Origin of the sequence: Actinomyces sp. zg296 (assembly GCF_009829695.1) — a bacterium.
GTDB classification, from domain to species: Bacteria; Actinomycetota; Actinomycetes; order Actinomycetales; family Actinomycetaceae; genus Actinomyces; species Actinomyces marmotae.
Genome location: NZ_VWPG01000007.1, coordinates 1 through 105,751, shown reverse-complemented (window position 1 = coordinate 105,751; position 105,751 = coordinate 1). Strand labels below are relative to the sequence as shown.

Annotated in this window: 96 protein-coding genes, 2 pseudogenes and 1 riboswitch; of the genes and pseudogenes, 41 read left to right on the top strand and 57 right to left on the bottom strand. The window is 71.6% G+C overall.

Going from position 1 to position 105,751, the window contains the following annotated elements; genetic code table 11:
- Positions 1-160 precede the first annotated feature (160 nt).
- Positions 161-790, bottom strand: coding sequence for a MarC family protein (locus tag GVV76_RS07490; protein WP_159626118.1), 630 nt, complete (start codon positions 788-790; stop codon positions 161-163).
- Positions 791-839: 49 nt separating this feature from the next.
- Entirely contained in the window at positions 840-1,682 is an 843-nt protein-coding gene (locus GVV76_RS07485; protein WP_159626116.1) for a PHP domain-containing protein, read from the bottom strand.
- 250 nt (positions 1,683-1,932) lie between these two features.
- On the opposite strand from GVV76_RS07485, the gene GVV76_RS07480 reads away from it, so the two are divergent.
- Positions 1,933-3,066, top strand: coding sequence for a Gfo/Idh/MocA family protein (locus GVV76_RS07480; RefSeq protein WP_159626114.1), 1,134 nt, complete (start codon positions 1,933-1,935; stop codon positions 3,064-3,066).
- A 986-nt stretch (positions 3,067-4,052) separates the two neighbouring features.
- Complete coding sequence (locus GVV76_RS07475) at positions 4,053-5,720, top strand: aminopeptidase P family protein (RefSeq protein WP_159626112.1); 1,668 nt, start codon at positions 4,053-4,055, stop codon at positions 5,718-5,720.
- Positions 5,721-5,868: 148 nt separating this feature from the next.
- Here GVV76_RS07475 and GVV76_RS07470 read toward each other — a convergent pair whose 3' ends face one another.
- Positions 5,869-6,489, bottom strand: coding sequence for a VOC family protein (locus tag GVV76_RS07470; protein ID WP_159626109.1), 621 nt, complete (start codon positions 6,487-6,489; stop codon positions 5,869-5,871).
- 76 nt (positions 6,490-6,565) lie between these two features.
- On the opposite strand from GVV76_RS07470, the gene GVV76_RS07465 reads away from it, so the two are divergent.
- Positions 6,566-7,549, top strand: coding sequence for a cation diffusion facilitator family transporter (locus tag GVV76_RS07465; protein ID WP_159626107.1), 984 nt, complete (start codon positions 6,566-6,568; stop codon positions 7,547-7,549).
- Positions 7,550-7,586: 37 nt separating this feature from the next.
- On the opposite strand, the gene GVV76_RS07460 is transcribed toward GVV76_RS07465, so the two are convergent.
- Entirely contained in the window at positions 7,587-8,417 is an 831-nt protein-coding gene (locus tag GVV76_RS07460) for a general stress protein (RefSeq protein ID WP_159626105.1), read from the bottom strand.
- A gap of 444 nt (positions 8,418-8,861) precedes the next feature.
- On the opposite strand from GVV76_RS07460, the gene GVV76_RS07455 reads away from it, so the two are divergent.
- The 5 genes and pseudogenes from GVV76_RS07455 to GVV76_RS07440 all read left to right on the top strand — a co-directional run bounded on the left by GVV76_RS07455 (position 8,862) and on the right by GVV76_RS07440 (position 13,449).
- Positions 8,862-9,449 carry a hypothetical protein gene (locus GVV76_RS07455; protein ID WP_159626103.1) on the top strand — a complete coding sequence of 196 codons (588 nt, stop codon included), beginning with the start codon at positions 8,862-8,864 and terminating at the stop codon, positions 9,447-9,449.
- Positions 9,450-9,998: 549 nt separating this feature from the next.
- Positions 9,999-10,112, top strand: a pseudogene (locus GVV76_RS10450) (IS481 family transposase); the annotation flags it as partial.
- 141 nt (positions 10,113-10,253) lie between these two features.
- Complete coding sequence (locus tag GVV76_RS07450) at positions 10,254-11,546, top strand: magnesium transporter MgtE N-terminal domain-containing protein (protein WP_159524615.1); 1,293 nt, start codon at positions 10,254-10,256, stop codon at positions 11,544-11,546.
- Positions 11,539-12,129 (top strand): DUF1003 domain-containing protein, encoded by a 591-nt coding sequence (locus GVV76_RS07445; protein WP_159524614.1) that lies wholly within the window; start codon positions 11,539-11,541, stop codon positions 12,127-12,129. The genes GVV76_RS07450 and GVV76_RS07445 overlap by 8 nt, the downstream gene beginning before the upstream one ends.
- A gap of 177 nt (positions 12,130-12,306) precedes the next feature.
- A complete protein-coding gene (locus tag GVV76_RS07440; protein WP_159524613.1) occupies positions 12,307-13,449 on the top strand; it encodes an Mrp/NBP35 family ATP-binding protein in 1,143 nt (380 codons plus the stop codon).
- A gap of 286 nt (positions 13,450-13,735) precedes the next feature.
- Here the strand turns inward: GVV76_RS07440 and GVV76_RS07435 are convergent, their stop codons facing one another.
- A complete protein-coding gene (locus GVV76_RS07435) occupies positions 13,736-14,695 on the bottom strand; it encodes a twin-arginine translocase TatA/TatE family subunit (RefSeq protein ID WP_159626101.1) in 960 nt (319 codons plus the stop codon).
- 297 nt (positions 14,696-14,992) lie between these two features.
- Here GVV76_RS07435 and GVV76_RS07430 point away from each other — a divergent pair, with 297 nt between their 5' ends.
- A complete protein-coding gene (locus GVV76_RS07430; protein WP_159524658.1) occupies positions 14,993-15,628 on the top strand; it encodes an O-methyltransferase in 636 nt (211 codons plus the stop codon).
- Positions 15,629-16,670: 1,042 nt separating this feature from the next.
- Here the strand turns inward: GVV76_RS07430 and GVV76_RS07425 are convergent.
- Positions 16,671-16,838 carry a DUF3117 domain-containing protein gene (locus GVV76_RS07425; protein ID WP_159524657.1) on the bottom strand — a complete coding sequence of 56 codons (168 nt, stop codon included), beginning with the start codon at positions 16,836-16,838 and terminating at the stop codon, positions 16,671-16,673.
- A gap of 125 nt (positions 16,839-16,963) precedes the next feature.
- Complete coding sequence (locus GVV76_RS07420; protein ID WP_159626099.1) at positions 16,964-17,716, bottom strand: TIGR00730 family Rossman fold protein; 753 nt, start codon at positions 17,714-17,716, stop codon at positions 16,964-16,966.
- A 151-nt stretch (positions 17,717-17,867) separates the two neighbouring features.
- On the opposite strand from GVV76_RS07420, the gene GVV76_RS07415 reads away from it, so the two are divergent.
- Positions 17,868-19,613 carry a phospho-sugar mutase gene (locus tag GVV76_RS07415; protein WP_159626097.1) on the top strand — a complete coding sequence of 582 codons (1,746 nt, stop codon included), beginning with the start codon at positions 17,868-17,870 and terminating at the stop codon, positions 19,611-19,613.
- Here the strand turns inward: GVV76_RS07415 and GVV76_RS07410 are convergent.
- From GVV76_RS07410 to GVV76_RS07375, 8 genes are all read right to left on the bottom strand, one after another.
- The gene (locus GVV76_RS07410; RefSeq protein ID WP_268891791.1) at positions 19,573-20,583 is read right to left on the bottom strand and encodes a metal ABC transporter permease; all 1,011 of its coding nucleotides are present in this window, start codon (positions 20,581-20,583) and stop codon (positions 19,573-19,575) included. The two genes, GVV76_RS07415 and GVV76_RS07410, sit on opposite strands and share 41 nt — an antisense overlap.
- A complete protein-coding gene (locus tag GVV76_RS07405; RefSeq protein ID WP_159524596.1) occupies positions 20,580-21,536 on the bottom strand; it encodes a metal ABC transporter permease in 957 nt (318 codons plus the stop codon). Before GVV76_RS07405 ends, GVV76_RS07410 begins: the two co-directional genes overlap by 4 nt.
- The gene (locus tag GVV76_RS07400; RefSeq protein WP_159626095.1) at positions 21,536-22,333 is read right to left on the bottom strand and encodes a metal ABC transporter ATP-binding protein; all 798 of its coding nucleotides are present in this window, start codon (positions 22,331-22,333) and stop codon (positions 21,536-21,538) included. The genes GVV76_RS07405 and GVV76_RS07400 overlap by 1 nt, the downstream gene beginning before the upstream one ends.
- The gene (locus GVV76_RS07395) at positions 22,330-23,535 is read right to left on the bottom strand and encodes a metal ABC transporter solute-binding protein, Zn/Mn family (RefSeq protein ID WP_159626093.1); all 1,206 of its coding nucleotides are present in this window, start codon (positions 23,533-23,535) and stop codon (positions 22,330-22,332) included. The genes GVV76_RS07400 and GVV76_RS07395 overlap by 4 nt, the downstream gene beginning before the upstream one ends.
- Positions 23,536-23,654: 119 nt before the next feature.
- Positions 23,655-24,362, bottom strand: a complete 708-nt coding sequence (locus tag GVV76_RS07390; protein ID WP_159626091.1) for a hypothetical protein — start codon at positions 24,360-24,362, stop codon at positions 23,655-23,657.
- Positions 24,363-24,434: 72 nt separating this feature from the next.
- The gene (locus tag GVV76_RS07385) at positions 24,435-25,619 is read right to left on the bottom strand and encodes a mannose-1-phosphate guanylyltransferase (protein WP_159626089.1); all 1,185 of its coding nucleotides are present in this window, start codon (positions 25,617-25,619) and stop codon (positions 24,435-24,437) included.
- A 19-nt stretch (positions 25,620-25,638) separates the two neighbouring features.
- Positions 25,639-26,721 carry a YihY/virulence factor BrkB family protein gene (locus tag GVV76_RS07380; RefSeq protein WP_159626087.1) on the bottom strand — a complete coding sequence of 361 codons (1,083 nt, stop codon included), beginning with the start codon at positions 26,719-26,721 and terminating at the stop codon, positions 25,639-25,641.
- Positions 26,722-26,741: 20 nt separating this feature from the next.
- Positions 26,742-27,296, bottom strand: a complete 555-nt coding sequence (locus GVV76_RS07375) for a 2'-5' RNA ligase family protein (RefSeq protein WP_159626085.1) — start codon at positions 27,294-27,296, stop codon at positions 26,742-26,744.
- 136 nt (positions 27,297-27,432) lie between these two features.
- Here GVV76_RS07375 and galK point away from each other — a divergent pair, with 136 nt between their 5' ends.
- Positions 27,433-28,746 (top strand): galactokinase, encoded by a 1,314-nt coding sequence (galK, locus tag GVV76_RS07370; protein WP_159626082.1) that lies wholly within the window; start codon positions 27,433-27,435, stop codon positions 28,744-28,746.
- Between the two features lie 591 nt (positions 28,747-29,337).
- Positions 29,338-32,010: an MSCRAMM family protein gene (locus tag GVV76_RS07365; protein WP_159626080.1), complete on the top strand. Its 2,673-nt coding sequence runs from the start codon at positions 29,338-29,340 to the stop codon at positions 32,008-32,010.
- Between the two features lie 95 nt (positions 32,011-32,105).
- Here GVV76_RS07365 and GVV76_RS07360 read toward each other — a convergent pair whose 3' ends face one another.
- Positions 32,106-32,951 (bottom strand): exodeoxyribonuclease III, encoded by an 846-nt coding sequence (locus GVV76_RS07360; protein ID WP_159524587.1) that lies wholly within the window; start codon positions 32,949-32,951, stop codon positions 32,106-32,108.
- 96 nt (positions 32,952-33,047) lie between these two features.
- Between GVV76_RS07360 and GVV76_RS07355 the strand changes: the two genes are divergently transcribed.
- Positions 33,048-33,374, top strand: a complete 327-nt coding sequence (locus GVV76_RS07355) for an acylphosphatase (protein WP_159626078.1) — start codon at positions 33,048-33,050, stop codon at positions 33,372-33,374.
- 72 nt (positions 33,375-33,446) lie between these two features.
- On the opposite strand, the gene GVV76_RS07350 is transcribed toward GVV76_RS07355, so the two are convergent.
- From GVV76_RS07350 to GVV76_RS07340, 3 genes are all read right to left on the bottom strand, one after another.
- Entirely contained in the window at positions 33,447-34,379 is a 933-nt protein-coding gene (locus GVV76_RS07350) for a bifunctional methylenetetrahydrofolate dehydrogenase/methenyltetrahydrofolate cyclohydrolase (RefSeq protein ID WP_159626076.1), read from the bottom strand.
- Entirely contained in the window at positions 34,376-35,686 is a 1,311-nt protein-coding gene (gene glyA, locus GVV76_RS07345) for a serine hydroxymethyltransferase (protein WP_159626074.1), read from the bottom strand. The genes GVV76_RS07350 and glyA overlap by 4 nt, the downstream gene beginning before the upstream one ends.
- 46 nt (positions 35,687-35,732) lie before the next feature.
- A riboswitch (ZMP/ZTP riboswitch) is annotated at positions 35,733-35,819 on the bottom strand.
- A 718-nt stretch (positions 35,820-36,537) separates the two neighbouring features.
- Positions 36,538-37,791, bottom strand: a complete 1,254-nt coding sequence (locus tag GVV76_RS07340) for a GTP-binding protein (protein ID WP_159626072.1) — start codon at positions 37,789-37,791, stop codon at positions 36,538-36,540.
- A gap of 48 nt (positions 37,792-37,839) precedes the next feature.
- On the opposite strand from GVV76_RS07340, the gene rpmB reads away from it, so the two are divergent.
- The 9 genes from rpmB (at position 37,840) to purU (ending at position 43,223) form a co-directional block, all read left to right on the top strand.
- Positions 37,840-38,079 (top strand): 50S ribosomal protein L28, encoded by a 240-nt coding sequence (rpmB, locus tag GVV76_RS07335; protein WP_073451341.1) that lies wholly within the window; start codon positions 37,840-37,842, stop codon positions 38,077-38,079.
- Entirely contained in the window at positions 38,076-38,246 is a 171-nt protein-coding gene (rpmG, locus tag GVV76_RS07330) for a 50S ribosomal protein L33 (protein WP_159523998.1), read from the top strand. The genes rpmB and rpmG overlap by 4 nt, the downstream gene beginning before the upstream one ends.
- Positions 38,246-38,551 carry a 30S ribosomal protein S14 gene (gene rpsN, locus GVV76_RS07325; RefSeq protein WP_159626070.1) on the top strand — a complete coding sequence of 102 codons (306 nt, stop codon included), beginning with the start codon at positions 38,246-38,248 and terminating at the stop codon, positions 38,549-38,551. The genes rpmG and rpsN overlap by 1 nt, the downstream gene beginning before the upstream one ends.
- A gap of 13 nt (positions 38,552-38,564) precedes the next feature.
- Positions 38,565-38,834 (top strand): type B 50S ribosomal protein L31, encoded by a 270-nt coding sequence (locus GVV76_RS07320; protein WP_159523996.1) that lies wholly within the window; start codon positions 38,565-38,567, stop codon positions 38,832-38,834.
- Between the two features lie 2 nt (positions 38,835-38,836).
- On the top strand, positions 38,837-38,959 hold the full coding sequence (gene ykgO, locus GVV76_RS07315; RefSeq protein ID WP_003782012.1) for a type B 50S ribosomal protein L36: 123 nt from the start codon (positions 38,837-38,839) through the stop codon (positions 38,957-38,959).
- Positions 38,960-39,191: 232 nt separating this feature from the next.
- Entirely contained in the window at positions 39,192-39,749 is a 558-nt protein-coding gene (locus GVV76_RS07310) for a hypothetical protein (RefSeq protein WP_236263301.1), read from the top strand.
- Entirely contained in the window at positions 39,750-41,000 is a 1,251-nt protein-coding gene (locus GVV76_RS07305) for a glutathionylspermidine synthase family protein (RefSeq protein WP_159626068.1), read from the top strand.
- Positions 41,001-41,153: 153 nt separating this feature from the next.
- Positions 41,154-42,311, top strand: coding sequence for an APC family permease (locus tag GVV76_RS07300; RefSeq protein ID WP_159626066.1), 1,158 nt, complete (start codon positions 41,154-41,156; stop codon positions 42,309-42,311).
- A gap of 9 nt (positions 42,312-42,320) precedes the next feature.
- Positions 42,321-43,223, top strand: a complete 903-nt coding sequence (gene purU, locus GVV76_RS07295; RefSeq protein WP_159523993.1) for a formyltetrahydrofolate deformylase — start codon at positions 42,321-42,323, stop codon at positions 43,221-43,223.
- 227 nt (positions 43,224-43,450) lie between these two features.
- On the opposite strand, the gene GVV76_RS07290 is transcribed toward purU, so the two are convergent.
- Both GVV76_RS07290 and GVV76_RS10215 read right to left on the bottom strand, forming a co-directional pair.
- The gene (locus GVV76_RS07290) at positions 43,451-44,683 is read right to left on the bottom strand and encodes an N-acetylglucosamine-6-phosphate deacetylase (protein WP_159626063.1); all 1,233 of its coding nucleotides are present in this window, start codon (positions 44,681-44,683) and stop codon (positions 43,451-43,453) included.
- Between the two features lie 22 nt (positions 44,684-44,705).
- Positions 44,706-44,888 carry a hypothetical protein gene (locus GVV76_RS10215; protein ID WP_201292215.1) on the bottom strand — a complete coding sequence of 61 codons (183 nt, stop codon included), beginning with the start codon at positions 44,886-44,888 and terminating at the stop codon, positions 44,706-44,708.
- A gap of 33 nt (positions 44,889-44,921) precedes the next feature.
- On the opposite strand from GVV76_RS10215, the gene GVV76_RS07280 reads away from it, so the two are divergent.
- Complete coding sequence (locus GVV76_RS07280; RefSeq protein ID WP_159626061.1) at positions 44,922-45,080, top strand: hypothetical protein; 159 nt, start codon at positions 44,922-44,924, stop codon at positions 45,078-45,080.
- 62 nt (positions 45,081-45,142) lie between these two features.
- Here GVV76_RS07280 and nucS read toward each other — a convergent pair whose 3' ends face one another.
- Positions 45,143-45,838, bottom strand: coding sequence for an endonuclease NucS (nucS, locus tag GVV76_RS07275; RefSeq protein WP_159523989.1), 696 nt, complete (start codon positions 45,836-45,838; stop codon positions 45,143-45,145).
- 77 nt (positions 45,839-45,915) lie between these two features.
- Between nucS and GVV76_RS07270 the strand changes: the two genes are divergently transcribed.
- On the top strand, positions 45,916-46,770 hold the full coding sequence (locus tag GVV76_RS07270; RefSeq protein ID WP_159626059.1) for a class I SAM-dependent methyltransferase: 855 nt from the start codon (positions 45,916-45,918) through the stop codon (positions 46,768-46,770).
- Positions 46,771-46,872: 102 nt separating this feature from the next.
- Positions 46,873-48,216, top strand: a complete 1,344-nt coding sequence (locus GVV76_RS07265) for a heparan-alpha-glucosaminide N-acetyltransferase domain-containing protein (RefSeq protein ID WP_159626057.1) — start codon at positions 46,873-46,875, stop codon at positions 48,214-48,216.
- Between the two features lie 1,012 nt (positions 48,217-49,228).
- On the opposite strand, the gene GVV76_RS07260 is transcribed toward GVV76_RS07265, so the two are convergent.
- From GVV76_RS07260 to GVV76_RS07190, 15 genes are all read right to left on the bottom strand, one after another.
- Positions 49,229-49,633, bottom strand: coding sequence for a DUF2550 family protein (locus tag GVV76_RS07260; RefSeq protein ID WP_159524013.1), 405 nt, complete (start codon positions 49,631-49,633; stop codon positions 49,229-49,231).
- A 5-nt stretch (positions 49,634-49,638) separates the two neighbouring features.
- Positions 49,639-49,998: a F0F1 ATP synthase subunit epsilon gene (locus GVV76_RS07255; protein WP_159626055.1), complete on the bottom strand. Its 360-nt coding sequence runs from the start codon at positions 49,996-49,998 to the stop codon at positions 49,639-49,641.
- A 5-nt stretch (positions 49,999-50,003) separates the two neighbouring features.
- Positions 50,004-51,473, bottom strand: coding sequence for a F0F1 ATP synthase subunit beta (gene atpD, locus GVV76_RS07250; protein WP_159523985.1), 1,470 nt, complete (start codon positions 51,471-51,473; stop codon positions 50,004-50,006).
- Between the two features lie 91 nt (positions 51,474-51,564).
- A complete protein-coding gene (locus tag GVV76_RS07245; protein WP_159523984.1) occupies positions 51,565-52,509 on the bottom strand; it encodes a F0F1 ATP synthase subunit gamma in 945 nt (314 codons plus the stop codon).
- Between the two features lie 3 nt (positions 52,510-52,512).
- Positions 52,513-54,144, bottom strand: a complete 1,632-nt coding sequence (gene atpA, locus GVV76_RS07240) for a F0F1 ATP synthase subunit alpha (protein WP_159523983.1) — start codon at positions 54,142-54,144, stop codon at positions 52,513-52,515.
- 67 nt (positions 54,145-54,211) lie between these two features.
- On the bottom strand, positions 54,212-55,027 hold the full coding sequence (locus GVV76_RS07235) for a F0F1 ATP synthase subunit delta (protein WP_159626053.1): 816 nt from the start codon (positions 55,025-55,027) through the stop codon (positions 54,212-54,214).
- A complete protein-coding gene (locus GVV76_RS07230) occupies positions 55,024-55,626 on the bottom strand; it encodes a F0F1 ATP synthase subunit B (protein WP_159626051.1) in 603 nt (200 codons plus the stop codon). The genes GVV76_RS07235 and GVV76_RS07230 overlap by 4 nt, the downstream gene beginning before the upstream one ends.
- Positions 55,627-55,644: 18 nt before the next feature.
- Positions 55,645-55,848, bottom strand: a complete 204-nt coding sequence (gene atpE / locus GVV76_RS07225) for an ATP synthase F0 subunit C (protein ID WP_073451362.1) — start codon at positions 55,846-55,848, stop codon at positions 55,645-55,647.
- A 109-nt stretch (positions 55,849-55,957) separates the two neighbouring features.
- Complete coding sequence (gene atpB / locus GVV76_RS07220; protein ID WP_159626049.1) at positions 55,958-56,767, bottom strand: F0F1 ATP synthase subunit A; 810 nt, start codon at positions 56,765-56,767, stop codon at positions 55,958-55,960.
- 129 nt (positions 56,768-56,896) lie between these two features.
- Positions 56,897-57,376, bottom strand: a complete 480-nt coding sequence (locus tag GVV76_RS07215; protein ID WP_159626047.1) for a hypothetical protein — start codon at positions 57,374-57,376, stop codon at positions 56,897-56,899.
- Positions 57,373-58,599 (bottom strand): MraY family glycosyltransferase, encoded by a 1,227-nt coding sequence (locus GVV76_RS07210; protein WP_159626045.1) that lies wholly within the window; start codon positions 58,597-58,599, stop codon positions 57,373-57,375. The genes GVV76_RS07215 and GVV76_RS07210 overlap by 4 nt, the downstream gene beginning before the upstream one ends.
- Complete coding sequence (locus GVV76_RS07205; RefSeq protein ID WP_236263299.1) at positions 58,596-59,378, bottom strand: L-threonylcarbamoyladenylate synthase; 783 nt, start codon at positions 59,376-59,378, stop codon at positions 58,596-58,598. The genes GVV76_RS07210 and GVV76_RS07205 overlap by 4 nt, the downstream gene beginning before the upstream one ends.
- A 64-nt stretch (positions 59,379-59,442) precedes the next feature.
- Complete coding sequence (locus GVV76_RS07200; RefSeq protein WP_159626043.1) at positions 59,443-60,669, bottom strand: sialidase family protein; 1,227 nt, start codon at positions 60,667-60,669, stop codon at positions 59,443-59,445.
- Between the two features lie 16 nt (positions 60,670-60,685).
- Complete coding sequence (locus GVV76_RS07195; protein ID WP_236263297.1) at positions 60,686-61,414, bottom strand: LuxR C-terminal-related transcriptional regulator; 729 nt, start codon at positions 61,412-61,414, stop codon at positions 60,686-60,688.
- Positions 61,411-62,880, bottom strand: a complete 1,470-nt coding sequence (locus GVV76_RS07190) for an ATP-binding protein (protein WP_201292218.1) — start codon at positions 62,878-62,880, stop codon at positions 61,411-61,413. Before GVV76_RS07190 ends, GVV76_RS07195 begins: the two co-directional genes overlap by 4 nt.
- Before the next feature lie 133 nt (positions 62,881-63,013).
- Here GVV76_RS07190 and GVV76_RS07185 point away from each other — a divergent pair, with 133 nt between their 5' ends.
- Both GVV76_RS07185 and GVV76_RS07180 read left to right on the top strand, forming a co-directional pair.
- Positions 63,014-64,687: a PspC domain-containing protein gene (locus tag GVV76_RS07185; protein WP_159626041.1), complete on the top strand. Its 1,674-nt coding sequence runs from the start codon at positions 63,014-63,016 to the stop codon at positions 64,685-64,687.
- Positions 64,684-65,283 (top strand): hypothetical protein, encoded by a 600-nt coding sequence (locus GVV76_RS07180; protein WP_159626039.1) that lies wholly within the window; start codon positions 64,684-64,686, stop codon positions 65,281-65,283. Before GVV76_RS07185 ends, GVV76_RS07180 begins: the two co-directional genes overlap by 4 nt.
- A 90-nt stretch (positions 65,284-65,373) precedes the next feature.
- Here the strand turns inward: GVV76_RS07180 and GVV76_RS07175 are convergent, their stop codons facing one another.
- The 6 genes and pseudogenes from GVV76_RS07175 to guaA form a co-directional block, all read right to left on the bottom strand.
- Positions 65,374-65,952: a DJ-1 family glyoxalase III gene (locus tag GVV76_RS07175; RefSeq protein WP_159626037.1), complete on the bottom strand. Its 579-nt coding sequence runs from the start codon at positions 65,950-65,952 to the stop codon at positions 65,374-65,376.
- 90 nt (positions 65,953-66,042) lie between these two features.
- The gene (locus GVV76_RS07170; RefSeq protein WP_235925248.1) at positions 66,043-66,846 is read right to left on the bottom strand and encodes an alpha/beta hydrolase family protein; all 804 of its coding nucleotides are present in this window, start codon (positions 66,844-66,846) and stop codon (positions 66,043-66,045) included.
- 22 nt (positions 66,847-66,868) lie between these two features.
- Positions 66,869-67,843 (bottom strand): aldo/keto reductase, encoded by a 975-nt coding sequence (locus tag GVV76_RS07165; RefSeq protein WP_159626035.1) that lies wholly within the window; start codon positions 67,841-67,843, stop codon positions 66,869-66,871.
- Between the two features lie 48 nt (positions 67,844-67,891).
- Positions 67,892-68,089: pseudogene (locus GVV76_RS07160) on the bottom strand (response regulator transcription factor); the annotation flags it as partial.
- A gap of 113 nt (positions 68,090-68,202) precedes the next feature.
- The gene (locus GVV76_RS07155) at positions 68,203-68,979 is read right to left on the bottom strand and encodes a hypothetical protein (protein ID WP_159626033.1); all 777 of its coding nucleotides are present in this window, start codon (positions 68,977-68,979) and stop codon (positions 68,203-68,205) included.
- 1,258 nt (positions 68,980-70,237) lie between these two features.
- On the bottom strand, positions 70,238-71,824 hold the full coding sequence (guaA, locus tag GVV76_RS07150) for a glutamine-hydrolyzing GMP synthase (RefSeq protein ID WP_159626132.1): 1,587 nt from the start codon (positions 71,822-71,824) through the stop codon (positions 70,238-70,240).
- A gap of 266 nt (positions 71,825-72,090) precedes the next feature.
- Here guaA and GVV76_RS07145 point away from each other — a divergent pair, with 266 nt between their 5' ends.
- Positions 72,091-72,354, top strand: a complete 264-nt coding sequence (locus tag GVV76_RS07145; RefSeq protein WP_159626031.1) for a hypothetical protein — start codon at positions 72,091-72,093, stop codon at positions 72,352-72,354.
- A gap of 103 nt (positions 72,355-72,457) precedes the next feature.
- On the opposite strand, the gene GVV76_RS07140 is transcribed toward GVV76_RS07145, so the two are convergent.
- The 13 genes from GVV76_RS07140 to iolC all read right to left on the bottom strand — a co-directional run bounded on the left by GVV76_RS07140 (position 72,458) and on the right by iolC (position 87,132).
- On the bottom strand, positions 72,458-73,612 hold the full coding sequence (locus tag GVV76_RS07140; protein ID WP_159626029.1) for a zinc-binding dehydrogenase: 1,155 nt from the start codon (positions 73,610-73,612) through the stop codon (positions 72,458-72,460).
- Positions 73,613-73,749: 137 nt separating this feature from the next.
- Complete coding sequence (locus GVV76_RS07135; RefSeq protein WP_268891792.1) at positions 73,750-75,009, bottom strand: MFS transporter; 1,260 nt, start codon at positions 75,007-75,009, stop codon at positions 73,750-73,752.
- Positions 75,010-75,065: 56 nt separating this feature from the next.
- The gene (locus GVV76_RS07130) at positions 75,066-76,655 is read right to left on the bottom strand and encodes an MFS transporter (RefSeq protein WP_159523969.1); all 1,590 of its coding nucleotides are present in this window, start codon (positions 76,653-76,655) and stop codon (positions 75,066-75,068) included.
- A 127-nt stretch (positions 76,656-76,782) separates the two neighbouring features.
- Positions 76,783-77,652, bottom strand: a complete 870-nt coding sequence (locus GVV76_RS07125) for a sugar phosphate isomerase/epimerase family protein (protein ID WP_159523968.1) — start codon at positions 77,650-77,652, stop codon at positions 76,783-76,785.
- Positions 77,653-77,692: 40 nt separating this feature from the next.
- Positions 77,693-78,703 (bottom strand): Gfo/Idh/MocA family protein, encoded by a 1,011-nt coding sequence (locus GVV76_RS07120; RefSeq protein ID WP_159626027.1) that lies wholly within the window; start codon positions 78,701-78,703, stop codon positions 77,693-77,695.
- Between the two features lie 69 nt (positions 78,704-78,772).
- Positions 78,773-79,717, bottom strand: a complete 945-nt coding sequence (locus tag GVV76_RS07115; protein WP_159523966.1) for a sugar phosphate isomerase/epimerase family protein — start codon at positions 79,715-79,717, stop codon at positions 78,773-78,775.
- A gap of 192 nt (positions 79,718-79,909) precedes the next feature.
- The gene (locus GVV76_RS07110) at positions 79,910-81,403 is read right to left on the bottom strand and encodes a CoA-acylating methylmalonate-semialdehyde dehydrogenase (protein WP_159626128.1); all 1,494 of its coding nucleotides are present in this window, start codon (positions 81,401-81,403) and stop codon (positions 79,910-79,912) included.
- 227 nt (positions 81,404-81,630) lie between these two features.
- Complete coding sequence (locus tag GVV76_RS10445; RefSeq protein ID WP_236263294.1) at positions 81,631-81,882, bottom strand: hypothetical protein; 252 nt, start codon at positions 81,880-81,882, stop codon at positions 81,631-81,633.
- Entirely contained in the window at positions 81,866-82,150 is a 285-nt protein-coding gene (locus GVV76_RS10440; protein ID WP_236263292.1) for an ATP-binding protein, read from the bottom strand. Before GVV76_RS10440 ends, GVV76_RS10445 begins: the two co-directional genes overlap by 17 nt.
- 204 nt (positions 82,151-82,354) lie before the next feature.
- Positions 82,355-84,262, bottom strand: a complete 1,908-nt coding sequence (gene iolD, locus GVV76_RS07100) for a 3D-(3,5/4)-trihydroxycyclohexane-1,2-dione acylhydrolase (decyclizing) (RefSeq protein ID WP_159524004.1) — start codon at positions 84,260-84,262, stop codon at positions 82,355-82,357.
- A gap of 107 nt (positions 84,263-84,369) precedes the next feature.
- On the bottom strand, positions 84,370-85,272 hold the full coding sequence (iolB, locus tag GVV76_RS07095; protein ID WP_159626025.1) for a 5-deoxy-glucuronate isomerase: 903 nt from the start codon (positions 85,270-85,272) through the stop codon (positions 84,370-84,372).
- The gene (locus tag GVV76_RS07090) at positions 85,269-86,141 is read right to left on the bottom strand and encodes a Cgl0159 family (beta/alpha)8-fold protein (protein ID WP_159523963.1); all 873 of its coding nucleotides are present in this window, start codon (positions 86,139-86,141) and stop codon (positions 85,269-85,271) included. The genes iolB and GVV76_RS07090 overlap by 4 nt, the downstream gene beginning before the upstream one ends.
- A 1-nt stretch (position 86,142) precedes the next feature.
- Entirely contained in the window at positions 86,143-87,132 is a 990-nt protein-coding gene (iolC, locus tag GVV76_RS07085) for a 5-dehydro-2-deoxygluconokinase (protein WP_159523962.1), read from the bottom strand.
- A gap of 242 nt (positions 87,133-87,374) precedes the next feature.
- Between iolC and GVV76_RS07080 the strand changes: the two genes are divergently transcribed.
- The 3 genes from GVV76_RS07080 to iolG all read left to right on the top strand — a co-directional run bounded on the left by GVV76_RS07080 (position 87,375) and on the right by iolG (position 90,542).
- On the top strand, positions 87,375-88,163 hold the full coding sequence (locus GVV76_RS07080) for a GntR family transcriptional regulator (protein WP_159626126.1): 789 nt from the start codon (positions 87,375-87,377) through the stop codon (positions 88,161-88,163).
- 226 nt (positions 88,164-88,389) lie between these two features.
- Complete coding sequence (locus GVV76_RS07075; RefSeq protein WP_159626023.1) at positions 88,390-89,466, top strand: transaldolase family protein; 1,077 nt, start codon at positions 88,390-88,392, stop codon at positions 89,464-89,466.
- A gap of 86 nt (positions 89,467-89,552) precedes the next feature.
- Positions 89,553-90,542 carry an inositol 2-dehydrogenase gene (gene iolG, locus GVV76_RS07070; RefSeq protein WP_159523960.1) on the top strand — a complete coding sequence of 330 codons (990 nt, stop codon included), beginning with the start codon at positions 89,553-89,555 and terminating at the stop codon, positions 90,540-90,542.
- 116 nt (positions 90,543-90,658) lie between these two features.
- Here iolG and GVV76_RS07065 read toward each other — a convergent pair whose 3' ends face one another.
- Positions 90,659-91,783, bottom strand: coding sequence for a LacI family DNA-binding transcriptional regulator (locus tag GVV76_RS07065; RefSeq protein ID WP_159626021.1), 1,125 nt, complete (start codon positions 91,781-91,783; stop codon positions 90,659-90,661).
- A gap of 75 nt (positions 91,784-91,858) precedes the next feature.
- Here GVV76_RS07065 and GVV76_RS07060 point away from each other — a divergent pair, with 75 nt between their 5' ends.
- The 10 genes from GVV76_RS07060 (at position 91,859) to GVV76_RS07015 (ending at position 105,452) form a co-directional block, all read left to right on the top strand.
- Positions 91,859-92,959 (top strand): LacI family DNA-binding transcriptional regulator, encoded by a 1,101-nt coding sequence (locus tag GVV76_RS07060; protein WP_236263289.1) that lies wholly within the window; start codon positions 91,859-91,861, stop codon positions 92,957-92,959.
- Between the two features lie 375 nt (positions 92,960-93,334).
- Positions 93,335-94,531 carry a Gfo/Idh/MocA family protein gene (locus GVV76_RS07055; protein WP_159626019.1) on the top strand — a complete coding sequence of 399 codons (1,197 nt, stop codon included), beginning with the start codon at positions 93,335-93,337 and terminating at the stop codon, positions 94,529-94,531.
- Between the two features lie 141 nt (positions 94,532-94,672).
- Positions 94,673-96,337 (top strand): MFS transporter, encoded by a 1,665-nt coding sequence (locus GVV76_RS07050; protein ID WP_159523957.1) that lies wholly within the window; start codon positions 94,673-94,675, stop codon positions 96,335-96,337.
- Positions 96,338-96,481: 144 nt separating this feature from the next.
- Complete coding sequence (gene iolE, locus GVV76_RS07045; protein WP_159626122.1) at positions 96,482-97,408, top strand: myo-inosose-2 dehydratase; 927 nt, start codon at positions 96,482-96,484, stop codon at positions 97,406-97,408.
- Between the two features lie 181 nt (positions 97,409-97,589).
- The gene (locus GVV76_RS07040; RefSeq protein ID WP_159523956.1) at positions 97,590-98,600 is read left to right on the top strand and encodes a LacI family DNA-binding transcriptional regulator; all 1,011 of its coding nucleotides are present in this window, start codon (positions 97,590-97,592) and stop codon (positions 98,598-98,600) included.
- Between the two features lie 194 nt (positions 98,601-98,794).
- A complete protein-coding gene (locus GVV76_RS07035) occupies positions 98,795-100,000 on the top strand; it encodes a Gfo/Idh/MocA family protein (RefSeq protein ID WP_159626017.1) in 1,206 nt (401 codons plus the stop codon).
- Positions 100,001-100,048: 48 nt separating this feature from the next.
- Positions 100,049-101,047, top strand: a complete 999-nt coding sequence (locus GVV76_RS07030) for a sugar phosphate isomerase/epimerase family protein (RefSeq protein ID WP_159626015.1) — start codon at positions 100,049-100,051, stop codon at positions 101,045-101,047.
- 106 nt (positions 101,048-101,153) lie between these two features.
- On the top strand, positions 101,154-101,990 hold the full coding sequence (locus GVV76_RS07025) for a sulfite exporter TauE/SafE family protein (protein WP_159626120.1): 837 nt from the start codon (positions 101,154-101,156) through the stop codon (positions 101,988-101,990).
- A gap of 167 nt (positions 101,991-102,157) precedes the next feature.
- Positions 102,158-104,212, top strand: a complete 2,055-nt coding sequence (gene pta, locus GVV76_RS07020; protein WP_159626013.1) for a phosphate acetyltransferase — start codon at positions 102,158-102,160, stop codon at positions 104,210-104,212.
- 49 nt (positions 104,213-104,261) lie between these two features.
- Positions 104,262-105,452, top strand: coding sequence for an acetate/propionate family kinase (locus GVV76_RS07015; protein ID WP_159626011.1), 1,191 nt, complete (start codon positions 104,262-104,264; stop codon positions 105,450-105,452).
- The last annotated feature ends 299 nt before the right edge of the window (positions 105,453-105,751 follow it).

The window sequence follows — 105,751 nt, the reverse complement described above, 5'->3', positions numbered from 1 at the left end:
CGGGCCAACGGGCCGGGCCGGCGGGCCGGCGGGCCGGCGGGCCGGCGGGCCGGCGGGCCGGGCCAGCATGCTGCCGGGCCTGGCCAACGGGCCAACGGGCCTGGCCAACAGGCCACTGAGCCGGCGCTGGGGCGCTCCGTGAGGGAGCCCCAGCGCCGGCTCAGAAGCGCTCGCCGATGTACGTGGTGATGCCGTCGCCGATCATCTGCACGGCGATCGCGGCCAGCAGCAGGCCCATGACGCGGGTCAGGACCAGGATCATCGCCTCGCCCAGGACCCGGTGCAGCGTGAGTGAGAAGCGCAGCGCCAGCCAAGTGATGACGTGGACAACGACGATCGCCAGGGTCACGGAGACCCATCCGGTCACGGGCGCGGGCGCGGACTCAACGGCGACCATGGCCGCGGCGATCGCGCCGGGGCCCGCGAGCAGCGGCGTGCCCAAAGGGACGAGGGCGACGTTGGAGTCGGCGGAATCGGCGTCATCGTCCGCGCGGGAACTCTCGGTGAGCAGCTCCAGGGCGACCAGCAGCAGGAGGAGCCCGCCGGAGACCTGGAGGGCGGCCACGGAGATCCCCAGCAGCCCCAGGATGGAGCGGCCGAAGATCGCGAAGGCAAGGATGACCGCGAGGCTGAGCAGGGTTGCCTGGCGGGCGGAGGCGCGGCGCCGCTCGGGGCTCTGACGGCGGGTGAGGGACAGGAAGACGGGGATGGCGCCGAGCGGGTCCTGGATGACGAGGATCGTCGTGAAGGCGGCGAGGAACACGGAGGGGCTGAGGACGTCGTCGAGCACGGAGGGGCTTTCTAGGGGGCGGGATGGGGAGGGCGCGGGCGCCCCGGTGTCAGGGGGTGACGAGCGGCAGGGCCCCCTCGTCCACGATCCGCTCGAGGAGCTCGGGGGCCATGAGGTTCTCCCCCAGTCGATTGGGCTTGCCGGCGCCATGGTAGTCGGAGGATCCCGAGACGCCCAGGCCGAGGCGGTCGGCGAGGTCCCGCGCGGCGCGGCGGTCGGCGGGTCCGTGGTCGCGGTGGTCGACCTCCAGGGCGGCGAGCCCGGCCTCGGCCATGGCGGCGAAGGTCTCATCGGGCACGAGCCGGCGCTGGCGCTGGGAGGCTCGGGGATGGGCGGCAACGGGCACGCCCCCGGCGGCCCGCACGAGGGCGCAGGCCTCGACGGGGTCCAGGGCCCAGTAGTGCACGTAGTAGGGGCTGGAGACGGCCAGGGGGCCGGCGAAGGCCGCGTCCCGGTTCTCGAAGGAGCCCGCGGCGACGAGCGCGTCGGCGATGTGGGGCCGGCCGATGGCGTGGCCGACCGATTGGGCGAGCACGTCCTCCCACGTGATGGGGTAGTCGACGGCGATGCGCTCGACCATGCGCTGGGCGCGGGTCCCCCGGGAGTCGCGGGCGTGGGCGAAGGCCTCGGCGAGAGCCTCGTCCTCGGGGTCGAAGAGGTAGGCGAGCAGGTGGAGGGTGACTCCGCCCGCGGCGCAGGAGATCTCGGTGCCGCGCAGGAGGGTCACTCCCGTGGACGGCACCGCGGCGGCGGCCTCCTCCCAGCCGATCGTCGTGTCGTGGTCGGTCAGGCCGACGACGTCGAGGCCCGCTTGGGCGGCCGCCCGCATGAGCTCCGCCGGAGCGTCCGTGCCGTCGGAGCAGGAGGAGTGGGTGTGGGGGTCGATGCGCACCAGCCAAGTCTAGGAGGGCGCGCCGGGCTCGGCCTCCCAGTCCCCGCGCCCCTCGGCCCTCCTCCCGGACGCCGTCTCGGCCCGCTCGCGCGCCCTCATCCTCCCGGCACGAGGGCGCGCGAGCTGGGTAAGGGCTGCGGGCCCAGGGGTGCGGGAGCACCGGCCAGAGGCGGGAGCACTGGCCAGCCAGCTGCCCGCTCGTCCGGGTCCAGCCGGTGACAGGGCGCCGGCTCAGTGGAACAGTGGGGGCATGAGCACAGCCAGCACCGGCCGCCCCTCCACCGCCGCCGCATCTGGCGCACCCCTGCCTCGCACCCGCTCCGGGCCCTCCGCGAGCGCTGGGCGCCGGGTGCGCTTCGGCGTCGTCGGCGCGGGATTCATCGCCACCTGGTTCGCCCGCGCCGTGGCCGCCGAGCCCGCCGCCGAGATCGTCGCCGTCGCCTCGGCCAGGCCCGAGCGCGCCGCCGCCTTCGCCGCCGAGCACGGCGTGCCCCACGCCCATCCCACCCTCGAGGCGATGCTCGCCGAGCACGGCCCGGACCGCGCCGAGCCCATCGACGTCATCTACATCGGCTCGCCCAACTCCCTGCACGCCGCCCAGGCGATCGCGGCCCTGGAGGCCGGGTACGGGGTGCTCGTGGAGAAGCCCTTCGCCCTGACTCCCGCGCAGGCCCGGGCCATGGCCGCAACCGCTGAGCGCACTGGCGGCTTCCTCATGGAGGCCTGGCAGACCGCCTTCGAGCCCGGCGCCGCCGCCATCCGCGCCGCTCTCCCCCGGCTCGGGGAACCGCGCCGAGCCACGTTCGTGCGCGAGCAGTTCTCCTCGCGCATGAGCGCCTACCGGGCCGGCGAACTCCCCCCAGCCTTCGACCCGGCGCTCGGCGGCGGCTCGCTCATGGATCTCGGCATCTACCCCGTGAGCTTGGCCATTCACTTGTTCGGGCCCCCGGACCGCGTCACCGCCACGGCGCAACTCCTGGACTCCGGCGTCGACTCCCACGGCACGGTCACCCTCTCCTATGACACCGGGGAGCGCGTCGGCCTGGAAGTGGCCTGCCTGCACTCCAAGACCTCCGCCAACGCCCTGGGCAGCCAGATCTCCGGCGAGTCCAGCGCGATTCTCCTCGACCACTGCCAGTGGCCCGAGCGCATCAGTCTCATCACCGCGCCCGGCTCCCCGGAGGAATCCCGTGAGGACCTGTCCGTGACGCGCTCGGGCGAGGTGATGGGCCCCCTCCTGGCGGAGGTCTGCCGACTCGTGAGCGCCGGCGCGCGAGGCTCCGAGCTCCACCCTGTGTCCGCCTCGGTGTCCGCGATCGAGGTCCTGTCCGAGGCCCGCGCGCAGATCGGGGTCCATTTTCCCGACGACGACGCCGATGCCTGAGCCGGCGGCTTGAGAGGGCGTGGGCGCTGCGGTGTCGGCTCACCGAGCGGAGCGTCCTGCCCGCACCGAGCGGAGCCATCCACACCGACCGGAGCCAACCACACCGACCGGAGCGTCCTACCCGCACCAGTGGGTGCAAACGGCACCAGTGAGTGCGACCAGCGCCACCCACACCGACCGGCACCACCCACACCGAGCGGAGCCAACCACACCGACCGGCACCAACCACACCGACCGGCACCAGTGAGCGTGCACCGCACCAGTGAGAGCGACCAGCGCCACCCACACCGACCGGAGCCAACCACACCGACCGGAGCGTTCTGCCCGCACCTGTGGGTGCAAACGGCACCAGTGAGTGCGACCAGCGCCACCCACACCGACCGGCACCACCCACACCGACCGGCACCACCCACACCGACCGGAGCGTCCTACCCGCACCAGTGGGTGCAAACAGCATCAGTGGGTGCAAACAGCACCTGTGAGCGTGCACCGCACCAGTGAGTGCGACCAGCGCCACCCATGCCGAGCGGAGCCAACCACACCGACCGGAGCCAACCACACCGACCGGAGCGTCCTACCCGCACCAGTGGGTGCAAACGGCACCTGTGAGTGCGACCAGCGCCACCCATGCCGAGCGGAGCCAACCACACCGACCAGTGCCAACCACACCGACCGGAGCGTCCTACCCGCACCAGTGGGTGCAAACAGCACCTGTGAGTGCGAACGGCACCAGTGAGCGTGCACCGCACCAGTGAGAGCGACCAGCGCCACCCACACCGAGCGGCGCCAACCACACCGACCAGTGCCAACCACACCGACCGGAGCGTTCTGCCCGCACCTGTGGGTGCAAACAGCATCAGTGAGTGCGAACCGCACCTGTGAGTGTGCACCGCACCAGTGAGTGCGGCCCGGGAGGTCTGGCCACTCTGGGTCGGGCAACCGCCCTGGGTTGGGCGGGCGCACGGCCGCGGTGGGAGGATGCGCCCATGAGCCAGTCCTCCTCAGCCAGCCGCCCCCAGGCGCCCACCGTCCCCGAGACCACCGTCCCCGAGACCACCGTCCCCGAGACCACCGTCCCTGAGACCACTGCGGGCGCCCCCGCCTCGAACGCCCCGGGAGCCGCCCCGCAGTCCCTCGCGCAGCGGGGCGACAACCGCTCCCGCCAGCCCACCAACCAGGCGTTCCGGGATTTCATCGGCTCCGGCTGGGGTCCTCGCCCATCCGGGCTCCCGCCGCGCTCCGAGGCCGCCGACTGGGCCGTCGCGCGCCGAGCCGCCCTGGGCGCCCAGTTCCCCGGTGAGCGCCTCGTCGTCCCCGCCGGCCCCCTCAAGGTCCGCAACAACGACTGCGACTACCGCTTCCGCCCGCACTCCGCCTTCTCCCATCTGGCGGGCACCGGCACCGATTTCGAGCCCGATGCCGTGCTCGTCCTGGAGCCCCTCACTCCGCCTGGCGCCCCCGCGCCCGAGGGAAAGCCCACGCATGAGGGCGTCCTGTACTTCCGACCCCGCGCCTCACGGGCCTCCCAGGAGTTCTACGCCAACCCCCGCTATGGCGAGTTGTGGGTGGGGGCGCGTCCCTCTATCGAGGAGGTCGAGGCCGTCACCGGCATCCGCTGTGCCCATATCGACAGCCTCGGCGACGCCCTGGCCAAGGACGCTGGGGCCGACGGCGTGCGCCTGCGCGTCATCGCCCAGGCCGATGAGGCCATCACCGCGCTCGTGGACCAGGTCCGTCAGGCCGCAGGGCTGGCCTGTGGCCAGGCCGCCACCGAGGTCGACGACCGCCTCCTGGAGGCGGCCAGCGAGCTGCGCCTGCGCAAGGATGCCTGGGAGATCGCCCAGATGCAGGCCGCCGTCGACGCCACGAAGGCCGGATTCGACGACCTCATCCGCTCCATCCCGCGCGCGGTGGGTCACTGGCGCGGCGAGCGCGTGCTGGAGGGGGCCTTCGCCGCCATCGCCCGTGAGGAGGGCAACGGCCTGGGCTACGACACGATCGCCGCGGCCGGGGACCACGCCAACACCCTGCACTGGATCAACAACGACGGCCCCGTGCGCCCCGGCGAGCTCGTGCTCGTGGACGCCGGCGTGGAGATCGACTCCCTCTACACCGCGGATGTCACCCGCACGATCCCGGTCGACGGCGTCTTCACCGCCCCGCAGCGCCGCGTCTACCAGGCGGTGCTCGACGCCGCCGATGCCGCCTTCGCCCGCGCGAACCAGCCCGGCTGCCGCTTCAAGGACGTCCACAGCGCCGCCATGGAGGTCATCGCCGCCCGCCTGGAGGAGTGGGGGCTGCTACCCGAGGGCGTGACCGCCGAGGACTCCCTGGGCCCCGATGGCCAGTATCACCGCCGCTGGATGGTGCACGGCACGAGCCATCACCTGGGCCTTGACGTCCACGACTGCGCGCAGGCCCGCCGCGAGATGAGCATGGACGCGCTACTGGAGCCGGGCATGGTCTTCACGATCGAGCCGGGCCTGTACTTCCGCGCCGATGACCTGCTCGCCCCCGAGGAGCTGCGCGGCATCGGGATCCGCATCGAGGACGACGTCGTCGTCCGCCCCGATGGGAGTGTCGAGCGGCTGACGGCGGGCATCCCCCGCACGGTCGAGGAAGTCGAGGCCTGGGTGAGCGGCCTCATCGCCTGAGGCCCCTGAGCCGCGGGGCCGTCTGTGCCCCCGATCCCCACGCGGGACCGGGGGCACAGACGGCCCCGCGGGATCCCCGGCGCGCTCAAGCGCGGTCAAGCTGGTTCAGAGGCGCTCAAGCGGGTCGCACAAGCGCGCTCAAACTGGTTCAGACGAGTTCGGTACCGTCGTCGAAGATGACCCGCATGGCGCCCGGGGCGCGCTGGATGGCCAGCACGCCGTCGTCGCACAGGCCGGCCATGCGCACGCGGGCGCCGTCGCTCAGGGGCGCCTCCACGCGGGCGATGGCGCGCGCGCCATTGGGATGGGTGAAGTCCCGGGGGCGCGGGTCCTGGGAGAAGCGGGTCATGAAGAAGGGCATCTCGGGGTCCTCGGGGAAGAAGACGCGGTAGTGGAGACGGCGCCCATGGGTATCGATCCGCGTGGGGGCCACTCGCAGGCCACGGGCGCCGAAGCGCTCGACGACCTCGTCGAACTCCGCGTCCCCGCCCTCCAGGCAGACGGCGCGCAGCCCCTCCGGCCCCCGCTCCCACGAGGTGAATCGGCGGGTCGCCCGCCCGCTGGCCGTGGGGAGGGCCGACGCTAGGCGCAGGAGCGGAGTGGGGAGGGTTCGCGCGAGGAGCTCCAGGTAGGGGCCCTCGGAGAAGTAGACGAGGGCGTTGATCGGCCGCCTCGCGCTCCCGTACTCGACGGCGAAGCCCCGCTTCCGGAAATCCCTGACCGCGGCGTCGAGATCCTGTGCCCAGTAGATGACGTGCCCCGTGCGCATGCGGGCACAGTACCAGCGACTGTCTTAGGTCGCCCTAAGCCCTTGACTCATAAATCATTCTTGATATGATCGAGGGGTGAATCCCACCCAGCACCTCGGCGCCCGACCTGCCCCCGCCCCTCGCGAGCGGAGCCATGCCCATGGTCACCCGCACGGCCACTCCCACGACCACGCCGCGATCGCCTCGCGGCACCGCCTGGCCATCGCGCTCGCGCTGACCTCGACTGTCCTCGTCGCCGAAGCAATCATCTCCATGCTCACCGGCTCGCTCGCCCTCCTGGCGGACGCCGGCCACATGCTCACCGACTCCGCGGGACTCGTCATGGCGCTGACCGCGGCCCACCTGTCCACCCATCCGGCCACGGACCGCAGCACCTGGGGCCTGCGCCGCGCGGAGGCCCTCGGGGCGGCGCTCCAGGCGGGCATGCTCAGCGTCGTCGGGACGGTGGTGGCCCTCCAGGCGGTGCGCCACCTCATCACCGCTCCCCCTGTTCAGGCCCATGGGATGGCGGCGATGGGCGTCATCGGCCTGGTAGCCAATATCGTCGCACTCCTGGTCCTGGCGGGTGGGCGCGGGGAGAACCTCAATACGCGCGCAGCGTTCCTGGAGGTCCTGGGCGACGCCCTGGGCTCAGTGGGCGTGATCGTCGCGGCCGCCGTCGTGGCGCTCACGGGCTGGGACCGGGCCGACGCCGTCGCCTCCCTCGTGATCGTGGCGCTCATCGTGCCCAGGGCGGCGGCGCTCCTGCGCCAGGCGATGCGCCACCTCATGGACTTCACGCCCGAGGACCTCGACCTGGCCGAGGTGCGCGCGCACATGTCCTCCCTGGAGCACGTCGAGGCGGTCCACGACCTGCACGCCTGGACGGTGGCCTCGGGGCTGCCCGTGCTCACCGCGCATGTGGTGGTGCGCGACGAGTGTCTGCGAGACGGGCACGCGGCGACGATCCTCGACCGCCTCCAGGAGTGCGCTGCCGAGCACTTCCCCGTGCGCATCCAGCACTCGACCTTCCAGATCGAGCCCGTCTCCCATCTCGAGCACGAGCCCGCCTACTGCTGAGGCGAGGCGGCCGGGCCCCTCGCGATGGGGCCGCCCGTCAGCGGCGCAGATAGGGGTCGTAGTCCTCGGGGACCGGGGCCGCGCCACCGGACCCCTCGACCGTTCCGGGGGCGGCCGGGACACCAGGAGCCGCCGGGACGCTGGGAGCCGCGGCAGCGCCGAAGGCCCCGGGAGCGACCCCCACGCCGTCGCCGGGCGCCCCGGGGACGGCCCCGCCACCCGAGGCCCCAGCGCCCGGAGCCGCGCCGCCGGGCTGGATGCGCACGCCGAAGCGCGGCTCCTCATCGGGGCGCGATCCGAACGCCGTGGGCCCGTCACCGGACTCCGCGCGGGCGCGACGGCGCTCCTCGGCGCGGCGCGCGGCCTGGCCGCCCCGGGTCAGGTTGCCCGGCGCATCGGCCAGCGCCCGGGCCGCCTCCTGAACCCGGTCCGAGGCGAGGATCGAGTAGCGCGAGGCCACCACCTGGCTGATAGAGGTGAAGTCCCGGCGACCGCGCGTGAGCGCGTAGCTGACCGCCTGGAAGAGGATCCCCCACACGACGCCCAGCAGCACGGCGCCGAGGAGCCTCGGGGGCGTCGAGGCGCTGCCGATGAAGTTCATCATGAGGGCGAAGAACACGCCGATCCACAGCCCGGACCCGGCGCCGCCGGCGATCGCCCGCCCCCAGCTCAGGCGGCCGGTGATGCGCTCGACCTGCCGCAGATCGGTGCCGATGATCGACAGCAGTTGGACGGGGAAGCCCCCGTCCGACAGGGAGTCAACGGCGTGCTGCGCCTGCGCGTAGGTGGCGAAGGAGGCGATCTCCTCGCCCTGGGGCAGCGCGCCCCCGCGACCGACGATCGTGTCAGGACCCATCTGGATGCTCATAACCCCATCGTCCCATGCCGACCGCCACGGAGACGAGCCGGCCCGCCCCCCGCCGCCCCGATCCGCTCTCAGCGACCACGGGGCGGCGGGGGAATATCGGCCCGATGGCGTCCCTCAGGCATCAGCGGCGAGCGAGCGCCTGGCCACTCGATTCCCATCAGGGGCATTCATCAGATCTCCGCCGCGCCAACCGTGCCCTCGATTCCGAAGGGGCACATACATAAGCGAAACCGGAGAGCCGACCGCAGGAGGAATAAGCCGTTGCGATGTATCACGAGCTCGCAACGAGTGCATCGCGCCACGGACCCACTATTTACGCGAAGCCATGCCCGCAGGTAATCTAGTGGTCGCGAACACAGCCGAAGGCATAGGAGCCTTCGATTCGTTCGAACATCTTGAAAAGTGTTCGCACACCATATCAACCGCTCGGCAACTGGAGAAATCATGAAGGTTCTTCACATAATTGCCGGCGGAGCCGCCAGCGTTGCGCTAGCCATTTCCGGCGCTACCGCGTCCGCGGCACCCATCGAAACACCACCCAATTCTAGCACCTCTTCCGAAGAGCCCACATCAGAGGAAGAACTCGATCAATTCGCCGGCGACCTCGAGACACTCTTCACCCGCTATGTGCAACAAAGAGCAGATGGAACAGTCGTCGCAAACATCCAGAATATCACTGCGGATGGAATGGGGGACAAGATCTCCGACTTTCAACGATTCGCCGATATGATGAACAATGTTGGCCGCACCCCTTCCGGTCAAGAGAGCCAATTCTCAAGCAATGGAGCAAGCGCTCTAGGCGTCGGAAGCTTCATCAGTTGCTTGGCGACGTCAGCCCTCGACATTCCAATCGGTAACACACCCAACCTGTACGCTGCTCTACGAGAAGGATTGCGGGCATGGAACTGGGGACTGACAGCGCGGACAGTGGCCCGCATTATCGGCCCATCCGCCACGAAGGCCCTGGGCGGTCCTTGGGGCATCGCGCTCGCGCTCGGATGGGGGGCCCTCACATGTCGGGGACATCTGTGATCTGGAGGCCATCATGACCGCTCAGAAGAGCGCGCGACTGCGAAACATAACGGCGCTTCAGTTCCTCTGGGGACTCCTTGTGATGAAGATCATCACCTGCTGCATCTGGGGGTTGCCCCTCTCAGCGCTCAGCACATGGGCGGACCTCACGACCTGGATATACTCGCTCGTTCCAGCCGTGATCTTCACCGTTAACTACTACCGCTTCTCGATAAGCCGTCACAATCCGTTTTAGGGCTCATGAGAGCACCGGGCGGCGCCGGGCGCCGGGCGCCGAGGCGCCGGGCGCCTGACACAGCGGGCGCGAGGATTCGCCGAGGGCGCTTCCAGCGGGCCGTCCTCGCGCCCGCTGGCTCACGGTGTCGCCCTCTCGGATACGGCTAGTCTCGCTGACCGGACAGGTTGGTTGAAGTAGTGTGACGACACGGTCTGAAAAGACCTGGGTGGGAGGACCTGCGCGGTTGAGTGGGACTGGCTAGGTATGCCCTCAAGGAGAAGGCCCTGCCGTGTCCCACGGCTAACGCGGCCTTGACCCCACGTCACCGTCCGATCGCCGCCCACCTGGGTATCGCCCCCTCGAGCGTGGGACGCATCCTCACGGCCTGCCGACTCAACCAGTTGTCGGCCTGCGACCGGGCCACTGGGGAACCCGCCCGCCGCCACGCCTCCGAGGCCGAGCGCCGAGCAGCCCCGCCAGGATGGATCCACTTCCACAATCGCCACAGGCCCCGCCCAGCCCGCGACAACCAACCACCCATCACCCGCTTTACCAACCTCCCCGGTCAGTGCAACTAGGCTGTGCCCATGGAGAGCAGTAGGACGCGCAGCGCAAGCAGGGTCTTCGTGGCCCGACTCGTCGGCACGGCCGTCTTCGACCCCCTCGGGGATCCCGTCGGCCGCGTCCATGACGTCGTCGTGCTCATCCAACTGCGCGGCGAGCCCCGGGCGGTGGGCTGCGTCATCGAGGTGCCTGGACGGCGCCGCGTCTTCCTGCCGCTGTCGCGCATCACAGCGATCGAGCCGGGCGCGGTCATCACCACGGGCGTGGTCAACATGCGCCGATTCGAGCAGCGCAAGGTCGAGACCCTCGTGGTCGGCGAGCTCCTCGACCGCGTCGTCACCCTCAAGGACGGCACGGGCACCGTGGAGATCCGCGATGTGGCCATCGAGCGCGACGCCGGCATGGATTGGAAGGTCACCCGCCTGTTCGTCCAGCGCGCCTCGTCGGGCCCCCTGGGGCTGCGGCGCGGGGAGACCGCCACGGTCCGCCCCGACGAGGTCACCGGCCTGGCAGGCGGCATGGAGCAGCAGGGCGTCACCGCCCTCCTGGCCACCCTGGAGGACCTCAAGCCCGCGGATCTGGCCGAGGCGCTGCGGGACCTCCCCCACGCCCGGCGCGTCCAGGTGGCGCGCGAGCTGCCCGACGACCGCCTCGCCGACGCCGTCGAGGAGCTGGGCGATGACGACGCCGTCGCCCTCCTCTCCGCCCTGGAGTCGGCCCGCGCCGCCGACGTCCTGGAGGCCATGCAGCCCGATGACGCGGCCGACCTCGTCGCCGAGCTCCCCAAACTCAAGGCAAACGAGCTCCTCGCGCTCATGCAGCCCGATGAGGCCGCCGACGTGCGCCGCCTCATGCGCTACGACGAGTACACCGCCGGCGGCCTGATGACCACCGAGCCGATCATCCTGCCGCCCGAGGCCAGCGTGGCCACCCTGCTGGCCCAGGCCCGCAAGGCGGAGGTCCCCCCGGCCCTGGCGGCGGTGGCCTTCGTATGCCGCCCGCCACTGGAGAGCCCCACGGGCATGTACCTGGGGATGGTCCACCTCCAGCGCGCCCTGCGCGAGCGCCCCCAGCAGATGGTGGGGCGCATCCTGGACAAGGACCTCGGCGCCGTCGGGCCCACCGACTCCATCGGCACGATCACGCGCCTCCTGGCCACGTACAATCTCACGGCCATGCCCGTGTGCGATGAGGCCGGCCGCCTCGTGGGCGCGGTGAGCGTCGACGACGTGCTGGACCATCTCATGCCCGACGACTGGCGCGAGGCCGATGACGCCGTCACCGACGAGATGATCGAGAGGAGCGCCAATGCCTGAGCAGCTCGACCAGCCCTTGGACCCGGGGCGCGGTCGCCGACTGCGCGGACTGCGCCCGCGCCGCTCCTCGCGCTCGGACGCCTTCGGGCGCTTCGCGGAGGCCACCGCCCGCTTCATGGGCTCGCCGAGGTTCGTCCTGTACATGACGGTCTTCGTCATCGCCTGGATCGTGGCGAACATCGCCCTGGCGAGCGCCTCCAAGGCTTGGGACCCCTACCCGTTCATCCTGCTCAACCTGGCCTTCTCCACCCAGGCTTCCTACTCCGCCCCCCTCATCCTGCTGGCGCAGAACCGCCAGGACGACCGCGACCGCGTCACCGCCGAGCAGGACCGCCAGCGCGCCGAGCGCAACCTGGAAGACACCGAGTACCTCACCCGGGAGATCGCCGCGCTGCGCCTGGCGATGAACGACGTTGCCACCCGTGACTTCGTGCGCGGCGAGCTGCGGGACATGCTCTCAGAGATCCTCGCCGAGGAGCGCGCCATCCGCGAGGAGATCTCCGAGCTCGGCGACGGCGAGCACGCCGAGGGCGATGAGGCGCCCGTCCTGGCCGAGACACCCTCCCCCGCCCACGAGGCCTGACCCGGCCCGGCGCTCGCACTCACCCCGCCCCGATCCGCCACGCCCTCCCCGATCCGCCACGAGCCCCCGCGAACTCCCCCATTCCGCCGCGAGCCCCCGCGCCCCCCCCGATCCGCCACGAACTGACACCGACGGCCCGGGGATGGCGCCCCCAGGGCGAGCCCGTAGGATGAGGGCATGCCGATGCCCACTGAAGAGGCCGTCCGCGATGCGCTCGCCCGCGTCCACGACCCTGAGATCCGCCGTCCCATCACCGAGCTCGGAATGGTGGACTCCCTCGAGATCTCACCCGACGGCGTCGTGAGCGTCCACGTGCTCCTCACCGTGGCCGGCTGCCCGCTCAAGGACACGATCACCCAGGACACCACCCGGGAGGTCGGCGCCGTCGAGGGTGTCACCGATGTGCGCGTGAGCCTGGGCGTCATGACCGATGAGCAGCGGGCCGCCCTGCGCTCCCAGTTGCGCGGAGGGGCGGCGGAGCCCGTCATCCCCTTCACCCAGCCCGGCTCGCTCACCCGCGTCTACGCGGTCACCTCCGGCAAGGGCGGCGTCGGCAAGTCCTCGGTGACGGCCAACCTCGCCGCCGCCATGGCCGCGCAGGGCCTGAGCGTTGGCGTCGTCGACGCGGACATCTACGGCTTCTCCATCCCCCGGATGCTGGGCTCGGAGCAGGTGCCCACCCAGCTCGATGGCATGATCGTCCCGCCCATCGCGCACGGCGTGAAGCTCATCTCGATCGGCATGTTCGTCGATGACAAGCAGCCCGTGGTGTGGCGCGGCCCCATGCTGCACCGCGCGGTCCAGCAGTTCCTCTCCGATGTCTTCTGGGGGGACCTCGACGTCCTCCTCCTCGACCTGCCCCCCGGCACCGGGGATGTGACGATCTCCGTGGCGCAACTGCTGCCCAACGCGGAGATCCTCGTGGTCACCACGCCCCAGCAGGCGGCGGCCGAGGTGGCCGAGCGCACGGGCCTCATCGCCACCCAGACCAAGCAGCGGGTTGTGGGCGTCATTGAGAATATGTCCTACTTGACGCAGCCCGACGGCTCTCGGCTGGAGATCTTCGGCTCCGGCGGCGGCCGGGCCGTGGCCGCCTCCCTGACTGAGACGCTGGGCTACGACGTGCCGTTGCTCGCCCAGTTGCCCCTGGACATCAAGCTGCGCGAGGGCTCCGACACCGGCGTGCCCGCGACCATCGGCGAGGGTGGCCACCCGCCCGCGGACGCCCCTGCCGCCCAGGAGCTCTCGGCGGTGGCGCGTAGGCTGTCCCACCGCTCCCGGGGCCTGGCCGGGCGCCCCCTCGGCGTCACCCCCGCCTGACGCCCCCGCGCCCCTCACCGAGACCGGTCGAAAATAGGAGCGAGACCGGTCGAAATCAGGAGCGAGACCGGTTCGAGGGCGGGCAGCGCGACCAGATCTGGGCGCGCCGGGACCCCGCGTGGGGCTTCAGCACTGCTGACTGGGCCGGAGGCATTGATAGCTGGGCCGGAGGCACTGCGGGTCTGGGCGACAACCGCGCCCGAAGACGCTCAGCGCGACCATCGGTGGGGAGGATCGGCGTCGACGCGCCGTTCCACGGGGCGCCCAGCCGAATGACTGGTGAGGCTCAGTCGACGCGCGCTGACGCCGCGGCCTCACGGGTCCGAGCGGCCGCCTTGGCGGCCCGCACGATATCGCGCGGTGAGAGTGGGCGCGGCGCGCCGGGCGCGACCGCCGACGCGACCACGGGCTCCTCCACCAGCGAGGCCGGCACGGCCACAGGCCCCGTCACCGGGTCAGCGACGGGCTCGACGACGATGGGCTCCGCAGCGGCGGGATCAGCAGTGACAGCGGCAGGCGTGGGCTCCACCGCCGGCTCCGGGGCCGGCGCAGAATCCGCGCCCGGCTCACTGAGGCTGGCTCCGGCGCCTCCGGCCTCGACCGGCTCCGCCTCCGCGCCCGGCTCGCTGAGGCCGGCTCCGGCGCCTCCGGCCTCGACCGGCTCGGAATCCGCGGGAGCGCCACCGGCCTTGGGCTGGCCGTCGGAGCCGCCCTCCGCGACCGCCACCCCATCCTTCTCCTCGGCGCCAGCCGCCGGATCGGCCTGGGACGCTTCCACCTGTGGGAGCTCGGCGGTGGTGGCCTCGCCCTCCTTCGCGGCCCGGGCAGCGGCAAGGGCCTCGGCTTTCTTCTCCTCGATCTTGTTGGCCAGGGAGTTCGCCCGGTCCTTGTCCCGAGCCTCCTTGACGGAGGCGTCAATGGCGTCGGTGGTCTCCTTGGCGGCGTCCTTGACCGCCTTGAAGGGCGACTGGAGGTCCTTCTTGATGGCGTCGAGGTCCTCACCCAGGGCGTCGCGCACGATCTTGCGCGGGTCGTACTGGCGCGGGTCGAGGCTGGACAGGTCGAGGTCGGCGAGCTCGGGGCCGACCTCCTCGGCGATCTGGGTCTTGGTGCTCTCCAGGAAGACGCGCAGTTGGCGGACCATCTGGGTGAGTTTGCGGGTGTACTCGGGCAGCCTCTGGGGGCCGATGACCACGACGGCCACCAGCAGGAAGACCACGAACTCAGATGAGGAGAATCCCAGCACGAGGCGAGTATAGAGCGCTGGGCCGCGATGCCCTCATGCGCCAGCTCCCGGCTCAGCGCGCCTCGGCCCAGCGAGCCGCGGCCCAGCGCGCCGCGCGCCGCGGCCCGACCCGCCGTCGTGCCCGGCGCGCCGTCGTGCCCGACCCGCCGTGGCCCGGCGCGCCACGCGCCACGCGCCACAGTCCGCACGACGGCGGGTCGGGCGAGGAATTCCCCATGGTCCTGGGACAATGCGGTTGCCGCGCGGATGTCGCGGCGATCTCGAGCGCATGCTTCACCGCAATGGAAGGGACTCACTGTGAGCGCGGACAAGACTCTGACCTGGTCCTACACCGAGGAGTTCCCCTTCGAGGACGAGGCAACCTCCCAGGCCCGCCTGCGCGGCATCGAGCTCGGCACCGCGCCGGTCTCCCCGGCCACCGGCGCGGCCCTGCGCGCGCTCGCCGCGGCCGCGGGCGCGAAGTCTGTGGCGGAGATCGGTACGGGCACGGGGGTCTCCGGACTGTGGATCATGGCCGGCATGGGCGCCGACGGCGTGCTGACGACCATCGACGTCGAGGCCGAGTTCCAGCGGGAGGCGCGACGGGCCTTCGACGCCGCCGGGTACTCCGGCCACCGCACGCGCATCATCCAGGGTCGGGCCTCCGACGTCATGCCCCGTATGGCGGCGGGCTCTTACGACATGGTGGTGCTCGACGTCGACCCGCAGGACGCCGCCGACCTCCTCCAGGACGCTTTGCGGATGCTGCGCGCCGGGGGGTCGCTCGTTATCACCCACGCGCTGTGGCGCGACCATGTGGCCGACCCCGCGCGCCGCGACGCCGTGACGGTGGCCGCCCGAGAGTTGGGTAAGACTCTGCGGGACGCCGACGGGCTCCTGACGGCGCTGCTCCCCGTGGGCGATGGGTTGCTCGTCGCCGTGCGCCGGAGCTGAGGGCGGCGGAAGCAGGATCGCACCGAGAGGCGCCATCCACACCCACTGGTGCGTCCTACCCGCACCTGTCGGCGCAAACAGCACCGCTCGGGGCGAGGCGCACCTGTCGGGGTTACACGCAGCGCTCGGGGCGAGGCACACCGCTCAGGATGAGGCGCGACCTCTGAGCCGCGCGAGACAGAAGCAGGCTCGCACCGAGAGGCGCCATCCGCCCCGAGAGGAGCCATCCGCACCCACTGGTGCGTCCTACCCGCACCTGTCGGGGTTACACGCACCGCTCGGGGCGAGGCACACCTGCCGGGGCGAGGCGCATCCTCCGGGCCGCGCGAGACAGAAGCAGGATCGCACCGAGAGGCGCCATCCGCACCCACTGGTGCGTCCTACCCGCACCTGTCGGCGCAAACAGCACCGCTCGGGGCGAGGCGCACCTGTCGGGGTCACGCGCACCGCTCGGGGTTACACGCACCTGTCGGGGTCACACGCACCGCTCAGGGCGAGGCGCGACCTCCGGGCCGTGCGAGACAGAAGCAGGCTCGCACCGAGAGGCGCCATCCGCCCCGAGAGGTACCATCCGCACCCACTGGTGCGTCCTACCCGCACCTGTCGGCGCAAACAGCACCGCTCGGGGTAACGCGCACCTGTCGGAGTAACGCGCACCTGCCGGGGCGAGGCGCGACCTCCGGGCCGCGCGAGACAGAAGCAGGATCGCACCGAGAGGCGCCATCCGCACCCACTGGTGCGTCCTACCCGCACCTGTCGGCGCAAACAGCACCGCTCGGGGCGAGGCGCACCTGTCGGCGTAAACAGCACCGCTCGGGGCGAGGCGCACCTGTCGGCGCAAACAGCACCGCTCGGGGTAACGCGCACCTGTCGGAGTAACGCGCACCGCTCGGGACGAGGCGCACCTGCCGGCGCGAGGCGGAAGAAGGACCGCCCCGATCCGGGAGCGGTCCTTCTCCTGCGCGAGACGGCCGTTGGGCCCCTCCGACGGTGGATGGGCGAGCGGCCAGCCGGTTCCGGCGCTCGGCGCCGGGCGTATGGGTCAGACCTTGACAGTGGCCAGTGCGTCTTTGAGGGCCTTGATCTCGTCAGGGGTGATCTCGACGACCAGGCGGCCGCCGCCCTCGAGGGGCATGCGCATGATGATGGCGCGTCCCTCCTTGACGACCTCCAGGGGGCCGTCCCCGGTACGGGGCTTCATGGCAGCCATATGCATCCCTTCCATCGTGCTCACGCGGCTCCGCCCGCGGTGCTGCCTCTTATTCTAAGGCATGATGCTCGATGGCACGATAAGCACGATAAGTAGGACACAGGGCTAACGGTCCGGGGCCCGGCTCATTCCGGTGACGTGGGACGGATCCTCTGGGCGCCCGCGACCACGTACTCGACCGCCTCGGCAGCGGTGTCGACGACGCGCAGCAGGTCGAGGTCCTGCGGCGCGATCATGCCCGATCCCAGGAGCGAGGAGCGGATCCAGTCGACGAGCCCGCCCCAGTACTCGCGGCCGACGAGCACCACGGGGAAGGAGTCGACCTTACGGGTCTGGACCAGTGTGATGGACTCGAAGAGCTCGTCAAGGGTTCCGAACCCGCCGGGCATGACGACGAATCCGTCGGAGTACTTGACGAACATCGTCTTGCGGGCGAAGAAGTAGCGAAAGTTAATGCCGAGGTCGACGTACTCGTTCATGGATTGCTCCATGGGCAACTCGATGCCGAGTCCCACGGACAGGCCGCCGGCCTCATGGGCCCCCTTGTTGGCGGCCTCCATCATGCCCGGGCCGCCGCCGGTGATGACGCCGTAGCCGGAGCGGACCAGCCCCGCGGCGATCTCCTCGGCAAGGCGGTAGGCGGGATCGTCCCGCTTCGTGCGCGCCGAGCCAAAGACGCTGATCGCGGGCCCGATCTCCGACAGGGCGCCGAAGCCCTCGACGAACTCAGACTGAATGCGCAGCACCCGCCAGGGGTCGGCGTGGAGCCAGTCGGCGCGCTCGGTCGCGGACAGCAGGCTCGCGTCGGAGGTCTGCCGGGGGATCTGCGTCCCCCGCAGCAGGACAGGGCCCTTGCGGTAGGTCTGGCGATCAGTCATGTCCGCATTGTGTCATCGTGCGGACGGCGAGCCCCCTGACGCAGGTGCGCCACAGCCTCTGACCAGCGACATCAGATGTTGTGGGAGGTGCCACGCATGAACGCCATCACCTTCTCCGCTAAAAGAAGGGTCCGACCGGTACGGTCAAGTCATGACCCACTCCCCCAAGGTTGCCCCGACCACCGGAGTTGTCCGTACGACCGTCGCGCAGTGGATCGCCGAGGACCCCGATGAGACCACTCGCGAGGAACTGGCCGGCCTCCTGGCCCGCCACGAGGCGGGGGACCCCGCCGCCACAGCCGCCCTTGCCGAGGCCTTCTCCGGCCCCCTGACCTTCGGGAGCGCGGGCATGCGCGGCAGGCTCGGCCCCGGCCTGGGCAGGATGAACCGGGCCGTGGTCATCCGCGCGACGGCGGGCCTGTGCGCCTATCTGCACGAGGAGGTCGGGGCCGGCTTCGTCGTCGTCATCGGCTACGACGCCCGCCACTGCTCCGATGTCTTCGCCCGAGACGCCGCCGCCGTGGTCACCGGCGCGGGGGGCCAGGCCCTCCTCATGGACTCCCACTGCCCCACCCCGCTGCTGACCTTCTCCCTGCGCGCGCTGGGCGCGGACGCGGGCATCATGGTCACCGCCTCGCACAACCCCGCCCAGGACTCCGGTTTCAAGGTCTACCTCGGCGGCCGGGCGACCAACGATTGGGACCGCGGCGCCCAGATCGCTCCCCCGCAGGACGCGGCGATCAGCGAGGCCATCACCGCCCTGGGCAGCCTGGAGACGATCCCCCGCGCGGAATCCGGCTGGGAACTGATCGGACCCGAGCTGCGCGAGGGGTACATCGAGCGCGTGGTGACCGCCGCCAGGACGACCGCGGCCGCGGACCTGCGAATCGTCCTGAGCGCCATGCACGGGGTGGGCGGTCGGATCTGCGTCGAGGCGCTGCGCCGCGCGGGCTTCGACGACGTCGTCGTGGTCCCCGAGCAGTTCGAGCCGGATCCGGGATTCCCCACGGTGGCCATCCCCAACCCCGAGGAGGCCGGCACCATGGACCTCCTGCTGGACCTGGCCCGCCGTGAGCGCGCGGACCTGGCCATCGCCCTCGACCCCGACGCGGATCGCTGCTCCGTGGCCGTCCCCGATGAGACCGTGGCCGGCGGCTGGCGCCAGCTGACGGGCGACGCCGTCGGGATCCTCCTGGGCGAGCAGGCGGCCGAGCTGGCGGCCTTCACCGGCACCGGCGTGCTCGCCTCCTCCATCGCCTCAGGCCGGATGCTGCGCAAGATCGCCCAGGACCACGGGCTGGCGCACCGCATCACGCCCACGGGCTTCACCTGGATCAGTCGCGTTCCCGGGCTCGTCTTCGGCTACGAGGAGGCGATGGGCTACTGCGTGGATCCCGCCTCCGTGCGGGACAAGGACGGCATCGCCGCCGCGGTGCGCATGGCCCTGCTCTCCTCGGTCCTCAAGGCGCAGGGCCGCTCCCTGGTCTCGCTCCTGGACCGGCTCGCCCAGCGGCACGGCCTGCACCTGACCTGCCAGATGAGCGCGCGCGCCGACGACGCGGGGGTCATCGACGGCGTCATGCGGCGCCTGCGCGAGGGAGGGGCCCCCGCGAAGCTGGCGGGCTCGCCCGTGGTGGATGTCTTCGACCTCATGGACGGGGCCAGCGACGGCAATGGCGCGCAACTGCCGCCCGCGGACGGGATCATCATCAAGACGGCCGCCGACGACCGCGTCGTCCTTCGCCCCTCGAGCACCGAGAGCAAGCTCAAGTGCTACTGCGAGGTTGTCATGGAGATCCCCGACGGCGAGCCGGTCCCGGCCGTCCGAACCGCGGCCTCCGAGCGCCTGGCGGTCATCAGGGCCGATCTGCGCGGCGCGCTGGGGATCTGCGCCTGATCCCCCGCCAGCAGGCCGCCGCCAGGTAGGCCGAGGCGGCGACGGCGGCGATCATGCCTCCCACGGAGAGCCGAAGCGCCACGCCGAGCACGAGTCCGGCCAGCGCGCACGCGGCGCCGAGCAGGGGAGCCCCGATGAGGAGCCCGCGCGCGCTGCGGGCCGAGGGCGCCAGCGCGGCCGCGGGGGCGGCGATGAGGGCGATGGGCAGGATGGTGCCGACGGCGGGCACGAGCACCACGATGGTGGCGGTGATGAGGACGAGCACCGCGCCGTCAGCCCAGCCCGCGCTCAGGCCCGCCGCGCGGTGGCCCACCGGGTCGAAGGCGTGGAAGACCAGGGCCCTGCCCGTCAGGGCGACCACGGCCGCGGCCACCGCCAGGACCGCGCCCGTGGCGGCCACGTCCACGAGCCCCACGTTGAGCACGGAGCCGGTGAGGAAGGAGTCGATCTTCAGCGGCAGGGGCTTGAACCAACTGGCCAGGAAGTAACCCAGGGCGAAACCGATGGTGAGCACGATGCCCGCGGCCGCCTGGGGCCCCAGCCCCTCCACGCGGGTCAGTGCGCGCATGAGCGCGGCCATGGGCAGGCACATGAGGGCCGCGCCCACGAGCAGCGTGGCGCTCAGCAACTCGAACCCGGGGCGCCCGTGCCCGAGCGCCCCAGCGATCCAGGTGGCGGCGACGACGCCGAGGATCGCCCCGGGGAAGGTCGCGTGGGTGAGGGACTCGGTGAAGAAGACGCGGCGGGACAGCAGGGCCAGGGCGCCGGCGAGGCCGGCGAGCAGGCCCATGAGGACCGCTTCGACCGCGGGCAGGGCCAGCAGCCCCAGTGAGACGTCGGTGAGACCGCCCGCGCCGGGCGTGCTGGCGGTCGCCCCTGCGCTGGCGGTCGCCCCCGCGCCGGGGGCGGCCCCCGCGCCTGCTGCGACTCCCATGGCGGCGATGGCCCATGTGACGCCGATGCCGCTCATGCCTTCTTCCCCCTGCGGGCCCGGCGCCGCGCGGAGGCCGCGATGATCGCGCACAGGAGCAGCGCCGTCGTCGCGAGGCTCACGGCCGCCTGCGGGGAGACGGGCCGGGGGCTGGGCATGACGGCGGCCAGCATTCCCAGGTAGCCGCCGAGCACGCCGGTGGCCACGGCGATGATGACCATGGGGCGCACCCGGTGGGCGAGGACCCGCCCGGTGGCGCCGGGGACGATGAGGGCGCCGATAACGAGCAGCGTGCCCACCGCGGTGGAAGCCGAGACGACGACGGCCGCGATGGCCGCGTTGAGGGCCATGTCGAGGGCGAGGAGCCGATGGCCGGCGGCGCGGGCCCCCACGGGGTCGAAGGCGTAGGCGATCTGCCCCCGCCAGGTGACGGCCACGAGGATGATCGCCACGAGGCAGGCGAGGAGCGCATGGGCGAGCCCGGTGTCGGTGATCTCCAGGAGCCTCCCGAACATGAGGGCCTCCAACTGCCCGGACCTGTCCCCCTTGGCCAGGGACAGGATGATGCCCACGGAGAAGAAGCCGGTGAGCAGGACGGCGGTGCCGGCCTCGGCCCCGCCTCCCCCGGCCGAGCGGCGGGCCCCGGCGACGCGCCCGGAGTGGTGGGTGAGAACGGTCAGGCCTGCCGCCGCGATCATGGCGACGGCGGAGGCCGCGGGGATGATCGCCTCGATCCCCCAGAAGGCGGCGCCGGCCACGATCCCGGGGAAGACGGCGTGGACGAGGGCCTCGGCGCTGAACTCCGCGCCCCGCAGGTTCACGAGCACCCCGACGACGCCTGAGACGATCCCCAGCAGGACCACCATGACCAGGGGCCGGAAGAAGAAGGGGGCGCTGGCCAAGGGCACGAGGCCGGGCGCGTCAACAAGCGCCAGCCTCAGCTGCTCGACGGCGCCGGCCACGAGGGCGGTGAGCGGATCCGTGGTGCTCATCAGTCCTCCTCTGTCCCGAGCAGGAGGTCGTCACGGCCTCTCGCGCCCGTGCCGTAAGCCCGTTCGATGAGCTCGGGGACGAGGACCTCCTCGCGGGGCCCGAAGGCGATCTGGCGCCCAGCAAGCAGGGCCACCTGCTCGCAGCACTCGCGGGCGATGACGAGGTCGTGGGTGGAGATGACCAGGGCGACGCCGTCGTCCTTGAGGTCGGCGATGATGCGCAGGAGGGCGTCGCGGTTGGGCTGGTCGAGGCCGTTGAAGGGCTCGTCAAGGGCGATGAGCCGGGGGCGGGCGGCGATGCAGCGGGCCACGAGGACGCGCTGCTGCTGGCCGCCGGACAGGGTACCGAAGCGCCGCCCAGCGGCCTCGGCCAGGCCCACGGACTCCAGCGCGGCCAGGGCGCGCCGCCGGGCCTCGCGGCGACGCGCCCCGAGCAGCGGGAGCGCGCCAAGGCGGGCCATGGAGGCGGTGATCCCCATGAGGACGACGTCGAGGACGGTGACGGGGAAGGCGGGGTCGAGGTCGGCGACCTGGGGGACGTATCCGATCGAGCCCCTCCGGGCCCTGCCGGGCTCCCTCCCGCAGACCTCGATGCGCCCGGCGGTGATGTCGACCATGCCGAGCAGCCCCCGCAGCAGGGTGGTCTTGCCTGAGCCGTTGGGGCCGATGAGGGCAAGCGCGGTGCCGGGCCCCACCTCGCCGGTGACGCCGGTGAGCGCCACGGCGCGCCCGTAGGCGAGGGCGGCGCCCTCGCAGTGGACGACGGCGCCCCCGCCCGCGAGGTGCCCGGGTCTCACTGCGCCGCCGCCTTGGGGGTCCAGGCGGCCAGCGAGGCGGGGATGGGGGCCGCGGTGCCGCCCCAGGCGTTGGTGAGGCCGGTGACGTTGTGGAGGATGGATCCGATGTAGGTCTCACCGTCGGATCCGGGCTCGCCCAGCGAGTCGCCGTAGAGGGCCTCGTCGCCGATGATCGCCTTGACGCCGGCGGTCTGGGCCACCTTGCGCACGGAGGCGGGGTTGTTGGAGTTCTCGGCGAAGATGGCCACGGCGCCCGAGGCCTTCACGGCGTCGGCGGTGGTCTGGATCTGCTGGGCCGTGGCGTCCTGCTGGGCGTTGAAGTCGGACAGGGCGGCGCCCTCGAACCTCAGGCCGTAGGCCTTCGACAGGTAGCCGAAGGCGTCGTGGCTGGTGAACAGGACGCGCTTGTCCGCTGGAACGGTCTCAAGGCTGGAGCGGGCCCAGGAGTCGAGCTCGGTGAGCAGGGAGGCGTAGGTCCCCGTGTGCTCGTTGATGGTGGCCGCGCCGGCCGGGGAGGCCTTGGCGAGGGCCTCACCGATGTTGCGCACCTGGACCATGGCGCCGGCCGGGGAGGTCCAGACATGCGGGTCAAAGCGGAACTCAGGCTCGGTCTCGCCTTCCTCGGGGGCGAAGGGCCAGGGGGCCACGTCGACCTTCTGGCTCCCGCGCTCGACGGTGTAGGGCAGGTCCTTCTCCTTGGCCTTCTGGGCGTCGAGGTCATCGACGTCGGCGGCCCCGTAGACGCCGGAGGTGACGACCATGGTGCCCTTGAAGCCGGTGGAGGCGACGGCGTCGTCGAGGAAGTGCTCCAGGTCCACCCCCGAGACGAGGAAGAGATCGGCCTCGGACAGGGCCTTGGCCTGCGCGGCTGTCATGTCGTGCTCATGGGCGGAGGCGTTGGGGGCGAGCAGGCAGGTGAGCTTGATACTGGCGCCAGCCTTGGCGCCTTTAGGGCCCAGGTGGGTGGTGGCGCCGTCGGCGCCGGTGCGCTCAAGGGCCAGGGAGCCCGAGCCGGAGGGATTGCCCCCGGTGGCGATCTGGGTGACGTAGTCGCAGATCTGGGTGGTGGAGGCGACGACTTTGATGGCTCCGTCCCCGCCCGCCGGGGAGGTCTCGGCGCAGGCGGCCAGAGCGGGGGCGGCGAGGGCGATGGCGGCGACGGCGCTGACGGCCCGGCGCCCGGGGCGGTGGAGGGTTCTCATGAGCCCGACATTAGTTTCGGCTACCCGAAATTCGCAAACCCGAAATTCCTTTCTCGGGCCTCGCGCGGGGCGCCGGGCTGGCTGCTCGCGCCGATCGCGGACCGGCACCGGCGGGGCGATCAGCGGGGCAGGATGAGGGCGAGAAGGCGGGGCCAGTGCCCCAGCGCCTCCGGACCGCCCGCTTGACGCCTGGGGCGAGCGGGGGCCCCGAGGCGCCCAGGGCGCGCCCCCTGGGCGAGCGCGCTGAGAAGGTCGATCTCGTGGACACGCCCACCGCTGGGCTCGTAGAGGCGCAACTGCCCGGGGCCGCAGTCGCCGGGGAGCCGGGCGCCATCGCGCGGCAGGGCGAGCACGTAGTGGCGCGGGATGGCGGGGCCGGCGAGCATGGCCGCCGCGGCCGACCGCGCCCGGTTCCGCCAGCCGGCCCGGTCGGCGGGGGCCCGCAGGAGCGGGCCGCCCGCGAGCAGGAGGATCGGCAGGCCGTCCGCGAGGTGGGCGCGGGCCTCCTCAAGCGCCTCGGGGAAGGCGCGGCCGGTGTCGCGCGTCCAGCGCACCCGGTATCGGCGACCGGTCATGCGGGTGAGCTCACGGGCCAGGGACCAGGGGGTCGAGCCGAATGCGCGTGGCCAGGGCACCAAGCGGGCGATGGCCCGGCGGTTGAGCGAGCGCTGGATGCGCCGCTGCGCGTCCGCCGGGCCCTCCCCCGGCGGTGCCCCCTGCCCACCGCCCGCTCCGGCGACCGCTCCGCCGACCGGCTCGCGCCCCAGGAGGGCGCTGGCGACCAGCAAGCAGGTGGCCCCGCAGGTGGTGGGGTCCATCTGGGTCATCGAGGTCGCGGCCGTGAATCGCGCCTCGCGCCGGCCAGGTGCCGTCATCGCCGTTGCCCGCGCACAACCGGGCTACAGCAGGCCCGTCCGGCCGTCCCGCTTGAGGCGGTCGACGGCGCCCTTGACGTCCTGAGCGCGCTCCGGCGTCGTCACCAGCAGGGCGTCCGGGGTGTCGACGACGATGAGCCCGGGCACGCCGAGCAGCACGACCCTCCGCCCGGTCGTCGTGGCGACGAGCGCCCCCGAGGATCCCACGGCCTCGACGTCGGCGGCGGGGCCGCCCTGACCGGCGCCGTCGAGCACGGCGACGCCCGCGGCGGGCCCCTCGGACACAACGGGGACGAGGGCGGACAGCGCGTCGAAGCCGCCGACGTCGTCCCAGCCCATGGCGGCCGGGACGGTGGCCACTCCCCCGGCGGCGGCGACGGGCTCGGCGATGGCGTGGTCGATGGCGATCCTCTCCAGGCCCGGCCAGACGCGCTCCAGGACCGGCTCCCGCTCGGGGGTGTCCCACGCGGCGGCGATCTCCTCCACGCCGGCGGCGAGCTCGGGGCGCTGGGCAGCGAGGTGGTCGAGGAGGACCCCGGCGCGCATGACGAACATGCCGGCGTTCCAACGGTACTCGCCGGTGGCGAGGTACTCCGCGGCGGTGGCGACGTCGGGCTTCTCGGTGAAGCCGAGGACGACCCGGCCCTCGGGGGCCCCGGGCACGGAGGTGGGGCCGCCGGCGTGGATGTAGCCGAAGGCGGTGGAGGGGTGGGTGGCCTCAATGCCGATCGTGACCACCCAGCCCTCCTCGGCCAGCGCCGCGGCCTGGCGCACGGCCTCGGCGAAGGCGCCCTCGTCGGCGATCGTCTGGTCGGCGGCGAACGAGCCGACGACGGCGTCCGGCCCGTGGCGTCGGGCGATGACGGCGGCGGCCAGGCCAATGGCGGCCATGGAGTCGCGGGGGGAGGGCTCGGCGAGGATCGACTCAGCGGGCACGCCCGGCAGTTGCGCGGCGACGGCCTGGGCATGGGCGGCGCCGGTGACGATCGTCGTCGTGGCGGCCACGGGCTCCAAGCGGGCGACGGTGCCCTGCAGGAGGGTGCGCCCGGCGCCGGTCAGATCGAGGAGGAATTTCGGGCGCTCGCGGCGGCTGAGCGGCCAGAGCCTGGTGCCCGCGCCGCCGGCGGGGATGATGGCGTGGATGGGCTTGCTCTGGCGGTCCGGCGCTGCGGCGCGCCGGGCTTCGGGACTGGCGGGGAAGTCGGTCATTGGCCCAGGCTAGCGGGGATCAGCCCTCGGGAGGAGCGTCCTGGCCGGCGGGGCGCTCCCGATCCTCGGCCGGCGCGGGGGCGCGGTGGTCGGGGCGCTCCGTGGGATCGACCTCGACGGTGCCGGTCAGGGACTGCCGGGGCCAGGCCAGTGTCTCGGGGACGGACAGGGTGACGTAGTTGGGTCGGGCCCTGGCGTGGACCTCATCGGGGTGCTCGATGACGGCGGGCCGGGGAGGGTTGGCGATCCAGGCCGCGATCATGAGGAGGGTGCGGCTGGCCAGGTGCAGCCAGAGGATGAGGATGACGATCGCGGCGAAGGAGGCCAGGAGGGGGTTGTGCCAGGTCGACCCGACGGCGCGCGAGCCGATCTCGCGCAGCGCGCCGAAGGCGACGGCGCCCAGGCACGCGCCCTCGGCCAGGTCCTTGCGGGGGACGCGGATGCCGCAGGCTGCCAGCAGGAGGGCCAGCACGGCGGCGTCGATGAGGAAGGAGATGACGACGGCCGCTACGTGGCTGCCAGCGCCGCTGAGCCAGGCGGGCAGCCCGATGAGGCTGGCCGTCGAGCCGGCGAGCGCCGTCGTCAGGGCCGATGCGGCGGCGGTGGCGAGCACGCCGGTCATCATGACGAGCAGCGCCACGAGGTTCCACGCCCATGCCCTCACGGGGTTCTCCGGGAGGCGGGCGATGCCGAACATGGCGCGCAGGGCGGTCTTGAGGACCCCCATGAGGGCGGCGGCGGAGTAGAGGAGGGCTCCGACCGCGGCGAGGGAGCCGATGTTGAGCGCCGAGCCGAGGGTGAGCTGGTCGATGGTCACCAGGCCGCCCGAGCCGGTGTCGATGACGCCGGGGAGGGCCTGGTCGATCTGCTCGAGAACGCGGTCGCGCAGGGCCGGACGGCTGCCGAGCAGGCCCATGAGGATCGTGACGCCGATGGCCAGGGCGGAGAAGACGGAGAACAGTCCCGTGTAGGCGATGCCCCCGGCCAGGAGCGCGCCGCGGGCCATGGCGTACCGGGCCAGCGCCCGCCCGAGGCGGCTGGACTTGTAGCGGTCGATGAGCGCGGCGGCGCCCGCGCGCGTCGTGGTGATCGCGCGCGCCATGCCGCTGCCGCCCTGACGCCTCACGACGGCGCCGACCCGCCCAAGGGGATACGCGCCAGGAGCGCGCAGTGGTCCCGGTTCAGGGTGTGCAGGAGCACCTGCCCGGCGACGAACGCGGCGTCGAGGGCCGCCCCGGCCCGCATGGCGGCGTCGAGAGCGGCCCGGCCCACCTCATGGGCAAGGGTGACGTGGGGGTGGAAGGGGAAGCGCAGGGGGGCGCTGAGCGGGCCGGAGGCATCGCGGATGTCCTGCTGGAGGGAGCGCAGCGCGTCGCCGCCACCGATCACCTTGAGGTAGGCGACGGCGCTGACGGGCAGGAAGGTGGCGGCCCCTTTAAGGCGCAGGTCGATCGGCGCGTGGGCGCGGGCGACGTCGGCCAGGTGCTCCTTGATGGAGTCGAGCCGGTCGGTCGGCACCGCCGTGGGCGGCAGGAGGGTGATGTGGGGGGCGATCCGGGCGGCGAGCGGGTCCCCGGCGTCGCGGCGGATGTCGCGGATCGTGGCGGCGAAGGGCTCGGGAACGGGCACGGTGACACCGACCACGCTCTCGCGGTCGGCGGGCTCAGGGACCTCCATGACCCTCCTCTCCGCGCGTTGGGGGCGCACTCGGCGGTCGCATCGGGCGTCCGCGGCGGCGGGGTCCACCACGGGCTGACCAAGCCTAACCCGCATCGCCCCTCAAAGGCATCGCCCGCATGGCACGATGTGCGTTATGAGCGACCTCACCACCGACGCTGACGCCGTCACGCCCCCCGCCGTCCCTGATTTCTCCCCCGCCTTGACCAATGAGGAGGGCATCGCCCAGGCCACCGCCCTGTTCCACGAGGCCTTCGGCGCCGACCCCGACGGCGTCTGGTACGCGCCGGGGCGCGTCAACATCATCGGCGAGCACACCGACTACAACGGCGGCCTCGCGCTGCCCATCGCCCTGCCGCACCGCGCCTTCCTGGCGCTGCGGCGCCGGGATGACCGCACGGTGCGCCTCATCTCGCCGCAGACGCGCGAGGCCGTGGACGTGCTCGACCTGGACGCCATCGGCCCCAAGGGCACCCCCGGCGAGGTCCCCCATTGGGCCGCCTACATCGCGGGGGTCGCCTGGGCCCTGGAGCGCGACGGCCTCGGCCCCCTGCCGGGCTTCGACGCCGCCCTGGTCTCCTGCGTCCCGCTGGGGGCAGGCCTGTCCTCCTCGGCCGCCCTGGAGTGCGCCACGAGCGTGGCCCTCGATGAGATCGCGGGACTCGCGCTGGCCGGGCCCGCCGACGCGCCCGCCGACGCCGGCCGCGCCCGCCTGGTGACCTCCTGCGTGCGGGCGGAGAATGAGATGGCCGGGGCCCCCACGGGCGGCATGGACCAGTCGGCCTCGCTGCGGTGCCGCGCCGGGCATGCCCTCGAGCTCGACTGCCGCGACGGCGAGGTCGTTCACGTCCCCTTCGACCTGGCCGCCGAGGGCCTGGCCCTGCTCGTCATCGACACCCGCGCCAAGCACTCCCTGGCCGACGGCCAGTACGGGGCGCGCCGCTCCGCCTGCGAGCGCGCGGCGGAGATCCTCGGCGTCGAGTTCCTGGCCGATATCGCGCCCGAGCGCCTGGAGGAGGCGCTGACCAATCTGCGCGAACGCGGTGGCGAGGAGGCGGAATTGCTGGTCGCCCGCGCGCGCCACGTCGTCACCGAGATCGCCCGGACCGTCGAGCTCGTCTCCCTCCTGTCCGATGGCTCCCCGCTAGCCGGGGAGAAACTGGCCAGAGTCGGGGAACTCATGGACGCCTCGCATGAGTCGCTGCGCGTGGACTACGAGGTGACCTGCCCCGAGTTGGACGTGGGCGTCGAGGCGGCGCGCGCCGCTGGCGCCCACGGGGCGCGCATGACCGGCGGCGGGTTCGGGGGCAGCGCGATCGCCCTGGTGGACGCCGACCGGGTGGACGATGTGGCGCGCGCCGTCGTCGCCGCCTACGCGCGCGAGGGATTCGCCCCTCCGGCATTCCTCGACGCCGTCCCTAGCGCCCCAGCTGGCCGCGCGACGGCCTGAGGCGCGCGCGGGACCGCCTTGCGCAGCGGGCGTCCGGCGCTCCCGGAGGAGCGCCGGGCACCCGCTCCCGCTCGCTTCCGCTCACTTCCGCTCGCTTCCGGCCCCTTGCTCACCCGCTCCCGCTCGCCCGTGCGCGGACGCGGGAACCGCCAGGGCCGCCGTCGTAAAAGCGCGGCTCACCAGCGAGGTTTTCACCACCCCGGCCGATCAGGGTGATAACAATGTCATTGCGCCCACATCCCCTGCCCCCGGCATTTGCTAGTGTCATCTTCATAGCCGCCGAGGTATGACGATTCCCCATCGCCAGCCCGGCTCCCTACAAGGACGAGCATTCCCACCCCGAGCGCCCCCAGCGCCCGGCTATTTCCCACCGGCGGGGAAGGGCGTGTCGCGTCAGATCCGCAACGAAGAGTGACAATGAGTTCTCGTTCCCATACCCCACCGCGCGCCAGACGCGTCGCTCACTGCGCCTTACTGGCCCTCTGCGCGCTCGCCCTCATCTGTGTTGACGCGGTCAGCATTCCCCGCTCTCTGAGCCCCATCCCGCCCGCCCAGGCCGCGGACGGGATCTTCCAATGCACTCCCGGGACGGTGTACAACGTGACCGGCAACGGGACCATCAACAAGCTCTCCCCCGACGGCACTGTCTCACATGTCGAGGGATACGACTATCCCTTTGACTGGTTCTACGACGGAGACAGAGCGAACGGACTGGGTATCGAGAAGAATGGGGCCGGGGCCTACTTCCTCATCCAGAAACGCAGTGATCATCAAGTCAGGATCGTCCATTACTCCAATGGAGAATGGACAGGGACAGATCGGATAGACTCCGATCAATGGGGGCTCCTCAACGGGACCTATATCGCTGGCGGGGTCCAGCCCTCCACGGGCGACTACTACTTCGGCGGCTACGAGGAGGTCACCGACCAGTGGACCAGAAGGACGCACCTGCACTTCCGCGTCTGGCGGATGCCCAACGGCTACCTGGAAGCCAAATGGATCCAGGATGTGGGATACATTGACGTCGGCGAGAAAATCGATAACGGCGATGGCAATGGCGACTTGGCCTTCGACGATGCCGGAAACATGTTCGTCGTCCGGAGCTCGAGCACCTCGGGGCTCACCCAGATCTTCTCGGCGACCGCTGCAGCTCTCGCCGCGGACAGTGGCAGCAAGTACCGCATCCCGGCGAACACCACCAAGGCCGACAGAATCTCGAACAATAAGGCGGTCAACGGCATCGCCTTCGACGCCGAGGGGAAGCTCTACCTCTCCGACCAGAACAATGCGGGCACCTACGACCCGGTCAGCTTCAAACAGATCAGCCCGAAGATCAACAAGAGCACCCTCGGCACGGATGTCAACGATCAAGAGACAATAGATACAGAAAGCACCGACCTGGCCAGTTGCGGCTCGCCCGCGACCTTCATCCTGAAGAAGAACATCGTCAAGCGGCAGAACGCCAACGATCAGTTCAAGCTCTCGGTGAGCTACGACCCGGCGGGCGGCGAGATCGCCTCAACCCAGACCACGGGAGGCGCCAACGGCGTGCAAAAGGAGGTCATCGGCATCTTCCCCGTGTTGGTCAACACCGACTTCTCCTTCTCAGAGAGCGCGGCCAACGGCGCGAACCTCTCCAACTACTCCTCATCGTGGAGTTGCACGCAGAACGGGAGCAAAACCCCATTCGCCCAGGGAGATGGAGTCAGTGGAACCGTTCGGATCCCCCGGCAGAGCAGCGTCGTCGTGGAGTGCACGTTCACCAACGCCCCCCTCTCCGGCTCCGTGGCCTGGGACAAGACGGCCAGCAACGCGCCCTCCCAGCTCCTGCCCGGCTCTGAATGGTCCCTCACCGGCCCCGGCGGCACCACGCTGGCGGTGAAGGACTGCATCTCCGCAGGGCAGTGCGCCGGCACTAACGACGCCGACCCCACCCCCGGTAAGTTCCTCGTCGAGAATCTTCCCCTGGGCGATTACTCCCTCGCCGAGACCCTGGCTCCCAAGAACTACAAGAAGGCCACGAGCGTCTGGAGCGTGAAGATCACGAGCGCTCAGCGCGCGGCGCGTGTCATCGGCGTCTCCAATGATCCCCTCGAGGCGACCCTCACGATGACCAAGAAGGCCCTCGCGGTGGACGGGAGCCCGCTGCCCAACTCCCGCGCGGACTGGGAGCTGACCGCCGCCGCCCAGGACGGCTCGACCGTGGTGGGAGGCACCCAGGTCACATGGGACGACGGCACGGTGGACAATCCCTGGACCGTCACCGTTCCCCCCGGCGAGGACACCGGCACCGTGACCATCAGTGAGGGCGCGGCCGAGGGCTGGGAGAACAAGGCGATCTCCTGCACCGCCGCTGACGGCTCCCCCCTTGCCGTCACCCCCACCGGCAACCCCGGCGAGGGCACGATCACCCTCTCACCCGGCGCCAATGTCGCCTGCGAGTTCACCAACCAGCGCAAGCCGGGCACGCTCACCTGGACCAAGACCGACGCCAGCACCGCGAAAGAACTCCCCGGCTCCTCCTGGACGATCAAGGGCACGGGCGCCGGCGCCGCTGGAGTGACCGTGACCGATTGCGTCGAGATCGGGAAGTGCCAGGGCGGGATCGCCGACTCCGACCCCGCGCCCGGCAAGTTCAAGGTGACGAACCTGCCCTGGGACAGCTACACCGTGACCGAGGCCGCCCCGCCCAGCGGGTACATCCTGGACACCACCGCCCGACCCGCGCGGATCTCGAGCACGAGCCTCGCGGTCGATCTTGGAACCATCACGAACACCCGGGCCACCGGCACGGTGACCTGGAAGAAGGTCGATGGCGATAGCAACGAGGCCCTGGCGGGCTCCGAGTGGACCCTCACCGGCCCCTCCTTCCCCGCCGCGACCGTGATCACCGACTGTGACTCCGGCGATTGCAAGGCCAAGGCCGGGGGCGCGACCTACTATGACGCCGACCCGACTCCCGGCAGCTTCCAGGTCGAGGGCATTCCCGCAGACGGCGCGGCCCTGGAGCTCACCGAGTCCAAGGCGCCGGCCGGGTACCGGCTCGACAAGAAGCCGAAAGCGTTTAGCATCACGGTCGGATCGGATGGCGCCGTCGTGAACCACGTGTTCAACGATCCCTTCCCGAACTACAAGGGCCCGGTGCCCGCGCTCCCGCTGACCGGCGGGATGGGAGCCGATTTCTTCTACCTCGGAGGACTCGGCCTGGGCCTCACCGCGATCATCGCGCTCGTTGTCAGGCAGTCGCGCCGTCGTCGGGCCTGATCCCGCCGCGGCGGAAGGCTCGCCTAGGTAGGCGGAAACCGGGTCCGGGGGCTCTCCCCGGACCCGGTTTCGCTTTACCTGAAGCCGCGCCCCGGCTACAGCCGGTAGTCGACGACGAGCGGGGCGTGATCGGACCAGCGACCCTGGTAGTCCTCGGCGCGGTCCACGCGCAGGCTCTCGGCGCGCTCGGCCAGGCCGGGGGTGATGACGTGGTAGTCGAGGCGCCAGCCGACGTTGTTGTCGAAGGCCTTACCGCGCTGGGACCACCACGTGTAGGGGCCCTGGGCGTCGGGGTGGAGGTGGCGGGAGGCGTCCACCCATCCGGCGTCGAACCAGGATTCCAAGTGGGCGATCTCCTCGTCGAGGACGCCGGCGACCTTGTTGTGGTTGGGCTTCCAGTTCTTGATGTCCCGCTCGGAGCGCACCACGTTGAGGTCGCCGGCCATGAGGATCTCACGGGCGCCGTCGGATGCCTCCGACTCGGCCAGCAGCGCCGCCATGCGGGCGTCAACCAGGTCGAGGTGGGCGTACTTCTGGTCCATCTTCTCCGTGCCTATCTGGCCGGAGTGCAGGTAGGCGGAGATGACGGTGAGGACGCTGGGGGCGCCCGGAGCGGCGCCGGGCAGGGCGAGGTCAGCCTCCAACCAGCGGCCGGAGTCGACATCGGGCTCGTCGCTCCCGGGCGCGGCCACGCCCAGGCGGGTCCGCCCCACCGTGATGCCGCTGCCCTCGCGCACGGCGACGGCGACTCCCGCGCGCCCCTTGATGCGGCAGGGCCAGACGATGGGCTCGTAACCGGGGAGGAGCGGGGCGGCGATCTCGGGGTCGGCGCGCACCTCCTGCAGGAGGAGGACATCGGGCGCGGCGGTGGCGAGCCAGTCCCCCATGCCCTTGCGGGCGGCGGCCCGGATGCCGTTGACGTTGACGGTGGCGATTCGCATGCCGCCCAGCGTACGCGGCCGGGATGCGCTCGAAGCGGGGCCACACCCGGCGGGGCCGAGCGGCGATTCCAAGTGCCACCTGTCACAATGGGGGGCATGAGGAGCATCGGCCGCGACGGCGGCGCCAGCGCGCGGGCGGCGGCACGAGGGCGCACGATCCACGCCCTGGTATCGGGAAGGGTCCAGGGGGTCGGCTTCCGCTGGTCCTGCATGGAGGAGGGCGAGCGCCTGGGCCTGGTGGGCGAGGTGCGCAACCTGCCCGATGGCGATGTGGAGGTTCTCGCGCAAGGCCCCGCCGACGACGTGGCGCGCCTCATCGCCTGGCTCTACCGCGGCCCGCGCTGGGCCTCGGTGAGCGCCGTCGTCATCACGGACCTGGAGCCCGGGAGCCTGAGGAAGCGGGCCTTCATCATGGGCAACTGACCGAGACCGGTCGAAAATAGGGGCGAGACCGGTTCACGGACCGGTCTCGCCCCTATTTTCGACCGGTCTCGGTCAGGGGGTCACGTCGGCGGCGCGCTCAGCGGCGCCCTCGGCGGCGCGCTCGGCGGCCTCCACGACGTTGGCCAGCAGGAGGGCGCGGGTCATCGGCCCCACTCCCCCCGGGTTGGGCGAGAGCCACGAGGCCACCTGGTCGACGCCGTCGGCCACGTCCCCGACGATCCGGCCCTTGCCGGTGACGGGGTCCACCACGCGCGAGACGCCCACGTCGAGTACGACGGCGCCCGGGGCCACCATCGCAGGAGTGATGATCCCGGCCGAGCCGGCCGCGGAGATGACGACATCCGCGCGGCGCACATGCGCGGCGAGGTCGGCGGTGCCCGTGTGGCACACGTCCACCGTGGCGTTGACGTCCTTGCGGGCCAGCAAGAGGCCGATGGTGCGCCCCACGGTGACGCCGCGGCCGACGACGCACACGTCCTTGCCGGCCAGGTCGATACCATGGCGGGCCATGAGCTCGATGCAGCCGCGCGGCGTGCACGGCAGCGGCGAGTCGATGGGCCCGGCACCGCGCAGGACGAGTCGGCCGAGGTTCGTGGGGTGGAGCCCGTCAGCGTCCTTGTCGGGGTCGATGCGCTCCAGGATGGCGTTGGTGTCGACGCCGCGCGGCAGCGGCAGCTGGACGATGTAGCCGGTGCAGGCGGGATCGGCGTTGAGGCGATCGATCGCGGTCTCGATCTCCCCCTGGGTGGCGGTGGCAGGCAGGTCCGCGCGAATGGACTCGATGCCGACCTCGCGGCAGTCCGAGTGCTTGCCGGCCACGTACTTGACGCTGCCCGGGTCCTCGCCGACGAGCACCGTGCCCAACCCGGGCACGACGCCGCGCGCCCGCAGTGCCGCCACCCGCTCGGTGAGTTCGGCCTTGATGGCGGCGGCGGAGGCCTTGCCGTCCAGGACGCGGGCGGCGCCCTCCCAGGGGGCCCTCACTGGACCAGGCCCGGGTAGAGCGGGAAGGCGTCGGTCAGGGCCGTCACCCGCGAGCGCAGGCCCGTGAGCAGGTCCTCGGTGGCGTTGCCGGCGGCGCCCGCGGTCAGCGCGGTGGCGATGATCTCGGCGACCTCGGTGAACTCGGCCTCACCGAAGCCGCGAGTGGCCAGGGCCGGGGTGCCGATGCGCAGTCCGGAGGTGATGCGCGGGGGGCGGGGGTCGAAGGGCACGGCGTTGCGGTTGACGGTGATCCCCGCGGCGTGGAGGAGGTCCTCGGCCTGCTGGCCGTCGAGGGCGGAGTCGCGCAGGTCCACCAGGACGAGGTGGACATCGGTGCCGCCGGTCACCAGGCTGATGCCCGCGCCGCGCACGTCGTCGGCCAGGAGGCGCTCGGCGAGGATCCGGGCCCCGGCGAGCGTGCGAGCCTGCCGGTCCGCGAACTCCGGGGTCCCGGCGATCTTCATGGCGATGGCCTTGGCGGCGATCGCGTGCATGAGGGGCCCGCCCTGCTGGCCTGGGAAGACGGCGGAGTTGAGCTTCTTGCCCCACTGCTCGGCGCGGTTGGACAGGATCATGCCCGAGCGCGGCCCACCGAGGGTCTTGTGGACGGTGGTGGACACGACGTCGGAGGCGGGCAGGGGGCTGGGGTGCAGGCCTGCCGCGACGAGCCCGGCGAAGTGCGCCATGTCGGTCCACAGCGCGGCGCCGACCTCGTCGGCGATGGAGCGGAAGGCGTCGAAGTCAAGGTGGCGGGGGTAGGCGGACCAGCCGGCGATGATGACGCGGGGGCGCTCGCGCAAGGCGGTCTCGCGCACCTGCTCCATCTCGATGCGGTGGGTGGTCTCATCGACGCCGTAGGCGGTGGCGTGGTAGTTCTTCCCGGAGAAGTTGATCCGCATGCCGTGGGTGAGATGCCCGCCGTGGGCGAGGGACAGGCCGAGGATGGTGTCGCCGGAGTCGGCCAGGGCGTGGAGGACGGCGGCGTTGGCCTGGGCCCCGGCGTGAGGCTGGACGTTGACGTACTCGGCGCTGAAGACGGCCTTGGCGCGGTCAATGGCGAGCTGCTCGGCGACGTCGACGACCTCGCAGCCACCGTAGTAGCGCTTACCGGGGTAGCCCTCGGCGTACTTGTTGGTGAGCACACTGCCCTGAGCCTGGAGGACAGCGCGGGGCACAAAGTTCTCAGAGGCGATCATCTCGAGCGTTCCGCGCTGGCGGTCGAGCTCGCCGTCCAGGACGGCGGCGATCTCGGGGTCGAGCTCGGCCAGGGGGAGGTTGTTGAGGGAGACGGTGGCTGGGGCGGTCATGCTTCTCCTGCGGGTACTCGGGCGCGCGTGCGCGCCGCGGCGGGCGATCCGCGGCCCAGGCGGGCGACCCCGGATCTGCGTGTCATGCCGCTCCCCGGTGGTGATCCACCCGGCGCCAGTCGCGACGGCCATACCCTATCGCGCCCGGCGGCGCGGCGGGCGGCGGCGCGGCGGGTGGCGGGTGGCGGGCGGTGGGCGCCTCCTACCCCGAGTGGTGCCATCCACCCCGACTGGTGCCATCCACCCCGAGCGGTACGATTTCCACCGAGCGGAGCGTCCTGCCCGCACCAGTGGGCGCAAACCGCACCTCCCAGTGCAAACCGCACCTCTCAGCGCGAGCCGCACCCGCCAGCGCGCGACGACGCCGAGGAAGCGGCGGGCGGAAAAGCGCACGCCAGTCGACCGGCGCCTCCTACCCCGACTGGTGCCATCTGCCCCGAGTGGTGCCATTTTCACCGAGTGGAGCGTCCTGCCCGCACCAGTGGGCGCAAACCGCACCTCCCAGTGCAAACCGCACCTCTCAGTGCGAGCCGGGCGACCGGCGCCATCTGCCCCGAGTGGTGCCATTTTCACCGAGTGGAGCGTCCTGCCCGCACCAGTGGGCGTAAACCGCACCTCTCAGTGCAAACCGCACCTCTCAGCGCGAGCCGCACCCGCCAGCGCACGGCGATCGACCGGCGCCCCCAACCCCGAGCGGTGCCATCCACCCCGAGTGGTGCGATTTCCACCGAATGGAGCGTCCTGCCCGCACCAGTGGGCGCAAACCGCACCTCTCAGCGCGAACCGCACCTCTCAGTGCGAGCGGCACCCGCCAGCGCGCCGCACCCGCCGCCCCGCCGCACCCGCACCCCTCAGTCGCCGCCGAACCAGTCGTCCATGGCATCGCCGTCGGGGCCGCTCCAGGCCAGGGCCGTCACGAACTCGTCGGGCCGGAGCAGGATGCGGGAGAAGGCCTCGCGCACGCGCTCGCAGGCGGCGTCGTCGGCGATGCCGGTGACCACCAGGTGGCAGCGCGGGCCGACAAGCCCGCCCGCTCCCGCCTCCGGTGCCTCCTCCTCACCCCAGGGGGCGGGCGCCTCGTCCCAGCTGCCGGCGTCACCAACGGTGACGGCACCGCCGGCGACCTCCCATGCGCAGACGCGCCCGGGTCGGCTGGGCAGCCAGAAGCAGCCGCGCGCACACATGCCCGCCCCGGCGAGGTCGGCGACGAGCTCGCGCAGCCGCTCGGGATGGAAGGGCCGGTCGGAGGCCAGATCGAGAGTGCGCACGCCGTGCTCCACCGGCCCTCCCCAGGCGCGGGTGGAGGCGGGGTGGACCCGGGCGACGGCGGCGCGAGCGTCATGGCGCACCGACAGGAGGGCGTCGAGGACCGGCGCGTCGAATCCGGGTAGGAGGAGCGCGTCGTGGGCGCGCAGGTGCTCGACGAGGTCCGCGCCCGCACCCTCCTCCCCCACCGCGATGATGACGTCGGCGTAGCCGAGCCCCAGCATGTGGACCTCGCCGGTGCAGCGGGGGTCGCCCTCGCCCCAGGCCAGGCCTCGGTCAGCCAGCGGGATGTGGGTGAGGATCTCGTCGACGGCGGTGGCGGTGAGAACCGCGTGGGCGACACCCGCGAGCGCGACGCCCGCAACCGACTCAAGCTCCTCCGCCAAGCGCGGCACGAGGTGGACGATCTCGATCGCCGGGGGCAGGAGGATGACGGTGACACCGTTCGGCTCGTCGTCGGCGCGGTCCTCGGCCACGGCGAGGAGCACTTCGTGCAGGGAGCAGGTGGGGCAGGACGTGGGCATGTCGACGTCGAGCACGGCGGGCTCGGCGAGCGCCGGGGAGGACTCGCCGTCGGGGGCCTGCGAGCCGGTCGAGGACAGTCTGATGACGCCGTTGTCTCCCTGATCGGGGTGGATCGTGGCGGCGATGACGAGGGCGTCCTCGCCGTGGAGGCTGAGGGCCGCCAGGTCCAGCAGAGCGGGATCGACGGCGCTGATGAGGGCGATCCGATGGCCGGCGCCCGCGTGGGGGCCGCGGTGAGCGCCCGTGTGAGGGCCCGCGTGGGGGCCGCGGGAGGAGGGCCGGTCCGCCCCCGGCCGGGATGAGTCGAGAGTCATGAGGGCTCCAACTTGACGGTAATGAGATTCAATCCCAATACTGCACCCATGACCACCTACTGCCAAGTCACGGGAGCCCGGCCAGTCTTCGGCAAGTCCGTCTCCCACTCCCACCGCCGCACGAACCGGCGCTGGGACCCCAACCTCCAGCGCAAGCGCTACTGGGCGCCCTCGCTCGGGCGCACCATCACGCTGACCGTGAGCGCGCGCGGGATCAAGACCATCGATAAGAAGGGCATCGACGCCGTCGTGGCCGACATGCTCGCCCGAGGGGAGAAGTTGCGATGAGCAAGACCGCCAAGGACCTGCGCCCCATCATCAAGATGGTGTCCACCGCGGGCACGGGCTTCACCTACGTCACCCGCAAGAACCGCCGCAACACCCCCGACCGCCTCGTGCTGCGCAAGTTCGACCCCGTGGTGCGCCGCCACGTCGAGTTCAAGGAGTCCCGCTGATGGCCAAGAACTCCAAGATCGCCGCGGACAAGCGCCGCCGCGCCGTCGTCGCCCGCTACGCCGAGCGCCGCGCTGAGCTCAAGAAAGCCAGCGTCAACCCGCATCTGAGCGCCGCCGAGCGCGAGACCGCCATGGCCGCGCTGCACGCCCTGCCCCGCGACGCCTCCCCCACGCGAGTGCGCAACCGGGACGCCGTCGACGGGCGCCCGCGTGGCTACCTGCGCGTCACCGGGACCTCCCGAGTGAGATTCCGCGAGATGGCCTCGCGCGGCGAGCTGCCCGGCATCGTCAAGTCGTCCTGGTGACAAGGAGCACATCATGAGACCTGGAATCCACCCCGATTACCATCCCATCGTCTTCCGCGACAAGAGCGCGGACTTCGCCTTCCTGACCCGCTCGACCATGACCTCCGCCGAGACCATCGAGTGGGAGGACGGCAATACCTACCCCGTCGTCGACGTCGAGGTTTCCAGCGCCTCCCACCCGTTCTGGACCGGCAAGGGCCGCATCCTGGACACGGCCGGCCGCGTGGAGAAGTTCGAGCGCCGCTACGGCAAGCGCACCCGCCCCACGAAGAAGGAGGCCTGAGCATGAAGGTCCGCGCCTCGATCCGCTCCCTGGCCAAGCAGCCGGGCTCGAAGGTGGTGCGCCGCCGCGGCCACACCTACGTCATCAACAAGAAGAACCCGCGCCTCAAGGCCCGCCAGGGCTGAGCTTCCCACGACGACTCCCGCCCGGGAGCCCTCCTCCCCACTCCCTAGCGCCCCGCGCCCACCCCGACCGGCGCGGGGCGCCCCCGCGGGGGGGGCGGGTCGCGCGAGACCGGTCGAAATCACGAGCGAGACCGGGCGCCCCCCCGCGTGGAGGGCGGGTTGGGGTAGCAGATGAGGCGCGGCGCCCAGCGGGGCGCCCCCGTGGGCGGGGCGATGGGGACGATGCGAGACGATGGGAAGCGCTGCCGTGGAACAGCCGTTGTCGACGGCGCCCGGCGGCCCTAGGCTGGCGACCGCGCCCATCGGCGCCGCGCCCCTGCCCGGCGCGGCGCCCCTGCCCGGCGCGGCGCGGGAAGGAAGAGCGATGCACGCCAGGGGCCGAGGCCGAAGAGTCGTCGTATCCGCCGTCACAGCCGCGGCGGCGGCGCTGTGGATCGGGGGGATGCATGGCTGCGCCCCCGAGAAGTCCGACGACGGCAACACCGACGCCGACTACGTCAAGGTCTGCAAGGACCCCGCCACGGGTCAGCGCATCGAGGACGAGAAGTGCTCCGACGGCGGGAGCGACCGCTCGAGGAGACCCCACTGGGTCTACGCGCCGATCTCGCGCGGCTCCTCGGTCAGGGCCCCGGGGGTCGGCGAGGCAGTGCCCTCTGGGTATGACGGCTCCAAGCCGTCGTCGAGCAGGAAGGTCACCACCTCCAAGCGCTCGGGGGGCTCCTACTCGCGGGGCTCGGGGACCAGTCACGGGGGCTTCGGCTCCGGCTCCAAGGGCGGATCGGGGTCCTGAATGCTGCGCGTCCCATGCTCACCGCGCCCCGGCTGGCGCGACATCATCGCCCGCCAGGGCCTCGTCTTCTCCGAGACCACCGACCCCGCCACGGGGATCAGCACCAGCTACTGGAATGAGTTCGCCTGCTACGAGCTCACCACGGACGAGGTCAACCTCCTGGAGCGCACCAGCGAGAGCCTCCACATGATGGCCAAGGATGCGGCCGGCTTCCTCGCCGAGGAATCCCTCAAGCCCGGCTCCCCCTTCAACCTGGGCATCCCGCGGGAGGCCATCGAGTACGCCACGGTCTCCCTCGACCGCGATGACCCCTCGCTCTACTCGCGCTTCGACCTCATCTACTCGGGCAATGACGGGCGCCCGCCGAAGATGCTGGAGTACAACGCGGACACCCCCACCGGGCTGGTGGAAGCCGCCCTCATCCAGTGGTACTGGCACGAGGACGTCCACCTGAAGGCGGGCCTGACGGGCATCGACCAGTGGAACGGCATCCACGAGGAGCTCATCGCCCAGTGGGGGCGCATCGATGAGCGCCTCGGCGGCCTTCACGGCCTGCGCCCCCACATGTACCACTTCGCCTACACCGACGCCGACGACTCCGGCGAGGACCTCATGACCACGAGCTACCTCATGGACACCGCCACGCAGGCGGGCCTGACCGGCATGCTCGTGGAGATGAAGCAGCTCGGGCTGGATCGGGAGGCCGCCCGCTTCACCGATGGGGAGAACCGCCATCTCGAGGCCATCTTCAAGCTCTACCCGTGGGAGGAGATGATGTTCGAGGAGTTCGGCCCCGCGATCTGCGCGCTCAAGCCGGACCACTGGTTCCAGCCCGCCTGGACGATGTTCCTGTCCACCAAGGCGCTGTCGGCGGCGCTGTGGCACCTCTACCCGAACCACCCCAACCTCATCCCCACCTACATGTACCCCGACGAGGCCCGCGCCCGCCACGACACCATGGGCATGAGCGAGTACGTCATCAAGCCTCTTCACGCCCGCGAGGGCGCGAACATCGAGTTGCATGGGGAGGGCCGGCACATCGTCCAACCCGGCGGCTGGGGCGTAGAGGGGCACGTCATCCAGGAGTTCTGCGCGCTGCCCGACTTCACCGGCTCCGACCACCTCCACAACCGCCCCGTCCTGGGCACCTGGATGGTCGGCGACGAGTGCTACGGCCTGGGCATCCGCGAGTCCGATGGGCCCATCACGGACTACTACTGCCGGTTCGTGCCCAATCGGATCCGGCTTTAGGCGCCGGGGATGGTGGCGCCCGGATCGACGACGGCGCCCCCTCGAGGGCGACGCGAGGAACGGCCCCGGAGGCCTGGGGCGAGCACCCCGCGGCTGACCACCGCTCAGGGAACCGCGCTCGCCCTGTCCGCCACGGCCCCGTGGTACTCGATCATGGTGACCGCGCCGCTCATCGCCGCGCTGGTCGGCTCGGGCACCGCCGCCGTCTACCTGCTCGCGGCGATCCCCGCCGCCCTCGTGGCCGCCGGGATGAGCGCCAACGACCGCCGAGACCCGCATAAGGGCAGCGTCTACGCCTGGGTGCGGCACCGCCTGCCGCGCACCGGTTGGCTCGCGGGCTTCTGCCTGGCCTCCACCGGCGTCATCGCCACCTCCGGGATGGCCCACGTGGCCGCCGACCTACTCATCCCCTCCGCCCCAGCGGCGCTCAAGGCCTGCCTGGCGGCGGCGCTCACCGGCGTCGCCGCGCTCATCGACCTCTACGAGCTGCGGCTCATGGCGGCCTTGCAGTACCTGGCGATCATCGCGGGCGTGGGGGCGACGATCGTCTGCGCCGGGCTCGTGGCCGGGGGCGGGGTGCGGCTGGCGCCCATGGCCGGCTCTCCCCTTGACTGGTTCCACGCGGTGCTGCTGGCCGTCTTCGCCTACTGGGGCTTCGACGCGATCTTCGCGCTCACCGAGGTCACGAGCGCTGGGGCGCCGCAGCGGGTGACCGCGCTGACCGTGGTGGGGCTCATCGGCTTCTTCGCCGTCGGCGGGACGGCGTACAGCGCCGTCGACCCCACCCCCGTCACGGGCCATCTGGTGGTGCGCATCGCGGTGGTCTCCTCGGCGATCATGAGCCTGGGCTCCACGCTCGTGCCCACGGCGCGCGGGATCGAGGCGATGGCCGACGCCGGCCAGATCCCCTCCTGGGCGGGCCTCCTGCGGCGGACCTCTTGGGCGACGGCGGTGGTCACGACCGCCTCAGTGGCCTGGGCGGGCCTGCTGCTCATCTCCGAGGGGCTCTTCACGGACACGGTCGACGCGCTCAGCGTGCTCGTGGGACTGTACTTCACCGCGAGCTCGCTCATCGCGGCGCTGCGCGCCCGCTCCCAGCGCGAGCGGTGGGCCCAGGTCGCGGCGGTCGCGCTCATGGTGGTCATCACGACGGCGGTGGCGATCCAGATGCTCGATCCGGCTTACGGGGCGACGGCGGTCGGCGGCGTCGGCGGGGTGGGGCTCATCGTCGTCGGGCTGAGCGCGCTGGGGGTGGCGGGGGCGCTGCGCTACGGCGGTCCCGAATCGGGGGCGCGCGGCGGGGCTGGGTAGGCTGCGCCCATGACTGCTCCCGCCACCACGCCCGCGACGGCTCCCGCCACGCCGTCGGAGCCCTCCCCCACCGCCCATCTCGTCCTCACCCTGTCCTGCCCGGACCGGCCCGGGATCGTCCATGCGGTCACGGGGGCGCTGGCCCGGCGCGGTGGGAACATCACCGAGTCCTCCCAGTTCGGCGATGAGGAGACCGGCCTGTTCTTCATGCGCGTGACAGTGCTCACCCGCGTGCCCCGCTCGGAGCTGGAGGCCGACCTCGCCGAACTCGCCAGCACCTACTCGATGCGATGGGAGCTGGGCGAGGTGGATCGCCCCCTGCGCACGCTCATCATGGTGAGCAAGGACGCCCACTGCCTGACCGACCTGCTCTTCCGCGCTCGCAGCCAGGGCCTGCCGATCGACGTCGTGGGCGTGGTGGGCAACCATGAGGACCTGCGGCCCGTCGCCGAGTTCTACGGCGTCCCCTTCCGCTGCATCCCGGTCACCAAGGAGACCAAGGCGGAGGCGGAGGCCGAACTGCTGGGGCTCGTGGACGAGCTCGGCGTGGAACTCGTGGTGCTGGCGCGCTACATGCAGATCCTCTCGGAGTCCCTGTGTGAGCGGCTGCGCGGCAACGTCATCAACATCCACCACTCCTTCCTGCCGTCCTTCAAGGGCGCCAAGCCCTACCACCAGGCTCACGCGCGCGGCGTCAAGCTCATCGGCGCCACCGCCCACTACGTGACGGCGGACCTGGACGAGGGGCCGATCATCGAGCAGGACGTCACGCGTGCCTCGCACGCTGACTCCCCCGTGGCGCTTCAGCGCAAGGGTCAGGACGTCGAGCGCCGGGTGCTGGCGCAGGCTGTTAAGTGGCACGCCGAGCACCGCGTCCTCCTCAACGGCAACCGGACCGTCGTCTTCCCCTGACCAGCCTGACCGCGAGCGCCTCCCGATGCGAGACCGGTCGAAAATAGGACCGAGACCGGTTCCCGGACCGGTCTCGGCCCTGACACCGGTCTCGATCCTGGCAACGACCGGTATCGACCGTCATTTCGACCGGTCTCGATCCTGGCAACGACCGGTATCGACCGTCATTTCGACCGGTCTCGGTCCTGACAACGACCGGTCTCGCTCGTGATTTCGACCGGTCTCGATCAGAGGACGTCGGCGCCCCGGCGCAGGACCCGCACGGGGGCGAGTTCGGCGTCGGTGACCAGCACGTCGGCCCATAGGCCCGGGCGCAGCGCGCCGATACTGGCGTCCCCGAGGATCGTCGCGCCCTGGACGGAGGCGGCGTACACGGCGTCCACGAGCGGGACGCCGCCGCGCCAGGTGGTGCGCACGACGTCGATCAGATGCGCCGTCCCGCCGGCGATCGCGTCCTTGCCGGTGAGCCGGGCGACGCCCTCGGAGACGGTGACCGCCTGGGGGCCGAGGACGTACTCGCCATCGGGCATGCCGGCCGCGGCCATCGCATCGGTGATGAGGACGACGTTGTCCCGCCCCAGCGTCTCGAACATGTCGAGCACGATCGCCGGATCGAGGTGGACGCCGTCGCCGATCATCTCCAGGACGCACTCGCCCCGCTGGGCGGCGGCCAGGAACTCCGGCACCGGCCCCGGGGCGCGATGGTGCATGGGGCGCATGCCGTTGAACAGGTGCGTCGCCGTCGAGCGCGGCGAGCGGATCGGCGCTCCGGCCCCCAGGCGCGCCGCGATGCGCTCGGCGGCATCGGCCAGAGCGGCCCGCACGGGGGCGGCGCCGGAGTCGGTGTGCCCAAAGGAGGGCAGGGCGCCGCCCTCGATGAGCGCGGCGTTGACGCCCTCGTCGCCGGTGATGCCGGGCTTCTCCGGGGCGATCGTCATCGTGACCACGTGACCGCGGCCCAACTCGATGAGCTCGCGGGTGAGCGGGGCATCGGGGTCGACGATGTAGGTCGGGTCCTGGGCGCCGCAGCGCTCCACGGAGACGAACGGCCCCTCGAAGTGGATGCCGGCGAGCTCGCCGGCGTCGCACAACTCGGCCAGGACCGCGGTGCGCTCCCTCAAGACATCGGCGGCCGCCGTCACGCAGGAGGCCACGAGGGAGGTAGTGCCGTGGCGGCGGTGTTCCAGGATGGAGACCATCGCCTGCTCGGGGGCGGTGGCGTTGGGGAAGGACTCGCCGCCCCCGCCGTGGCAGTGCACGTCCACGAGACCGGGCAGGAGGTAACCGCCCTCGGGAGCCGCCTCGGCGCCCTGGAGCGCCTCGCCGAATCCCGCGCCAGGCGCCGCCGAGGCCTCCCCGACCCAGGCGATATGGCGGTCCGCGATGACGACGAGGCCGTCGTCGATGATGGCGTCCGGTGTGACGACTCGTCCGCGCAGGGCGGTGGCAGCGCTGCTCATGCTCGCAGCATAGACCCAGACATCAGACAACCGCGACCGCGCTGGCCGCGCCCAGCAGCCGCAGGCTCCCCCGGGCCCCTCCTTGGGCCACCGCCCGGGCCAGCGGCACGGCTCCCGCGCCCGGGTCGGCCGCGTAGTCCCGCGCGTTCGTCATCTCGACGGCGTCCGCGAGCGCCCGGGCGGCCTCCCCTTTGGGCAAGGTCATCCAGCGGGAGAGGCCCTCGGCGGTTATCGGACCGTGACTCGTGGCGTAGCGCCGGGCGATCTCGACGAGGGCGGCGCGGTGGCCGGCCTCTCCCCTGGCGACTCCCCCGCCGCCGCCGTGACGTGGACGGTGCCGCGCATGGGCCAGGAGAGCACGAGCCCCTGCGCCACGATCCGCAGCAGCGAGGCCTGACGGGGCAGGGGCCGGCCCGCTGGAGCCTTGCGAGGAGCGCGAGCGGTCATGGCGGGACTCCGTCAGAAGAGGCGTGATTCGGCGTCGTCCATGCCGCGCATCGCGTCGTAGTCCAGGACGACGCAGCGAATACCCCGATCCTCGGCGAGCACGCGCGCCTGGGGCTTGATGGTCTGGGCGGCGAAGACCCCGCGCACGGGGGCGAGCAGGGGGTCGCGCCCCAGGAGGTCGAGGTAGCGGGTGAGCTGCTCGACGCCGTCGATCCCGCCCACGCGCTTGATCTCGACGGCGACGCTCGCCCCCGTGGAGTCCTTGGCCATGATGTCCACCGGCCCGATGGCGGTGGGGTACTCGCGGCGCACGAGGCGGTGGCCGGGGCCCAGGACCTCGATCTGCTCGGCAAGGAGCTCCTGGAGGTGGGCCTCGACGCCGTCCTTGAGCAGGCCCGGCTCGGGGCCCAGGTCCACCGAGTCGTCCGAGATGATCTCGTGGATGCGGATGACGAGGCGGTCGTCGGTCTTGGTGGAGGAGACCTCCCAGAGGGCGACGACGCCGGCCTCGCGGTCCTCTGCATCCGGTTCCAACTCGGTCAGGCGCGCCGGCGGGCTCATCCAGTTCAGCGGCTTGTAGGAGCCGCCGTCGCAGTGGACGAGCACGGAGCCGTCCGCCTTGACCATGATGAGGCGGTTGGCCCGGTCCAGGTGGGCGGACAGGCGGCCGGAGTAGTCAACGGAGCAGGAAGCGATGACAACGCGCACCGGCCCACCCTAGCGGGTAGCCTCGGTCGCTAACGACAAGACTGCGCGCTGGCAGCCGCGACGTGAGAGGAGTCCCCGTGATCCCTTCCGAGCCGCCCTCCGGCCCTCCCGGCCCTCCCGCCCCTCCCGACCCTCCTGACGCTCCCGGCCCTCCTGACGCTCCCGGCCCTCCTGACGCTCCCGGCCCTCCCGGCCCTCCCGGCGACCTCTACAGCGCGAATGCCGACATCCACGCGGCGCTGGCCCAGCCCTACGTGGAGGCGATGGGCCCCGCGCTCACAGAGCTCCTCCGCGGCGACGACGGCGCTCCGCCCGGGCTGCCGATCCTCGACCTCGGCTCGGGCACTGGGGCCCTCCTGCCCTGCCTCGCGGCCCTCGGTGATCACCCGCTGTGCGCCGTCGAGCCGCATCCGGCCATGCGGGCCGGGCTCATGGCCACCATCTGCGCCCTTCCCGGCCTGGCGCGGCGCGTGACCGCGCTGCCCGGAACTCTCGACGACGCCGCACCCCTCCTGCCCTCCCGTCTCGGGGCGGTCGTCGCGCTCAACGTGCTCGGGCACCTCGACGAGGCGGAGGAGGAGAGGTTCTGGAGTTTCACGGGCGAGCGCCTGGCCCCGGGAGGCGTCGTCGTCATCTCCCTGCAGGGCCCGCTGGAGCCCACCGAGGTTCCGTGGACCGACTTCGGGCTAAGCGCCGTCGGCGGGCTGCGATACGGCATGGAGGGCCGGGCCGAGCCCGACGGCGACTCGATGCGCTGGAGCATGCGATGGACAGTCCGCACGGCGGCGGGGGATGTGATCGATGAGCGCACGGCCCGCACCTCCTGGCGGATCCTCACCCCGGAGCGCCTGCGCGCCCGGGCCGCGCGGATCGGCCTGGAGCCGGGACCGGCGCGCGATGACCTCCTCCTGCTCTCCTTCGTCCGCCGCTGAGCCGGTCGCCCCGGCTGACGAGCCGATTCACGCGGCAGCCCGCGATGGGGTGATGATCTGACCATTGACCAATGGCTAGCCGTACCCTGAGGAGCCCCACGAGTGACCAGCACGAGCGCCGCGGCACCGCCCGGCCCCGCCCCCGATCCGGCGAGTTGGCGCCTGCGCCTGCGCCGGGGGCCGTACCTCACCGGGACGGCCGGGAAAGCCCGGCTCATCGGCCTCGACGCCGCTCGGGGCGTCGCGCTGTTCGGCATGGCGGCGGCCCATGTGGGCGTAACGAGCTGCGGGCTCGACACGCTGCCGGGCTGGCTCAACCTGGCGCACGGCCGCTCCGCGGTTCTCTTCGCGATCATCGCGGGGTTCTCGCTCGGGATCATGTCCGGGCGCGAGACGCCCCACACGGGCGAGCGCCTCCTGCGCACGCGGCTGCGGATCCTCGTGCGCGCGGTGCTGCTCATGGCGATCGCCGGGGCGCTCATCACCTTCACCACCGGGGTTGCGATCATCCTGGGCTACTACGCGGCCTGGTTCGCCGTGGCCCTGCCGGTCCTCCACTGGGGCGCCCGCAGGCTGCTCATCGCCGCGGCGGCCACCGCCGCCCTCGGGCCGCTCGTCCTCAAGGCGCTCCCGCTGGCGATGGCGCGACTGGGCCTGGCTTCCTCGCCCGCCGCCTCCGACGGCTCCGAGGCGCTCCTGGGCATGTTCATCACGGGCGCCTACCCCGGCGCGGTGTGGATGTCCTTCATCTTCTTGGGGATGGGGCTCGCGAGGATGGGGATCAGCGGGACCCGGCGCCTGGTCAGGCTCGCGGCGATCGGGGCGCTGTGCGCGGTGCTCGGCTACGGCGGCGCCTACGTGCTCACGCGCGCGGCGGGGGCCGACGAGCCGGACGCCTTCCACCTCGCCGTTCCCACGAGCCGGGGCGCCTCCGTCGTCGGCTCCGATGGGCTCCCGGAGCCCGAGGCGGACCGGGCCGTCAAAGTCGAGATGCCGAGCTGCGGCGACGGCGAGGCGATCAGCGGCTCCTCCGAGTGGCCGGTGCTGCTCTCGGCAAAGCCGCACACGAACAGCTTCTTCGAGGCCGTGGGCTCCGGCGGAGTGGCGGTGGCCGTCATCGCGCTGCTGAGCCTGCTGGCCTCGGCGGGGGCGTGGGCGCGGTGGCTGCTCGCGCCGCTGGCCGCCATGGGATCGATGTCCCTGACGATCTACAGCGCGCATATCGTGGCGATCTGGGCCTTCGACCTCACGAGCGTCCAGACGAACAGGCCTCTGATGATCATGATGGGCGTCCTGGCGGCCTTCGCGATGGCCTGGCTGGCCGTCTTCGTCCGCGGGCCGATGGAGCACGTTGTGCATGTCATCTCCCTGCGGGCCACCCGGGCCCCCAGCACCCCGCCCCCTCCCCCTCGCCCCCTCCCCCTCGCCGAGACCGGTCGAAAATAAGAGCGAGACCGGTCGATATCAGGACCGAGACCGGTCGAAATCACGAGCGAGACCGGTCGATATCAGGACCGAGACCGGTCGAAATCACGAGCGAGACCGGTCCAACTGCCGCGATTCCTCCCAGCGGCAGGCCTCTCGACGCCGTGTCCGGCTCGTAATGGCCCGTGGCGCTGGACTGGGTGGGGCCCTGCTGCTCGCCCCGGACGCTCGCCCAGCCGATAACCGGCTCTTCTGATTAAGGGGTGTTGCAGGAGTGTCAACCCGCTTGCTTCGGGGGCTGGGGGTGATCAGGTCGGTGTCGGGGCGCGGGATCGGGCGGGCCTTGCGCAGGGGACGCTGGGCCGGCAGTCGTGGCCACGCGGCTGTGCTGGATGCGCTGGCGGCACTGGTTGGGTCGTGGCCAGCCAGCCGCGCCACGTGGAAGGGGCCAGCACGGGGCAGCGTCGGCCATCTGCTGGGTGGTGCTGGTCTTGAGCCCCGTGAAGCCCTCCATGGCGATCGCCTCGATGCCCTCCGGCCAGGCCTGGGGCGACGGCCAGGTTGTGAGCGCTTGCTTGGAGCGGCCGTGGGACCATGTCGGGAAGGTAGGCCGGCCCCGGTGCTCTCGCGCACAGGGGGCGGGTCGATGACCGCGGTGACGCGCTTGTCGCCCTTGCGCGTGTGGCGCCACACATGCTCGTCGACCCCGGTGACGCTGGCACGGCCAAAGCGCGAGGGAGCCACTGATCAACGCCCGGCGTGCCTCAAGCCAGCATCTCGTCGTCGGCCATGCCCCCAGGGCACCCCCGACGCCCGGGCCGCCCCGGGCCGACCGCCGACACGCGCAACTCGCACCGAGCGGAGCCATTTGCACCGAGCGGTGCGTGCTACCCGCACCAGTGGGTGCGAATGGCACCACTCAGTGCGAAAAGCACCGATCGACCGGTCTCGCTCCTATTTTCAACCGGTCTCGACCGTCATTTCGACCGGTCTCGCTCCTATTTTCGACCGGTCTCGCTCATAAGGGGGGGGGTTAGAGGAGGGTGGGCTGGGTGGGGGCCGCCGACTCCAACCAGGCGACGAGGGCGGAGTGGGAGGCCTCATGCATCGCCAGCTTATAGCGCTGGCCCGCGATGGTGCAGGGGACCTCAAGGACCTTGCCGTTCTCGAATCGCCTCACGGCCTGGCCGAGCTCGATCGCCCCCCGGGTCCAGTGGGCGGCGGGCCGGGGGGACACCGAGACGAGCCGGTACCACCGCAGGGAGTCATCGGTGAACAGCGCGAGCCCGGAGGTCCAGGTCATGCCTCCGGGCCGCTGCAGGGCGCACTCGAAGGAGCCCACGCGCCCGGCGATCGAGCGCAGCCGGGTCAGGAAGATAACGAGGGGGACGACGACGGACAGGGCCACCAGCGCGAGGACCATGAGCACCTGCCCCATCCTCGTCACTCCGCGCTCATCGTCGTGCCGCTCGGCTCACCGGCCCCGGCGGCGCCAGCCGAGCCGACCCCGGCCCCGGCAGCCCCGGCGGTGGCGATCTCCGCCCCCGCCAGATCGGCCGCCACGGTGATCATGTTGTGGTCCACGGAGCAGAAGCCCCTGGCGACCGGCACCTCGACGGGCGCCCCCTGCACGGTGGTCAGCCGGACAGTCCCGGTGCCCAGCAGCGCCAGGACCGGCTGGTGCCCGGGTAGGATGCCCATCTCGCCGTCGTCGAGCGGCACGGAGACCTGGGAGGCCTCGCCCTCCCAGGCGGTGCCCCCGTTGCGGGAGACGATCTCAACCGTGAGCACTGCGGGCGCCATGGCGCTCACTTCCCGGCGAGCTCGGCGGCCCGGCGCTCGAGGTCCTCGATGCCGCCGATGTTGTAGAACGCCTGCTCGGGGTAGGAGTCGTAGTCGCCGTCGCAGATCCGCTTGAAGGCCTCGACGGTCTCGGCCAGGGGCACGGTGGAGCCGGGCACGCCGGTGAACTTCTCCGCCATGTAGGTGTTCTGGCTCAGGAACTGCTCGATGCGCCGGGCGCGGGCCACCGTGACCTTGTCCTGCTCGCTCAGCTCGTCGACACCGAGGATCGCGATGATGTCCTGGAGTTCCTTGTTCTTCTGCAGGATGGACTTGACCCGGGTGGCGACGTCGTAGTGCTCCTGGCCCACGTACTGGGGGGCCAGCAGACGCGAGGAGGAGGCCAGCGGGTCCACCGCGGGGTAGATGCCCCGCGAGGCGATCTCACGGCTGAGCTCGGTGGTGGCGTCAAGGTGGGCGAAGGTCGTGGCCGGGGCGGGGTCGGTGTAGTCGTCCGCGGGCACGTAGATGGCCTGCAGGGAGGTGATGGAGTGGCCGCCGGCCGAGGTGATGCGCTCCTGGAGCAGGCCCATCTCATCGGCGAGGTTCGGCTGGTAGCCCACGGCCGAGGGCATGCGGCCCAGCAGCGTGGAGACCTCGGAGCCAGCCTGGGTGAAGCGGAAGATGTTGTCGATGAACAGCAGCACGTCCTGGTGCTGGACGTCGCGGAAGTACTCGGCCATCGTCAGGGCGGACAGCGCCACGCGCAGGCGCGTGCCCGGCGGCTCGTCCATCTGGCCGAACACGAGGGCGGTCTTGTCGAAGACGCCCGCCTCCTCCATCTCGACGATGAGGTCGTTGCCCTCACGGGTGCGCTCACCGACGCCGGCGAACACGGAGACACCACCGTGGTTCTGGGCCACGCGCTGGATCATCTCCTGGATGAGGACGGTCTTGCCCACGCCGGCGCCGCCGAACAGGCCGATCTTGCCGCCCTGGACGTAGGGGGTGAGCAGGTCGATGACCTTGATGCCGGTCTCGAACATCTGCTCCTTGGACTCCAGCTGCTCGAAGGTCGGGGGCTGGCGGTGGATGGGCCAGCGCTCGGTGACCTCCAGGGTCTCGCCCTCGGCGAGATTGAGGACCTCGCCGGTGACGTTGAAGACATGGCCCTTGGTGACGTCGCCGACCGGCACGGAGATGGGGGCGCCGGTGTCGCGGACCTCGGTGCCGCGCACGAGCCCGTCGGTGGGCTTGAGGGAGATGGCCCGCACGATGTTGTCCCCCAGGTGCTGGGCGACCTCGAGGGTGATCTCGCGCGCCTCCTCGCCCTCGCTGGTGGCCTGAATGGTCACCTTGAGGGCGTTGTACATCGCGGGGATCGCGTCCGGTGGGAACTCGACGTCGACGACGGCGCCGATGATCCGCGTGACGCGGCCGGTGCCGGGGCCCGCCTCGGTGGTGTCCGGGGCGGCCTGGGTGGTGGTGTCATCCATGATGCGCTCTTCCATGTCTGAGTCTGTCGATGCCTATTGACGTTGAGTCGGGTCTTGCGGGCGGCGGGGCCGCCGGGGTTGTCGGTGAGGTCTATTCGGCGGCGAGGGAGTCGGCGCCGGAGACGATCTCGGAGATCTCCTGGGTGATATCCGCCTGGCGGGCCGCATTGGCAAGCCGGGTGTAGGTGGTGATGAGCTCCTCGGCGTTGTCCGTGGCCGTGTGCATGGCCTGCTGGCGGCTGGCCAGCTCGGAGGCCGCCGACTGGAGCAGGGCGTTGCGGATGCGCGAGCCCACGTAGCGGGTCAGGAGCGCATCGAGCACCTTGGAGGTGGAGGGCACGAACTCGTAGAGGGGCTGGGTTCCCTTAATGGCGGAGAGCTGGACCGCCTGGGTGGCGGCGATGTCCTCGCGGTTGATCTCCCCCGGACCGCCCAGGTCCACGACCGTCAGCGGGAGCATCCGGCGGACCTCCGGCACCTGGGAGACCATGGAGACGTAGCGGGTGAAGACGATGTGGACCTCAGCCACTCCCCCGGAGTCGGCGGGGGCGAGGAAGTACTCGAGGAGGCGGGTGGCGACCTCCTCGATGTGCTCGGCGCTGGGGCGGTCGGAGTCCCCCGTCCAGGAGTGCTCCACGGTGCGACCGCGGAAGGCGAAGTAGTTCTGCGCGCGCCGCCCGTAGGTGAACAGGATCGGCTCCTTGCCGTCCTCCACGAGGTGCTCGATGAGCCGCTCGGACTCGCGCAGGATGGTGGCGGAGTAGGCGCCGGCCATGCCGCGGTCGGAGGTGACCACGACGACGGCCACCCGATCGGTGTCCTCGCGCTCGCGCGTGATGGGATGGTCCAGGCCGGAGTAGGTTCCGACGGCGGCCACGGCCTGGCTCAGCGCGTGATCGTAGGGCCCCGCCTCAGCGGCGCTGCGGCGCGCGGCGCCGATCCGGGAGGAGGCGATGAGCTCCATGGCCCGGAACACCTTCTGGAGGGTCTGGGTCGACCGGATGCGCTGCTTGTAGACGCGCTGGTTGCCTGCCACGGGTCAGCCCCTCTTGAGCACGATCTGCTCGCTCGTGCGCTCGGCGACGACCTCGTCCTCGGCGTCGGCGACCTCGCCGGAGAGCATCCGCCCGCCGGAGAGGTAGGTGGTGCGGAAGGACTCGACGGCGGCACGCAGCGCGGCCTCGGTCTCCTCGGAGAGCTGCCCGGTGTCTCGGATGGCCGCCAGGACGGTGGAGTTGCGGCGCAGGTGGTCCAGGAGGGCCGCCTCGAAGGGCAGGACATCGGCCACCTCGAGGTCGTCGAGGTACCCGTTGGTGCCCGTCCACACGCTCACCACCTGCTCCTCAACGGGGTAGGGGGTGAACTGGGGCTGCTTGAGCAGCTCCATGAGGCGCTCGCCGCGGGTCAGCTGGGCGCGGGTGGTGGCGTCCAGGTCGGAGGCGAACATGGCGAAGGCCTGCATGGAGCGGTACTGCGCCAGCGTGATCTTGAGGGTTCCGGCGACCTTCTTCATCGCCTTGATCTGGGCCGCTCCGCCGACTCGGGACACCGAGATCCCGACGTCGACGGCGGGGCGCTGATCGGAGTTGAACAGGTCGGACTGAAGGAAGATCTGCCCGTCGGTAATGGAGATGACGTTGGTGGGAATGTAGGCCGAGACGTCGTTGGCCTTGGTCTCGATGACCGGCAGGCCGGTCATGGAGCCGGCGCCCAGGTCGTCGGAGAGCTTCGCGCAGCGCTCGAGCAGGCGCGAGTGCAGGTAGAAGACGTCGCCGGGGTAGGCCTCGCGGCCCGGCGGGCGGCGCAGGAGGAGGGAGACCGCGCGGTAGGCCTCGGCCTGCTTGGACAGGTCGTCGAAGACGATGAGGACGTGCTTGCCGGCGTACATCCAGTGCTGGCCGATGGCCGAGCCGGTGTACGGGGAGAGGTACTTGAAGCCGGCGGGGTCGGATGCCGGGGAGGCGACGATGGTCGTGTACTCCAGCGCGCCGCGCTCCTCCAGGGCCGCGCGCACGGCGGCGATGGTCGAGCCCTTCTGCCCGGTGGCTACGTAGATGCAGCGGACCTGCTTGGCGGGGTCGCCGGTCTCCCAGGCGTCCTTCTGGTTGAGGATGGTGTCCAGGGCGATGGCGGTCTTGCCGGTCTTGCGGTCGCCGATGATGAGCTGGCGCTGGCCGCGGCCGATGGGGATCATCGAGTCGATGGCCTTCAGCCCCGTCTGGAGCGGCTCATGAACGGACTTGCGGGCCATGACGCCGGGGGCCTGGAGCTCCAGGGCGCGGCGCCCCTCGGAGGCGATCTCGCCCAGGCCGTCGATGGGCCGGCCCAGCGGGTCGACGACGCGGCCCAGGAAGGCGTCGCCCACGGGGACGGACAGGACCTCGCCGGTGCGGCGCACGGTCTGGCCCTCGTCGACGCCGGCGAAGTCGCCCAGGACGACGACGCCGATCTGGCGCTCGTCGAGGTTCATGGCCAGTCCGGCGGTGCCGTCCTCGAAGGTGAGCAACTCGTTGGCCATGACGCCGGGCAGGCCCTCGACGTGGGCGATGCCGTCGGCGGCGAAGATGACGTGTCCGACCTCCTCGGCGGCGACCTCCGCGGGCTTGTAGGCCCGCGCGAAATCACTGAGCGCCGAGCGGATCTCCTCGGCCTTGATGGTCAGCTCTGCCATCTTTGGTCTCCTTTGCGAAGCATTGAGTCGGTGGGGGCGGCCTGCGCCCGGTGGTGGGAGGCGGGGCTCATCCCGCGAGCTGGGCGCGCAGGTCAGCGACGGCGCTGCGCACCGTGTGGTCGATGATGTGGCTCTTGATGGCGATACGCGCCCCGCCGATGACCGCGGGGTCGATCGAGGTGTTGAGCTCGACCTCGGTGCCGAGCCGCTTGGTGAGGATGGCCAGCAGCCGGGCCTCCTGCGCGCTGGTCATGGGGGCCGCGGTGACGACGTCGGCGATGGTGCGGCGCTGGAGGGCCGCGGCGCGCTCGACGACGCGGCGCAGGTTGCGCCGGGGGCCGCCCTCGGCGTGGTGGCGAACGCACCAGCGCACCAGGCTCATGGCGGGCGCGGACAGGTGCCGGCCGAAGACCTCCTCGGCCAGGCGCACCCGCTGCTCGGTGGTGGCCCTGCGCGAGGGCTCCAGGGCCTCACGCAACTCGCGGTCCTGGCCGATGATCTCCGAGGCCTCGAAGACCTCCCGCTCGATGTCAGCCACGGTGCCATCGGCGTGGGCGCCGGCGAGGATCGCCTCAATGCCCAGGTCATGCAGGGCGGAGATGAGGTGGACGGGCTTGGACCAGCGCCCGCGCGCCATGCCGCGCAGGAGCTCGACGACGCGCTCGTCGAGGCGGCCGGAGAAGAGCCGGGAGGCGAGTGCGGCCTTGTCCTCACCGCTCCGCCCGGGGTCGGTCAACGGCCCGCGCAGGGGGTGCGCGGCGATCTCGTGGGCCATGGCCAGGATCTGCTGGCCCAGCTCCTGGCCGTAGGCGCCCGCGTCGCGCAGGACGGGGGTCCATGCGGCGCGGGTGGCGGCGCGGGTCGCGGATGTGCCCTGGTTCACCGGAGCTCCTCCACGGAGGCGCCGCCGTCGACGCCCGGGGTCGCGGGGGCGGCCTCGAGCTCATCGAGGAAGCGATCGATGACGCGGCTGGACAACTCGGCGTCCTTGAGCTGCTCGCCGACGATCCGCTCGGCGAGAGTGGAGGCCAGCAGGCCGACCTCCGCGCGCAGCGAGATCTGGGCGGCCTGGCGCTCGGCGAGGATCTGGCGCTGGGCGGCGTCAAGGGCCTTGCCCGCCTCTGCCTGGGCCTCGGCGCGGGCGGCGGCCACGATGGCGGCGGCCTCGCCCTGGGCCTTCTCCCGGATGGAGGCTGCCTCGCGGCGCGCCTCCTCCACGAGACGGGCGGCGCGCTGCTCGGCGCCGGCCTGGTCCTTCTTGGCCTTGTCCGCGAAGGCGAGGCCCTCCTCGATGCGCGCGGTGCGCTCGTCGAGGACCCTCGTGAAGCGGGGCAGGGCGTACTTGATGAGCACCAGCGCCACGATGGCAAAGGAGATCGTGCCCCAGACCAGGTCATAGGTGTGGGGCAGGAGGAGGCTGTGCTCCTCCCCCGACGCAGTCTCCGAGGCCGCGGCGAGGGTGGTGATCATGACGGGGGCCATGGGGATGACCGTCGCCGATCAGAAGGCGAAGCCCGCGGCGAAGCCCAGCAGACCGAGGGCCTCGATAAGGGCCGCGCCGATGAACATGTTGGTGCGCAGGGCGCCGGCGACCTCGGGCTGGCGGGCGGTGCCCTCCTGCGTCTTGCCGACGAGGATGCCGATGCCGATGCCGGGGCCGAGGGTGGCCAGGCCGAAGCCGATGGTGGCGATGGATCCGGTCATGTTGCTTCTCCTTGAGAGTCTGAACGAGGGTTCTCGTCGTCCCCGGGTGGGCCCGGGTGGCTTGCTGGTGATTGGATTGTCGGTGCGTGGGGGATCGCTGCGGGAGCGATCAGTGGGCGTTAATCGATGAGTCGATGTACACGGCGGTGAGCAGGGCGAAGATGTAGGCCTGGAGGGCGGCGACGAAGAGCTCGAAGAAGACGAAGGCGATCGAGGCCCCGAAGGTGAGCGCCCCCAGGCCCTTGAGCGCCCCGGCCGCGTGGATGAACAGGGCGTTGGTCGCCGCGTAGCACAGCGCCAGGAGGAAGTGGCCCGAGACCATGTTGGCCAGGAGTCGGATCGTCAGGGTCACCGGCCGCATGACGAGGTTCGAGAAGAACTCGATGGGGATGATGAGGATCCACAGCGCCTTGGGCACGCCCCCGGGGAGCACCTGGGAGCGCATGTACCCGAGGACGCCGTGGCTCTTGATCCCCGCGTAGGTGAAGGCGATGTAGGCGACCACGGCGAAGACGATCGGCATGCCGATGACGCTCGTGGCGGCGATATTGAGCCCGGGGATGACGCCGGAGATGTTGAGGAACAGCACGCCCAGGAAGATCGTGGTGATGATCGGGACGTAGGGCGCGGCCCGGCGCTTGCCGATGATCTCCTCGGCGATGTTGACGCGGGCGAAGTCGATGAGCGTCTCGCAGGCGCCCTGGAAGCGCCCGGGCACGACGCGCGCCCGCGAGGCCCCGATCGCGAAGAACAGGACCAGGACGCCGGTCATGATGAGGCGGATCATCATGATGCGGTTCATCTCGAACGGCGTTCCCACGAAGGCGAAGGCCTCCGGGAAGAAGTCGGAGATCGACGGCGGCTCGAATCCCTCCCGCGAGGCGGGCGCGAGCGCGCTGGCCACGAGAGTTGCGCTCATTGGCACATGGCCTCCTCAAGGCTGTCCGGTGCGATCGATCAGGGCGAAAACGCCGGTGCCGTCCGCCCGGGGCGGCGAGCACTGGCATCGCACCACAACACTACTCCACGTTGCCCGGCGCGACGACTGTCATCTCACATTGGCGGGGCGCGGCGGCGCGGGCCCGGCCTCCCCCTGGCTCTCGACGGTCAGGGCCCGCCCTCTCGCCAGGGCCACGACCTCCACGATGGTCACCACGATGAGGATGAGCGACAGGGAGGCGAGGAACCACGGGCGGGAGAAACCCGCCCGGTGGGGCCCGGCCAGCAGGACCACCGCCACCATGACGGCGATCTTGGCCGCGAAGGAGAGCATGACGCCGGCCGGGGCCATGAGGGGGAAGCGCTGCCACGGCACGAGCAGGGCGACGGCGGTGATGACGGTCAAGACCAGGCCCGCGCCAGCGCCCCAGGCCGCGCCGGCCAGGGCCCGGCCGCCACTGGCCGCCCCGGCGGCGAGGCAGGCGGCGGCCAGCGCGGTGCCGATGACGGCGACCCGCCGCCCGGCAGCGCGGAAGGCCGTCTCGGCGGTCCGGGCGGTGGGGCGCCCCACTGCGTCGGGCGCGCTCACGGTCGCTCCCCTGGCGCGGGGACGGCGTCGGGGGCCTGGGCCTCCGCGGCGGGTCCGGGGGCCACATGGGGGCGGGATCTGCGGGGCGCCGCGGCTCGGAAGGCCTGAGAGGCCTGGTGGCGGGCGCGCTTCCTGGCCCCGGGGCCGACGCCGGGGAGGATGTCGGTGGTCAGGGCCAGCGCGATGAGGACGGCGATGAGGGCGCCGCAGGCCACTCGCCGCCAGGGCAGGATCGCCAGCGCCACGACGGAGAAGGATCCGATGGCGGCCCACAGGTACATGGTCAGGACGGCCCGGCGGTGCGAGTGCCCGCCCGCGAGGAGCCGGTGGTGCAGGTGGAGCTTGTCGGGATGGAAGGGGCTCCTGCCCGCCAGGGTCCGGCGGGTGACGGCCATGAGCATGTCGGTCAGGGGGATCAGGAGGATAGCGACGGGCAGGATGAGGGGCAGGAACACGGGCACGGCCGAGGAGCCGGTGATCGTGCCCGGGTCGATCTGCCCGGTGACGATGATCGTGCCCACCGCGGAGACGAGCCCGAGCTGCATGGAGCCGGAGTCGCCCATGAAGATCGTGGCGGGGTTGAAGTTGTGGGGCAGGAAGCCCAGGCACACGCCGATGAGGGCGGCCATGACGGTGGCGGCCAGCGAGGCGTAGGCCTGGGGGCTGGTGGCCCTGGTGAGGATGTAGACGTAGATGAAGAAGGCCGTGGCGCCGATCCCGATGATCCCCGCGGCCAGCCCGTCGAGCCCGTCGACGAAGTTGACGGCGTTGATGACCACGATGATGACCACCACGGTGGCGGCCAGGGAGAGCCGGGAGGAGCCGATGGTCAGGCCCCCCACGGGGAAGGTGATGAGCTGGACCCCCTGGGAGGCCATGACGCCGGCGGCGAGGATCTGGCCGGCGAGTTTCGTCATCCAGTCGAGTTCCCACAGGTCGTCGACGACGCCCAGGAGGCACACGAGTCCCGCCCCGATGACCACCGCCCAGGCGCTGGCGTCGATCGTGCTGGCGAGGTAGGGGATGCGCGAGGCCACGGCGATGGCGGTGGCCAGGCCGACGAACATGGCGACGCCGCCGAGCCGGGGGATCGGCGTGGTGTGGACGTCCCGCTCCCGCACGGGGGTGAGCGCGTGGGAGACGAGGGCGATGTGCCGCACGATCGGCACGGACATGTAGGTGGCCGCGGCGGCGATGAGCAGGATGAGCAGGTAGACCCTCACGCGCGGCCCTCCTCCGCCGGCCCGGGCGCCGCGCTCGGGCCCGCCAGGGGGGCGAGCAGGGGCTTGAGGGCCTCCTCGATCCGGTGGGCCGGGATGAGGCCCTCGCGCAGGACGCGGGGCCTGGTGGCGTCGTCACCGGCCAGGGAGACGATGGTCGAGGGGACGGGACCGGGCGTGGGCCCGCCGTCGATGAGCAGGATGCTGGGCCGGCCGCCCTCGGCCGCGAGCGCGCCGGGGGCGTCGGTGACGCGGCCGGGGAAGGCCCGCCTCGCGCTGGCGGCATCGGTGGCCGGCGGCTCCCCCGTGCGGTTCGCGCTGGTGACGGCCATGGGGCCGGCGGCGCGCAGGAGGGCGAGGGCCAGGGGGTGGTCGGGCATGCGCACGGCGATGGTCCCGCCGGTCTCCCCCAGGTCCCATGCCAGCGCGGGCGCGGCGTCCAGGACGAGGGTCAGGGCGCCGGGCCAGAGGGCGTCCATGAGGGCAAGGGCCGCGTCGGGGGGATCGGCGACGACGCCGTCGAGCTGGTCCCGCCCCGCCACGAGGACGGGCGGGGGCATCTGGCGGCCGCGCCCCTTGGAGTCCAGGAGGCGCGCGACGGCGGCCGCGTCGGCGGCGGTGGTTCCGATGCCGTAGACCGTGTCGGTCGGCGTGATGACCAGGCCTCCGGCTCGGGCGCGCTCCGCGGCGGCGGCGATGACGCCGGCGCTCTCGTCGTGGTCACCGCCGTCGCCGTCGCGCTCGGGGGCGGCGGCGCCCATGGGGGAGCTCGTCTGGGTCACGCCCCGTATCCTCGCACGGATCGCGTCACGGCCCAGGCGCTGCTCCCGGCTTGTCACGGGGCGGTCATCGCAAGTCGATGGCGAGGATCACCAGGCGCGTCGCCCCCTCGTCGGCACCGGGCTCCTCGGCGGCGACGACGGCGCGCGCCGGGCCCGGCTCACCGGGAACCCCCTGGGGACCGGGCAGGATCACGAGGTCGGAGTAGCCGAAGGGCTCGTCAGGACCGGTCAGCCCCGCTAGTGCGCGCCACTGGCCGTCGGCCCCCCGCGCGGAGAGGCGGCCGGCGCGCCGGGCGGCGGGATCCGAGGAGTGGGACAGGAGGAGCGAGCCGTCGGGCAGGCCCGCCATGCCCGCGTTGCAGCCCGGGTCGCTCAGGGCGCGGACCGCCTCGGGGCGAGTCCACGTCATGCCCCCGTCGACGCTCGTGGACTCCAGGCGGGCGCCTCCATAGGCGGCGTCGCGCGCGCTCATGACGAGCAGGTCCCCGGCGGGGCTCACGGGGGCGATGGCGTGCTCGTCGGTGCCGCTTGTGGCGGCGCCCCCGGCCAGGCTCGCGGCGGCGCCATCACCCAGCGGGACGGGGGCGCCGAGGCGCCAGGCGGCGCCGTCGTCGGACAGCAGGCAGGCCGAGCGCAGGGGCCGCGAGCCGTCCTCGCGGGGGGCGAGGGCCACGACCACGGGCTGGACGAGTCCGGTCGAGGTGGCGATGCCGTGTCCCGAGACCGGGAAGAGGACGGCGCCGTCGGGCCACCGCGCGCTGGGCAGGGCCGCGTCGGTGGCGTCGCGCCAATGCCAGGTGGCGCCCTCGTCTGAGGAGACGGCGTGCAGGAGGCGCATGGTGCCGGGCTCGGGGAGTTCGCCGCGGCTCCAGGGGAGCCGGGGAGGGCGGGCGCCGAAGAGGCCCACCCCCGAGCTGGCCGCGGCCAGGAGGTGGAGGGCGCCGTCTGGGGCGGCGATGAGGGAGGGGTCCGAGATCCCCGTGATCCCGGGCAGGACCGCCGGGTCGGGGTCCAGCGGGACCGGCTCGTCCCAGGTGGCGCCGCCGTCGCCGGAGCGGCGCAGGCGCAGGCGGTTGGGGTTGGGCAGGTCGTCCGGGAGGGCTCCGCCCTGGGATCGCCAGGCGTCGCCGTCGGGGCGCGGGCGCAGGTCGTGGACGAGGAGCAGATCGCCGCCCGGGAGGGCGAGGAGCGCCGGGACGCGCAAGGATCCGGCGGGGGCGCCGTCAGCGCCGCGCGGGGCAGTCAGGACGGCCAGGCGCTCGACCCGGCCAGCGCGCCAGGGATGGGGCATGGGGCTCGGGGTCCTCTCAGACGATCCGGTGGGCGGCAGCCCAACGGGTGAGCTCGTTGCGGTTGGACAGTTGGAGCTTGCGCAGGACGGCGGAGACGTGGGTTTCGACGGTCTTGACGGAGATGAACAACTCGCCGGCGCACTCCTTGTAGGTGTAGCCGCGGGCGATGAGGCGCATGACCTCGCGCTCGCGCGCGGAGAGGCGGTCGAGCTCGGAGTCGGCCATGGCCACTTCCCCGGCCTGCGCGCCGAAGGCGTCGAGGACGAACCCGGCCAGGCGCGGGGAAAAGGCGGCGTCCCCGGCGGCCACGCGCCTGATCGCCATGGCCAGGTCGGGCGTGGAGATCGCCTTGGTGACGTAGCCGCGCGCGCCCGCCCGGATGACGGCGACGACGTCCTCGGCGGCGTCGGAGACGGACAGCGCCAGGAAGCGGGTCCCCTCGGCGTCCGCGCAGCTGGCGGCGACCTCCGCGCCTCCCCCGCCGTTGCCGCCGGGCAGGTGGACGTCCAGGAGCGCCACGTCGGGGGCCAGGGCGCGCACGGCGGCGATGGCGCCCTCGACATCGTCGGCCTCGGCGATGACCTCGATGTCCGGGGCGTGGGTGGCGAGCTCGGAGCGCACCCCGGAGCGCACCAGGGCGTGGTCGTCGACGACGAGGACCCTCAGGCGCGGGACCGCCGGCTGCGCGGGGGAGGCGGAGGAGTCGGATCGGGGCCCGGCTCCGGGCGGCTGGGCTTGGGTCATGACGGGCTCTCCTGGTTCGCGCGGGAGGTCGCATGGGTGGGGAGCGCGAGCCGGACCTCGGTGCCTTTGTCGAGGCGGCGAATCCGCGCGGTCCCACCATATCGCTCCATCCTGCCGATGATGGACTCGCGCACGCCGTGGCGATCGGGCGAGGCCGCCCCGGGGTCGAAGCCGGGGCCGTGGTCCCGGATGAAGGCCTCGATGAGGCTCTCGGAGGCCTCCACGTACAGGGAGACGGGGGGCTCCCCGTGGCGCACGGCATTGGACAGGGCCTCGCGGCTGGCGGCGACGATGGCCTCGGTGTCGCGGTCCGGGGCGCGATCCCCGACGCACACGACGTCGACAGGCACCCCATGGAGGTCCTCGATCTCCCCGGCGAGGTCCCGGAAGGCATCGGCCACGGAAGCGCCGGCCTCGGGGCGGTCGGTGTACAGCCAGGCCCGCAGCTCGCGCTCCTGGGAGCGGGCCAGGCGCGCCACCGTCTCGGGCTCACCGGCGCGCTTGCGGATGAGGGTGAGGGTCTGCAGGACGGAATCATGGAGGTGGGCGGCGATGTCCGCGCGCTCGGCGGCGCGGGCCTCGGCGGACCTCGTGGCGGCCAGATCCCGGCTCGTGCGCAGCCAGAAGGGGGCGAGGATGGTCGCGATGCCCAGGACGAGGGCGCCGCCGGTCAGGCCGGCCGTGAGCATGGCGCGCGGGGGGATGTCGGAGGCGAGCCACATGAGGATGCCGGTGGCGGCCAGGGCAAGCCCGGCGGCCAGGCGGGCGAGGGCCCAGCGGTCGCGGGGCCCGCCGGGGCTGGTGACGGCGTCGAGCTGGGACCACGCCAGGCCCGCGCCCATGGCGATGACGAGCGCCGGCAGGAGCGAGCCCGTGCGCGGCAGCAGCTCGACGCGCCAGGACGCGAGCAGGAGCGCCGCGGCGAGGAGGACGACGGCGCCCTGGAGCGCCCGATTGCCCTCCCCGCTCGCGCCCCCGCGCAGTGAGCGCCAGGCGCGCGCCGCCCAGTGCTCATCGCCAGGGGCCCCACCCGGCACGGCCGCCTGGCGCGGAGCGAGGCGGGAGCGGTCCACGGGCAGGGCGGACGCGGATCGGGCCGCCTCGCCCCAGGGGTCGCCCGCGGGAACGAAGATCCACAGCGCCGCGTAGAGCAAGGGCCCGACCCCCGTCTGCACGCTCAGCAGGACGAAGACGAGGCGGATGAGGAGAGGGTCGGCCCCCAGGTGCGCCCCGACGCCCGCGGCGACGCCGACGAACCAGCGCCCGGAGCGCCGGCCGCCGTCGGGGGCGAGCGGGGAGCGGCGATCCGGCCTCCGCAGGGGCAGGCGCTGACGGAGGGGGGACTGCGGCGCCGGAACGCCCGGCGGGGGATCGTGATGGGAGCCCGGCCTGGCGCCCGCCTCCGGGAAGGGGCCGGCGCCAGGCCTCCCCCATGGCTCGGGGGCGGGGATGCTCGTCGTGCTCACAGCGCCATCGTGGCACGCGGGCGGGCGCAGGGGGGCTCCTGAGAGGGGAACCAGGGATGCCCTGGGAGAATTCAGGGGCCGCTCAGGGTGTCCCCCGATCGATCGCGGGGCCGGCAAGAGCCAGGATGGGGCCATGAGCACGACCCCCTCTCCCACGGGACCCCCCTCCTCAGATCCTCTCGGCGGGCCGGGCGGCCCACCGATGGGCCCGTGGGCCGTGCCCACCCAGCCCAACCGCCCCTTCATGGCGGGCCTGTTCGACTCCCTGCGCCGTAGCGGCGTGGTGCGCGCCGAGCAGCGCGTCGTCGGCGGTGTGTGCGGGGGCCTAGCCCAGCGCCTCGGCATCGACCTCATCCTCGTGCGCTGCGTCGTCGCCGTTCTCTCCCTCGTCATGGGGATCGGCCTGCTCGCCTACGGCCTGGCCTGGGCCCTGCTCCCCGAGGAGCGCGACGGGCGCATCCACCTGCAGCAGGCGTTCAGCAGTGATATGAGCGCGGGCTTCCTCGGCGCGGTGGTCTGCGTCATCGCCGGGGCGGCCCGCCCCGACTGGGGCCTGGGAGAGAGAGCGGTCTTCGGCGCCGGCTGGGCGGGCATGACCTGGCGCCTGCTGTGGACGGTCGGCGTCATCGGAGCGCTCATCTGGCTGATCAGCTCGCAGCGCCAACAGCGCGCGGGCCGGTCCCCGCAGTCGGCTCGGCCGGTGGCCGACGGGGCATGGTCGGCCCCGGCCGAGCAGCCCCGGCCCGCGTGGGACGCGGGTCAGGGCGCGCCGGCCACTGGGGCGGCGTACGGTCCCACCTGGTCGGGGCCCGTCCCGGGCGACCCCCACCCGCGGCCCTCGCACGGCCCGCGGGGCGTCGGCCCCGCCCACCCCCGCCCGCCGCGCCGCCCTGGCCCCGGGCGCAGGCTGAGCGCCGTCGTCGGCGGCCTGCTGCTCCTGGCCCTGGCGGGCGTGGCGCTGGCCGAGCGCCATCACATGCTGGACAGGCTCTCCTACTCTCATGCGCTCGTTGTCGTCGGCACGGTGACGGCTCTCCTGGGCGCGGGGGTCCTCATCTCCGGGCTGATCGGGCGCCGTGGGGGCTGGCTGAGCGCCCTGGGCATCCCGGCGGCCCTGCTCGCCCTGCCCATGCTCGCCATCAGCCCCCTCGCGAGCCCGGGCCTGGACCGCCTCGTCGCCGACGACGTCGCCATCATCCCCTCTGATGAGCGGCTCTCCAGCGGCGACGTCGACCTGGGGTCCTTCGGCGCCGGCGATGCCGTCATTGACCTGCGGGACCTCGGCCAGGCACATGGCGGCACCACGGCGCGCGCGTCCCTCGGCAGCGGGCATCTGCGGATCCTCGTGGATCGCGGTCAACCGGTGAGGATCCGCGCCAGGGTCGGCGCGGGCGAGGTCAGCGCGCTCGCCGAGCAGAAATGGAAGATCGAGGGAGCCCAGGACAGGCACGGCCTCACCTCCGCCAGGCGGGGCGCTGACGATGACGGTCCCGGCGAGACGACGTCCATCGACGGCGTGCGCATCGACGCCGTCCTGGCCCCCGAGGGGGCCCCCTCCGACGCCCTGACGGTCGACGCGAGCGTCGGCGCTGGGAACATCACGATCGAGGAGTCCTCCCGCGCCTGGGCCCCCTCATCGGCCACGGCCTCCCCCGCCGCGACGCCGAGCGCACCGCCCCCGCCGCCCTCGCCGAGCGCGGGCCCAACGGCGCCCGCCTTCTCGCGCCCCTCCGGCGCGGCGGCCCCCGAGCCCCACCGCGCCCTTTCCCACGCACTGACCGCATCCACGGAGACGAGACAGCCATGAGCAGCAGCACGAGCAGCGCCAACGACCGGCCTGATCCGTCGGTCGGCGGCGCCCCGACCGAGCCCGCCACCGAGCCGATGACCGAGCCCCCGACCGGGCCGATGACCGAGCCTCTCCCCCAGCCCGAGGCGCCCACTGAAAGCCTTGAGAGCGCCGAGGCCCCGCGGGGGCCCATCCCGGGGGGCGCCCCAACCGAGCCCTTGAGCGCGGCGGGCCCGGCTGCTGCGCCGCTCAACGCCCCCCCTGAGCCGGGCGCGCCCACCAGCGGCGTGTGGTCGGCCACCACCGCGGGCGCCACGGCCGCCACCGCGGGCGCGCCGGGCCATCCGGGGACGGCGGGTGCCCAGTCGGCTGCTTGGACTCCCGCCCGGCCGTCGGGCCCGCTCCCGGGCGCGCCGGAGGCGCGTCGGCGCGCCAGCACCGGCACGATCATCTGGGGGGCGCTGCTCCTCGCCTTGGGAGCCCTAACCGTCGCGACGGGCGCGGGCCTGCGCGTGGACCTGCAACTCGCGACGATCGGGGTCCTGGGACTCCTGGGGGCGGCCCTCCTGATCGTCGCGATCATGCCGCATCGAGGCCGGGGGGATCATCCCTGAGCGGCAGTCATCCGCGGCCGGCGTCAGCGGCGCGAGCGACGGCCCCGCGCCGCCCCTTTGTGGGGGCGGCGCGGGGCCGCTGGCACGCGCTCAACGCTGGAAGACGACGGCGCTCGCCACGGCCTCGGCGGCGGCGTCGCCCAAGTAGTGCCGGACGATCTCGAAGCCGAGCTCTGGGGCGGTGGCCATCCCCCGGCTGGTGAGGATGGCGCCGTCAACGACGACGCTGTCCTGGCTGGTGATGGCGCCGTGCTCCTCCAGCACATGCATGAAGCCGGGGTTGGAGGTGGCGCGGCGCCCCTGGAGCAGGCCCAGCTCGGCGAGGATCGAGGGGGCGGCGCAGATCGCGGCCACCGGGCGCCCGGAGCGCACGCGCTCGGTGACGGCCTCGGTGACGACCCGGCTGGCCTTGAGGTTGGGGGTCCCGGGGACCCCGCCGGGAAGGAAGAGGAGGTCGTAGTCGGACAGATCCGTCTCGGCGAGGGTCTTCGCGCAGGTCACGATGATCTCATGGGAGGACACGACGGCGCGCTCCTCGGCGACGGCGATCATGTCGCAGGGAATGCCGGCGCGATAGAGCACATCGACGACGGCGAGCGCCTCGACCTCCTCCAGTCCCGGTGCGATGAGGGCCGCAACCCGCTTGTCGGTCTTCGCCTCGAATGCCATGGCGCAACCCCTTCCCGCGCGCGGCGCGCGCTCGACTGTCCTGCCGCGGCTCCCGCGCCGCGCCCCCAGACTACTCCGACGGGCGCGGGCTCAGTCGTCGAGGACGCCGTTCCAGGCCAGGAAGGAGGCGCTGGCGGACACAGCGGTCTCCCAGCGCTCGTCGCCGAAGCCGTGTCCGGCGCCGGGGATGACGCGCAGTTCGGCGTCGCGCAGCTCGCGCTCGGCGCGCTGGGAGAGCGCCAGGGGGACGGACTCGTCGCGATCCCCGTGGATGAGGAGGATGGGGCGCGGGAAGCGGGCGAGCTCGGCGACGGCGTCGATGCCCCAGGCGTCACGGGCGTAAGCCCTGGACAGGTGACTGCCCCTGTGCTCGAAGCGGTCGGGGACCTCGGCCAGGCTCCGGAAGCGGGCGCGCAGGCCGGCGCCGGGCTGGAGCGCCGGGTACCACAGCACGAGCGCGCCTATCTGCGTGGGCCGCCGGGCGGCCGCGAGCGCGGCGACCGCCCCGCCCAGGGAGAGCCCGAGCAGGGCGATGCGAGAGGAATCCGCTTCGGGCCAGGCGGTCACGGCGTCGATGACGGCGAGCAGGTCGGCGAGCTCGGTCAGCGGCGTCATCGCCATGGGGTCACCGCCGTTGTCGCCCCCGCCGCCGCCCCGGAAGTCGGGGCAGGCGGCGATGGCGCCCCGGGAGGCCAGGCGCCGGGCGATGGGGGCCACGCGCATCCAGGAGCCGTCCATGCCGTGGCAGCACACGACGAGCGGGCGGGGGCCGGGCAGGGGCCGCCCGTTGGGCCCAGCGGGCAGGTAGGCGGCGCCGCCGAGCCGCTGCCCGTCCACGGCCAGGTCCAGGGCGCGGGTGGCGAGGGAGGTGGGATTCGGGGATGCCGGGGTCACCGGCCCATCCTAGGGCCGCGATTCAGGGCCGGGGCAGCGCTCCGACCACCTCGTGAGCCTGGTACGGCTCCTCCAGGAAGGCGATGTCCTCATCGGTCAGGGTCAGGTCGAGGGCGCGCACGGCGTCGTCGACCCGGCTGGGCCGCGAGCAGCCGACGATGGGGGCGGCCACGCCCTTGGCCCACTGCCAGGCGAGGGCGACGTCGGCCATGGGCACGCCCAGGCGCTCGGCCACTGCCGCCACCCGCTCGATGACGGGCATGTCGATCTGCCGGGCACGGTCGTACTTGTCGCGCATCATCACATCCGTCCTCGACCGCGTGGAGTCGGAGTCCCACTCGGGGCGGGCGAGGTGGCCCGAGGCCAGCGGGCTGTAGGGGGTCAGGCTCATCCCGTACTGCTCGCACACGGGGATGAGGTCGCGCTCGTCCTCGCGGTAGAGCAGGTTGTAGTGGTTCTGCATGCTCGCGAAGCGGGTCCAGCCGTGGGAGTCGGCGACGAGCTGCATGTTGTGCAGCTGGTAGCCGTACATGGCGCTGGCGCCCAGGGCCCTGACCTTGCCGGCGCGCACGAGCGCGTCGAGAGCCTCCATCGTCTCCTCCACCGGGGTGGCGTAGTCGAAGCGGTGGATGATGTAGAGGTCGAGGTAGTCGGTGCCCAGGCGCTCGAGTGTGCCCTCGATCTCCCGCGCGATGGCGGGGGCGGTGAGGGTCCCCTCGTTGAAGTAGACCTTGGAGGCGAGCACGACGTCCTCGCGCTTGACCCCGAGGTTGCGCAGGGACTGGCCGATGAACCGCTCCGAGGTGCCGTGGGCGTAGACGTTGGCCGTGTCAATGAAGCTGAGGCCGAGCTGCAGTGCCCGGGCGATGATGGTCTGGGTGGTGGGCTGGTCAACCACCCACTGGTGGAAGTCGGGGTAGGGCTCTCCGAAGCTCATTCCTCCCAGGCACAGGCGGGGGATGCGGATGCCGGTGGTACCCAGCTCGGTGTACTTCATGGCTCTCTCCTTCGATGATGCCGGTGGTCACGCCGCGAGCGGCGCCCCTCACTCTTCCACCTCGTCGGTGGTGAGCGTAAGGGGCTTCCAGGTGCGCTTAGGGGCGCGCAGGTAGAGGACGGCGAGCTGGGTGCGGTTGCGCAGGCCGGTCCTCGCCAGGGCGGCGGAGACGTGGTTGCGCACCGTGCCCTCGCTCATGAACAGCCGCTCGGCGATCTCAGCGTTGCTGAGGCCGCCGGCGCGGGCGCGCCGACGGCCTCAGCGGGTTGACGGGCCCCTTGCCCCGCGGGCGCTCCAGGAGATAGGAGCGCGGCGCGGTGCCACCGACCGCGGCAGGCCCCGGCAATGAGCGCGCCGAGCTACTTCACGCTCACGAACCTCTTGTCCGAGAAGAGCCCCGGCTGCACCGAGAGAACCCCGTTCTCGACACCGTCGGACGGAACCTCCAGGACGGTGCTCCCCGTGACGGATCCCCCCTTGTACAGCGTGGTCAGAGTGTCGATCTCATCGGAGGCGACGGCGAATGTGCTCGTAGCGCCGACGGAGACTCCCCCAGGGGTGACGTACTCGACGCTCTCGAAAGGCATGGACCCGCTGGGATCGTCACCGGTGTAGGTCACGGTGTAGTTGACGAGAATGTGCTCATTCCCCGCCGCCGGCGGTTTATTGAATACATTCGCGGCGGCGACCTGGTCATTCGCATGCAGAGTCACGGAATTGACAACGATCTTCCAGTCCTTGGAGGAGATCTCCGTCCCCAGCGGGAGAGGGTTGTCCCGGCTGGTCCCAGCGGCATCAGAGGCGGCGCTCCCGCTACCAGCCTCAACGGCCCGCGAGGCGGTGCGCCCGCTACCGGCCTCAGCGGTGCTGCTGGAGGCCGCCGCGGACGCGGAGGGTGAGAACGCCTCGTCAACCGCCTTGTCAACCACCTGGCCCAAGAAGACGATGAAGACGATCACGCCGACGATCGTGCCGACAACGGCGAGCACGACCGCGGTGATGGCCTGCCATTGGGTCTCTCCCTTCCGGAAGAGCGCCACCAGCCCGAGGATGAATGAGACCGGGAGCAGGATCCAGCCGATGATCAGCGCCCCTGGGACGCAGGCGAAGACGAAGCCGATAATCGCCATGATCATGGCGACCAGTCCGAGGGTATTCCTGCGGGGCGGACCTGGCTGAATGGGAACAGGGTATTGGGGAGCATACGACATGGGAACTCCTGCGTTCGATCTCGGGAGGAATGAATTCGCGGGGATCGTACCCTCCCCGCCCCCGCGAGAGGATTCCCGTCTCTCACATGGCCATAACGCAATCTGAACGAGATCGCTTCGAGACACCGAGCCCGAGGGCCCGGGCGGTGACGCGCTGAGTCTCCTCAGGGACGATCACCCGCTGGCGCCAGTCGGGGAAGACCTCGCCAAGGCTCATCCCGCCGATGCGCTGTCAGGGGATCGTGATGTCGGCCCGACCCAGGGTGGCGCGCCCCATGATCGCTCCTCAGCGTTGCTGCTCGCGCGTCTCGCGGATCGCTCGCGCGAGGACAGCGAAGTCGAGGCGGATTTACTCGGTCGGAGCGCCGACGCGGATGCCATCCCCGCTCACGCGCACCTCCTCGCCCTTCTCGCCATCGGGCATGCGGATGCCGTCGTTGAGACTGACGTTGACGCAGTCGGGGGCGCCTTCGGCGCCGCCCCAGCCCGACGACCAACCGGCATCGGGTCCCGCCGAGGCCTCGGTCTCGTCATCGGCGCCCCCAGACTGGACCGCCCGGTGGCGGGCGGCGCCGTCCCCGGCCAGTGGACCGCCCGGTGGTAGGCGGCGCGGTGGCGCGGTAATGGTAGAACCTCTTGGCGATCCCGATTCTCGCGGGCACGCTCCTCTCAGTCGGCCCGCGCCTCGCGCGGATAGCGATGCGAGCGGCGCCGGCCCCAGTGGAGCGGGTTCGCTCTCACCCGTGCGTCCGGCGCGGTTCCATGCCGGCCCGCCGCACGGGCCCGCCGCCCCCTTGCCCAGCAATGGCGGAGTGCGGCCAAGAGTCGCGGCGCTCGTGGGGCGGCCCCGCCCGTGCGGCGCTCCAGGACAGGCCCCACGGCCAGGTCCCGTGGCGTGAAGCGGCTCCCGCGGTGGCCCGTGCTCCCGGGTTGCACGCTCACGCTCTCCGACCTTCAGCAGAATCCGCGGAATCCCGCGGTTTTCTGGATCGACACCCTCGAGCCATCGTGCTCGCATGTGCATGAGCGGCCTTCATGCACATGGGAGCCTCAGAGGCGATTTTCAACCAAAATACCCAAACGGCGGAATATCAACGAAAAGTCCGAATCGGCCGAATCGCACCAGTCCTGCGAGCGTGCAAGACCCCGCCCGACGCCCCGCATCACCGGCCAGCGCCCGGTCTCATTCCCACTCGATGGTGGCCGGCGGCTTGCTGGTCACGTCCAGCACCACCCGGTTGACCTCGGGCACGGCGTTGGTGATGCGCGTGGAGATGCGGGCCAGCACGTCATAGGGCAGGCGCGTCCAGTCGGCCGTCATCGCGTCCTCGCTGCTCACCGGCCTCAGCACCACCGGGTGGCCGTAAGTACGCCCATCCCCTTGGACGCCCACTGAGCGCACGTCGGCGAGCAGGACCACCGGGCACTGCCAGATCTCGCCGTCGAGCCCGGCGGCGCTGAGCTCCTCACGGGCGATGGCGTCGGCCGCCCGCAGGACGCGCAGGTTCTCGGCCGTCACCTCCCCGATGACGCGGATGCCCAGGCCGGGGCCCGGGAAGGGCTGGCGGGCGACGATCTTCTCCGGTACGCCCAACTCGCGGCCGATGGCGCGCACCTCGTCCTTGAACAGGGCGCGAAGCGGCTCGATGAGTTCGAAGTCGAGATCCTCGGGCAGACCGCCGACGTTGTGGTGGCTCTTGATGTTCGCGGCGCCCTCACCGCCGCCGGACTCAACGACATCGGGGTAGAGCGTGCCCTGGACGAGGAAGCGGATCTCGCCGCCGGCGGCGCCCACCTCCTCGACGACGCGGCGCTGAGCGGCCTCGAAGGAGCGGATGAACTCCCGCCCGATGATCTTGCGCTTGGCCTCGGGCTCGGTGACGCCCGCGAGCGCGGTGAGGAAGCGGTCGGTCTCGTCGACGGTGATGACGCGGATGCCCATGCCCTCGGCGTAGTCGCGCTCGACCTGCTCGCGCTCGCCGGCACGCAGGAGGCCGTGGTCCACGAAGATGCAGGTGAGCTGGTCGCCGACAGCGCGGTGCACGAGGGCGGCGGCGACGGAGGAGTCCACTCCCCCGCTCAGCCCGCAGATGACGTGGGCGTCGCCCACCTGCGCGCGGATCGCCTCGACCTGCTCGTCGATGATGCTGCCGGCGGTCCAGGCGCCGGGGAGCCCGGCGCCCACGTGGAGGAAGTTAGCCAGGGCGGCCTGTCCGTGCTCGGAGTGCAGCACCTCGGGGTGCCACTGGAGGCCGAAGAGGCGGCGGCCCCGGTCCTCGAAGGCGGCCACCGGGGTCTCGGCGGTGGAGGCGGTGACGGTGAAGCCGTCGGGGGCGGCCTGGACGGCGTCGCCGTGGCTCATCCAGACCGCCTGCTCGACGGGGGTGCCGGCGAAGAGGCAGGACTCGGGGGCCACGGTGGCCGGGGTGCGCCCGTACTCGCGGGTGCCGGTGCGGCCCACCGCCCCGCCGAGGGCCCGCGCCATGGTCTGGAAGCCGTAGCAGATGCCGAGGACCGGCACCCCGGCATCGAAGATCGCGGGGTCGATGGAGGGCGCGCCCTCCTCGTAGACCGACGACGGCCCGCCGGACAGGATGATCGCCGCGGGGCGCTTGGCGAGCATGGCCTCCACGGGCATCGTGTGCGGCACGATCTCGGAGTAGACGGAGGCCTCGCGGACGCGGCGGGCGATGAGCTGGGCGTACTGGGCGCCGAAGTCGACGACGAGGACGGGGCCGGTGGCGCCCGCGGGCGCCTCGGGGGCCGCGATGGCGGTCGCCTGGGCGGTGGGGTGGGTGGTCACCGAGCCAGGATAGCCGCCCGGCGACCGGTGGCGCCCATCACACGATCGACGTCACATCCGGTTGTCTAGACAATTGGCGGAGGAGGACCCTAGATTATCAACCAGCGGGGGTGCCAATCCCCCACCCCGGGGAGACCCGGACGCACAAGGACCGTGCAGGGACGCACGGCCCGAAGGCCGGTGAGGATCCCTGCGCGGCGCACAGACGAACCGCACAGTCAGAAGGAATCATCATGACCACCACCCTCGAGCACACCGCCGAGTCCACCGCGACCACCACCCAGGCCCAGACCGCCCCCGCCGCCACCCAGACGGCCACGGAGGCCGACCGCCTGACCTTCGCCATCGCCATCATCGCCGTGGCCACCACGATCCTGCTCATGGCCGCCATCGGGGCCATCACCGCCTCCCCGGCGATCCTCTTCACCTCCGCCGCCCTGGGCGTCATCACCGCCGTGGTGGGCGTCTACACCAGCGTCAACCTGCTCGCCCGCTGAGGCCGAGCCCTCAACCGACCGGGTCCCCGGCGCCTCACCGGCGCCGGGGACCCGCGTGCTCCGGGCCGGCCGGGATGATCGACCGGCGGCCCCGAGCACGGCCCTACAGGGACATGTCGACGACGGCGCGCCCCTGGATCTGACGGTTGCGCAGCGCCTCGTACCCGACCCCAGCATCCTGCAGAGGGAAGCGCTGAGAGACCACGTCCTTGTAGTTGATGACGCCGCGCGCCGCGAGGTCGACGACGGCCGGCAGGTCCTGGCGGGTGCGGGCGCCGTAGGAGCCCAGGATCCTCTGGCTGCGGCGCACGGTGCGGTTGATCTCGACACCCGCGGTCTGCACGCCGGCGCCCAGGCCGATCGGCACCATGCGGCCGCCGTCGGCCAGCACGTCAAGGGCGGTGGTCCAGGTGGCGGGGATGCCCAGGGCCTCGAAGGCGACGTCGACGCCCTTGCCCCCGGTCAGCTTGAGGACCTCCTCGCGGGCGTTGTGGGTCGCGGAGTTGACCACGGCGGTGGCGCCGTAGCCCGCCATGGGAGCGAGCTTGTCGTCGGAGACGTCGATGGCGATGACCTGGCTGGCCCCGAAGGCACGGGCGATCTGCACGATGTTCGTGCCCACCCCCCCGGTGGCGACGACGGCGACGGTCTCCCCGAAGCGCAGGTCCGCGCCGCGGCGCACGGCCCCGTAGCCGGTCATCGCCGCGCAGCCGAGGATGGCGGCGGGCACCATGTCGATCGCGTCGGGCACGACGGCCACGGAGGTGGACGGGACGACGGCGTACTCGGCGAGGCCGCCCATGGAGTACATGGCGACGCTCTCACCCTCCGGGGTGGCCAGCCGGGTGGCGCCGTCGTAGAGGACGCCCTTCAAACGGTTGAGCTCGAAGAAGGGGCCGCACAGCTCGTCATGCCCCTCGGCGCAGGCATCGCACTGCCCGCACGGCATGAGGAACCCCCCGGCCACGTTCTGCCCGACAGCCAGGCCGGTGTGCTCGTTGCCGGGGCCCACCTCGACGATGGTGCCGGTGACCTCGTGGCCCAGGACCGCGGGCAGGGGGAAGGCGATGGCGCCACCGATGACGTGAAGATCGGAGTGGCACAGGCCGCAGGCGGCGACCTTGATAAGGACCTCGCCGACTTTGGGCCGGGGGGTGCGCAAGGTCTCGACCTCAAGACCCTTGGCGGTATCGCGCAGGACAGCCGCGCGCATGGTATCGGGGATGACAGGGTTCTGGACTGCGTCGTTGCTGGTCATGACCGCAAACCTCTTTCGGTGGTGGCAGGCCCGCCGCGCGATGGCTGGCCTCGTTGGCATGCGCCCCCAGCCTATCTTGTTTGTCCGGACATTCATCGAGGGACTAATGGCCCGAGTCCCGGCATTCCGGGACCGCCTCATCCCCCGGTGACGCTGCGCGGCAGGCGCCCGAGGACGACGACGAGCACCACGGCCTCGAAGCCGAGCAGCGCGTAGGCGGCCGTCACCGCGCCGAGCTCCTGGACGACAATGATCGGGACCAGGATGGTCGCGAACCGCGCGATCGACTCCCCCAGCGCGGTGGCGCTCCGCTGCGCCGCCACGAGCCACGGCGGCACCCGGGGGTCGATCGCCCCCCGGCAGGCGGGCTCAAGGCCGATCCACTGCGCCGCGACGAGCCCGATCAGGCCCAGCGCCGCTCCGGCGCCCCGCCCAGCCCCCGGGGGCGCCGGGGCGCTGGCGACGAGGACGGTCGCCGCCAGGACCGCCAGGGCCACGCCGAGGACGATCCTGGCGAAGCGCAGCCCGTCCACCCTCAGGACGAGGAGCAGCGCCAGGGCGGAGACGGCGATCCAGCCCGCGCTCAGGGCGAGGGCCCATGCCGTGGGGGCCTCGCTCGCGCCGACGGCGTCGGCCACCGCGCGCAGTCCCAGCACCAGCGCCGCGGCGCCCAGGGGCGCCTCGCGCGCCAGCACTAGGACGAAGCCGGTCAGCACGGCGCCGCGCACCTGGGGGACGCGCAGGTCCGCCCCGGTCAGGGGCTGCTGGACGGCGAGCATCTCGGCGTCGAGGCGCGTCCAGTCGATGGCAACGGCGGCCTCCAGGGGGCCGTGGAGGGCCTTGAGGGCGGCGATGGAGTGCTCAAGGCGCCCGTGAGCGGCGTTCCACACGGGCGATTCCGGCAGGCTGGCGGCCAGGAGCGCGTGGATCACCCCCAGGCCCAGGACGAGGAGCCAGGCGGTCATGACCGCGTCCGGGGACCACCGGCAGATGAGGGCGCTGGCCGCCGCTCCGGCGGGGATGAGGGCGAGGGCCTGCGGGGTGAGGCGGCGGTGCCCCCGCAGGGACAACTCGTGGGCGATCTGGGGCAGGACGAGGAGGAGGGCCCCCGCGCCCAGCCCCACGACGGCGGCGCCCGCGAGTGACCAAGGGCCGGGCAGGAGGGCGGCGCCCAGGGCCGCGGGGGCGATGAGCAACCCGGTGGCAAGGTTGACCGGCCTGCGCCCCAGGTGGTCGCTGGGCCAGCGGGCGAGAAGCGCGCCCAGGGCCATCCCCAGGCCGAGCGCGATGACGAGCGCGGGCGCGCCCCCGGCGCGGGCGCCCAGGCTGATGGCGATGACGCCGTGGACAGCGCCCAGCAGCAGGCCGGCGAGCCAAGCGCAGGCCCGTAGGCGCAGCGGTCCGGGCGCCGGGGTGACCCCGGCGCCCGGACGCGTGTGGGAGGGGCTGGCGATCAGCTGTACTCCTTCTCGAAGCGCATCTCGAGCTCCTCAAGGGAGTCGTACTTCGTCTCGGGCACGACCTTCATGTAGAACAGGAGCGAGCCGACGTTGATGAGGGCGAAGATGAGGTAGGTTCCCGCCCCGCCGATCCTCTCCATCATGACGGGGAAGACGTAGGCGACGATGCCGTTGGCGATCCACAGGGCCGCGACCGCCAGGCCGAGCGCGGTGCCGCGGACCTTGGCCGGGAAGATCTCGGAGACGAGCACCCAGGTCACCGTGCCGGACTGCTTGGCGAACACGAACAGGCACACGATGATGAGCACGAGGATCGGCGCGAACGAGTTGAAGCCCGCGGCGTTGGTGTCGATGAATCCCTCGGAGTCCTGGAAGGGCTGGATCATGAAGTAGAAGACCGCCGCGAGGGCCGTCAGCGAGACCACGATCGAGGCCTCCTGGTAGATGCCCACGTGGCGGCGGGCGAACCTGGTCACCAGCCACAGGCCCACGGCGGAGCCGATGAAGGAGATGCCGCCGGAGATCACGTTGAGGGAGATCGAGTCGGTCACGGAGAAGCCCGCGGCGGCCAGGACCTTGGGCGTGTAGTACATCGCGGTGTTGATGCCGGTGAACTGGTCCGCCAGGCCCAGGATGATGCCGATCCACAGCAGCTTGCGGGTCCACGGGGTGGCCCAGATCTGGGACAGCCCCCACTTCTCCTGCGCCGCCTCCTGGCGCTGGACCTCGATCATCTCGTCAACCTCGTTGGCGATGGGACCGTCCTTGGCCTCGTCACGCACTCGCTTGAGGGCACCGATGGCCTCGGGGATGCGCAGGTTCGCCACGTACCAGCGGGAGGACTCGGGCATCATGCGGATGCCGATCCACAGGAAGATCGCGGGCAGCGAGGCGATGACGAGCATGTAGCGCCAGGCCGCGCCGTTGCCGCCGTTGATCATCGCCAGGTCGACGGTGTGCTTGACGGCCTCCCACTGCTGCTCCTCGCCTTTGACGTGGACGGCGGGGCCGCCGTGCCACTGGGCGAGGGCGGCGTTCATGGAGAAGGCCACGAACTGCCCGAAGACGATCATCATCTGATCGAGGGCGACGAGGGTGCCGCGAATGCGCTTGGGAGCCGTCTCGCCGAGGAAGACGGGGACGGTGGCCGAAGCGCCGCCGACGGCGAAGCCCAGCACGACGCGGAAGAAGTAGAGGACCCAGATGTTCGGGGAGAAGGTGCATCCCAGCGCGCCCACGAGGAACACGATGGCCAGGACGGTGATGTTGTGGCGGCGCCCGTACATGTCGGACAGGCGCCCGCCGAGCCAGGCGCCCAGGGCCGCGCCCAGGCACAGCATGGCGCCGACGAGCCCTTCCTCAGTGGCGTTGATGTTCAGGCCGCCCGCATCGGTGGGCAGGTACATGTAGGGCAGCGCCCCGGAGATCACGCCGGTGTCGTAGCCGAAGAGCAGCGATCCCAGCGTGGCGACGATGGCGATCGCACCCAACGACCGCTTCTTCCCGGATGGTGGCGTCTTGTCCACCAGTTCCTTGATCTTGTCGTGGGTGTAGTAGTCCACCGACGTCGTCTGATCGGACATGGATGTGGTACTCCTTGATGGGATCCGGCCCGCGCCTGTGCGGGCCTGGGCGGAAGTATCGCGGACTCAGCGCTGAGACCGCCAGGGCGCGGGTTCGGCCCGCCGGGCGGGCCGAACCCGGCCAGACTCAGCCGAGCTCAGTCTTGAGCCGGTCAAGCATAGCGCGGTTGATGTCGTCGGCCCGCTCATGCCAGCCGAAGACGCACACGGAAACCACGCCGTCAAAGCCCACGTCGCGCAGCGTGGAGAAGACGGCGTCCCAGGGGACCTCGCCGTTGCCGATCTCGTTGTGCTGGTGCACGGTGACATCGGCGCCCGGCGGGTTGATGATGTACCGGTTGCCGTCGTTGGCCCTGTGGTTGAACACGTCGGCAACGTGGACCTCGCGGAGCTTGCCCGCCTCGGAGGCCGTGCGGATCATGCGCTCCACGTCGCCCGCGCCGTCGGAGAGGTGGAAGGCGTGCGGGCAGCAGAACTCGTAGCCGATCCAGTCCTTGTTGACGGCGCGCACGAGGCGCAGGGCGTCGTCGTGCAACTCGATGAAGTCGTAGGGGTGGGCCTCCATGTTGAGGCGGATCCCGTACTTCTCGAAATGCGGGACGAGCTCCTCGATCGAACGGAACCACTGCTCCTCACTGCCCTTGGCGTTGTTCCGGTCCCCGGAGAACTCCGAGGTGATCTCCCGGACGTCCAGGGCGTCGGCGAGCTCAAGCAGTCGCCGCCAGTTGGACACCTGGGCGACCCGCTCGCGCTCGTCGAGGGAGGACCAGTTGAACACGGGGTTGAGGGTGCGGACCTTGACACCGGTCTCCTTCTGGGCCTTGTTCAACTCGGCGACGAAGGCGTCATCGGCGGCCGGGCGGTGGTGCCAGAAGTGGAAGTCGGCGTTCGGCGAGAGCTCCACGTGCTCGAAACCCAGCTCGGCCGCCTTGTAGAGGGTCCGCGGCGTGGGCATCGTGCGGTAGTACATGTTGGGGTCAAGCGCGATGTCGACCATGTCGGGTTCCTTGTCTCCTTGGTGTGGTGCGGAGCGGGGATCAGGCGTAGAAGGCCGGCTTGTCGATGAGCTCGACGTCGACCAGCGGCGAGCCGCCATCCTCGTGGGACTTCACCGCGGCGTCGACGACGCAGGTGGCGGCGTAGCCGTCCCAGGCGGTGGATCCGGTGTGGCGGTCCTCCGCGACCGCGTTGATCCACTCCTGGACCTCGCGGTTGAAGGCGGCCTGGAAGCGGTCGATATGCGACTGGCACATGGCGTTGCGGTTGCCGTAGGAGTCGCGGATGTGGATCCTCTCCTGGTCGCCCAGCCGCACGGCGGCGGTTTCGAGGACGAGCTCGCACTCGATGGAGTAGGCCCACTGGAGGTTGACGTTGACCTCATCGTCGATGCGCACGCCGGACTCGGTGTAGGCCACGACGACGATGGGGTCGATGAGGTGATCGAAGCGGTGGGTGGTGGGCTTGGGACGGTCGACGCGCACCTTGACGATCTCCTCGCCCAGCAGCCAGCGCATCGTGTCGAACTCGTGGATGGCGGTGTCGTCGATGGCCATGCGCGAGGTGTAGTTCTCCGGCACGGAGGGGTTGCGGTGGCGGTTGTGGACCATGAGGGCCTGGCCGTGCTCGCCGGAGTCGAGGACCTCCTTCATCTCGTTGTAGGCGGCGTCGAAGCGGCGCATGAAGCCGACCGTGACGAGCCTCTTGCCGGCCCTCTGCTCGGCCTCCATGATGGCGATGCAGTCCTCGGCGGTGGTGGCCAGGGGCTTCTCGCACAGGACGTACTTGCCGGCCTCGATGGCCTTGATGACATCGGGCGCGTGGACCTTGCCGAAGGTGGCGATGAGCACGGCGTCGACGTCGGGATCGTTGATGAGCTCATCGGAGCTGGCATATGCCTTGGCGCCGTAGGGCTCGGCGGCTGACTTCGCGGCGTCGGGGTTGATGTCGGCGACGGCGACGATCTCGCCGCCCGAGAGATCGTCGTGGATGCGGGCCAGGTGGGCGCGGCCCATGCCGCCGGCGCCGATGAGGCCGATACGGACTGTCATTGTCTTCTCCTCGTTGAGAGTCGTGGTACGGGGTCGTGGTGGGCGGGGATCGGGCTCGCCGTCCCGGGGTCAGGCCAGCCCCAGGCCGCACTCGGCCAGGTACTTGCGCATGTTGATGGCGTTGGCCTTGGGGAAGGACGGGTCGCAGGGGTAGCAGTCCTGCTCGCAGATGGCGTAGATGGGCTTGTCGAGGGCCGCCAGGGCGTCGACGAACTCGTGCATCTCGGGCAGGCCGGCGGGCGGGCAGACCGAGGCGCCCTTGGTGACGGCCTCGCCGAAGGGCCAGTCCTTCTCGTGGGCCTCGCGGGTGATGTCCTCATCGAAGGCCTTGATGTGGACGTAAGTGATGCGCTCGGGGTACTTCCGGCACAGCTCGACGGGGTCGCCGCCGCCGTAGACCACGTGACCGGAGTCGAGGCAGAGGTTGACGTAGGTCGGGTCGGTGGCGTCGAAGATCCGGGCGATCTCCTCGGGGGTCTCGATGTGGGAGTCGCCGTGGGGGTGGAGGACCATCTTGAGGCCGTACTCGTCCAGCAGCATCTGGCCCAGGGCGTTGGCGTGCTCGACATAGAGCTTCCAGGCGTCGTCGGACAGGACGCGGTCATCGGTCCACTCCCAGGTCTTGTCATCGCGGTAGAGCGGGGGGAGGTGGACGATGTACTCCGCCCCGACGGCGGCGTGGGTCTCGGCGATGGCGCGGAAGGTCTTCAGCGTGGTCTCCCAGGCCTCCTGCTTGTGGAGGATCCCCCAACCGGTGCCAGCGACGACGCGCATGCCGAACTCGTCGCACCACTTCTGCAGTTCCTTGGGGTCGGTCGGGAAGTAGCCATAGGGGCCGGTCTCAATGACCTCAAAGCCGGCCTCGGCCATCTCCTCCCAGGCCTGGCGGGGGTCCATCTGCTTGGGGTCCTCGGGGAACCAGACTCCCCACTGGTCCGGGCAGACGCCAATGGTGAGCTTCGAGTACTTCGGGTCGTTGGTGTTGACGGCCTTCGAGTTCGTCGTCGTCGACATCGTGGTGCTCCTTCGCAACAGATGTTCCGAATCGTTTCGGAACCATGCTCAGCATACCGCCCCCACCGCCACAGGGGAAGGTTTTTGTGCGGACAAAACTGCCCGAGGACGCCGCGGGCGGCGCGCGCTGGCCAGGGGCCCGATGGCCCCGCGGCCGAGGCGCGCCGCCGCGGATCCGCCCTCAGCGCGCCATCACTCCTCGCGCTGGAAGGACATAGTGGCGGAGTAGGTCTTCTCGCTGGGCCAGCGGGACGTAATGGCCTTGGCGCGGGTGTAGAACCTGACGCCCTCGGGGCCGTGGATGTGGGTGTCGCCCAGCAGGGACTCCTTCCATCCCCCGAAGGAGTAGTAGGCGACCGGCGTGGGGATCGGCACGTTGACGCCGACCATACCCGCCTCGACGTCGAGCTGGAAGCGGCGGGCGACGCCGCCGTCATTGGTGAAGATGGCCGAGCCGTTGCCGAAGGGCGAGGAGTTGACGATCTTGATGGCGTCGTCGTAGGTGTCGGCGTGGACGATGGAGAGCACCGGGCCGAAGACCTCCTCGCGGTAGAGGTCGGAGTCGAGCGGCACGTTGTCCACGATGGTGGGGCCGAGGAAGTGGCCGTTCTCGTGGCCGGGGATCACCAGCCCGCGCCCGTCGAGGACCACCTGCCCGCCCTTGGACTCGCCCTCGTTGATGAGGCCGATGATGAACTCCTTGGACTTGGCATCGATGACGGGGCCCATCTCGACACCCTCGTCCATGCCGTAGCCGACCTTGATCTTCTCGGCGTGGGCCTTGACGCGCTGAGCGAGGTCGGGGCCGCAACCGCCCACGGCCACGACGACCGGCAGGGCCATGCAGCGCTCGCCCGCGGCCCCGAAGGCGGCGGCGGAGATGTGCTGGGCGGCGAAGTCCAGGTCGGAGTCGGGCATGACGATGGCGTGGTTGTTCGCCCCGCCCAGGGCCTGGACGCGCTTACCGTTGGCGATGCCGGTGTTCTGGATGATGTGGGCCACCGGGGTGGAGCCGACGAAGGAGATCGCGTCGACCCCCGGGTGCTCCAGGATCTTGGTGACCATGGTGCGGTCGCCTGACACGACGTTGAAGACGCCGTCGGGCAGGCCCGCCTCCTTGTAGAGCTCGGCCGTCAGCAGCGCCGCCGACGGCGTGGTGGAGGCGGGCTTGAGGATGAAGGCGTTGCCGGTGGCGATGGCCACGGGGTGCATCCACATGGGCACCATGGTGGGGAAGTTGAAGGGGCAGATGCCGGCGACGACCCCCACAGGCTGGCGGACGGTGTGGATGTCAACGCCGGTGGAGATGTCGAATGAGTACTCGCCCTTGAGGGCCAGGTTGATGGCCGTGGCGAAGTCGAGGGTCTCACGGCCCCGCTGGATCTCGCCGACGGCGTCGGAGTAGTTCTTGCCGTGCTCCTCGACGATGAGCCGGGCCATCTCATCGGTGTGGGCCAGGACCAGCTCGCGCATCTTGAACATGATGGAGGTGCGCTTGGCCAGGGAGTAGCCGGCCCAGCTCTTCTGGGCCTCCCTGGCCACCTCGACGGCGTGGTTGAGGTCGGCCTCGGAGGCGTGGAGCAGCTCCTTCTCCACCTCACCGGTGCCGGGGTTCTCGACGGGGAAGCGGCCGATCGGGCTGCCCTCGTAATACGCTCCATTGATCCAGTGCTGGATCGTCTTCATCGTCATTGACTCCTTCGATTCGAGGGGTGGGGCCGGCGATCGTCGCTGGCCGCCATCGAGACCGGCCGCTTCGCGCGGGTACCGGACGTGACGTCGTCACACTACGGCATCCTGGGACCTTTGTCAGCACATTGTGACCTTCGGCCCAGAGTTTGGACAGCGCCCGTGAGATCCTCCCCCACCCCTTGTCAGAGGCCCTCGCCGGTGCTTGATGGTGGACAAGGGACTCATTCGGCGTGTCCGGAACGGCCGTCGCGGCGGGCGCGGCCGGCGTCGGTGAGATGGTGGCGCTGGAGGCCGCTGTTGAGCTTGCCGGGGATCATCCGGGCGAGGTATCCCCGCTCGATGAGCGGGAGCACATGGCGGCGGTAGTTCCCATAGGCGTCGGCAAGCCCAATGGCGGCGAGCAACTCAGAACGAGACCGGGGAGTGCCCGCAGCGGTGAGGACCACCATGACGCGCTCACTCGACTTGCTCACCCACCCGTCCCGGGTCGTGGCTGGGCACGTAGATCGTCACCCGCACCCGGTCCCGGACCTCCTCGATCACCGGCTCGGGCAGACCGGCCTGCGCGACCTGGGCGAAGACCCGCCGCACGCCGGTGCCCCACTGCTCCACGATCCCGGCCTCGCGGATCGGCTCGACGGGGGCGGAGTAGATGTCGCGACGGCGGACCTCACCGAAGACCGCGGCCTTGTAGGCGTGCTTGCGGAGGAAGCTCATGGCCTGGTCCACGGCCAGCGGCATGGGGCCGTGGACTCTGCCTGATCGAAGATGTCGGTGCCGTGGGGCCCGCGCAGGCGTCCGCACTGGACCCAGGCTGAGGGCAGGAAGCGGGCGGGGTCCGGGCACGCGGCGGGGCCGCAGCCCGTCAGCTGCGGCCCCGCCCCGAGCCGTCGGCACCGCCCCTCCCCCGGCTGGCGAGGTGGGTCGGCGCCGGCGGCGCCGCCGTCACAGGTAGTGGCGCTGCGGCGCGCGGTCGCGGTCGTAGTCCTCGTACGCCCTCTGCGTGGACTCCAGGCGCGAGACGCCCGAAACGGGCACGTCCCACCAGCTCGACCCGGGCGGGTTGGGCCCGTAGAGGTCGGTCTCGATGTGGATCATCGAGGGCTTGTCACTGGCGGCGGCCTTGGCGTAGGCCTCGCGGAACTCGGCGATGGAGTGGACCTCGTGGACCTCCAGGCCCCAGGAGCGGGCGTTGGCGGCAATGTCGACGCCGGGGACCTTCTCCTCATCGGCCAGGTGGCTGCCCGCCCCGCGCAGGCGGTACTTGGTGCCGAAGCGCTGGGAGCCGCGCGACTGAGACAGCGCCCCGATGGAGGCGAAGCCGTAGTTCTGCAGCAGGACGTAGATGACCTTGACGCCCTCCTGAACCACCGTGGCCAGCTCCATGGGGAGCATCTGGTAGGTGCCGTCGCCGACGATCGAGACGACCTCGGACTCGGGGCGGGCGAGCTTGCAGCCCAGAGCTGCCGGGACCTCGTAGCCCATGCAACTGAAGGCGTACTCCACGTGGTACTGGACGGGGGTGCGGGCCTGCCAGAGGGCCTGGAGGTCACCGGGCATGGAGCCGGCGGCGTTGATCAGGATGTCCTCGTCACCCATGAGCTCGTTGAGGGCGCCGAAGACCTCCGTCTGGGCGGGCAGCGGGCCGTGGCCCAGGTGGTAGCACTCTGCGGTGCGGGCCAGCCACCCCTCGCGCTCGGCGGTGATCTCGGCCGAGTAGGCCTCGTCCACGTGGTAGCCATCCAGCGCCGTCGTTAGGGCGGCCAGGGCCTCGCGGGCGTCGGCCACGACCATCTCGGCGCTCTCCTTGGCGGCGTCGAAGGCGCAGACGTTGATGTTGACGAAGCGGACGTCAGGGTTCTTGAACTGCGTCTTGGAGGCGGTGGTGAAGTCGGAGTAGCGGGTGCCCACGCCGATGACGAGATCAGCCTTATCGGCGATGTGGTTGCCGGAGTCCCCGCCGGTGGATCCCACTCCCCCGATGGCGCAGGGGTGGTCGAAGTTGATGGCCCCCTTGCCCGCCTGGGTGTCGGCCACGGGAATGCCCGTGGCGGTGGCCAGGGCGCGGAGCTCCTCGCTGGCCTCGGAGTAGATCGTGCCACCGCCGGAGATGATCATCGGCCTCTTGGCGGCCTTGATCATGGCCACGGCGCGCTCCAGGGCGGCCGGCTCGGGCACGGGGCGGCGCACGTGCCATACCCTCTTGCGGAAGAACTCCACCGGCCAGTCATGGGCCTCGGCCTGGACGTCCTGGGGCATGGCGATGACGACGGCGCCGGTCTCGGCGGGGTCGGTGAGCACGCGCATGGCGTTCAGGAGCGAGGGAATGAGCTGCTCGGGCCGGTTGATGCGGTCGAAGAAGCGCGAGACGGGGCGGAAGGCGTCGTTCACGGTGACATCGAGCGTCGTCGGGTCCTCGAGCTGCTGGAGCACCGGGTCCGGCACGCGGGTCGCGAACTGGTCGGAGGGGAAGAGCAGGACGGGCAGGCGGTTGGTGGTGGCCAGGGCGGCGCCGGTGACCATGTTGAGGCTGCCCGGGCCGATGGAGGCGGTGCACATGTAGGTCTGCAACCGGTTCTTCACCTTGGCGAAGGCGGCGGCCGCATGGACCTGGCCCTGCTCGTTGCGGGGCATGATGTAGGGCATCGGCTCCTCGCCCTCGACGGGCGCGATCTCGTTCTGGAGGAGCGCCTGGCCGATGCCGGCGACATTGCCGTGGCCGAAGATGCCGAAGGCGCCGGCGATGAGGCGCTGCTCGACGCCGTCGCGCTCGGAGTACTGGTTGGACAGGAAGCGGATGGTCGCCTGCGCCACGGTCAGGCGGATCGTTCCCGAGTAGGCCTCATTGCTCACGTTCGTGGTCTCTCTCTCGTGCGGCATCGGACGATGCGCAAAGCATGTCATATCAAACGGTCATTTGGAATGGCGGGCCGGGCGGGCGGCGCCGGCCCGCCCGGGCCTCAGCGCGCCATGGGCAGCCTGGGATCGACCTCCTGGGCCTCCCAGGTGGCGCGGATCCAGTGGTGGGACGGGTCGTCGGGGGCGAGCCAGACGAGGTCCTCATCCGGTCCGGCCATGACGTTGAGGTAGTACATGTCGTAGCCGGGGGCCGCGACGCAGGGGCCGTGGTAGCCGTAGGGCACGAGGGCCACGTCCCCCTTGCGCACGGGGACGCACAGGTCGATGGGGCGGTCCTCGCGCGCGGCGTAGGTCGCGTGGAGGCCGAAGCCGGGCCCTCCCTCGGGGCTGTCGGCGATCTCGAAGTAGTAGATCTCCTCGAGCTCGCGCTCGGCCTCGGAGCGCTCGTCGTGCTTGTGGGCGGGATAGGAGGACCAGTTGCCCCCGGGGGTCAGGACCTCGCAGCACAGCAGATGGCTGGTCTCAACCCCGTTGGCCAGGCAGTAGTTGTTGACCTGGCGCGAGCAGTCACCCGCGCCGCGCAGGTCCACCCGCACCTGCTCGCGCCCGTAGCGGGCCACGGGCAGATCGCGCGTGGCGACCGCCGAGGGGAGGGCGAAGCGCCCGCCTCCGGGCGAGGAGAGGGTGAAGTCCTTGTGGCGCGGGATGTAGAGGTAGTCGGTGATGCCGGTGAACACGCCGTCGCGCCCGTCGAGCTCGTAGCCCTGACCATCGACCTCGACGGCGCAGCCGCCCTCCAGGGGGAGCACGAGCAACTCGGACTCCCCGGTGGACAGGGTCTGAGAGGCGCCCGGGTCGAGCACGGCCACGCGCAGCCCGGAGTAGGTCCACCCCGCGCGCTCGGGGGTGATGTCGACGGCGAGGCCGTCGTGGCCGGAGGAGCCGGCGGGGATGTGGATGTCGGTGACGCCGGGGGCGGGGATCGCGGTGTGTCCAGTGGTCATGAGAGCAGTCCTACGGTGGAGTCGACGGCGGCGGCGACGTCGTCGTCGGGCGGATAGAGAAGTGAGCGGCCGATGACGAGGCCCTTGACCGTTGGCAGGGCCAGCGCCCGCGCCCAGGCCTCGCGCGCCTCGCCAGCGCGCTCGCTGACCGCGCCCCCCAGGATGAGGGCCGGCAGCGTCGACGCCTCCATCACCCGCTCCATCTCCGCCACGGCGGGGAGCTTGAGCCAGGTGTGGGCCGAGGTACGCCCCAGCCCGGAGGCGATGGCCATCGATGCGATGACCGCGTCGGGGCTCAGGTCGTTGATGATACGTCCTTCCTCCCAACGGGAGATGAAGGGCTCGACCATCGCCATGACCCGGTTCTCAGCGAGCTCGTCGACGGCGCGCGCGCAGGCCGCCAGCGTGGAGGCCGTGGCCGGGTCGGAGTAGTTGATGCGGAGGAGCATTTTGCCGCCGTCGAGACCGGCCCCGACGACGCCCGCGGCATCGTAGCCGGTGAAGCGGTCGTCCATCTCGAAGGAGGCCCCGGCCAACCCTCCCCGGTTCATCGAGCCGTAGACGAGCTTGCCGTCCAGGGCGCCCAGCAGGGCGAGGTCCTCGATGAGGTCGGCGGTGCCCAGGAAGCCGTTGACGCCGGGGCGGCCCAGGGCCTCGACGCAGCGCGCGAGGACATCCTCACGGGAGGCCATGGCCATGGGATCGGGGCCGGCGGCCAGCGCCCCTCGGGCGGGGTGGTCGCAGGCGATGATCATGAGCTTGCCGCCATCGGCGGGCAGGGAGCCGCGGGGGCGATCGGCCAGGGTCCGGGCGATGCGCCCGGGGTCATTGGCCCGGATCTCGACGAGTCGCTCGGTCAGTCCTGGCATGTCACAGATCCTTCAGGCTCGGGGCGCACCGGTCGCGGTGGCGCCGCATGACGTTGAGGAGCTCGGGCTCAGTGGGCATCGCCGTCGAGCACTCGATGCGCTCGCAGACGATGGCGCCCGCGGTGGAGGCGGCGAAGATCGTCTTCTCCAGGGACCAGCCCGACAGCAGGCCGTGGCAGATGGCCCCGCCGAAGGCGTCCCCGGCGCCCAGGCCGTTCTTGGTCTCAACGGGGGTCACGGGCATCTCGATGCGCTCGTCGCGGGTCTTGGCCAGGGTGCCCAGCGGCCCCTGCTTGACGATGGCGAGCTCGACGCCGGCCTCCAGGAGGGCGTCGGCGGCGCGGTCCGGCTCGGTCTCGCCCACGGCGACCTCGCACTCCTCGCGGTTGCCGATGGCGACGGTCACCCCGGGCAGGATCCTGGCGACCTCCTCGTGGGCGGTGGCACGGTCGGGCCAGAACATCTCGCGGAAGTCGAGGTCGACGATCGTGTGCGCCCGGCGGCCCCGGGCCTCAAGCGCGGCGTGGTGCGCCTCGCGGGACGGCGACTTGCTCAGCCCGGTGACCGAGACCCAGAAGATGCGGGCGTCGCGCACCGCGTCCAGGGGGATGTCGGCGTCGTCGAGCTCGAGGTCCGGGGCGGAGGGCTCGCGGTAGAAGTAGAGGGGGAAGCTGTCCGGCGGGAAGATCTCGCAGAAGGTGACCGGCGTGTTCATGCCCGGCTTGGGCACGACGTAGTCGTCGTAGACGCCCAGGGCCCGCATCTCCTGGCAGACGAAGCGCCCGAAGGGGTCGTCCCCCACGCCGGTGATGACGGCCGAGCGATGGCGGTAGCGGGCGGCGGCGACGGCGACGTTCGTCGGGCTGCCGCCGAGGAACTTGCCGAAGGACTCGACATCCTCCAGGCCGACGCCGATCTGGAGGGGGTAGATGTCGACGCCGCAGCGACCGATGGTCAGGACATCCAGAGGCGGGGTGGTCGAAACGGTCATGGTTTCCCTTCCGCGTCGTCGGGGGCGGGCGGGCGCCCGCTCGGCGCCCTGGGCCCAAGCCTGCCCCCGCTTCCCACCACTGTCAATATTTGTCCGAACAAATGCTGAACATGACAAATGCGCACATAGTCAGGTACCCTCGCTGGATGCCCCGACCATCAGGACAGGGGCGCATCGCCACCCATCGCGGCCCGGGCGAGACCCGCCGGGCCCACGCGCCGAAGAACCAGGGAACGCCGACCATGCCCGATCCGAGCCCCACGCCGCGCCAGGCCCCTCCTACCGTGGGCAGGGCGCCGCGCGTCGTCGAGATCCAACTGGACCGCAAGAGCCCGGTGCCGCTCTACTTCCAGATATCCGAGCCGATCGCGGAGGCGATCCTGAGCGGCGAGCTCCCCGTGGGCACGCGGCTGGAGGATGAGTTGTCCATGGCCAAGAGGCTCGCGGTCTCCCGGCCCACCGCTCGCCAGGCGCTCCAACGGCTCGTGGACCGCGGGCTGCTCACCCGCAGGCGGGGCGTGGGCACCCTGGTCTCCCCCACGCGGGTCCACCGCCCCATGGAGCTCACGAGCCTCCACTCGGACCTGGAGTCCGCCGGCCACGAGGTGTCCACCGAGGTCCTGGAGCACGACGAGCACCCCGCGGACGCGGCCGAGGCCGCCAGCCTGGAGGTGACCGAGGGGACGCAGATCGTGAGGCTGTCCCGGCTGCGCACGGCCGACGGCGAGCCGATCGCGGTGCTGACCAATCTCATCCCAGCGGACATCTGCCCCTCCCGCCAGGCCCTGGCCACCGGGGGCCTGTACGACCTCCTGCGCGCCGAGCAGGTCATCCCCACGACGGCGCGCCAGACCATCGGCGCCCGCCCCGCCACGGCGGCCGAGGCGAGGGCGCTCGGCGAGAAGCGCGGCGCCGCCCTGCTCACCGCCACGCGCACCACCTACGACGCCTCGGGCAGGGTCATCGAGTACGGCAGCCACGTCTACCGCGCCTCGCGCTACTCCTTCACCACCACCCTCTTCTCCACCTAACCCCGCCGCCGCCCCCACCACACACATGCGAGACCGGTCGAAAATAGGAGCGAGACCGGTCCGCGGACCGGTCTCGCTCCTATTTTCGACCGGTCTCGCTGGAGGGTTTGTCTGGACAATCGGTTGACAGGGGCGACGGCGTCGGCTTGAATAGGACCCGCAGCCAGGCAACGCCGCCAGGCGACTGCGGTTGAACACTGCGGGAACCCGACCAGGAGAGCAGCAGATGACCATCGAACACACACCCGGCCCACTCCTCGAGGCCGCCCAGAACTTCCCCACGGCGCTGTGGAATGACTCAGCGGATCCCGACGAGCTCCGCCAGTCCATCTCCTTCGGAGGCGTGGGCGCCACCTGCAACCCGACCATCGCCTTCACGTGCATCAACCAGCGCAAGGACGTCTGGCTCCCCCGGATCGCCGAGCTCGCCAAGGAGATGCCCGAGGCCTCCGAGTCCCAGATCGGCTGGCAGGTCGTGCGCGAGCTGAGCATCGAGGCCGCCAAGCTCCTCGAGCCCGCCTTCGAGGAGCACAAGGGCCGCAACGGCCGCCTCTCCATGCAGACCGACCCCCGCCTGGCCCGCTCCGCCAAGGCCCTGGCCGACCAGGCCGAGGAGTTCTCCAAGCTGGCCAAGAACATCATCGTCAAGATCCCCGCCACCTCGGTGGGCGTCGAGGCGATCGAGGACGCCACCTACCGCGGCGTGTCGGTCAATGTCACCGTCTCCTTCTCAGTCCCCCAGGCCGTGGCCACCGGCGAGGCCATCGAGCGCGGCCTCAAGCGGCGAGAGGCCGAGGGCCTGGACACCTCCACCATGGGCCCGGTCGTCACCCTCATGGTCGGCCGCCTGGACGACTGGATCAAGACGGTCGCCAAGAAGGAGGAGCTCTTCCTCGACCCCGGTCACCTGGAGTGGGCCGGCATCGCCGCCTTCAAGCGCGCCCACGCCGAGTTCCAGGCCCGCGGCCTGCGCGCCCGGATGCTCGCCGCGGCATTCCGCAACGTCATGCACTGGTCCGAGCTCGTCGGCGGCGACGTCGTCATCTCCCCGCCCTTCAAGTGGCAGGAGATCATCAACAAGTCGGACTACAAGCCCACCAACCGCCTGGACGTCCCCGTTGACGACGCGATCATGACGACCCTGCTCGGCATCCCCGAGTTCGTCCGGGCCTACGAGCCCGACGGCATGACGCCCGCCGAGTTCGACACCTTCGGCGCCACGGTCAACACGCTGCGCGGCTTCCTCCAGGCCGACGCCGACCTGGACGCCCTGGTCCGCGACGTCATCATGCCCAAGCCGTGAGCCGGAGCCGGCCGGGGGAGGCGGCAAGCCCCACCCCCGGCCGGTCCCGCCCCGTCCCCGCCCCCACGAACAACTAAGGATCAACGATGCTCAGAATCGCCGTCATCGGCGCCGGCCGCATCGGCCACGTCCACGCCAAGACCATCGCCGCGCACCCGCAGGCCGAGCTCACCCTCGTGTGCGACCCCATCGGCACCGCGGCCGAGGATCTCGCGGCCCTCCACGGCGCCCGCGCGTGCAAGGAGGCAGAGGAGGTCTTCGCCGACCCCGAGGTCGACGCCGTCGTCGTCGGCTCGCCCACCCCCCTGCACATCCCCCACCTCCTCGCGGCCGCCAAGGCCGGCAAGGCGGTCCTGTGCGAAAAGCCGATCGCCCTGGACATGAAGGACGTCGAGGCCGCCCGCGCCGAGCTCGACGCCGTGACGACCCCCGTCATGTTCGGCTTCAACCGCCGCTTCGACCCCTCCTTCGCGGCGGTGCGCGCCGCCGTGGCCGACGGCCGCATCGGCGAGCTGGAGCAGCTGACCATCATCAGCCGCGACCCCGCCGCCCCGCCGGTGGAGTACATCAAGGTCTCCGGCGGCATCTTCCGCGACATGACGATCCACGACTTCGACATGGCCCGCTTCTTCCTGGGCGACATCGTCGAGGTCCACGCCGTGGGCCAGAACCTCGACGAGGGCATCAAGGCCGCCGGTGACTTCGACGCCGCCGTCGTCACCCTCAAGGCCGCCTCCGGGGCGGTGGCCACGATCATCAACAACCGCCACTGCGCCTCCGGCTACGACCAGCGCCTGGAGGCCTCGGGCCGCGACGGCGCCCTGTTCGCCGAGAACATCCGCGCCACCACCGTGCGCCTGTCCAACGCGGAGGTGACCGACGCCCAGGAGCCGTACCTGGACTTCTTCCTGGAGCGCTACGCGGACGCCTACCGCCTGGAGCTCTCCGCCTTCATCGAGGCCGTCGAGGCCGGCACGACGCCGCCCACGAGCATCGACGACGCGATCAAGGCCCTGCGACTGGCCGAGGCCGCCACGGCCTCCGCCAAGAGCGGCCAGCCCGTGCTCCTGGACTGAGCCGCCACGGTCCCGCTCAGGCGGGGCATCCCGGCGGGCGCCGTCGCCTCCCGCGTCCTCGCGGGCGACGGCGCCCGCTGCTCGTCGTCACCAGGAGGCGCCCGCCGGGGCCGGGCTCAGCGCGGGGCCCGGGCGGCATAAGCGGCCGGGGCCGCCTGACTGGTCCCCCGCAGGACGAGCCGAGGCATCACCGAGTACAGCAGCCCTCCCTCGGGACGCTCCTGGACGACGACGCCGTCGGGCATCATCGGGGGCGCCACCGCGGGGGCCCCCGCGCCGCGGCCCCCCGCTCCCCCGCCCTCCTCGCGGGACTCCATGCGGGCGGCCAGGGCCCGCACGGCGACCTCGGCCAGGAGCAGCGCGTCCTGCTCGATGGTGGTCACGGAGAACGCGGTCAGGCCGGTGGCGGGAATGCCGTCGTAGCCGGTGACCGCGACGTCCTCGGGCACGCGCACCCCGCACCGGCGCAGCTCCATGAGGGCGCCGATCGCCTGGTGGTCGTTGAAGCACAGGATCGCGTCGGGCAGGGCGCGGGCGTCGAGGATGACGCGCACGGCCCGCGTGCCGGACTCCTCGTCGGAGCCGCCGTCGATCACGCGCGCCCGGTCGCCCAGGCCGTGCTCAGCCATGGCCGCGAGGAACGTGGCGCGGCGCATCGGGGCCGAGCTCGCCCCTCCGCCGTCGACATGGGTGATCCGACGGCGCCCGGTGAGCACGAGGTGGTCGACGAGCGCGGTGATGCCCACGTCGTCCCGCGAGCGCACCAGGTCGGCGTTCGGCAGTCCCGAGTCCCGGCACACCATGACCACCGGGACGCGCGCGGCGGCGTCGGCGACGATGTCGTGCCCCACCCAGGGGTCGACGAGGATGAGCCCCTCGCAGCGCTCGGTGAGAAGGGAACGCAGCCCCTCGGCCTCGTCGCGGTGCGGGGTCGAGGCCGCCAGCACCAGGGAGCGCCCGTGCTGGGAGCAACTGCGGTAGAGGCCGTCGACGATCCCGCCCTGGAAGGCCTGGTTGATGTCAAAGCTGGCGCCGATGAGACCGGTGCGCCGCTGCCGCAGGAGGCGCGCCCGGGGGTCGGCGTTGTAGCCGAGCTCAGCGGCCACGGCCAGGATCTCCTCGCGGGTCGCGGGGGCGACGCCGGCCGCGCCATTGAGCGCGGCGGAGACCGTGGAGATCGAGCGCCCGCAGCGCGCCGCCACCGTGGAGATCGTGACGCGTCCGTCACGGCCTGTGGTCATGGGGCTCCGCCCTCCTCTCGAGGATCGCTGGTCGCGCTCGCCCCTGGCGGGGCCGCCCGATCGTACCCTGGCCCCGTGAGCGCGCCCGGGATCCCTCCCGGGCCGATCCGATCATCCGTCGAGGCGCCGCCCCGGGGCGGCGCGAACCGCTGGGAGGACGATATGGCGATCGCCGACGGCGCGCCGCGGGAGCACGCGACCCAGTCCGACGTGGCGCGGGCGGCCGGCGTGTCCCGGGGGCTCGTCTCGCTGGCCCTCAAGGGCGGCGGGAGGATGTCCGAGCGCACCCGTGAGCGGATCCTCCAGGCGGCCCGGGACCTCGACTATCAGCCCAACGGCGCGGCGGCGCAACTGGCCTCGCGCCGCTCCAGCCGCCTCGTCATCGTGCTGCCCTACCTGGACAACCCCTTCTTCGACATCCTGGTGCGCCACATCCGCCGGGAGGCTGCGCGGGTGGGCCACAGCCTGGTGGTGCTCGTGTCCGATCTCGAGGCGCGCCTGGAGGAGAGCACGATCGCCGACGCCCTGCGGATGCGCCCCGCCGGCCTCATCCTCCCCGGCACGCGCATGGGGGCCGAGGCCCTGGAGCGGCTGGGGGGCCGTCTGCCGGTGTGCCTGCTGGACCGCGCCCTGCCCGGGCACGTCGTGGCGACGGCCCATATGGACGAAACGAGCGCGGCCGAACAGGTCATGGAGCACCTCGCGGGTCTCGGCACCCGGCACATCGCCTACCTGACCCCCGCGCGGATCCTGCATGAGCGGCTCGTCGACGCCCGCGGTCTCGCCTGCCGCGCGGCCGCCCAGGCCCGCGGGATGTCCTTCTCCTCGGCCTCCTGCGCGGACGGCGCGCCGCCCGCCCTGGACTCGGCCCTCACCAGCGCCGCCGGGCCCGCGGCGATCGTGGCCTACAACGACCTGCTGGCCATCGACGTCGCCGCGGCCCTATTCCAGCGGGGGGCGCGCCTCCCACTGGCCAGCTATGACAACACGCGCTTGGCCTCGCGCCCGGAGTTCTCCCTGACCAGTGTCGATCAGGATCCCGCGGCGCTGGCGAGGGCGGCGGTGGGGATGCTCACCGGCGCGGGGCCGGCCCCCGGCGTCGCCACGATCGCCCCGAGTCTCGTCATCCGGGCGTCGACGGCGGTGCCAGGGGCGCCGACGGAGGCGCCGGCCTGAGCGGCGTCGACGGTGCAGACAGTGCCGATGGCGGCGTCGGCGGCGCCGGCCTGAGCGGCGTCCCGCGCGCGCTCTCGCTCGCGCGCGCCCCGCCCCTCCTCTCACGCGTGCCCGCGACAAGGCCGCGTTCGTCGCTGCTGGCGCGGGCCCGTGCACCGGTCCGCGACGGGGCTGGGAACGGCCCCGAACCGGTCTCGTTGCTGTTTTCGACCGGTCTCGTTGCCGTTTTCGACCGGTCTCGGTGGGAGGGGCGGGAATTCCTTGCGGAGCCTCCGAGGCTCCTGCTATTGTCATGACAACGCTGTGATGACGCGCGTTACCATCATCGCTCCAGCACTTCTATGACAGAGACGTCGGAAGGAAGAAGGAATTCGGATGAGTACGAAGAAGCCCATGGGAATTGGCGTGATCTCCCTCGGCTGGATGGGGCGGCTCCACGCGCGCTCCTACCGATCCCTGCCCGAGCGCTTCCCCGAGCTCGGCATCGCCCCCCGGCTCGTCGCGGCGGCGGACCCCATCGACGAGGCCCGCGCGGCGGCCGTCGAGGACCTCGGGTTCGAGCGCGCCTACGCCGACTACCGTGAACTGTTGGCCGACCCGGATGTCGAGGCCGTGTCCATCTGCTCCCCCAACTTCCTGCATCACGAGATCGCCATGGCCGCCATCGAGGCGGGCAAGCCCTTCTGGATCGAGAAGCCCATGGGGGTCAGCGCCCAGCAGTCCAAGGAGATCGCCCAGGCAGCCCAGGCCGCCGGCCTCGTGAGCGCCGTCGGCTTCAACTACCGCCACACCCCGGCCATCGAGTACATGCGCCACCTGGTGCGCTCGGGCGAGCTGGGCCGCATCACCAACGTGCGCGTGTGGTTCATCGCCGACTACAACGCCTCCCCCATGGGCCCGCTGACCTGGCGGGCCTCGCGGGAGAAGGCGGGCGCCGGCGTCGTCCCCGACCTCATGAGCCACGGGGCGGACCTCGCCCAGTACGTCGTCGGGCGGATCGCCTCGGTCTCGGCGGCCACCGGCACCTTCATCACCGAGCGCCCCATCCCCACGAAGATGGGCATCGGCCACTCCGGCTTCGAGATCGGCGATGAGGTCGGCCCCGTGGAGAACGAGGACTACGTCGCCATGCTCGTGCGCTTCGACGACGGCGTCATCGGCACCATGGAGTCCTCCCGCGTGTCGGTGGGACCGCGCGCCGAGTACGTCGTCGAGGTCTACGGCACGCGGGGATCGGCCCGCTGGAACTTCGAGCGCCTCAACGAGCTCGAGGTCTGCGCGGGCATCGACGGCGGCCCCACCCACGGCTACACCCGGGCCATGGCGAACCCCGCGTGGGGCCAGTGGCACCGCTACCAGCCGGCCATCGGCACCTCCATGGGCTTCGACGACATGAAGTCGATCGAGGCCGCCCAGTTCATCGAGTCCATCACCACCGGCTCCCAGATCGCCCCCTCGGCGGCAGACGCCTGGTGCGCCGCGGAGGTCGATGAGGCCATCGTCGCCTCCGCCGCCGACGGCCAGTGGCACGAGGTGGCGCGAGTCGACGGCGCGACGACCTTCGACCGCTGACCCGCTCCCCCAGACCCCCGGCGGCCCTCCGCCGGCGGCTCCCCGGTCCCCGGCATCGTCGCCGGGCCGGGAGCCACCCGGGCGATCCCGCCCATGTCTCGATCCCACGGCGCACTCGCCGATCATCCAAGGAAGCCATCCATGAGTCAGACCAGTAGCGACCTCTCCCTCAGGGGCATCACCAAAGACCAAATACGCCAGGCGGTGGCCGAAACCCCGCCATCGGGCAAGCACCGCGGCATCGGCGCCGTAGCGGCCGTCGCCACCCTGGGCTCCCTCCTCTTCGGCTATGACACCGGCGTCATCTCCGGGGCACTGCCCTACATGTACATGCCCCACGACGCCGCCGGGCTCCAGCTCACCAGCGGCCAGGAGGGCGCGATCGGCGGCACGCTGCTCATCGGCGCGGCTCTCGGCGCGCTCTTCGGCGGGCGCCTGTCCGACCGCTACGGGCGCCGGCACAACATCACGATCCTGGCCATCGTCTTCCTCCTGGGAGCGCTCGGCACGGCCACCGCGCCCAGCATCTGGCTGATGTACGTCGCCCGCTTCATCCTGGGCTTGGCCGTCGGCGGCGCCTCCGCCACCGTGCCGGTCTACCTGGCCGAGACCGCGCCCAAGCGCATCCGCGGCTCCATCGTCGCCATCGACCAACTCATGATCGTCACTGGCCAGCTCCTCGCCTTCGCCATGAACGCCGCCATCAGCGCGGCCCGCGGCGGCCCGAGGATCACCGTCGAGGCCGACCCCTCGGGCTCTGGTCTGGTCAGCCTCGGCGAGCAGTCCTTCGACAACCTCGCCCACCTCCAGGCCTCCCAGGGCGGGCCGCTGTCATCGGCCGAGTACCACGAGTTCCTCAACCAGCTCGTCATCTCCCACGGCAACGGCGAGACCTGGCGCTACATGCTCGTCCTGTGCTCCATCCCGGCCGTCGCGCTGTGGATCGGCATCCGCCTCATGCCCGAGTCCTCCCGCTGGTACGTGGCCAAGGAGCGCCTGTACGACGCCATCGGCTCCCTCAAGCGGGTGCGCGACGAGTCCAAGGACGGCCCGCTCGAGGACGAGCTCATGGAGATCGCCGAGGCCCGCCAGCACGAGTTGGAGATCCAGTCCAAGCGCCTGGGTCTGGGCTACGTGTGGAGCACCCCCTGGCTGCGCAAGCTCATGTTCGTCGGCATCTTCCTGGCGATCGTCAACCAGACCACGGGCGTCAACACGGTCATGTACTACGCGCCCAAGGTCCTGGAGTACGCCGGCATGTCCTCCTCCTCGGCGATCATCGCCCAGGTGGCCAACGGCGTCATGAGCGTCATCGGCTCGGCGATCGGTATCTGGCTCATCATGCGCTTCCGCCGCCGCCAGATCCTCATCGCCGATGTCACCGGCGTCGGCATCTGCCTGCTGGGCATCGCCGCCACCTTCACCCTGTTCATCGCCCCCCACATGGACAACGGCACGCGCCCGCCGTCCTGGGCGGCCTTCCTCATCCTGGGCCTGATGTCGGTGTTCATGCTCATCGTCCAGTCCTCCAACGGGACCGTCGTGTGGACGATGCTCGGCGAGATCTTCCCCGCCAACGTCCGCGGCATCATGAACGGCACCGCCGTGTTCTGCATGTGGATCGCCAACGCGATCATCACCTGGACCTTCCCGCACATGATGGAGACCCTCGGCGGCGGGATCACCTACACGATCTACGGCGTGCTCAACCTCGTCATCGCGCTCATCCTGCTCAAGATGATGCCGGAGACCTCCGGCAAGTCCCTGGAGCAGATCGAGCACGAGATGGAGGAGCGCTACTCCTGACGGCCCCACGGCCGCCAGAAGCCCCTACAATTGTCCTGACAATGCGGCACGCCCGCCGCGGCGGGCTCGCGAGGCCCTCCTCGCGAGCCCGCCCGGGCACCACCGACGGCGCCCGGGAGCATCACCATGCGAAAAGGAGCAATGATGTCCTTCACCCTCGACCCCGCCACCGCCATCACCGACCCCCATGGCATCACCTGGGGCATGCACCCCATCACCTGGCGCAATGACGACATCCCCGAGGTCGGCGCCTTCAACACCCTGGAGGACATGCTCCTCGACCTGGCCGACACCGGCTACCGGGGCACCGAGTGCGCCGGCTTCTTCCCGCCCAAGGAGGTGGTCAAGGCCGCGGCCGAGGCCCGGGGGATCAAGATCGTCGCCCAGTGGTTCTCCTCCTTCATCGTTCGCGACGGCGTCGAGGCCGTCATCCCGGATTTCGAGGCCACCTGCTCCTACCTGGAGTACCTGGGCGCCACCCGCGTGGTGGTCTCCGAGCAGACCGGCTCGGTGCAGGGCAAGCGCGACGTCTGCATCTTCACCAACAAGCCCACCTTGACCGACGAGGAATGGGACGTCCTGGCCGACGGCCTCAACCGCCTGGGCGACATCGCGCACGCCCACGGCCTGGAGCTCGTCTACCACCACCACCTTGGCACCGTCGTCCAGACCAAGGCTGAGACGATCCGCCTCATGGAGGCCACCGACCCGGCCAAGGTCTCCCTCCTGTTCGACACCGGGCACGCCTACGTGGGCGACGGCGATGTCATGGGCCTGCTCGAGGCCTGCATCGACCGCATCAAGCACGTCCACTTCAAGGACGTGCGCCCCGAGAAGATGGCCGAGTCCAAGGCCGCCGACCGCTCCTTCCTCGACTCCTTCCTGGCCGGGATGTTCACCGTGCCCGGGGATGGCACGATCGACTTCACTGAGCCCTACCGCTTCCTCGTGGACCACGGCTACGACGGCTGGATCCTCGTCGAGGCCGAGCAGGACCCGGCCATCGCCAACCCGCTGGAGTACGCCCGCAAGGCGCGCGCCTATATCGAGAGCACGCTGCTGAAGGCGTGATCCCGCCCCGAGGCCGCGCCAAAGGCCCCGGGTCCCGCCTCCGCGCCGGCCGCGCTGATCGCGCCGGCCGCGCCCCCTGACGGCGCCCCCATCCGGACAGTGGATGGGGGCGCCGTCGTCGCCGTGGCGCCCACGGCCCCAGCTAGACTGCTGTGGCACGCAGCCGCCAGTCAGGAGCCCTATGAGCCCGCACGCCGCCACGCAGAGCGATATCGCGCTGGCCGCGGGTGTCTCCCGCTCGCTGGTCTCCCTGGCCCTCGCCGGATCGCCGAAGGTGGCCCGCCACACGCGCGAGCGCATCGAGGAGGTGGCCCGGGACATGGGCTACCGCGTCAACGTGGCGGCCTCCTCGCTGGCGCGGCAGAGTTCGTCGATCATCGGGCTGGTGCTGCCCAACCTGCGCAACGCCTTCTTCGAGCGCATGGCCAGATGCCTCAACGAGGCGGCCTCCCAGCGGGGCATGACGCTGTTCGTCACCGTGGGCTCGGAGGACCCCGTGGCGCTCCACCGGGCGATCGACTCCCTCCTGGGCGTGCGGGTGGCGGGGATCGCGATGGTCTCGCCGTGGCTGCCCGGCCAGGACGTGGTGGCCGTGGGCGAGGAGGTCGCCACCTGCGTCATCGGGCGAAGGAGCCCCGGCGGCAGGATCGACGCCGTGCACATCGATGAGCGGGCGGCGGCCGGGCTCGTCGTGGCCCACCTGCGCGAGCGGGGGGCGTCGTCCCTCGCCTACGTGCGCCCCCGGACGGGCGAGGCGACCTCCCGCCTTGAGAGGGAGGCCGCCCTGGCCGACGCCGCGCGGGAGGCGGGCCTGCCACTGGCCGTCTACGGCTGCGCCGACGAGGCGGGGCCCGCCGTGCGGGCCGCCGAGAGCACGCATCCCGAGCCACTGGGCCTGGTCATGCACAACGACGTCCTGGCGATCGACGCCGTCGCCGCCCTGCGCACCGCGCGGCGCGGCCAGGACGCCCCCGTGCTCATCGCCTCCTACGACAACACCTACCTGGCCCAGCGTGAGGAGTTCTCACTGACGAGCGTCAACCAGCCCGAGGCCGTCATGGCGGCTCGGGCCATTGAACTCATCTGCCAGCGGGCGGGACTGGGGGCCCAGGCCCCCCTGGCCGACGACGAGCCGGCGCGCAGCGTCGTCCTGACCCCCACCCTCGCCATCCGCTCCTCCTCGGCGCGCTAGCGCGTGGCGGGCACGCCGCCCGGCGGAGCCTCACCCATGTCCGGACAAAAGATCAGACCTCCGGCCGCGCCCTTGACACCCAATGACGCCGGTGAAAGCATTACCCCTACCGATTCACGCGCGTGAACCATGGGGATCCCCGCACCGGCGAGATCTCCATCCGCATCCGTCAATGAAGACAGGAAGGCAGCCCCATGAGCGCTTCACCCGCCTCGCTGTCCGTCGCCGTCATCGGCGCGGGCATGGCCGGCACCACCCACGCCAACGCGTGGCGCCAGGTCGGCACCGTCTACGACCTCGGCCTGCCCAAGGTCCGCCTGGCCGCCATCGCCGACGCCTACGAGCCCTTCGCCGTCGACGCCGCCGAGCGCTACGGCTACGAGAAGGCCGTCACCGACTGGCGCGACATCGTCGACGACCCCAGCATCGACATCGTGTCCATCGTGGTGGGCAACGCCCTGCACCGCAAGATCGCCGAGGCCCTCATCAAGGCCGGCAAGCACGTCCTGTGCGAGAAGCCCCTCGCCGACACCCTCGACGCCGCCAAGGCGATGGCCCAGGCCGAGGCCGCCCATCCCGAGGTCGTCACCTCCACCGGGTTCACCTACCGCCGCAACGCCGCCGTGGCCGAGATCAAGAAGCTGGTCGCCACCGGGCACCTGGGCGAGATCAACCACATCAACGCCCGCTACTGGTGCGACTACGGATGCGACCCCTCCACCCCCATGGCCTGGCGCTACTCCGGCCCCATGGGCTCGGGCGCCCTGGGCGACGTCGGCTCCCACCTCATCGACACCGCGGAGACCATCTGCGGCCGCCTCGTATCCGTCTCCGGCGGGGCCCTGCTCACCGCCATCAAGGAGCGCCCGGTGGCCAAGGGCCACGTCACCCGCGGCACCGCCCTGGACGACTCCGACGCTGAGATGGCCCCCGTGACCAATGATGACGTGGCCTCCTTCACCGGCGTCTTCGAGAACGGCGCCGTGGGGACCTTCTCGGCCTCGCGCATCGCCTGGGGCATGCCCAACGCCATGATGATCGACGTCCACGGCTCACGCGGCCGCGCCTCCTGGGACCTGGCCCGCACCGGCGAGATCATGGTCGATGACGCCTCGGCCCCCGCTGGGCTCTCCGGCCCGCGCCAGGTGCTGGTCAACCCCACCTTCCCCTACTTCGAGCGCGGCTCCTCCATGGCCTTCGGCGGAGTGGGTCTGACCCAGATCGAGCAGTTCACCTACCAGGCCCACGCCTTCCTCCAGCAGGTCGCCGGCGTCACCGGCGAGGGCGCCCTGCCGCCCTGCGCGACCTTCGCCGACGGCTACCGCGAGATGCTCATCGCCGACGCCGTCGCCCGCTCCGCCGCCAACGGCGGCGCCGCGGTGGACGTCTCAGCCTTCTGAGCCCCGCCCGGCCCCCACCCACCCCTTGATCGAAGGAGATCACCCGCCATGGCACTCAACTACGGCGCCTACACCGCCTGCCTGTCCGACCGCCCCCTGACCGCCGCCCTCGATGTCCTCAAGGAGGCGGGGCTCACCGGCGCGGAGGTCAACGTCGGGGGCTTCATCCCCTCGCCCCACTGCCCCGTGGACGCCCTTCTCGCCTCGAAGGCCGCCCGGGAGGACTACCTCGGGATCTTCGCCGAGCGCGGCATGAGGCTCTCGGGCCTCAACACCTCCGGCAACCCCACCTCACCGCTGCCCAACGAGGGCCTCAAGCACGCCGAGGACATCCGCAACGCCATCCGCCTGGCCGGGGCGCTGGGCGTGAGGGAGATCGTCACGATGTCCGGCACGCCGGGCACCGACGCCACCGCCAGGTACCCCACCTGGGTGGTCAACCCCTGGAACGGCATCGACATGGAGATCCTGGACTACCAGTGGGGCGTCGTCGTGCCCTTCTTCAAGGAGATCGACGCCCTGGCCCGGGACAACGACGTGCAGGTCTGCCTGGAACTCCACCCGCGCAACCTCGTGTTCAACGTGCCCTCCTTCGAGAGGCTCATCGAGGAGACCGGGGCCACCAACATCAAGGTGAACATGGACCCCTCGCACCTCTTCTGGCAGCAGATGGACCCCATCGCGGCCACCAAGCGCCTGGGCGAACTCGTCGGGCACGTCCACGCCAAGGACACCAAGATCTTCCCCGGCGCCGCCTACCGCGGCGTGCTCGACACCGACTTCGGCCACGTCGCCGCCGATGCCGAGGGCAGGGTCCCGGTCGCCTACGGCTACTGGTGCAACGCCTGGCCCCAGGACCCGGCCTGGCGCTTCGTCGCCCTCGGCCTGGGCCACGACACCGACTACTGGGCCGAGTTCCTGCGCGCCATCGAGCAGGTCGACCCGGAGATGAACGTCAACATCGAGCACGAGGACGCCGAGTACGGCAACGTGGAGGGCCTCAGGCTCTCCGCCACGAACCTCCTGGCGGCCGCTGCCAAGCTCTGACGGCGCCATGACCAGGGCGTAGTGTCCTGCTCGATCCCCTATCAACCCTTTCTCACCCGACGGCGGGCCGGCCATGCGCGACGCACTCCTCCTCCCCCAGGCGCTCATGGCCGCGCCCGCCGCGGCCCTCCCCGACGCCGTCACCCTGGGGCCGGCGCCGGCCTGGGCCCTGCTCATCGTCAGCGCCCTGCTCGTGGGCCTGTCCAAGACCGCCCTGCCCGGCGTCACCACGATCGCCGTGGCCATGCTCGCCCAGGTGCTCCCCGCCAAGGAGTCCACGGGCGTCATGCTCCTGCTGCTCCTGGCCGGGGACCTTCCCGCCATCTGGGCCTATCGCCGCGACGCCGACGCCACCATGCTCAAGCGGCTCGTGCCGGCCGTCGCCTTCGGCGTGCTGATCGGCGCCCTGTTCCTGCGCGTGGCCTCCGACGCCCTCATGCGCCGCGTCATCGGCTGGGCGCTCATCATCCTCATCGTCATCACCCTCGCCCAGCGCGGGCGCGGTCGGCGCCAAGGCGACCCCACGCCTCGGGCCACGAGCGCGGGAGTATCACCGGGGGACGGCACGGGCTCGGCCTCCCGGGCCGGCTCCTCGCCCATTGCCCGCATGGTTCACGGGGCGCTCGCGGGCTTCTCCACGATGGTGGCCAACGCGGGCGGGCCCGTCACGAGCCTGTACTTCCTGGCCTGCCGCTACCCGGTCAAGGCCTTCCTGGGCACGACCGCCTGGTTCTTCTTCCTGGTCAACCTCACCAAGCTCCCCTTCAGCATCGCCCTGGGGATCATCCATGCGGACGCCCTGGCGCTCGTGGCGGTCCTCATCCCGGCGGTGCTGGTGGGAGCCCTGGCCGGCAGGCCCCTGGCCGACCGCATGCCGCAGCGCGTTTTCGACCCCATCGTCATGGCCCTCACCGTCGTCGCGGCCCTCCCCCTCGTCGTCTGATCCCCCGTCCCGGCCGCATGAGCGGCCTGTGGGTGTTCCCACAGCCGCAGGGGCGCGCGCTCAAGGGTCTTTGGTCGCCCTCGGGCACGGAGAGGGGCACAATCGGTCATGAGCGCCGGCCGCCGCCCGGCGCCGCTCGACGTCGAGATGAGAGAAGGACCAGCACCGTGGCGCGCAGCATCTACATCGCATCCCCCAACGCAGGAACCGGCAAGTCGACCGTGGCCCTCGGCCTGGTCAACGTGCTTGCCAAGGTCGTCGCCAAAGTCGGCGTCTTCCGCCCCTTCGTGGACTCGCGCGCCGAGCACCCCTTCCTCGACCTCCTCCTGACCCACTCCGGCTCCTCGATGCCCGCCGAGCAGTGCATCGGCGCCACCTGGGACGAGTTCCACGCCGACCCCGAGGGGGCGCTGCCCCGGATCGTCGACGCCTACCGCGCCGTCGCCCGCGAGCACGACGTCGTCATCATCGACGGCTCCGACTTCACCGACGTCGCGGGCAACCCGGAGCTGTCCTTCAACGCGCGCGTCGCCGCCAACATCGGCGCCCCCATGCTCCTGGTCGTCTCCGGCGCCGGGGCCCCCGAGGATGTTCGGGCCAGCGTCGAGGTCTCCATGGCGGAGATCTCCGACAACCTCGCGCGCACCGCCGCCGTCCTGGCCAACCGCTGCCCCGAGGCCTCCCGCCAGGCGATCGCCGAGGCCCTGGGCGGCATCGAGGGCGTCACCGCCTCCACCCTCCCCGAGGTGCCCCTCCTGTCCGCCCCCTCGGTCGGGGAGATCCTGGGCGCGGTGGACGGCACCCTCATCTCCGGGGATCCCGCCCTGCTGGGGCGCGAGGCGGAGTCCGTCCTCATCGGGGCCATGGACGTCTCCCACCTCCTGGACCACCTCAAGGAGGGCCAGCTCGTCATCGTGCCGGCCGACCGCTCGGCCGTGCTCATCTCCCTGGCGGCCGCCCAGGCCTCCTCCACCTTCCCCACGCTGTCGGGCCTCGTGCTCAACGGCGGCTTCGACGTCGCCCCGCACGCCCTGAGCATCGTCAAGGGCCTCGGGCTGACCCTGCCGATCATCACCTCGCCCTTGGACACCTACGCCGCCGCCTCAGCGGCCGGCTCGGTCAAGGGCTACCTGGCCACCGCCTCGAAGCACAAGTTGGACGTGGCCATCACCGCCTTCGAACAGGAGGCCGACATCGCCTCCCTCATGGCGGCCCTCGAGGTCGAGCCCTCCGACGTCGTCACCCCCATCATGTTCCAGGCCGAACTGGTGGAGCACGCCAAGGCCCGCACCACGACGATCGTCCTGCCCGAGCCCGACGACGACCGCGTCCTGGAGGCCGCCGACGCCATCCTGCGCCGGGGCATCGCCGCCATCGTCCTGCTCGGCGATGAGACCATGGTCCGCTCGCGCGCCGCCGAGCTCGGCCTGGACATCTCCGGGGCGCGCGTCATCTCGCCCTCGGACCCCGAGCTGCTGGAGAAGTACGCCGCCGAGTTCGCCCGCCTGCGCGCCAAGAAGGGCGTCACCCTGGAGCAGGCCCGGGAGAAGGTGCAGGACGTCTCCTACTTCGGCACCATGATGGTCCACATGGGGGACGCCGACGGCATGGTCTCCGGCGCCGCCCACACCACCGCCCACACGATCGTCCCCTCCTTCCAGATCATCAAGACCAAGCCGGGGACCTCCATCGTCTCCTCGGTCTTCCTCATGCTGCTGGAGGACCGCGTGCTTGTCTACGGCGACTGCGCCGTCAACCCCGAGCCCACCGCCGAGCAGCTCGCCGACATCGCCATCTCCAGCGCGCAGACGGCCCGCCAGTTCGGCGTTGAGCCGCGCGTGGCGATGCTGTCCTTCTCCACCGGGACCTCCGGCCAGGGCGCGGACGTGGACAAGGTCCGCGAGGCCACCGAACTGGTGCGTGCCAAGGCGCCCGAACTCGCCGTCGAGGGCCCCATCCAGTACGACGCCGCCATCGACCCGACGGTCGCGGCGAAGAAGGCCCCTGGCTCGGCGGTGGCCGGCAAGGCCACGGTCTTCATCTTCCCGGACCTGTCCAGCGGCAATATCGGCTACAAGGCCGTGCAGCGCTCATCGGGCGCCGTCGCCGTTGGCCCGGTCCTCCAGGGCCTCAACAAGCCCGTCAACGACCTGTCCCGCGGGGCGCTGGTCGAGGACATCATCAACACCGTGGCTATCACCGCGGTCCAGGCCCAGGGCTGACCGGCCCGTCGCGGCCTCCCCTCCCCTCTCCCCCCTACGAAAGGTAGACATGACCACCCGAACCGTCCTCGTCATCAACTCCGGCTCCTCCTCCATCAAGTACCAGCTCGTCGATCCGGACTCCGGGGTCTCCCTGGCCTCCGGCCTCGTCGAGCGCATCGGCGAGCCCGAGGGCGCCATCAAGCACAAGCACGGCGAGGACGTCACCGAGCTGATCGGGCCCGTGGCCGATCACGGCGCCGGCCTGACCGAGGTGCTGCGCCTCTTCGATGAGAAGGGCCCCACGCTCGCCGAGGCGAACATCGTGGCCGTGGGCCACCGTGTCGTCCAGGGCGGCAAGCACTTCTCCGGCCCGGCGCTCATCGACGACGAGGTCGTGGCCACCATCGAGAGGCTCGTGCCGCTCGGCCCCCTGCACAACCCCGCCCACCTCAAGGGCATCGAGGTGGGCCGCGAGCTCCTCTCCGAGGTTCCGCACGTCGCCGTCTTCGACACCGCGTTCTTCCAGGACCTGCCCGAGGAGGCCGCCCGCTACGCCCTCAACCGGGAGGTCGCCGACGCCTACGAGATCCGCCGCTACGGCGCCCACGGCACCTCCCACCAGTACGTCTCCGGCGTCGTCGCCGACATGCTGGGCCGCGACGACCTCAAGCAGGTGGTCCTCCACCTGGGCAACGGGGCCTCCGCCTCCGCCGTCGTGGCCGGGCACGCCAAGGACACCTCCATGGGCCTGACCCCGCTGGAGGGCCTCGTCATGGGCGGGCGCACCGGGGACATCGACCCCGCCGCCGTCTTCCACCTGGCCCGCGTGGCCGGCAAGAGCGTGGACGAGATCGACCACCTCTTCAACCGCGAGTCCGGCATGAAGGGCCTGGTCGGGGACAACGACATGCGCGCGGTCCGGGCCCGCATCAACGCCGGGGAGCCCCAGGCCCGCGAGGCCATGGACATCTACCTGCACCGCCTGGTCAAGTACGTCGGCGCCTACACCGCCGTCATGGGCGGCCTTGAGGCCCTCACCTTCACCGCGGGCATCGGCGAGAACGACGCCAACCTCCGCGCCGAGCTCTGTGAGCGCCTGGCCCACATGGGAATCAAGATCGACGGCGAGGCGAACGCCCTCCGCTCGGATGAGGCGCGTATCATCTCAACTCCGGAATCCACTGTCACCGTACTCGTGGTTCCCACCAACGAGGAGCTCGCGATCGCGCGCCAAGCGATGACCCTGGTTCAAGGCTGATCTGAGGCCTCCCTGGCGCCGCCAGTAGCGCTCCTCGAATGGGCCCGGTCGCAGCTCCCCGCTGCGGCCGGGCCTCCTGCTTCCCACCGGGTGCCCGGCCCGCATGCGACCGCGCGGGATCCCTCACGCGAGCGCCGTCGGGCGCCGGGGCCCTCAGAAGAGCGTGCCGCGCTCGGCGCGCAAGCGGGCGCGTCGGGCGGCCGTGGCACCGGGCACCGCGGTGGGCGCCTCGGTGGGTGCCGCAGAGGCGCCGGCGGCCGCCCGGGGGGCGCCATCGGCGCCGGGCGCGCCAGTAGGCC

Excerpts from the sequence above, each read along its gene's own strand:
- GVV76_RS07480 (WP_159626114.1), top strand. The coding sequence starts at position 1,933 with ATGAGCACAGCCAGCACCGGCCGCCCCTCCACCGCCGCCGCATCTGGC.
- GVV76_RS07475 (WP_159626112.1), top strand. The coding sequence starts at position 4,053 with ATGAGCCAGTCCTCCTCAGCCAGCCGCCCCCAGGCGCCCACCGTCCCC.
- GVV76_RS07470 (WP_159626109.1), bottom strand. The coding sequence starts at position 6,489 with ATGCGCACGGGGCACGTCATCTACTGGGCACAGGATCTCGACGCCGCG.
- GVV76_RS07460 (WP_159626105.1), bottom strand. The coding sequence starts at position 8,417 with ATGAGCATCCAGATGGGTCCTGACACGATCGTCGGTCGCGGGGGCGCG.
- GVV76_RS07455 (WP_159626103.1), top strand. The coding sequence starts at position 8,862 with ATGAAGGTTCTTCACATAATTGCCGGCGGAGCCGCCAGCGTTGCGCTA.
- GVV76_RS07450 (WP_159524615.1), top strand. The coding sequence starts at position 10,254 with ATGGAGAGCAGTAGGACGCGCAGCGCAAGCAGGGTCTTCGTGGCCCGA.
- GVV76_RS07445 (WP_159524614.1), top strand. The coding sequence starts at position 11,539 with ATGCCTGAGCAGCTCGACCAGCCCTTGGACCCGGGGCGCGGTCGCCGA.
- GVV76_RS07440 (WP_159524613.1), top strand. The coding sequence starts at position 12,307 with ATGCCGATGCCCACTGAAGAGGCCGTCCGCGATGCGCTCGCCCGCGTC.
- GVV76_RS07425 (WP_159524657.1), bottom strand. The coding sequence starts at position 16,838 with ATGGCTGCCATGAAGCCCCGTACCGGGGACGGCCCCCTGGAGGTCGTC.
- GVV76_RS07420 (WP_159626099.1), bottom strand. The coding sequence starts at position 17,716 with ATGACTGATCGCCAGACCTACCGCAAGGGCCCTGTCCTGCTGCGGGGG.
- GVV76_RS07415 (WP_159626097.1), top strand. The coding sequence starts at position 17,868 with ATGACCCACTCCCCCAAGGTTGCCCCGACCACCGGAGTTGTCCGTACG.
- GVV76_RS07410 (WP_268891791.1), bottom strand. The coding sequence starts at position 20,583 with ATGAGCGGCATCGGCGTCACATGGGCCATCGCCGCCATGGGAGTCGCA.
- GVV76_RS07405 (WP_159524596.1), bottom strand. The coding sequence starts at position 21,536 with ATGAGCACCACGGATCCGCTCACCGCCCTCGTGGCCGGCGCCGTCGAG.
- GVV76_RS07395 (WP_159626093.1), bottom strand. The coding sequence starts at position 23,535 with ATGAGAACCCTCCACCGCCCCGGGCGCCGGGCCGTCAGCGCCGTCGCC.
- GVV76_RS07390 (WP_159626091.1), bottom strand. The coding sequence starts at position 24,362 with ATGACCCAGATGGACCCCACCACCTGCGGGGCCACCTGCTTGCTGGTC.
- GVV76_RS07385 (WP_159626089.1), bottom strand. The coding sequence starts at position 25,619 with ATGACCGACTTCCCCGCCAGTCCCGAAGCCCGGCGCGCCGCAGCGCCG.
- GVV76_RS07380 (WP_159626087.1), bottom strand. The coding sequence starts at position 26,721 with ATGGCGCGCGCGATCACCACGACGCGCGCGGGCGCCGCCGCGCTCATC.
- GVV76_RS07375 (WP_159626085.1), bottom strand. The coding sequence starts at position 27,296 with ATGGAGGTCCCTGAGCCCGCCGACCGCGAGAGCGTGGTCGGTGTCACC.
- galK (WP_159626082.1), top strand. The coding sequence starts at position 27,433 with ATGAGCGACCTCACCACCGACGCTGACGCCGTCACGCCCCCCGCCGTC.
- GVV76_RS07360 (WP_159524587.1), bottom strand. The coding sequence starts at position 32,951 with ATGCGAATCGCCACCGTCAACGTCAACGGCATCCGGGCCGCCGCCCGC.
- GVV76_RS07355 (WP_159626078.1), top strand. The coding sequence starts at position 33,048 with ATGAGGAGCATCGGCCGCGACGGCGGCGCCAGCGCGCGGGCGGCGGCA.
- glyA (WP_159626074.1), bottom strand. The coding sequence starts at position 35,686 with ATGACCGCCCCAGCCACCGTCTCCCTCAACAACCTCCCCCTGGCCGAG.
- GVV76_RS07340 (WP_159626072.1), bottom strand. The coding sequence starts at position 37,791 with ATGACTCTCGACTCATCCCGGCCGGGGGCGGACCGGCCCTCCTCCCGC.
- rpmB (WP_073451341.1), top strand. The coding sequence starts at position 37,840 with ATGACCACCTACTGCCAAGTCACGGGAGCCCGGCCAGTCTTCGGCAAG.
- rpmG (WP_159523998.1), top strand. The coding sequence starts at position 38,076 with ATGAGCAAGACCGCCAAGGACCTGCGCCCCATCATCAAGATGGTGTCC.
- rpsN (WP_159626070.1), top strand. The coding sequence starts at position 38,246 with ATGGCCAAGAACTCCAAGATCGCCGCGGACAAGCGCCGCCGCGCCGTC.
- GVV76_RS07320 (WP_159523996.1), top strand. The coding sequence starts at position 38,565 with ATGAGACCTGGAATCCACCCCGATTACCATCCCATCGTCTTCCGCGAC.
- ykgO (WP_003782012.1), top strand. The coding sequence starts at position 38,837 with ATGAAGGTCCGCGCCTCGATCCGCTCCCTGGCCAAGCAGCCGGGCTCG.
- GVV76_RS07310 (WP_236263301.1), top strand. The coding sequence starts at position 39,192 with ATGGGAAGCGCTGCCGTGGAACAGCCGTTGTCGACGGCGCCCGGCGGC.
- GVV76_RS07305 (WP_159626068.1), top strand. The coding sequence starts at position 39,750 with ATGCTGCGCGTCCCATGCTCACCGCGCCCCGGCTGGCGCGACATCATC.
- GVV76_RS07300 (WP_159626066.1), top strand. The coding sequence starts at position 41,154 with ATGGTGACCGCGCCGCTCATCGCCGCGCTGGTCGGCTCGGGCACCGCC.
- purU (WP_159523993.1), top strand. The coding sequence starts at position 42,321 with ATGACTGCTCCCGCCACCACGCCCGCGACGGCTCCCGCCACGCCGTCG.
- GVV76_RS07290 (WP_159626063.1), bottom strand. The coding sequence starts at position 44,683 with ATGAGCAGCGCTGCCACCGCCCTGCGCGGACGAGTCGTCACACCGGAC.
- GVV76_RS10215 (WP_201292215.1), bottom strand. The coding sequence starts at position 44,888 with ATGACCTTGCCCAAAGGGGAGGCCGCCCGGGCGCTCGCGGACGCCGTC.
- GVV76_RS07260 (WP_159524013.1), bottom strand. The coding sequence starts at position 49,633 with ATGGGGCAGGTGCTCATGGTCCTCGCGCTGGTGGCCCTGTCCGTCGTC.
- GVV76_RS07255 (WP_159626055.1), bottom strand. The coding sequence starts at position 49,998 with ATGGCGCCCGCAGTGCTCACGGTTGAGATCGTCTCCCGCAACGGGGGC.
- atpD (WP_159523985.1), bottom strand. The coding sequence starts at position 51,473 with ATGGATGACACCACCACCCAGGCCGCCCCGGACACCACCGAGGCGGGC.
- atpA (WP_159523983.1), bottom strand. The coding sequence starts at position 54,144 with ATGGCAGAGCTGACCATCAAGGCCGAGGAGATCCGCTCGGCGCTCAGT.
- GVV76_RS07230 (WP_159626051.1), bottom strand. The coding sequence starts at position 55,626 with ATGGCCCCCGTCATGATCACCACCCTCGCCGCGGCCTCGGAGACTGCG.
- atpE (WP_073451362.1), bottom strand. The coding sequence starts at position 55,848 with ATGACCGGATCCATCGCCACCATCGGCTTCGGCCTGGCCACCCTCGGC.
- atpB (WP_159626049.1), bottom strand. The coding sequence starts at position 56,767 with ATGAGCGCAACTCTCGTGGCCAGCGCGCTCGCGCCCGCCTCGCGGGAG.
- GVV76_RS07200 (WP_159626043.1), bottom strand. The coding sequence starts at position 60,669 with ATGCCCCATCCCTGGCGCGCTGGCCGGGTCGAGCGCCTGGCCGTCCTG.
- GVV76_RS07195 (WP_236263297.1), bottom strand. The coding sequence starts at position 61,414 with ATGACCCAAGCCCAGCCGCCCGGAGCCGGGCCCCGATCCGACTCCTCC.
- GVV76_RS07185 (WP_159626041.1), top strand. The coding sequence starts at position 63,014 with ATGAGCACGACCCCCTCTCCCACGGGACCCCCCTCCTCAGATCCTCTC.
- GVV76_RS07180 (WP_159626039.1), top strand. The coding sequence starts at position 64,684 with ATGAGCAGCAGCACGAGCAGCGCCAACGACCGGCCTGATCCGTCGGTC.
- GVV76_RS07175 (WP_159626037.1), bottom strand. The coding sequence starts at position 65,952 with ATGGCATTCGAGGCGAAGACCGACAAGCGGGTTGCGGCCCTCATCGCA.
- GVV76_RS07165 (WP_159626035.1), bottom strand. The coding sequence starts at position 67,843 with ATGAAGTACACCGAGCTGGGTACCACCGGCATCCGCATCCCCCGCCTG.
- GVV76_RS07155 (WP_159626033.1), bottom strand. The coding sequence starts at position 68,979 with ATGATCATGGCGATTATCGGCTTCGTCTTCGCCTGCGTCCCAGGGGCG.
- GVV76_RS07145 (WP_159626031.1), top strand. The coding sequence starts at position 72,091 with ATGACCACCACCCTCGAGCACACCGCCGAGTCCACCGCGACCACCACC.
- GVV76_RS07140 (WP_159626029.1), bottom strand. The coding sequence starts at position 73,612 with ATGACCAGCAACGACGCAGTCCAGAACCCTGTCATCCCCGATACCATG.
- GVV76_RS07130 (WP_159523969.1), bottom strand. The coding sequence starts at position 76,655 with ATGTCCGATCAGACGACGTCGGTGGACTACTACACCCACGACAAGATC.
- GVV76_RS07125 (WP_159523968.1), bottom strand. The coding sequence starts at position 77,652 with ATGGTCGACATCGCGCTTGACCCCAACATGTACTACCGCACGATGCCC.
- GVV76_RS07120 (WP_159626027.1), bottom strand. The coding sequence starts at position 78,703 with ATGACAGTCCGTATCGGCCTCATCGGCGCCGGCGGCATGGGCCGCGCC.
- GVV76_RS07115 (WP_159523966.1), bottom strand. The coding sequence starts at position 79,717 with ATGTCGACGACGACGAACTCGAAGGCCGTCAACACCAACGACCCGAAG.
- GVV76_RS07110 (WP_159626128.1), bottom strand. The coding sequence starts at position 81,403 with ATGAAGACGATCCAGCACTGGATCAATGGAGCGTATTACGAGGGCAGC.
- GVV76_RS10440 (WP_236263292.1), bottom strand. The coding sequence starts at position 82,150 with ATGCCGCTGGCCGTGGACCAGGCCATGAGCTTCCTCCGCAAGCACGCC.
- iolB (WP_159626025.1), bottom strand. The coding sequence starts at position 85,272 with ATGACCACTGGACACACCGCGATCCCCGCCCCCGGCGTCACCGACATC.
- GVV76_RS07090 (WP_159523963.1), bottom strand. The coding sequence starts at position 86,141 with ATGCCAGGACTGACCGAGCGACTCGTCGAGATCCGGGCCAATGACCCC.
- iolC (WP_159523962.1), bottom strand. The coding sequence starts at position 87,132 with ATGACCGTTTCGACCACCCCGCCTCTGGATGTCCTGACCATCGGTCGC.
- GVV76_RS07080 (WP_159626126.1), top strand. The coding sequence starts at position 87,375 with ATGCCCGATCCGAGCCCCACGCCGCGCCAGGCCCCTCCTACCGTGGGC.
- GVV76_RS07075 (WP_159626023.1), top strand. The coding sequence starts at position 88,390 with ATGACCATCGAACACACACCCGGCCCACTCCTCGAGGCCGCCCAGAAC.
- iolG (WP_159523960.1), top strand. The coding sequence starts at position 89,553 with ATGCTCAGAATCGCCGTCATCGGCGCCGGCCGCATCGGCCACGTCCAC.
- GVV76_RS07065 (WP_159626021.1), bottom strand. The coding sequence starts at position 91,783 with ATGACCACAGGCCGTGACGGACGCGTCACGATCTCCACGGTGGCGGCG.
- GVV76_RS07055 (WP_159626019.1), top strand. The coding sequence starts at position 93,335 with ATGAGTACGAAGAAGCCCATGGGAATTGGCGTGATCTCCCTCGGCTGG.
- GVV76_RS07050 (WP_159523957.1), top strand. The coding sequence starts at position 94,673 with ATGAGTCAGACCAGTAGCGACCTCTCCCTCAGGGGCATCACCAAAGAC.
- iolE (WP_159626122.1), top strand. The coding sequence starts at position 96,482 with ATGTCCTTCACCCTCGACCCCGCCACCGCCATCACCGACCCCCATGGC.
- GVV76_RS07040 (WP_159523956.1), top strand. The coding sequence starts at position 97,590 with ATGAGCCCGCACGCCGCCACGCAGAGCGATATCGCGCTGGCCGCGGGT.
- GVV76_RS07035 (WP_159626017.1), top strand. The coding sequence starts at position 98,795 with ATGAGCGCTTCACCCGCCTCGCTGTCCGTCGCCGTCATCGGCGCGGGC.
- GVV76_RS07030 (WP_159626015.1), top strand. The coding sequence starts at position 100,049 with ATGGCACTCAACTACGGCGCCTACACCGCCTGCCTGTCCGACCGCCCC.
- GVV76_RS07025 (WP_159626120.1), top strand. The coding sequence starts at position 101,154 with ATGGCCGCGCCCGCCGCGGCCCTCCCCGACGCCGTCACCCTGGGGCCG.
- GVV76_RS07015 (WP_159626011.1), top strand. The coding sequence starts at position 104,262 with ATGACCACCCGAACCGTCCTCGTCATCAACTCCGGCTCCTCCTCCATC.